The organism is Pseudomonas sp. zbq_18 (assembly GCF_043102245.1).
GTDB lineage: Bacteria > Pseudomonadota > Gammaproteobacteria > Pseudomonadales > Pseudomonadaceae > Aquipseudomonas.
In genome coordinates this window covers 56746-163457 of record NZ_JBICIT010000017.1, presented here as the reverse complement: position 1 = coordinate 163457, position 106712 = coordinate 56746, and the positions used below count along the sequence as shown (strand labels likewise).

Annotated in this window: 114 protein-coding genes and 1 pseudogene (2 of these 115 only partly in view); 55 read left to right on the top strand and 60 right to left on the bottom strand. The window is 62.9% G+C overall.

Annotated elements, in window-relative coordinates; translation table 11 throughout:
- Positions 1-1227: the 3' portion of a DEAD/DEAH box helicase gene (locus tag ACF8C6_RS14260; protein WP_392499894.1), read on the top strand. Its footprint begins 111 nt before the window's first position; only the last 1227 of its 1338 coding nucleotides appear in the window; its start codon lies off the left edge, out of view; its stop codon occupies positions 1225-1227.
- A 126-nt stretch (positions 1228-1353) separates the two neighbouring features.
- Here the strand turns inward: ACF8C6_RS14260 and ACF8C6_RS14255 are convergent, their stop codons facing one another.
- Entirely contained in the window at positions 1354-2331 is a 978-nt protein-coding gene (locus ACF8C6_RS14255) for a zinc-dependent alcohol dehydrogenase family protein (protein WP_392499893.1), read from the bottom strand.
- Between the two features lie 135 nt (positions 2332-2466).
- Here ACF8C6_RS14255 and ACF8C6_RS14250 point away from each other — a divergent pair, with 135 nt between their 5' ends.
- A complete protein-coding gene (locus ACF8C6_RS14250; RefSeq protein ID WP_392499892.1) occupies positions 2467-3195 on the top strand; it encodes a substrate-binding periplasmic protein in 729 nt (242 codons plus the stop codon).
- A 7-nt stretch (positions 3196-3202) separates the two neighbouring features.
- Here the strand turns inward: ACF8C6_RS14250 and ACF8C6_RS14245 are convergent, their stop codons facing one another.
- The gene (locus ACF8C6_RS14245; protein ID WP_392499891.1) at positions 3203-3925 is read right to left on the bottom strand and encodes an rRNA pseudouridine synthase; all 723 of its coding nucleotides are present in this window, start codon (positions 3923-3925) and stop codon (positions 3203-3205) included.
- Between the two features lie 99 nt (positions 3926-4024).
- Here ACF8C6_RS14245 and ACF8C6_RS14240 point away from each other — a divergent pair, with 99 nt between their 5' ends.
- Complete coding sequence (locus ACF8C6_RS14240) at positions 4025-5152, top strand: PQQ-dependent sugar dehydrogenase (RefSeq protein WP_392499890.1); 1128 nt, start codon at positions 4025-4027, stop codon at positions 5150-5152.
- Positions 5153-5243: 91 nt separating this feature from the next.
- Here the strand turns inward: ACF8C6_RS14240 and ACF8C6_RS14235 are convergent, their stop codons facing one another.
- Complete coding sequence (locus ACF8C6_RS14235) at positions 5244-7448, bottom strand: LTA synthase family protein (protein ID WP_392499889.1); 2205 nt, start codon at positions 7446-7448, stop codon at positions 5244-5246.
- Between the two features lie 172 nt (positions 7449-7620).
- Between ACF8C6_RS14235 and ACF8C6_RS14230 the strand changes: the two genes are divergently transcribed.
- On the top strand, positions 7621-8454 hold the full coding sequence (locus ACF8C6_RS14230) for a S1 RNA-binding domain-containing protein (protein ID WP_392499888.1): 834 nt from the start codon (positions 7621-7623) through the stop codon (positions 8452-8454).
- A 209-nt stretch (positions 8455-8663) separates the two neighbouring features.
- On the opposite strand, the gene ACF8C6_RS14225 is transcribed toward ACF8C6_RS14230, so the two are convergent.
- The 3 genes from ACF8C6_RS14225 to ACF8C6_RS14215 form a co-directional block, all read right to left on the bottom strand.
- Positions 8664-9323 (bottom strand): TetR/AcrR family transcriptional regulator, encoded by a 660-nt coding sequence (locus ACF8C6_RS14225; protein ID WP_392499887.1) that lies wholly within the window; start codon positions 9321-9323, stop codon positions 8664-8666.
- Between the two features lie 215 nt (positions 9324-9538).
- Entirely contained in the window at positions 9539-9925 is a 387-nt protein-coding gene (locus ACF8C6_RS14220; RefSeq protein WP_392499886.1) for a hypothetical protein, read from the bottom strand.
- A 12-nt stretch (positions 9926-9937) separates the two neighbouring features.
- Positions 9938-10861 (bottom strand): LysR family transcriptional regulator, encoded by a 924-nt coding sequence (locus ACF8C6_RS14215; RefSeq protein ID WP_392499885.1) that lies wholly within the window; start codon positions 10859-10861, stop codon positions 9938-9940.
- 108 nt (positions 10862-10969) lie between these two features.
- Between ACF8C6_RS14215 and ACF8C6_RS14210 the strand changes: the two genes are divergently transcribed.
- The 3 genes from ACF8C6_RS14210 (at position 10970) to ACF8C6_RS14200 (ending at position 15280) form a co-directional block, all read left to right on the top strand.
- A complete protein-coding gene (locus tag ACF8C6_RS14210; protein WP_392499884.1) occupies positions 10970-12316 on the top strand; it encodes an aspartate aminotransferase family protein in 1347 nt (448 codons plus the stop codon).
- A gap of 206 nt (positions 12317-12522) precedes the next feature.
- Positions 12523-14025 carry a CoA-acylating methylmalonate-semialdehyde dehydrogenase gene (locus ACF8C6_RS14205; RefSeq protein ID WP_392499883.1) on the top strand — a complete coding sequence of 501 codons (1503 nt, stop codon included), beginning with the start codon at positions 12523-12525 and terminating at the stop codon, positions 14023-14025.
- A gap of 472 nt (positions 14026-14497) precedes the next feature.
- Positions 14498-15280 (top strand): gamma-glutamyl-gamma-aminobutyrate hydrolase family protein, encoded by a 783-nt coding sequence (locus tag ACF8C6_RS14200; RefSeq protein WP_392499882.1) that lies wholly within the window; start codon positions 14498-14500, stop codon positions 15278-15280.
- Positions 15281-15365: 85 nt separating this feature from the next.
- Here ACF8C6_RS14200 and ACF8C6_RS14195 read toward each other — a convergent pair whose 3' ends face one another.
- The 3 genes from ACF8C6_RS14195 to ACF8C6_RS14185 all read right to left on the bottom strand — a co-directional run bounded on the left by ACF8C6_RS14195 (position 15366) and on the right by ACF8C6_RS14185 (position 18756).
- Positions 15366-16514 (bottom strand): DUF1508 domain-containing protein, encoded by a 1149-nt coding sequence (locus ACF8C6_RS14195; RefSeq protein WP_392499881.1) that lies wholly within the window; start codon positions 16512-16514, stop codon positions 15366-15368.
- A 285-nt stretch (positions 16515-16799) separates the two neighbouring features.
- A complete protein-coding gene (locus tag ACF8C6_RS14190) occupies positions 16800-17747 on the bottom strand; it encodes a nuclease-related domain-containing protein (RefSeq protein WP_392499880.1) in 948 nt (315 codons plus the stop codon).
- A 637-nt stretch (positions 17748-18384) separates the two neighbouring features.
- Positions 18385-18756 (bottom strand): hypothetical protein, encoded by a 372-nt coding sequence (locus ACF8C6_RS14185; protein WP_277691329.1) that lies wholly within the window; start codon positions 18754-18756, stop codon positions 18385-18387.
- A gap of 162 nt (positions 18757-18918) precedes the next feature.
- Here ACF8C6_RS14185 and ACF8C6_RS14180 point away from each other — a divergent pair, with 162 nt between their 5' ends.
- Entirely contained in the window at positions 18919-19644 is a 726-nt protein-coding gene (locus ACF8C6_RS14180) for a hypothetical protein (protein ID WP_392499879.1), read from the top strand.
- A 4-nt stretch (positions 19645-19648) separates the two neighbouring features.
- On the opposite strand, the gene ACF8C6_RS14175 is transcribed toward ACF8C6_RS14180, so the two are convergent.
- From ACF8C6_RS14175 to ACF8C6_RS14135, 9 genes are all read right to left on the bottom strand, one after another.
- The gene (locus tag ACF8C6_RS14175; RefSeq protein ID WP_392499878.1) at positions 19649-20374 is read right to left on the bottom strand and encodes a substrate-binding periplasmic protein; all 726 of its coding nucleotides are present in this window, start codon (positions 20372-20374) and stop codon (positions 19649-19651) included.
- 69 nt (positions 20375-20443) lie between these two features.
- Positions 20444-20785, bottom strand: a complete 342-nt coding sequence (locus ACF8C6_RS14170; RefSeq protein ID WP_392499877.1) for a zinc ribbon domain-containing protein YjdM — start codon at positions 20783-20785, stop codon at positions 20444-20446.
- Positions 20786-20844: 59 nt separating this feature from the next.
- Entirely contained in the window at positions 20845-21321 is a 477-nt protein-coding gene (locus ACF8C6_RS14165; RefSeq protein WP_392499876.1) for an LEA type 2 family protein, read from the bottom strand.
- 405 nt (positions 21322-21726) lie between these two features.
- A complete protein-coding gene (locus ACF8C6_RS14160; RefSeq protein ID WP_392499875.1) occupies positions 21727-22911 on the bottom strand; it encodes an acetyl-CoA C-acyltransferase in 1185 nt (394 codons plus the stop codon).
- A gap of 27 nt (positions 22912-22938) precedes the next feature.
- Positions 22939-23373, bottom strand: coding sequence for a thioesterase family protein (locus ACF8C6_RS14155; protein WP_277691336.1), 435 nt, complete (start codon positions 23371-23373; stop codon positions 22939-22941).
- A 238-nt stretch (positions 23374-23611) separates the two neighbouring features.
- Positions 23612-24775 (bottom strand): iron-containing alcohol dehydrogenase, encoded by a 1164-nt coding sequence (locus ACF8C6_RS14150; protein WP_392499874.1) that lies wholly within the window; start codon positions 24773-24775, stop codon positions 23612-23614.
- An 18-nt stretch (positions 24776-24793) separates the two neighbouring features.
- Positions 24794-25786, bottom strand: coding sequence for an alpha/beta hydrolase family esterase (locus ACF8C6_RS14145; RefSeq protein ID WP_392499873.1), 993 nt, complete (start codon positions 25784-25786; stop codon positions 24794-24796).
- Between the two features lie 79 nt (positions 25787-25865).
- Entirely contained in the window at positions 25866-27656 is a 1791-nt protein-coding gene (locus tag ACF8C6_RS14140; RefSeq protein WP_392499872.1) for an acyl-CoA dehydrogenase C-terminal domain-containing protein, read from the bottom strand.
- The gene (locus ACF8C6_RS14135) at positions 27653-28885 is read right to left on the bottom strand and encodes a 3-hydroxyacyl-CoA dehydrogenase NAD-binding domain-containing protein (RefSeq protein ID WP_392499871.1); all 1233 of its coding nucleotides are present in this window, start codon (positions 28883-28885) and stop codon (positions 27653-27655) included. Before ACF8C6_RS14135 ends, ACF8C6_RS14140 begins: the two co-directional genes overlap by 4 nt.
- A gap of 95 nt (positions 28886-28980) precedes the next feature.
- Between ACF8C6_RS14135 and ACF8C6_RS14130 the strand changes: the two genes are divergently transcribed.
- The 3 genes from ACF8C6_RS14130 to ACF8C6_RS14120 all read left to right on the top strand — a co-directional run bounded on the left by ACF8C6_RS14130 (position 28981) and on the right by ACF8C6_RS14120 (position 33342).
- Positions 28981-29883: a LysR family transcriptional regulator gene (locus ACF8C6_RS14130; protein ID WP_392499870.1), complete on the top strand. Its 903-nt coding sequence runs from the start codon at positions 28981-28983 to the stop codon at positions 29881-29883.
- Positions 29884-29966: 83 nt separating this feature from the next.
- Entirely contained in the window at positions 29967-31274 is a 1308-nt protein-coding gene (locus tag ACF8C6_RS14125; RefSeq protein WP_392499869.1) for a PQQ-dependent sugar dehydrogenase, read from the top strand.
- Positions 31267-33342 carry a TonB-dependent receptor family protein gene (locus ACF8C6_RS14120; RefSeq protein ID WP_392499868.1) on the top strand — a complete coding sequence of 692 codons (2076 nt, stop codon included), beginning with the start codon at positions 31267-31269 and terminating at the stop codon, positions 33340-33342. Before ACF8C6_RS14125 ends, ACF8C6_RS14120 begins: the two co-directional genes overlap by 8 nt.
- Before the next feature lie 102 nt (positions 33343-33444).
- On the opposite strand, the gene ACF8C6_RS14115 is transcribed toward ACF8C6_RS14120, so the two are convergent.
- Positions 33445-34758 (bottom strand): NTP/NDP exchange transporter, encoded by a 1314-nt coding sequence (locus ACF8C6_RS14115; protein ID WP_392499867.1) that lies wholly within the window; start codon positions 34756-34758, stop codon positions 33445-33447.
- A 2-nt stretch (positions 34759-34760) separates the two neighbouring features.
- A complete protein-coding gene (locus ACF8C6_RS14110; protein WP_392499866.1) occupies positions 34761-35684 on the bottom strand; it encodes an aldo/keto reductase in 924 nt (307 codons plus the stop codon).
- Positions 35685-35824: 140 nt separating this feature from the next.
- On the opposite strand from ACF8C6_RS14110, the gene ppk2 reads away from it, so the two are divergent.
- The gene (gene ppk2, locus ACF8C6_RS14105; protein ID WP_392499865.1) at positions 35825-36616 is read left to right on the top strand and encodes a polyphosphate kinase 2; all 792 of its coding nucleotides are present in this window, start codon (positions 35825-35827) and stop codon (positions 36614-36616) included.
- 50 nt (positions 36617-36666) lie between these two features.
- Here the strand turns inward: ppk2 and ACF8C6_RS14100 are convergent, their stop codons facing one another.
- Positions 36667-37932 carry a uracil-xanthine permease family protein gene (locus tag ACF8C6_RS14100; protein ID WP_392499864.1) on the bottom strand — a complete coding sequence of 422 codons (1266 nt, stop codon included), beginning with the start codon at positions 37930-37932 and terminating at the stop codon, positions 36667-36669.
- Positions 37933-37934: 2 nt separating this feature from the next.
- Positions 37935-38573 carry a uracil phosphoribosyltransferase gene (gene upp / locus ACF8C6_RS14095; protein ID WP_392499863.1) on the bottom strand — a complete coding sequence of 213 codons (639 nt, stop codon included), beginning with the start codon at positions 38571-38573 and terminating at the stop codon, positions 37935-37937.
- 192 nt (positions 38574-38765) lie between these two features.
- Between upp and ACF8C6_RS14090 the strand changes: the two genes are divergently transcribed.
- The 4 genes from ACF8C6_RS14090 (at position 38766) to mqo (ending at position 42099) form a co-directional block, all read left to right on the top strand.
- Entirely contained in the window at positions 38766-39323 is a 558-nt protein-coding gene (locus ACF8C6_RS14090) for a hypoxanthine-guanine phosphoribosyltransferase (RefSeq protein ID WP_392499862.1), read from the top strand.
- Positions 39324-39794 carry a WbuC family cupin fold metalloprotein gene (locus ACF8C6_RS14085; protein ID WP_392499861.1) on the top strand — a complete coding sequence of 157 codons (471 nt, stop codon included), beginning with the start codon at positions 39324-39326 and terminating at the stop codon, positions 39792-39794.
- 149 nt (positions 39795-39943) lie between these two features.
- The gene (locus ACF8C6_RS14080; RefSeq protein WP_277691809.1) at positions 39944-40231 is read left to right on the top strand and encodes a PA4642 family protein; all 288 of its coding nucleotides are present in this window, start codon (positions 39944-39946) and stop codon (positions 40229-40231) included.
- A 380-nt stretch (positions 40232-40611) separates the two neighbouring features.
- Complete coding sequence (gene mqo / locus ACF8C6_RS14075) at positions 40612-42099, top strand: malate dehydrogenase (quinone) (protein WP_392499860.1); 1488 nt, start codon at positions 40612-40614, stop codon at positions 42097-42099.
- Between the two features lie 52 nt (positions 42100-42151).
- On the opposite strand, the gene ACF8C6_RS14070 is transcribed toward mqo, so the two are convergent.
- Positions 42152-42376: a hypothetical protein gene (locus tag ACF8C6_RS14070; RefSeq protein WP_392499859.1), complete on the bottom strand. Its 225-nt coding sequence runs from the start codon at positions 42374-42376 to the stop codon at positions 42152-42154.
- A 165-nt stretch (positions 42377-42541) separates the two neighbouring features.
- Between ACF8C6_RS14070 and ACF8C6_RS14065 the strand changes: the two genes are divergently transcribed.
- Positions 42542-43129, top strand: a complete 588-nt coding sequence (locus tag ACF8C6_RS14065) for a YajG family lipoprotein (protein WP_277691812.1) — start codon at positions 42542-42544, stop codon at positions 43127-43129.
- Between the two features lie 54 nt (positions 43130-43183).
- On the opposite strand, the gene ACF8C6_RS14060 is transcribed toward ACF8C6_RS14065, so the two are convergent.
- On the bottom strand, positions 43184-43390 hold the full coding sequence (locus ACF8C6_RS14060; protein ID WP_277691813.1) for a hypothetical protein: 207 nt from the start codon (positions 43388-43390) through the stop codon (positions 43184-43186).
- A gap of 318 nt (positions 43391-43708) precedes the next feature.
- On the opposite strand from ACF8C6_RS14060, the gene ACF8C6_RS14055 reads away from it, so the two are divergent.
- Entirely contained in the window at positions 43709-43990 is a 282-nt protein-coding gene (locus ACF8C6_RS14055) for a hypothetical protein (RefSeq protein WP_277691814.1), read from the top strand.
- A gap of 61 nt (positions 43991-44051) precedes the next feature.
- On the opposite strand, the gene ACF8C6_RS14050 is transcribed toward ACF8C6_RS14055, so the two are convergent.
- Positions 44052-45218 carry a 1-acyl-sn-glycerol-3-phosphate acyltransferase gene (locus ACF8C6_RS14050; RefSeq protein WP_392499858.1) on the bottom strand — a complete coding sequence of 389 codons (1167 nt, stop codon included), beginning with the start codon at positions 45216-45218 and terminating at the stop codon, positions 44052-44054.
- Positions 45219-45312: 94 nt separating this feature from the next.
- On the opposite strand from ACF8C6_RS14050, the gene ACF8C6_RS14045 reads away from it, so the two are divergent.
- The 3 genes from ACF8C6_RS14045 to ACF8C6_RS14035 are packed head-to-tail and all read left to right on the top strand — an operon-like array spanning position 45313 to position 46400.
- The gene (locus tag ACF8C6_RS14045; protein ID WP_392499857.1) at positions 45313-45495 is read left to right on the top strand and encodes a CPXCG motif-containing cysteine-rich protein; all 183 of its coding nucleotides are present in this window, start codon (positions 45313-45315) and stop codon (positions 45493-45495) included.
- Positions 45496-45756, top strand: coding sequence for a putative signal transducing protein (locus ACF8C6_RS14040; protein ID WP_277691817.1), 261 nt, complete (start codon positions 45496-45498; stop codon positions 45754-45756).
- A 26-nt stretch (positions 45757-45782) separates the two neighbouring features.
- Positions 45783-46400 carry an SOS response-associated peptidase gene (locus tag ACF8C6_RS14035; RefSeq protein ID WP_392499856.1) on the top strand — a complete coding sequence of 206 codons (618 nt, stop codon included), beginning with the start codon at positions 45783-45785 and terminating at the stop codon, positions 46398-46400.
- Positions 46401-46467: 67 nt separating this feature from the next.
- Here ACF8C6_RS14035 and ACF8C6_RS14030 read toward each other — a convergent pair whose 3' ends face one another.
- Positions 46468-47367, bottom strand: coding sequence for a LysR substrate-binding domain-containing protein (locus ACF8C6_RS14030; protein ID WP_392499855.1), 900 nt, complete (start codon positions 47365-47367; stop codon positions 46468-46470).
- Between the two features lie 106 nt (positions 47368-47473).
- Between ACF8C6_RS14030 and ACF8C6_RS14025 the strand changes: the two genes are divergently transcribed.
- Positions 47474-48586: an S-(hydroxymethyl)glutathione dehydrogenase/class III alcohol dehydrogenase gene (locus tag ACF8C6_RS14025; protein WP_392499854.1), complete on the top strand. Its 1113-nt coding sequence runs from the start codon at positions 47474-47476 to the stop codon at positions 48584-48586.
- Between the two features lie 44 nt (positions 48587-48630).
- On the top strand, positions 48631-49476 hold the full coding sequence (fghA, locus tag ACF8C6_RS14020) for an S-formylglutathione hydrolase (RefSeq protein WP_392499853.1): 846 nt from the start codon (positions 48631-48633) through the stop codon (positions 49474-49476).
- A gap of 40 nt (positions 49477-49516) precedes the next feature.
- Here fghA and ACF8C6_RS14015 read toward each other — a convergent pair whose 3' ends face one another.
- On the bottom strand, positions 49517-50062 hold the full coding sequence (locus ACF8C6_RS14015; RefSeq protein ID WP_392499852.1) for a Dps family protein: 546 nt from the start codon (positions 50060-50062) through the stop codon (positions 49517-49519).
- 255 nt (positions 50063-50317) lie between these two features.
- Here ACF8C6_RS14015 and ispF point away from each other — a divergent pair, with 255 nt between their 5' ends.
- From ispF to rpoS, 7 genes are all read left to right on the top strand, one after another.
- Complete coding sequence (ispF, locus tag ACF8C6_RS14010; RefSeq protein WP_392499851.1) at positions 50318-50791, top strand: 2-C-methyl-D-erythritol 2,4-cyclodiphosphate synthase; 474 nt, start codon at positions 50318-50320, stop codon at positions 50789-50791.
- Positions 50788-51846: a tRNA pseudouridine(13) synthase TruD gene (gene truD / locus ACF8C6_RS14005; protein ID WP_392499850.1), complete on the top strand. Its 1059-nt coding sequence runs from the start codon at positions 50788-50790 to the stop codon at positions 51844-51846. The genes ispF and truD overlap by 4 nt, the downstream gene beginning before the upstream one ends.
- Entirely contained in the window at positions 51834-52583 is a 750-nt protein-coding gene (gene surE / locus ACF8C6_RS14000) for a 5'/3'-nucleotidase SurE (RefSeq protein ID WP_392499849.1), read from the top strand. The genes truD and surE overlap by 13 nt, the downstream gene beginning before the upstream one ends.
- 32 nt (positions 52584-52615) lie before the next feature.
- The gene (locus ACF8C6_RS13995) at positions 52616-53251 is read left to right on the top strand and encodes a protein-L-isoaspartate(D-aspartate) O-methyltransferase (RefSeq protein WP_392499951.1); all 636 of its coding nucleotides are present in this window, start codon (positions 52616-52618) and stop codon (positions 53249-53251) included.
- Between the two features lie 24 nt (positions 53252-53275).
- Positions 53276-54214: a DUF368 domain-containing protein gene (locus ACF8C6_RS13990; RefSeq protein ID WP_392499848.1), complete on the top strand. Its 939-nt coding sequence runs from the start codon at positions 53276-53278 to the stop codon at positions 54212-54214.
- Positions 54215-54263: 49 nt separating this feature from the next.
- A complete protein-coding gene (locus ACF8C6_RS13985; protein ID WP_392499847.1) occupies positions 54264-55124 on the top strand; it encodes a peptidoglycan DD-metalloendopeptidase family protein in 861 nt (286 codons plus the stop codon).
- A 196-nt stretch (positions 55125-55320) separates the two neighbouring features.
- Positions 55321-56325 (top strand): RNA polymerase sigma factor RpoS, encoded by a 1005-nt coding sequence (gene rpoS, locus ACF8C6_RS13980; RefSeq protein WP_277691832.1) that lies wholly within the window; start codon positions 55321-55323, stop codon positions 56323-56325.
- A gap of 426 nt (positions 56326-56751) precedes the next feature.
- On the opposite strand, the gene fdxA is transcribed toward rpoS, so the two are convergent.
- Positions 56752-57075 carry a ferredoxin FdxA gene (gene fdxA, locus ACF8C6_RS13975; RefSeq protein WP_021441853.1) on the bottom strand — a complete coding sequence of 108 codons (324 nt, stop codon included), beginning with the start codon at positions 57073-57075 and terminating at the stop codon, positions 56752-56754.
- Positions 57076-57211: 136 nt separating this feature from the next.
- On the bottom strand, positions 57212-59779 hold the full coding sequence (gene mutS, locus ACF8C6_RS13970) for a DNA mismatch repair protein MutS (RefSeq protein WP_392499846.1): 2568 nt from the start codon (positions 59777-59779) through the stop codon (positions 57212-57214).
- A gap of 76 nt (positions 59780-59855) precedes the next feature.
- On the opposite strand from mutS, the gene ACF8C6_RS13965 reads away from it, so the two are divergent.
- From ACF8C6_RS13965 to recX, 3 genes are all read left to right on the top strand, one after another.
- Positions 59856-60356 (top strand): CinA family protein, encoded by a 501-nt coding sequence (locus tag ACF8C6_RS13965; RefSeq protein ID WP_392499845.1) that lies wholly within the window; start codon positions 59856-59858, stop codon positions 60354-60356.
- 87 nt (positions 60357-60443) lie between these two features.
- Entirely contained in the window at positions 60444-61490 is a 1047-nt protein-coding gene (gene recA / locus ACF8C6_RS13960; RefSeq protein WP_392499844.1) for a recombinase RecA, read from the top strand.
- 17 nt (positions 61491-61507) lie between these two features.
- Positions 61508-61972 carry a recombination regulator RecX gene (gene recX / locus ACF8C6_RS13955; protein ID WP_392499843.1) on the top strand — a complete coding sequence of 155 codons (465 nt, stop codon included), beginning with the start codon at positions 61508-61510 and terminating at the stop codon, positions 61970-61972.
- 72 nt (positions 61973-62044) lie between these two features.
- Here recX and ACF8C6_RS13950 read toward each other — a convergent pair whose 3' ends face one another.
- Positions 62045-63139 (bottom strand): LOG family protein, encoded by a 1095-nt coding sequence (locus ACF8C6_RS13950; RefSeq protein ID WP_392499842.1) that lies wholly within the window; start codon positions 63137-63139, stop codon positions 62045-62047.
- 233 nt (positions 63140-63372) lie between these two features.
- Between ACF8C6_RS13950 and ACF8C6_RS13945 the strand changes: the two genes are divergently transcribed.
- Positions 63373-63567, top strand: a complete 195-nt coding sequence (locus ACF8C6_RS13945) for a hypothetical protein (protein ID WP_392499841.1) — start codon at positions 63373-63375, stop codon at positions 63565-63567.
- Between the two features lie 16 nt (positions 63568-63583).
- Here ACF8C6_RS13945 and ACF8C6_RS13940 read toward each other — a convergent pair whose 3' ends face one another.
- Positions 63584-63985, bottom strand: a complete 402-nt coding sequence (locus ACF8C6_RS13940) for a quorum-sensing-regulated virulence factor family protein (RefSeq protein ID WP_392499840.1) — start codon at positions 63983-63985, stop codon at positions 63584-63586.
- A 123-nt stretch (positions 63986-64108) separates the two neighbouring features.
- Between ACF8C6_RS13940 and ACF8C6_RS13935 the strand changes: the two genes are divergently transcribed.
- Positions 64109-64822 (top strand): tRNA-uridine aminocarboxypropyltransferase, encoded by a 714-nt coding sequence (locus tag ACF8C6_RS13935; RefSeq protein ID WP_392499839.1) that lies wholly within the window; start codon positions 64109-64111, stop codon positions 64820-64822.
- On the opposite strand, the gene ACF8C6_RS13930 is transcribed toward ACF8C6_RS13935, so the two are convergent.
- Entirely contained in the window at positions 64823-65704 is an 882-nt protein-coding gene (locus ACF8C6_RS13930; protein ID WP_392499838.1) for a DMT family transporter, read from the bottom strand.
- A 124-nt stretch (positions 65705-65828) separates the two neighbouring features.
- Between ACF8C6_RS13930 and erdR the strand changes: the two genes are divergently transcribed.
- Positions 65829-66479 carry a response regulator transcription factor ErdR gene (gene erdR, locus ACF8C6_RS13925; protein ID WP_392499837.1) on the top strand — a complete coding sequence of 217 codons (651 nt, stop codon included), beginning with the start codon at positions 65829-65831 and terminating at the stop codon, positions 66477-66479.
- 72 nt (positions 66480-66551) lie between these two features.
- Positions 66552-66917, top strand: coding sequence for a diacylglycerol kinase (locus tag ACF8C6_RS13920; RefSeq protein WP_392499836.1), 366 nt, complete (start codon positions 66552-66554; stop codon positions 66915-66917).
- Between the two features lie 49 nt (positions 66918-66966).
- Here the strand turns inward: ACF8C6_RS13920 and ACF8C6_RS13915 are convergent, their stop codons facing one another.
- The 7 genes from ACF8C6_RS13915 to ACF8C6_RS13885 form a co-directional block, all read right to left on the bottom strand.
- Complete coding sequence (locus ACF8C6_RS13915) at positions 66967-68298, bottom strand: DUF58 domain-containing protein (protein ID WP_392499835.1); 1332 nt, start codon at positions 68296-68298, stop codon at positions 66967-66969.
- 10 nt (positions 68299-68308) lie between these two features.
- Complete coding sequence (locus tag ACF8C6_RS13910; RefSeq protein ID WP_392499834.1) at positions 68309-69352, bottom strand: AAA family ATPase; 1044 nt, start codon at positions 69350-69352, stop codon at positions 68309-68311.
- Positions 69349-70575, bottom strand: coding sequence for a DUF4350 domain-containing protein (locus ACF8C6_RS13905; protein ID WP_392499833.1), 1227 nt, complete (start codon positions 70573-70575; stop codon positions 69349-69351). The genes ACF8C6_RS13910 and ACF8C6_RS13905 overlap by 4 nt, the downstream gene beginning before the upstream one ends.
- Positions 70572-72161: a DUF4129 domain-containing protein gene (locus ACF8C6_RS13900; RefSeq protein WP_392499832.1), complete on the bottom strand. Its 1590-nt coding sequence runs from the start codon at positions 72159-72161 to the stop codon at positions 70572-70574. Before ACF8C6_RS13900 ends, ACF8C6_RS13905 begins: the two co-directional genes overlap by 4 nt.
- Entirely contained in the window at positions 72148-73128 is a 981-nt protein-coding gene (locus tag ACF8C6_RS13895; RefSeq protein WP_392499831.1) for a stage II sporulation protein M, read from the bottom strand. Before ACF8C6_RS13895 ends, ACF8C6_RS13900 begins: the two co-directional genes overlap by 14 nt.
- Positions 73125-73838 carry an RDD family protein gene (locus tag ACF8C6_RS13890; RefSeq protein WP_392499830.1) on the bottom strand — a complete coding sequence of 238 codons (714 nt, stop codon included), beginning with the start codon at positions 73836-73838 and terminating at the stop codon, positions 73125-73127. Before ACF8C6_RS13890 ends, ACF8C6_RS13895 begins: the two co-directional genes overlap by 4 nt.
- A gap of 87 nt (positions 73839-73925) precedes the next feature.
- Complete coding sequence (locus tag ACF8C6_RS13885; protein ID WP_392499829.1) at positions 73926-74732, bottom strand: hypothetical protein; 807 nt, start codon at positions 74730-74732, stop codon at positions 73926-73928.
- Positions 74733-74873: 141 nt separating this feature from the next.
- On the opposite strand from ACF8C6_RS13885, the gene sbcB reads away from it, so the two are divergent.
- On the top strand, positions 74874-76307 hold the full coding sequence (gene sbcB, locus ACF8C6_RS13880; RefSeq protein ID WP_392499828.1) for an exodeoxyribonuclease I: 1434 nt from the start codon (positions 74874-74876) through the stop codon (positions 76305-76307).
- 49 nt (positions 76308-76356) lie between these two features.
- Here the strand turns inward: sbcB and mvaT are convergent, their stop codons facing one another.
- The gene (gene mvaT, locus ACF8C6_RS13875; protein WP_277691856.1) at positions 76357-76734 is read right to left on the bottom strand and encodes a histone-like nucleoid-structuring protein MvaT; all 378 of its coding nucleotides are present in this window, start codon (positions 76732-76734) and stop codon (positions 76357-76359) included.
- A gap of 6 nt (positions 76735-76740) precedes the next feature.
- Complete coding sequence (locus tag ACF8C6_RS13870; RefSeq protein WP_392499827.1) at positions 76741-76956, bottom strand: hypothetical protein; 216 nt, start codon at positions 76954-76956, stop codon at positions 76741-76743.
- A 119-nt stretch (positions 76957-77075) separates the two neighbouring features.
- Between ACF8C6_RS13870 and purU the strand changes: the two genes are divergently transcribed.
- From purU to ACF8C6_RS13855, 3 genes are read left to right on the top strand one after another with little or no spacing between them, the layout of a single operon-like run.
- On the top strand, positions 77076-77927 hold the full coding sequence (gene purU / locus ACF8C6_RS13865; RefSeq protein ID WP_277691857.1) for a formyltetrahydrofolate deformylase: 852 nt from the start codon (positions 77076-77078) through the stop codon (positions 77925-77927).
- Positions 77928-77953: 26 nt separating this feature from the next.
- Positions 77954-78385: a CBS domain-containing protein gene (locus ACF8C6_RS13860; RefSeq protein WP_392499826.1), complete on the top strand. Its 432-nt coding sequence runs from the start codon at positions 77954-77956 to the stop codon at positions 78383-78385.
- Positions 78382-78561, top strand: coding sequence for a hypothetical protein (locus tag ACF8C6_RS13855; RefSeq protein WP_392499825.1), 180 nt, complete (start codon positions 78382-78384; stop codon positions 78559-78561). The genes ACF8C6_RS13860 and ACF8C6_RS13855 overlap by 4 nt, the downstream gene beginning before the upstream one ends.
- A 5-nt stretch (positions 78562-78566) precedes the next feature.
- Here the strand turns inward: ACF8C6_RS13855 and ACF8C6_RS13850 are convergent, their stop codons facing one another.
- Positions 78567-79331, bottom strand: coding sequence for a methyl-accepting chemotaxis protein (locus ACF8C6_RS13850; RefSeq protein ID WP_392499950.1), 765 nt, complete (start codon positions 79329-79331; stop codon positions 78567-78569).
- Positions 79332-79424: 93 nt separating this feature from the next.
- A pseudogene (locus tag ACF8C6_RS13845) lies at positions 79425-80444 on the bottom strand (cache domain-containing protein); the annotation flags it as partial.
- 134 nt (positions 80445-80578) lie between these two features.
- Between ACF8C6_RS13845 and ACF8C6_RS13840 the strand changes: the two are divergent.
- Positions 80579-82063: a helicase HerA-like domain-containing protein gene (locus ACF8C6_RS13840; protein WP_392499824.1), complete on the top strand. Its 1485-nt coding sequence runs from the start codon at positions 80579-80581 to the stop codon at positions 82061-82063.
- 9 nt (positions 82064-82072) lie between these two features.
- Here ACF8C6_RS13840 and ACF8C6_RS13835 read toward each other — a convergent pair whose 3' ends face one another.
- Positions 82073-82267 carry a hypothetical protein gene (locus ACF8C6_RS13835; RefSeq protein ID WP_277691863.1) on the bottom strand — a complete coding sequence of 65 codons (195 nt, stop codon included), beginning with the start codon at positions 82265-82267 and terminating at the stop codon, positions 82073-82075.
- Positions 82268-82498: 231 nt separating this feature from the next.
- Between ACF8C6_RS13835 and ACF8C6_RS13830 the strand changes: the two genes are divergently transcribed.
- A complete protein-coding gene (locus ACF8C6_RS13830) occupies positions 82499-82663 on the top strand; it encodes a rubredoxin (protein ID WP_277691865.1) in 165 nt (54 codons plus the stop codon).
- 33 nt (positions 82664-82696) lie between these two features.
- Here the strand turns inward: ACF8C6_RS13830 and ACF8C6_RS13825 are convergent, their stop codons facing one another.
- Entirely contained in the window at positions 82697-83950 is a 1254-nt protein-coding gene (locus ACF8C6_RS13825) for an NAD(P)/FAD-dependent oxidoreductase (RefSeq protein ID WP_392499823.1), read from the bottom strand.
- A 141-nt stretch (positions 83951-84091) separates the two neighbouring features.
- Between ACF8C6_RS13825 and chrA the strand changes: the two genes are divergently transcribed.
- Together chrA and ACF8C6_RS13815 are read left to right on the top strand one after the other, a co-directional pair.
- On the top strand, positions 84092-85438 hold the full coding sequence (gene chrA / locus ACF8C6_RS13820) for a chromate efflux transporter (protein ID WP_392499949.1): 1347 nt from the start codon (positions 84092-84094) through the stop codon (positions 85436-85438).
- Between the two features lie 56 nt (positions 85439-85494).
- Positions 85495-87060, top strand: coding sequence for a diguanylate cyclase (locus ACF8C6_RS13815; RefSeq protein ID WP_392499822.1), 1566 nt, complete (start codon positions 85495-85497; stop codon positions 87058-87060).
- Here the strand turns inward: ACF8C6_RS13815 and ACF8C6_RS13810 are convergent.
- Positions 87039-87755, bottom strand: a complete 717-nt coding sequence (locus ACF8C6_RS13810) for an aspartate/glutamate racemase family protein (protein WP_392499821.1) — start codon at positions 87753-87755, stop codon at positions 87039-87041. The two genes, ACF8C6_RS13815 and ACF8C6_RS13810, sit on opposite strands and share 22 nt — an antisense overlap.
- A gap of 165 nt (positions 87756-87920) precedes the next feature.
- On the opposite strand from ACF8C6_RS13810, the gene ACF8C6_RS13805 reads away from it, so the two are divergent.
- Entirely contained in the window at positions 87921-88805 is an 885-nt protein-coding gene (locus ACF8C6_RS13805) for a pseudouridine synthase (RefSeq protein ID WP_392499820.1), read from the top strand.
- On the opposite strand, the gene ACF8C6_RS13800 is transcribed toward ACF8C6_RS13805, so the two are convergent.
- The gene (locus tag ACF8C6_RS13800) at positions 88806-89720 is read right to left on the bottom strand and encodes an AraC family transcriptional regulator N-terminal domain-containing protein (protein ID WP_392499819.1); all 915 of its coding nucleotides are present in this window, start codon (positions 89718-89720) and stop codon (positions 88806-88808) included. It lies immediately after the preceding gene.
- A gap of 109 nt (positions 89721-89829) precedes the next feature.
- Positions 89830-90570 carry a substrate-binding periplasmic protein gene (locus ACF8C6_RS13795; RefSeq protein WP_392499818.1) on the bottom strand — a complete coding sequence of 247 codons (741 nt, stop codon included), beginning with the start codon at positions 90568-90570 and terminating at the stop codon, positions 89830-89832.
- 264 nt (positions 90571-90834) lie between these two features.
- Between ACF8C6_RS13795 and ACF8C6_RS13790 the strand changes: the two genes are divergently transcribed.
- On the top strand, positions 90835-91146 hold the full coding sequence (locus ACF8C6_RS13790; RefSeq protein ID WP_392499817.1) for a putative quinol monooxygenase: 312 nt from the start codon (positions 90835-90837) through the stop codon (positions 91144-91146).
- A gap of 7 nt (positions 91147-91153) precedes the next feature.
- Here ACF8C6_RS13790 and ACF8C6_RS13785 read toward each other — a convergent pair whose 3' ends face one another.
- Positions 91154-91450, bottom strand: coding sequence for an I78 family peptidase inhibitor (locus ACF8C6_RS13785; protein ID WP_392499816.1), 297 nt, complete (start codon positions 91448-91450; stop codon positions 91154-91156).
- Positions 91451-91516: 66 nt separating this feature from the next.
- Positions 91517-92116 carry a short chain dehydrogenase gene (locus tag ACF8C6_RS13780; protein WP_392499815.1) on the bottom strand — a complete coding sequence of 200 codons (600 nt, stop codon included), beginning with the start codon at positions 92114-92116 and terminating at the stop codon, positions 91517-91519.
- Positions 92117-92229: 113 nt separating this feature from the next.
- Between ACF8C6_RS13780 and ACF8C6_RS13775 the strand changes: the two genes are divergently transcribed.
- Positions 92230-93144 carry a LysR family transcriptional regulator gene (locus tag ACF8C6_RS13775; RefSeq protein WP_392499814.1) on the top strand — a complete coding sequence of 305 codons (915 nt, stop codon included), beginning with the start codon at positions 92230-92232 and terminating at the stop codon, positions 93142-93144.
- On the opposite strand, the gene ACF8C6_RS13770 is transcribed toward ACF8C6_RS13775, so the two are convergent.
- Positions 93134-94057 carry a LysR substrate-binding domain-containing protein gene (locus ACF8C6_RS13770; protein ID WP_392499813.1) on the bottom strand — a complete coding sequence of 308 codons (924 nt, stop codon included), beginning with the start codon at positions 94055-94057 and terminating at the stop codon, positions 93134-93136. The genes ACF8C6_RS13775 and ACF8C6_RS13770 overlap by 11 nt on opposite strands.
- A gap of 109 nt (positions 94058-94166) precedes the next feature.
- Here ACF8C6_RS13770 and ACF8C6_RS13765 point away from each other — a divergent pair, with 109 nt between their 5' ends.
- The 4 genes from ACF8C6_RS13765 (at position 94167) to ACF8C6_RS13750 (ending at position 96924) form a co-directional block, all read left to right on the top strand.
- The gene (locus ACF8C6_RS13765; protein WP_392499812.1) at positions 94167-95009 is read left to right on the top strand and encodes a type 1 glutamine amidotransferase domain-containing protein; all 843 of its coding nucleotides are present in this window, start codon (positions 94167-94169) and stop codon (positions 95007-95009) included.
- A 144-nt stretch (positions 95010-95153) separates the two neighbouring features.
- Entirely contained in the window at positions 95154-95837 is a 684-nt protein-coding gene (locus ACF8C6_RS13760; protein ID WP_392499811.1) for a type 1 glutamine amidotransferase domain-containing protein, read from the top strand.
- 3 nt (positions 95838-95840) lie between these two features.
- Positions 95841-96260: a VOC family protein gene (locus ACF8C6_RS13755; RefSeq protein WP_392499810.1), complete on the top strand. Its 420-nt coding sequence runs from the start codon at positions 95841-95843 to the stop codon at positions 96258-96260.
- A gap of 7 nt (positions 96261-96267) precedes the next feature.
- Entirely contained in the window at positions 96268-96924 is a 657-nt protein-coding gene (locus ACF8C6_RS13750) for a cupin domain-containing protein (RefSeq protein WP_392499809.1), read from the top strand.
- On the opposite strand, the gene ACF8C6_RS13745 is transcribed toward ACF8C6_RS13750, so the two are convergent.
- Positions 96921-98150 (bottom strand): NADH:flavin oxidoreductase/NADH oxidase family protein, encoded by a 1230-nt coding sequence (locus ACF8C6_RS13745; protein ID WP_392499808.1) that lies wholly within the window; start codon positions 98148-98150, stop codon positions 96921-96923. The two genes, ACF8C6_RS13750 and ACF8C6_RS13745, sit on opposite strands and share 4 nt — an antisense overlap.
- Before the next feature lie 300 nt (positions 98151-98450).
- Between ACF8C6_RS13745 and ACF8C6_RS13740 the strand changes: the two genes are divergently transcribed.
- The gene (locus ACF8C6_RS13740; RefSeq protein ID WP_392499807.1) at positions 98451-98882 is read left to right on the top strand and encodes a MerR family transcriptional regulator; all 432 of its coding nucleotides are present in this window, start codon (positions 98451-98453) and stop codon (positions 98880-98882) included.
- A 33-nt stretch (positions 98883-98915) separates the two neighbouring features.
- Positions 98916-101276, top strand: coding sequence for a DNA polymerase II (locus tag ACF8C6_RS13735; protein ID WP_392499806.1), 2361 nt, complete (start codon positions 98916-98918; stop codon positions 101274-101276).
- Positions 101277-101384: 108 nt separating this feature from the next.
- Here ACF8C6_RS13735 and ACF8C6_RS13730 read toward each other — a convergent pair whose 3' ends face one another.
- From ACF8C6_RS13730 to ACF8C6_RS13700, 7 genes are all read right to left on the bottom strand, one after another.
- Positions 101385-101675 carry a type II toxin-antitoxin system RelE/ParE family toxin gene (locus ACF8C6_RS13730; RefSeq protein WP_392499805.1) on the bottom strand — a complete coding sequence of 97 codons (291 nt, stop codon included), beginning with the start codon at positions 101673-101675 and terminating at the stop codon, positions 101385-101387.
- A complete protein-coding gene (locus tag ACF8C6_RS13725) occupies positions 101672-101944 on the bottom strand; it encodes a CopG family ribbon-helix-helix protein (RefSeq protein ID WP_392499804.1) in 273 nt (90 codons plus the stop codon). The genes ACF8C6_RS13730 and ACF8C6_RS13725 overlap by 4 nt, the downstream gene beginning before the upstream one ends.
- Before the next feature lie 154 nt (positions 101945-102098).
- Complete coding sequence (locus ACF8C6_RS13720; protein ID WP_392499803.1) at positions 102099-102902, bottom strand: putative phage abortive infection protein; 804 nt, start codon at positions 102900-102902, stop codon at positions 102099-102101.
- Positions 102903-103001: 99 nt separating this feature from the next.
- Complete coding sequence (locus ACF8C6_RS13715) at positions 103002-103517, bottom strand: hypothetical protein (protein ID WP_392499802.1); 516 nt, start codon at positions 103515-103517, stop codon at positions 103002-103004.
- Positions 103518-103607: 90 nt separating this feature from the next.
- On the bottom strand, positions 103608-104012 hold the full coding sequence (locus ACF8C6_RS13710; RefSeq protein WP_392499801.1) for a lysozyme inhibitor LprI family protein: 405 nt from the start codon (positions 104010-104012) through the stop codon (positions 103608-103610).
- Positions 104013-104123: 111 nt separating this feature from the next.
- Positions 104124-104558, bottom strand: coding sequence for a hypothetical protein (locus tag ACF8C6_RS13705; RefSeq protein WP_392499800.1), 435 nt, complete (start codon positions 104556-104558; stop codon positions 104124-104126).
- Between the two features lie 94 nt (positions 104559-104652).
- Positions 104653-105120: a hypothetical protein gene (locus tag ACF8C6_RS13700; protein ID WP_392499799.1), complete on the bottom strand. Its 468-nt coding sequence runs from the start codon at positions 105118-105120 to the stop codon at positions 104653-104655.
- Between the two features lie 154 nt (positions 105121-105274).
- Between ACF8C6_RS13700 and ACF8C6_RS13695 the strand changes: the two genes are divergently transcribed.
- Positions 105275-106240 (top strand): integron integrase, encoded by a 966-nt coding sequence (locus ACF8C6_RS13695; protein ID WP_392499798.1) that lies wholly within the window; start codon positions 105275-105277, stop codon positions 106238-106240.
- A 283-nt stretch (positions 106241-106523) separates the two neighbouring features.
- On the opposite strand, the gene rimO is transcribed toward ACF8C6_RS13695, so the two are convergent.
- Positions 106524-106712 carry the 3' end of a 30S ribosomal protein S12 methylthiotransferase RimO gene (rimO, locus tag ACF8C6_RS13690; protein WP_392499797.1) on the bottom strand. It continues 1134 nt past the right edge of the window, so 189 of the gene's 1323 nt are visible here — the last part of the coding sequence; the start codon falls outside the window, past its right edge; its stop codon occupies positions 106524-106526.

The window sequence follows — 106712 nt, the reverse complement described above, 5'->3', positions numbered from 1 at the left end:
CGTGACCTGCGGGTGACGGCGCAGACCGGCAGCGGCAAGACCGCGGCGTTCCTGCTGCCGCTGCTCAACCGTCTGCTCGGCGATGCCAACTCGAAGAAGCGCACCGACGTGCGCTCGCTGATCCTGCTGCCGACCCGCGAGCTGGCCCAGCAGACCCTCAAGGAAGTGGAGCGTTTCTCCCAGTTCACCTTCATCAAGGCGGGCCTGGTCACCGGCGGCGAGGACTTCAAGGAGCAGGCCGCACTGCTGCGCAAGCAGCCGGACATCCTGATCGCCACGCCGGGCCGGCTGATGGAGCACCTCAACGCCGGCAGCCTGAGCCTCAAGGAAGTCGAGGTGCTGGTGCTGGACGAGGCCGACCGCATGCTCGACATGGGCTTTGCCGAGGACATCGAGCGCATCACCAGCGAGTGCGCCAATCGCCAGCAGACCCTGCTGTTTTCCGCCACCGGCGGCGGCAAGGTATTGCGCGAGATGATCGCCAAGGTGCTGCGCGAGCCGACCCACCTCAAGCTCAACAGCGTCGACCAGCTCAGCGAAACCACGGTGCAGCAGATCATCACCGCCGACGATCCCGTGCACAAAGAGCGCCTGGTGCAGTGGCTGCTGAGCAACGAGACCTACCGCAAGGCCATCGTGTTCTGTAACACCCGCACCCAGGTCGATCGCCTCTACGGCCACCTGGTGGCGCTGGACTACAAGGCCTTCGTACTGCACGGCGACAAGGACCAGAAAGACCGCAAGCAGGCCATCGACCGTTTCCGCCAGGGCGGCAGCAAGGTACTGGTGGCCACCGACGTGGCCGCCCGCGGCCTGGATATCGAAGACCTCGACCTGGTGATCAACTTCGACATGCCGCGCAGCGGCGACGAGTACGTGCACCGCATCGGCCGTACCGGCCGCGCCGGCGCCGACGGCCTGGCCATCTCGCTGATCTGCCACAACGACTGGAACCTGATGTCGAGCGTCGAGCGCTACCTCAAGCAGCGTTTCGAGCGTCGCGTAATCAAGGAGCTGAAAGGCAGCTACCAGGGGCCGAAGAACGTCAAGGCGTCGGGCAAGGCCGCCGGCGTGAAGAAGAAAAAGACCGACAAGAAGGACGGCGCCAAGAAGAGCGCTGCCAAGCCGAGCGCCAAGCGCCGGCCGAGCGCACCCAAGGCACCTTCGGCGCTGGTCAGCCAGGACGGCATGGCGCCGCTCAAGCGCAAGAAGCCAGCGGCGGAGTAAACGAGAAGGGGCCGAAAGGCCCCTTTCTCTGCCTGCTCTTTTTCGCGGCTGAAGCCGCTCCCACGCGGCCTATGCAGGTTGTTGTGGGAGTGGCTTCAGCCACGATGGGCTACACCGCATGGTTGTTCACGGCACGATCAGGATCTTGCCGTCGCGCTCGCCACTGGCGGCCGCGGCTACTGCTTCCTTGATCTGGCTGAGGTTGTAGGTGGCGGCGATGCGCGCCTTGAGCTTGCCGCTGGCGATCAGTTGGGTCAGCTCACCGAATACCTTCATCTGCTCGGCCGGGCTGGCCTTGCGGAACCACTTGGCCAGCCAGAAACCGCGCAGGGTGATATCGCGGAAGACGAAGGACGTGGCTGATACCTGGCAGGGCTCCCCGCTCATCAGGCCATAGTTCACCAGCGTACCGCTCTCACTCAGGCAGGCGGCGATATGGTCGGTGGCGGCGCCGCCCACGGCGTCGATGCCGAGCATCAGCTTGGCGTCGCCGATGGCTTCGCGCACCTGCTGGTGCAGGTGTGGGCCATCGACCAGCACCACATCACCGCCTTCGGCCTTGACGCCCGCGACCGCCGATTCACGGCGTACCACGTTGATGGTCTTGAAACCGCGCAGCTTGGCCAGCTGGATCAGGTAGCCGCCGACGCCAGAGTTGGCGGCGTTCTGGATTACCCAGTCGCCGGGTTGCAGGTCGACGAACTCGCTCAGCAGCAGTGAGGCGGTTGGCGGGTTGACGGTCATCATCGCCAGTTGCTGCGGGTCGGCATCCGGTAGCGGGATCAGCTTGTCGGCGGGTGCCTGCAGGTGGCTGACCCAGGTGCCGCAACCCACCGGCAGCAGCACGGTCTGACCGACCTTGAGGTGCTTGACCCCTTCGCCGAGCTGCTCGACACGGCCGACGCCTTCGTTGCCACCAATGGCGGGCAGTGGCGGTAGCATGCCGTACTCGCCGGTCAGGGTGAGCACATCGGACGGGTTGATCGGTGCGGCCAGTACCTTGACCAGAGCCTGGCCGGCGGCCAGCGGCGGCAGCTGCAGTTCCACGGCGGCGATGACATCCTGCGGCACCTTGCCGCGTTGCTGGTATTCGGCTTTGAGCATGAGGGTTCTCCCAGTGGTGAGCGGAGAGTCTAGCGCCTGCCAGCTGACGGCGGATGAATGGGGCAACATCGTCTCACATGATGGTTGTGCGGACTTCTGGCGCCTATGCTTGGGCCATTGTCTGAGGGGGGATGCATGTTTCGATGCCTGTGGCCGCTGCTGTTTGCCCTGTGCGTACCTGTTGCCTCGGCGGAAACCCTGCGCATTGGCTTTGGTACCCACAAACCGCCCTATGTGTTCGAAGGCGAACACCGCGGGCTGGAGTTCGACATCGTCGCTGCAGCTTTGCGTGAGGCCGGTTACGACATGGACGTGCGGCACGCCCCCATGGAGCGTCTGCACCTGGCCTTGCGCCGTGGTGAGCTGGACGCCATCGCCACCACCAACCCGCGCAGTGGCATCGAGGCGCATTATTCGGCGACCTATATTCACTACCACAACCAGGCGGTGGCCTTGTCTTCGCGGGGCTATCGCATCGACAGCATCAATGATCTGAGGGGCTATTCGATCAGCAGCTTTCAGCGCTCGCGCTATCTGCTGGGTGAGGAGTTTCAGGCCATGGCCGATGCCAATCCGCGCTACCGCGAGGAGGCCTTGCAGATCAATCGCAATCGCCTCCTCTACAGCGGGCGGGTCGATGTGGTGATCAGCGATCCGCGCATCCTGCGTTTTTTCAACCGCCAGGTGGCGGATCAGGTGGATGTTACCCAGCCGCTGACCATCTACCTGCTGTTTGCGCCCACTCCTTACAGTGTGGGCTTTCGCCAACCCTTGCAGCGCGACCGCTTCGACCAGGGTTTGCAGGCGATTCGCGACAGTGGCGAATACCTGCAGATCGAGCGGCGTTACGCGGATTACCGTTGAGCCTTCCTTAAAACTTTTCGTTCGCGCCCAGATAGCGCCAGTGTCCGACCGGCAGCTTGGCCAGGCCGGTGCGACCGAAGCGCAGGCGGCGAATGCCCTGCACCTGCAGGCCAAGGCTCTCGCACATGTGGCGCAATTGCCCTGGCTGCACGGCCTTGATGGCGAAGCGCAGGCGGTTCTCGCTCTGCCAGCTGACCTTGCACGGCGGCACCGTGACGCCCTTGTAGGTCTGGCCGAATGACAGGCGCTTGAGGCCGCGCTCATCCAGGCTGCCGGCAACATCAACCAGATACTCCTGCTCCAGCGTCGCCCCCTTGTCCTTGAACAGACGGATCACCCCGGGGCTCTGGCTGAATACCAGCAGCCCGCTGGCATCGGTTTCCAGCGGAGTCAGCAGTTCCAGGCGGCGCAGATGGCGCTGCAGGGGGCGCATGCCGCTGGGATCATCGGCCCAGCGATGGGCGTGGCTGAGCAACTGCTGGCAGGAGTTGGCTCCCAGGCCGCAACCCAGGCCGGCGGGCTTGTTCAGCAGCAGGGTGATGGGCGGCTGGGTCTCGGCCTTGGCGCCCGGCAGCAGGGCAACCTGCTGGTGGGTGACGGGGAACTGCGGCTCCTCGACCACCACCCCATCCACCGTGACCCAGCCATTCTCGATATACAGCTCCGCTTCGCGCCGGGAACAGGCGATTTGCTGGATCAGGCGTTTGGACAGGCGTTCGGCTTCGGTCATGGCGGCGAGTGTCACATCGGGAAATGAAAGGCATTGTACCCGGCCTGGGCTGGGCGCCGGTGTTGGGCTACAAGGTTAGCGTCGAGAAGGAGGGCGAATATGAAACATCTACTGATGGCGCTGAGCCTGATGCTGAGTCCACTGGCCATGGCCGAGCGCAGCGAGCTGGGTGAGCTGCAAGTCACCGAGGTGGTCGGCGACCTGCAACACCCCTGGGCGCTGACCTTCCTGCCGCAGGGGCAGGGCAGCCTGATCACCGAGCGGCCGGGGCGCTTGCGCTGGCTGAATGCGCAGGGGCAATTGAGCGAGCCACTGGGGGGTGTGCCTGAGGTCTATGCCAAGGGCCAGGGCGGCTTGCTCGACGTGGTGCTGTCGCCGCAGTTCACTGAGGATCGCCTGGTCTATCTGAGTTATGCAGAGGGTGATGCTCAGGGGGACAAGGCCGGTACGGCCGTGGGACGAGGGCGTCTGCGTGAGGACATGGGCGCGCTGGACGACTTCCAGGTGATCTTCCGCCAGCAGCCGAAGCTGTCGAGCGGCATTCACTTCGGCTCGCGCCTGGCGTTCGATCGCGAGGGATATCTGTTCATCAGCCTGGGCGAGAACAACCAGCGGCCCACCGCCCAGCATCTGGACAAGCTGCAGGGCAAGCTGGTGCGCCTGCAGGCCGATGGTCGCGTGCCGCCCGACAACCCTTTCGTCGACCAGCAGGGCGCGCGGGCGGAAATCTGGTCCTATGGCCACCGCAACCCACAGGGGCTGGCGCTCAACCCCTGGAGTGGGCGTATCTGGCTGCATGAGCATGGTCCGCGTGGCGGCGACGAGATCAATATCCCGCGCAAGGGCCTGAATTATGGCTGGCCGTTGGCGACGCACGGGGTCAACTACAGCTTCCTGGCCATTCCCGAGGCGCAGGGCGAGCGGGTGGCTGGCACCGAGGCGCCGCAGCATGTCTGGGAAAAATCGCCGGCCATTTCCGGCATGGCGTTCTACACCGCCGAGCGGTTTCCGGCCTGGCAGCACAACCTGTTCATCGGCGCGTTGGCCGACCAGTCGTTGATCCGTCTGCAGTTGGACGGCGACAAGGTCGTTCATGAGGAGCGCTTGTTGAAGGACAAGGACTGGCGGATCCGCGATGTGCGCCAAGGGCCGGATGGTTATCTCTACCTGTTGACCGATGCGCCGGACGGCAAGTTGATCAGACTGGGGCTGGAGAAGGGGCAATAGCGCTAGCCCCTTTTCAGGCAACTCGGCCGTAGCCCGGATGCAATCCGGGAAGCAGGCAACACCGCCCCGGATTGCATCCGGGCTACCGCTGTTAGTGCGCTGCGGCTTCCCGCGCCGTGTCGACGCTCTGGTCGGCCACCAGCTCTGGCGGCAGCGGCTCGGTGACCACGCTGAAATCGCTGATGCGAATGGCGCCGTGGCCCTCGCCGAGCAGGTGGAAGGAAAAGGCCTTGCGCGTCTCGGGGTTATCGAAGTCGAAGCTCAGCGCCACGCTCTCGCCGCGCTTGAGTGGTGGCAGCGCCGGGATGGGCAAGGCGTTGTTGCGGTCGTATTCCTTGGTCAGCAAACGCAGGGTCGCACCGTTGCGGTCCAGGCGCACGGCCTCGATCTTCAGGGTCACGCGGGTGCGGGTGCCCTTGGGCAGCTCCAGATACTGGGCGCCGATCAGGTTGTCCGCCCACGCGTCACGAGCCTCGGGGCGCAGTTCGATACGCTCGCGGTTGGCGAACTGGTAGCGCTGGCCGACCTGCCCGCCGGTGATGGACTGGTCGAGCAGCGCCGCGCGCTGGCTGACCAGCCGCGCCTGGCGACCGCTGAACCGGCCCAGGTATTTGGCCGAGTGGGCGATGAAGCCGCTGCTCTCATAGCGCCGGCAGACCTGCTGGAAGTTGCACTCGGTGAACACCTTGCCGTCGTGTTGGCGCAGCAGGCCGTTGGTGTAGGACATGATCTCGCGCGGCGTTGCATAGTCGCGCAGCAGCGAGCGACCGGCGATGTTGTCCGGTATCGGCAGGTCGAAGTAGTCGAGCATCGAGGCGGTCAGGTCGACATGGCCATACACGCCGCGCTTAACCTCCGGCAGTTTGTCCTGCTCCGGGGCCAGTATCAGGTTGAAGCCCCAGGCCGAGGCCAGGCGCACGTTCTCCAGGCCGTGGGATTCGTCGGAGGTGACGACGACCAGGGTGTCCTTGAGCACGCCTTGTTTTTGCAGTCCGCCGAGGAAGTCGGCAATTGCATCGTCCAGGTAGGCGATGGCGGCCTGCTTGGCCGTGGGGTAGCGCGCCAGGTACTCCTTGGGCGCGGAGTAAGGTTGGTGTGTGCCGACCGTGAGCAGGGTGAGCATCCACGGCTGCCGGTCCTGGCGCAGCTGCTGGACGTACTTCAACGCACCCTCGAAGTAGGCCTTGTCGTCCATGCCCCAGGGAAAATCGAGGTAAGGCTTGTTCTTGAACCATTCGCGGCCGTGGGTCTGCTCAAAGCCCATGTGCGGCATGATCTGGTCCTTGGCCATGAAACGCAGCCCGGCGCCCTGCAGGAAGTGCGTGCGAAAGCCCATGCTGCGTAGCTGATGCGGCAGGCACTGCAGATTGCGGGTTTCGCTATTGAGCAGCTCAACGCCTTTGGGCGTGCCGGAATCGAGCTTGCCGTAGTCGCCGCAGAGCATGGCGTACAGGCCGCGGATGGTCTGGTGACTGTGCAGCACATAGTCCGGCGTGGTCATGCTGCGCTCGGCCCACTGGCTCAGGCGCGGCATCAGGTCTTCTGCGTAGGGGGTGCCGATCAGCTGGCGATTCCTGGCGATATAGGCGCCGGGAATACCCTCCATCGCAATAATCAGCAGGTTGCGTGCCTTGCCCCCTTCGGGCAGCAGGGGCGTGCCGGACATATCCAGCTTGCTCAGCCCGGCGATATCCGCTGGCAGGCCCGACTCATCGCCGGCGTACCAGTGGTCTTCCAGAGCCAGGCGCACATGGCTGGCGCCTTCGGCCAGCAGCTTGTGGGGGAGGTTGAACAGGCGCCACTGGTCGTCTTCGCTGGGCGCGACGTATTGCCCGGCGGCGTGACCAAGCAGCAGCGCGACCGGTAGCGCGTAGGTGTAGCGGGGGATCTGCGGACCCTGGCGGCGGCCCAGCAGCAGGCAGGCCAGCACAGTGGCGACCAGCGCGCCGGCCAGCAGTGGATAGCGGATACCGCTCCCCTGGGTCGACTGGCTGACGAACTGCGGATCACTCAGGTACTTGAGGTCACTGGGCTCGGGCATGCGGCCGACCGCGTTGATCAGCTCGGCGTTGCCCAGCAGCAGCAGTGCCCAGGCGATGGCCAGTGGTACGGTGAGCCAGGGGCGGCGGTAGCACAGCAATACAAGCAGGCTGCCGATGCCCAGGTCGGAGGCATAGCCCGGCCAGCTCGACCAGCCCAGCCAGTAGCGGCTGGCCATGGGCAGAAGCAGAAACAACGAGCCGAGGGCCAGAAGCGACGCGGCAGGATAAGGCAGCCAGCGGCTGGAAGGATGCACAGGAGCTCCAGGGAAAGGCAGCGAGAAGTCCGTGTAGTTCAGACAGAGGGGCGAGGCCGAAGTTTGCCTGCCTGCCATGATTTTGAAACATGCGCGTGCTATGTGCCAGCGATGGCTGTATCCGCATGCTGCCGCGGCTTAGAATGTCGGACTTTTGCCTCAGGTGACGACCATGGCTCTGATCGGGCGCTTCAATTCAATGCAGGTGGCCAAGCTGGCCGACTTCGGCCTCTTCCTCGACGGCGGCAGCGACGGCGAGATCCTTCTGCCCAAGCGCTACATCCCCAAGGACGAGCCCTGCGAGGTCGGCGACTGGCTCAATGTGTTCGTCTACCTGGACAGCGAAGACCGGCTGATCGCCACCACCGAGAAACCCAAGGTGCAGGTCGGCGGCTTCGCCAGCCTCAAAGTGGTGGATATCAACCGCATCGGCCTGTTCTTCGACTGGGGCCTGCCCAAGGACCTGCTGATGCCGCACTCCGAGGAGAAGCGCCCGCTGCAGGTCGGCGATTACTGCGTGGTGCACGTCTACCTCGACCGCAGCCGCCGCATCACCGCCACCGCGCGCCTGGACCGCTATCTGGACAAGACGCCGGCCAACTACCAGGTCGGCCAGGAAGTGGACCTGCTGGTCGTTGAGCAGACCGATCTGGGCTTCAAGGCCATCATCAACGGCCAGCACTGGGGCCTGATTCACAAGAACGAGGTGTTCAAGTTCCTGCGCGGCGGCTCCCAGGAGAAGGGCTTCATCAAGGAACTGCGTGCCGACGGCAAGATCAGCCTGAGCCTGCAGCCGGTCGGCCAACAGGCCCGCGATGAATTGTCCGAGCAGATCCTCGGCGCCCTGCGCGATGCCGGTGGCAGCCTGGCACTGTCCGACAAGAGCCCGCCCGAGGCCATCAGCAAGGCCTTCGGTGTCAGCAAGGGCAATTTCAAGAAGGCCATCGGCGGCTTGTTCAAGCAGGGCCTGATCCGCATATTCGACGACCGCATCGAGCTGATTTGAAGCCGCGCTAGCTTGGGCTGAGGCGCCGCGCGCCGGAGCCCAGCGTAGCGAGCCGTGGGCTTCTGGATGATGTCAGCGTATCGCGGCGCTTAGAGGCGGGCATCGGTGGGAGCGGCTTCAGCCGCGATACGGAGCAACAACAAAGCATCGCGGCTAAAGCCGCTCCCACCGTCCTTCCAGTGCAGTAGCGTCGCCGACTAACGTTCGATCTAGCCCTGCTTGGGCGGCGTCAGGCCCAACCCCTTGAGGATGATGCGTTCGAGGTTGTCGGCGGCATCTGCGTAGTCGGCTTTCTTCAGGCTGCTCTTGCCGGTGAACAGGCAGATCTGGCTGGCGAAGTCGGCGTAGTGCTGGGTGCTGCCCCACAGCAGGAAGATCAGGTGAGCGGGGTCGACCGGCTCCATCTTGCCGGCGTCTATCCAGGCCTGGAACACGGCGGCGCGCTGGCGGAACCACTCGCGGTAGTCCTGGTTGTAGTGGGCGGTCAGGTACTGGCCGCCGCTGATCACTTCCATGGCGAAGATGCGTGAGGCCAGCGGCTGGGTGCGCGAATACTCGATCTTGGCGCGGATGTAGCGCGACAGCGCCACGGCCGGGTCGTCTTCGGCGGTCAGGTTGCTGAAGGTGGCGTCCCACTGGTCGAGGATGTTGTTCAGTACGGCAATGTACAGGCCCTGCTTGCTGCTGAAGTAGTAATGCAGGTTGGCCTTGGGCAGCCCCACCGCCTGGGCGATGCTGTTCATGCTGGTGCCTTTGTAGCCGTGGCGGGCGAACTCGACCTCGGCGGCGGCGATGATGGCTTGTTCGTTCTTCTGGCGGATGCGGCCGGCAGGTTTCTCGGCGCTGGGGGCGGGGGAGGATGCGGGCATCGGGGATTCCGTACTGAGTGATCGGTTTCGTGTGCGCACTGATACCCCACGACGGGTCACGAAACAACCCCTGCGTGTCAAAAACGTGTGCTTTTTGTAGGAAGTGCAACTGTACCGGTGAAAGCCGGAGAAAACGCGCCAAAAATTCGACTGTTCAGGTCCGCCCAATGGCGCTGGAAAAACGACAAAAAGCCTTGTGGTACGCGCGTTCCAGCTTAGTCGGCGTGGTCGATCGAACTGTGGATCAGCAGCCCGGCAGGCGTGCGAGTCAGCACATAGGATTCACACCAGCTGAGCAGCGGCTGACCGGCTTCATCCAGCAGCTCCCAAGTCAGGCTGGCGAACAGGTTGTGCGCGCCTAGCGCCTGGGTGTGCAGGTCGTGAAAGCGGCAGGTGCGGCAGCCTTGGCGGAAATACTCATCGAGCACCTGCTGGAAGTAGGCAGCGATCTGCTGCGTTTCGCTGAACAACCGGGCCTGGCCCTGGTCATCCAGCGCCAGATAGGGCAGGCCATAGCGCTGGGCGATCAGCGCGCCGTCGGCGGCGGCGAAGTCTTCGGCGAAGCGGGCGAAGAACTGCTGCGCCTCTTCTCGGGTGTCCATTGGCAACGCCTGTCACAGACCGGTGCCGGCCAGCGCTTCGAGGAAGGTTTCCAGCACCAGTTGCGGGCGCCGGCCCTTGCGTGTCACCGAGGCCAGGGTCAGGTCGTAGTAGCGTTCGTTGGGCTTGAGTACGCGCAGGCGGCCCTGCTGTACCCACTGCTGGGCGTAGTGATCCGGCAGATAGCCGATGTAGCGCCCGGTCAGCAGGAGGAAGGCCATGCCCTCGCGGTCCGAGGCGCTGGCGGTGCAGTTGAGCACCTGATACTGGCTCTGCACCTCGGCCGGCAGGCGGAAGGTCGGGGCAATGGCTTCCTGGGCGTTGAGGCGTTCGTCGGCCAACTGGCTGTCGTCCACGTAGAACAGCGGGTGGCCTACGGCGCAGTACAGCAGCGAGCGCTCGTCGTACAGCGGCTGGTACTCCAGGCCGGACAGCGGATGGCTCTGCGGCACCACACCAACATGCAGGCTGCCGTCGAGCACGCCCTGTTCCACTTCCGAGGGCGGCGTCATGCGGATCTGGATGCGCACGTCCGGGCCTTTCTCCTTGAGCCGCGCCAGCGCGTGGGTGATGCGCATATGCGGCACGGTCACCAGGTTGTCGGTCAGGCCGATATGCAATTCGCCGCGTAGCTCGCGGTGCAGGCCGTTGACCCCGTTGCGAAAGCTCTCCAGCGCGCCGAACAGCTGCAGCGCCGACTGGTACACCTCGCGGCCTTCCTCGGTCAGGGCGAAGCCGGCGCGGCCGCGCTGGCACAGGCGCAGACCCAGGCGTTGTTCCAGGTCGCTCATTTGCTGGCTGATCGCCGAGCGGCCGATGCCCAGCACAGTTTCCGCGGCGGAGAAGCCGCCGCACTCGACCACGCTGCGGAACAGGCGCAGCAGGCGAATCTCGAAATCACTGACCTGGGCCAGCGGGTCTTGGCGGCGTGTACTCATTGTTTACTCATGGCTAAAGTAAATATTCGAAGATTTGGATTTTCGTGACTTTATGCCCGTGGCACCTTTCGTTGCAACAAGACCACAGTGCCGCTCTGGAGAGCCACGATGAACATGCCGCAGACCGAAATCCCGTCCCTGGCCAGCCAGCTCAAGCTGGATGCCCACTGGATGCCGTTTTCCGCCAACCGCAACTTCAAGCGCGACCCGCGCCTGATCGTGGCCGCCGAAGGCAACATCCTGATCGACGACAAGGGCCGTCGCGTGTTCGACAGCCTGTCCGGCCTGTGGACCTGTGGCGCCGGCCACAGCCGTAAGGAAATCCAGGAGGCCGTGGCCAAGCAACTGGGCACCCTCGACTACTCGCCGGGCTTCCAGTACGGCCACGCGCTGTCCTTCAAGCTGGCCGAGAAAATCGCCGACCTGATGCCGGGCGAGCTCAACCACGTGTTCTTCACCGGCTCCGGCTCCGAGTGCGCCGACACCGCGGTGAAGATGGCCAAGGCCTACTGGCGCCTGAAAGGCCAACCGACCAAGACCAAGTTCATTGGCCGCGCCCGTGGCTACCACGGCGTGAACATCGCCGGCACCAGCCTTGGCGGCATCGGCGGCAACCGCAAGATGTACGGCCAGCTGATGGACGCCGACCACCTGCCGCACACCCTGCAGCCGCACCTGGCCTTCACCAAGGGCATGGCCGAGACCGGCGGCGTGGAGCTGGCCAACGAGCTGCTCAAGCTGATCGAACTGCACGACGCCTCCAACATCGCCGCCGTCATCGTCGAGCCGCTGTCCGGCTCCGCCGGCGCCATCATCCCGCCGAAGGGCTACCTGGAGCGTCTGCGCGAGATCTGCACCCAGCACAACATCCTGCTGATCTTCGACGAAGTGATCACCGGCTTCGGCCGCATGGGCAAGTGGAGCGGCGCGGAATACTTCGGCGTCACCCCGGACATCATCAACGCCGCCAAGCAGATCACCAACGGTGCCATCCCGCTGGGCGCGGTGATCGCCTCCAAGGAGATCTACGACACCTTCATGCAGCAGGCCACCCCTGAGCACATGATCGAGTTCACCCACGGCTACACCTACTCGGCCCACCCGGTCGCCTGCGCCGCCGGCCTGGCCACCCTGGAGCTGCTGGAGCGCGACGGTCTGCTGCAGCAATCCGCTGCCCTGGCGCCGCACTTCGAGAACGTCCTGCACGGCCTCAAAGGCAGCCAGCACGTCATCGACATCCGCAATTGCGGCCTGGTCGGTGCCCTGCAGCTGGCCCCGCGTGACGGCGACCCGACCATCCGCCCGTTCGAGGCCGGCATGGCGCTGTGGAAGGCCGGTTTCTACGTGCGCTTCGGTGGCGACACCCTGCAGTTCGGCCCGACCTTCAACACCAAGCCGGAAGAGCTGGACCGCCTGTTCAACGCCGTCGGCGACGTACTGAACAAGCTGGATTGATGCACCGCTTCCACCCCTCTCCCTCTGGGAGAGGGGCCGGGGGTGAGGGACTGCCGGGCTGCTCCGAGTCGCCTGCAACTCCCTCACCCTCCGCGGCCCGCCCTAGCCCTCTCCCAGAGGGAGAGGGAACCCGAACTCAGCAAGAGTGAAAGTCCGCACAGCGACTGCCACCGCCCCAGACAAGTTAAGAGATGAGAGAGCACCCCATGAGCAACATCGGACACCTGATCAACGGCGAGATCGTGCACAGCAACGGTCGTACCCAGGCCGTCTTCAACCCGTCCATCGGCGAGCCGGTGCGTCAGCTGGAACTGGCCGACCAGGCCACCCTGCGCGCCGCCATCGACACCGCCAAGGCCGCCTTCCCGGCCTGGCGCAACACCCCGCCGGCCAAGCGCGCCCAGGTCATGTTCCGCTTCAAGCAACTGCTGGAACAGAACAAGGACGCCATCGTCGCCCTGATCAGCGAAGAACACGGCAAGACCCTCGAAGACGCCGCCGGCGAACTGCAGCGCGGCATCGAGAACGTCGAGTACGCCTGTGGCGTGCCCGAGCTGCTGAAAGGCGAATACAACCGCAACGTCGGCCCGAACATCGACAGCTGGAGCGACTTCCAGCCGCTGGGCGTGGTCGCCGGCATCACCCCGTTCAACTTCCCGGCCATGGTGCCGCTGTGGATGTACCCGCTGGCCATCGCCTGCGGCAACTGCTTCATCCTCAAGCCGTCCGAGCGCGACCCGAGCTCGACCCTGATGATCGCCCAGCTGCTGCACGAAGCCGGCCTGCCCAAGGGCGTGCTGAACGTGGTCAACGGCGACAAGGAAGCGGTGGACGCGCTGATCGAAGCGCCGGAAGTCAAAGCCATCAGCTTCGTCGGTTCGACCCCGATCGCCGAGTACATCTACACCGAGGCCAACCGTCGCGGTAAGCGCGTACAGGCCCTGGGCGGCGCCAAGAACCACGCCGTGGTTCTGCCGGACGCCGATCTGGACAACACCGTCAACGCCCTGATGGGTGCCGCCTACGGCTCCTGCGGCGAGCGCTGCATGGCCATCTCCGTGGTCGTCGCGGTGGGCGATCAGGTCGCCGACAAGCTGGTCGAGAAGCTGGTGCCGAAGATCGAAGGCCTGAAGATCGGCGCCGGCACCTCCTGCGGCCTGGACATGGGCCCGCTGGTCACCGGCGCGGCTCGCGACAAGGTCAAGGGCTACATCGACGCCGGCGTGGCGCAGGGCGCCAAGCTGGTGGTCGACGGTCGCGGCCTGAGCGTACCGGGCAACGAAGCCGGCTTCTTCGTCGGCGGCACCCTGTTCGACAACGTCACCCGCGAGATGAGCATCTACCAGGAAGAGATCTTCGGCCCGGTGCTGTGCATCGTCCGCGTCGGCAGCCTGGAAGAAGCCATGCAGCTGATCAACGACCACGAGTACGGCAACGGCACCTGCCTGTTTACCCGCGACGGTGAAGCGGCGCGCCTGTTCTGCGACGAGATCGAAGTCGGCATGGTCGGCGTCAACGTGCCGCTGCCGGTGCCGGTGGCCTACCACAGCTTCGGCGGCTGGAAGCGCTCGCTGTTCGGCGACCTGCACGCCTACGGCCCGGACGGTGTGCGCTTCTACACCAAGCGCAAGACCATCACCCAGCGTTGGCCGCAGCGCGCCACGCACGAGGCGGCGCAATTCGCTTTCCCGAGCAACAGCAACAGTTAAGCGGTAACCCAGGGCTGGTCTTCGGACCGGCCCTTTTTTTGCTCCATATTTGGAGCATGCAGCTTCTCGTAGGAGGGGCCTTGGCCGCGACTGCTTTCTGAGTGGCCTGTAGTCGCGGCCAAGCGGGATGCCGCCCAGGCCCTCCCACAAAAATCGAGTAACACCAAGCAACACCGAACAACCTGCCGCGCGGGCGCGGCATTGGTGCAGTGAACCGGCACAGATCGGGACGCGGCACCCCTTGGGTGAGCGGACTCACGATTCTCGTGAACCGCTAGCCCGCTCTCCCAAGGGCAGCCCACTTCAACCATTTAGAACCGGTTCAGGAGTGGGTGCGCTAGAGAAAAACAAGGCAAAAGCGGGCGAGGGCGCGGAGTTTACGCCCTGTAAATGAGCAGCCCGAGCCCGCTTTTAACGCAGTTTTCCGACGCGCAATCACTTCTGGGCTGGTTCTCAGAAGAGGACTACCCAAATGAGCAAACCCATGATTGGCCTACCCCTGTGCCGCTGGCAGCTGACCGACCGTGACATCGGCTGGTTTCACCTGGTCGGCGAAAAGTACATCCAGGCTGTTACGGGCTTTGACGCCTTCCCCCTGATGATCCCGGCCTTCGCCGACGATCTCGACCTCGACACCGTGCTCGACAGCGTCTCCGGCATCATGTTCGGCGGCTCGCTGTCCAACGTGCACCCGAGCTTCTACGGCGACGACCATCCCGGACTGGGCCTGGCCGACAAACCACGCGACGCCACCGTGCTGCGCCTGATGCGCGCTTGTATCGAGCGTGGCATTCCCTTCCTCGGTATCTGTCGGGGCGTGCAGGAGCTGAACGTGCTGTACGGCGGCACGCTGCACCGTGAGGTGCATGAGGTGGCAGGCCGTCTCGATCACCGTGAGCGCAAGGGTGTGCCGGATGATGTGGCCTATGGGCCGATGCACACCGTGCGTCTGACCGAGGGTGGGGTGCTGCATCGTTTGATCGGCGAGAGCGAGATGCAGGTCAACTCGCTGCATGGGCAGGGCATCGACCGGCTGGGTGACGGGCTACAGGTCGAGGCGGTGTGTGAGGATGGGCAGATTGAGGCGGTCAGTGTTGTTGGTGCTAAAGCCTTTGCCGTGGGGGTGCAGTGGCATCCGGAATATCGGTATTGGGAGAAGGCCGATTACAACGCGCTGATTGGGGCGTTTCATGAGGCGGCGAGGGAGTATCAAAGGGCTAAGCTGGCTAGAGCTCAGGAGATGGTGTTCGCATAGCTCTGGCGTTATGAGTAGAAAAAGACCCATCAAGTGATGGGTCTTTTAGTTTTTGGATAATTTTTCTGTTCTTGATTTCGAGTAGTTATTTGTCTTGGTAGCTTCTTTTGATATGGCTTGCAACATTTTCTATCTCGGGGAAAATTGTTCCGTTTGAGATTCCGAGCAATTCAAGTTGCTTCAGGATTTTCTGTTTGTCTTTGTTGTTGATAATGACGCGCTCGGTGTTGTGTAAGATGTACTTTGATGGTATCTCTGCAGGACATGGTTTTTTTGTGTCTATTCCGAACAAGAGAAAGGCGCCGTCTTGTTTTATTATTCGCGGATTGTCTAGCATTGGTTTTACGCAGATCACTGAGTTTAAATCTTCGTTTTGTATCTTTGACTCAAAGTTTGGTTTCTCTTTTCGGATCTCGGCAATCAGGTTGTCTAGTGTTTTTTTGTTTGGCGGTGACTTTATTTCGTGCTTAAGTTTGCATAGATTAGACAGTAGGCTGACGGTATCGCTGTCATAGTATTTTATTTCGGACTTCTTTATCTTAAATACTAGAACCTCTCCGTTTTCCTCTGAAGGGGCACATGCAAAGAAAAGAGCGATGAGAGGGTTTGTGGTTATATCTAATAATCTTGTTGGGAGTGAGTAGTGCTGCATCTTTACCAGTGTTTGGAAGGTCGAGTTTATTGATGCAAACTCATTGGGACACCTAAGAATTAGCTCTCTGAATAGCTTTTCTTCATTCTCAATCCAAGCTTTTTCCCTATATATGCTGGGTACAGGTCGGAAGTTGAAGTTTTGATGGCCTCTAAAAAATAACATTTCACTGTCTTCGTGATTAATCTGCTCTAGTTTCTGTAAGAATGTTTTTACACTTCCGGTGAGCGTTGTAAGATCTGTCTTATCTATATTTATATTTTTTGATTCTATTGGTGATTGTTTCTCGAATGATTTTAGCATTCTTTCTATTGCTGAGTATGCTTCCTTGCTTGATGTGTATGCTTGACTTTGGCCGATGATTTGGCCGTTGTTGGCTTTTAGAGTGAATTGATACTTGTTGTTTATTTTGTTTAGTTGATAGTTGTTTTTGTTTCCGGAGTTAGTTATTACTGAATTTATTCCGTTTTTGGCTGATATGGATGACTTGTAAAGCTCGCTGTTTAGGAGGATTTCCCCTTCTTCTGAGATTAGGTTGAAGTGGTATTGTCCGTCACTTGCTCTTTTTAAGTGAAATTTCATTTTATCTTGCGGTCTTGGTGATTAATAAGTGATGGCGATTTAATTCGATGGTTCGGAGGGGCCGCAGCTATGCTTTTCGCCTTCCCGGCGAGTCACTTTCTCTTTGTTTGCGCAAAGAGAAAGTAACCAAAGAGAAAGCGCACCCGGCATACGGGTCTGGCGGCTGCGCCGCCAGACTTCCTTCGTTCCATCGTTGTTCCAGGGGCACGCCGCGAAGGGCCGTCCCTGGCCCATCGCGGCTCTCGCGGCATCCATGCCGCTCAACCCCTGGCTCAACGACTCCACTCAGCCTCCTGACGGGACCCGATCCCGGCCCGAGCTTCTGGTGTTTGGGTGCGGCCATTGGTTGGCTCCAGGCGCGGGGCGCACGGCGAGTTCCCTCAATGCCGCCGCAACGCGTATCTGAATGGTTTGCTCGACCCGTGCAGGGCGCTTCTGGAATAGGTAATGGACTTTGGGGTTGATGACATAGACCTGGCCGTTACCGGGCTTCTGTGTGGTTTTCACGAACCAACCTGGCAGCGCCACCACTGGGACCACGCTCACAGGCTCACCGAGCTTGTCGTGTAGCCATTTGCTCAACTCACCAGCAACTGCTTGTGCCTGCTGAACCGGCAGGTGTTCGTTCGCGCCGCCCGCAAAACGAATGGAGCTGCCGTCGTATTCGGCCTGTGCGCCTTCCTTGCCTTTGAGTGATAGGCGTTTGGAGCGGTACTTGGTTTCGATAGCGTAGACGCCAGTGGGGCCCACTAGAACATGGTCGATATTGCTGCGTTTCATCGGCAGGTCATGAAACAGCTGCCAGCCTTCCGCTAAGAGTGGGGTGAGTAACTGCGCGGTTGCTAGCTCGCCTTCCAGGCCACGTTTTGTCGTAGTGATCGTTCGTAGGATTTTCAGAATTTTCCACAGTGACCAACCGATCCCACCAAAAATCGTGATGGCCGAGACGATCGCAACAGCGCCAAACTTTATTCGAGCCGGATCTACCCAGCTGTTTAGTAGTACAAGTAACCCAATGGCGGGTACGAACATCGAGGCAGCAAAGACGCCACACAGATCGAAAACCGTGTCGCGAAAGCGCTCGTTTAGTGTTTCCCCTGGTAGTCGAAGAAGATCATCAACCAATGGGCTCTTCCGATCCTCCATTTTCTGGCGCTGCAAGTAGATGAGTATCGCTGCGCAAGGCACCAGCATGCAGAGAGCGGGAAACAGAGTGATTAGCCAGCTTGGCATTCAGGTGTCCTAAAAATATGTCTGATTGATGGTTCCCAAGCTCTGCGTGGGAACCCCTCCGGGAACGCTCTGCGTCCCACAGACGCGGAGCGTCTGTGGCTGCATGCCCACGCAGAGCGTGGGCACGATCAGTGGGTGATGATGCGAACCGACAACGCCGACCCGCCTGAAACGCGCAACCCTCATGCGCGCAAACTCCCCGTCAGCAGGCCGAGTGGAGGTGTTGTGCAGGGGGACGAGCCGCATGGATGCGGCGAGAGGCTTAAAGGGCCAAGGATGGCCCTTGTAAGCCGGCCCCCGGAGCGGCACCGGAAGGAGGGAAGTCGAGCGCAGCGAGACCCGGATGCCGGGGTGCCCTTCTCTTTGGTTACTTTCTCTTGGGCAAACAAGAGAAAGTGACGCGCCGTGAATGGCGCAATCTGTAGCCCAGTGCCGAGGAAAGCGCTTCGAGCGGGCACAAGGCTCAGGCCGCCAGGAAAGGCCGAGAGTGTCAGGCGAGGAATTGTGGCAACCACAGCCATGAACAACGCATCCCTGCAAGTCGATACCCGACCTTACCGCCAATGACTGGCCCAACGCCATACCTGACAAACCCGTCAACCGGAAACAACAAGCCCCGCATCTGCGGGGCTTGTTGTCACCAATGCCGGTGATGGTGCTTGTGCCTGTGCTTATGGCCATGCTTGTGCCCATGACCGTAACGGTAACGCGGCGGTTCTGCCACGTAATACACCGGCGCGCGGCGGTAATAGACCGGGCGAGGCTGCACATACACCGGCTGCGCATAAACCGGCTGCGGGTAATAGGCCACCGGGGGCGGCGGGGCGTGGTACACCGGCGCCGGCTCATAAACCCGTACCGGCCGCTGGCTGGCGATAACGCCGCCGATGATGGCGCCAACCGCAACGCCAGCGGCCACGTCGCCACTGTCCGCCGCGTAAGCCTGCTGTTCGCCAAGCAAGGCGAGGCTGGCCAGCAGGCCCGTGATGAGGGGGATGCGTGCACCCATGATCGAAACTCCTCTGCTACCGGACTGTCCGGTTACAGCTTCGACTGGGCCAGTCGGCCTCTGTATCCATCCTGAAATGTAAAACCTGAGTAAAGCCTTGGGGCTTTCCCGCGCTCTGTCGTTTTGCGCTTTACTCCTTGCAACGCGGAGATGGGGGGCACCATGAGGCGTATCGGGGGCTACGGAGGCTGCTGGCCGGCGCTCGGTCTGGCGTTGCTGCTGGCGTTGGGCGGCTGCACGGGGCGGCTGGATCACGCCAGCATCATCAACAAGACGGCGGAGCTCAACCCGCGCGAGCTGCTGCAAAGCGACGTCGACCGCATGGCGACCCTGGCCATGCGCAACAACCTCAACAGCCTCTACCGGCTGATGGGCAAGCTGTACCAGCGCAACCCCAAGGAATGGCGCAAGAGCGGGCTGGCCAGCCGCTCGGCGGCCGAGCAGGCCATTCACCAGGCCATCGAACTCAATCAGCCCATGCCTCAGCTGGGTGGGCGGCGCGATGTGGCGGCGCTCAGCTATGCGCTGGGGCCGGATTTCCAGGGCGACCGGGTCGGTGCCTTCATCTACGCCCTGGGCAGCATGCTGGTCACCGCCCACGGCGGGCGCACCGAGTTCTACCTGACTGATTCGTTCAACGCCGAGTTCATCCACAACGCCGCGCGCAACGTGGAGAAGGCCGCCTGGATGCTCGGCCAGCGCCGCGACGAGCAGGGCCGGCCGCTGCTGTTGTCCAACGAGGCCGGCAACCTCAGCTATGCGGTGGAGTTCGGCAAGATGGTGGCGCGCCTGGACCTGCTCACCCATGTGCTGGAGGAGCGTTACCGGCGCATGGGCGCCAACTACGCGCAGAGCCTGATGTTCATCAACTTCCTGCCGGTGCAGTAGCGCGTTATTGCTCCCAGCGGCGCAGGATCGCGTCCAGTTCCCCCCCTTCGCGCAGGCTTTGCAGGGCCTTGGCGAACTGCTCGGCGCGGGCGCGATCGCCCTTGGCGAAGGCGACGTAGCGCGGCATTTCCACCAGTGACGTGGGCAGCAGGCGTACCTGCTCCTGGGCGCGCTGTTCCTGGACGAAGTAGAGCAACTGCGTGCGGTCGCCGACGATGATGTCGATGCGCCCGGCCAGCAGCATGGACACGAGTTGGCGCGGGTTTTGTGCGCTGGTGTCGCGCGACAGGTCGGCCTTGTCGAAGTCGGCCTGGTAGGCATAGCCACGCACCTGGCCGATGACGAAGGGGTGGAAGTCGTCGAGGCTGCGCCAGTCTTCGATCCTGGTCTTGTGGGTGGTCATGAACACCGTGGAGCCGGTGCGCAGCGGCCCGACCAGATCGTACTGGGCCTGGCGCTCGGGCGTGCCGGCGAACTGGAAGGCCATGTCCGCCTCGCCGCGTTCGAGCATGCGCTTGACCCGCTCCCAGGGGTACAGGCGCAACTGGTAGTCGACCTTGGCCTCCTTGAGCACGGCTTCGACCAGTTCGACGTCCAGGCCGCGCGGCTGGTCGCTGTCGAGGGTGACGAAGCTGTAGGGGGCAAACTGTTCGTCGCCGACCACCTTCCAGGGTTGGGCGTGCAGCCACGGGCTGAGCAGCAACAGCAGGGTAAGCGACAGCAAGCGCATGGTGACCACCCCGACCAGGCAAGGGCACGTTGCGTGCCCACGGGTATCAGCCTAGTCGAGCGTGGCGCATCAGACCTTGCGCACGAACTCCGATTTCAGCTTCATGGCGCCGATGCCGTCGATCTTGCAGTCGATGTCGTGGTCGCCGTCGACCAGGCGGATGTTCTTCACCTTGGTGCCGACCTTGACCACCAGCGAGCTGCCCTTGACCTTGAGGTCCTTGATCACGGTGACGGAATCGCCGTCCTGCAGCAGGTTACCGACCGAGTCCTTGATCACGCGGGCGTCGTCATCGCCCTGGGCGGCGGCATCGGCCGACCACTCGTGGGCACATTCCGGGCAGACCAGTTGGGCGCCATCTTCGTAGGTGTATTCGGACCCGCACTTGGGGCAGGGCGGCAGGGTGCTCATGATGGACCTCGACGGTGTGGCTGCGAAAAGCCGCGCATTGTATAGGGTTTTATCTCCGCTCAGGGCGTATTGACGGCCTGCGGCCAGTTGAGGGTACCGGCGCTGCTGAAGCGCGCGGTGCCGAACAGGCCGCCGCCGAGCTTGCCGCGCAGCTCGTAGGGCAGGTTGCGGCCCTGCTGGTAACCGGCGGCCGCCCAGGCCTGGCGCATCACGGAAAAGGCCGAAATGGTCACCGGCACCTTCAGCAGCGCCTCGCCGAAGCGCGGCACCTGGCCGCTGGCATCGCTTACGCCGCTGGCCAGGGGCTGCTGGTTGACGTCCAGTTCCACGGACAGGCCGTTGTAGTCGATCACCCTGTCGTTGGGGTTCTGCACGCGCAGCACCACGGCGAAGCGCATCTCCATGCCCTGCGCGGGCAGGGGCTCCAGGCCGACCAGGTCGATACGCAGCGGGTCGCTCGGGCTGAGCATGGCGCAGCCATGTAGAGTGAGAAGCAGCAACAGGGCGAGCAAAGTTCGCAGGGAGTACTGGCGCATGGGCTGGCTCCACGAGGGCTGATAGCGACTAGCAAAGCGCGTCGGGCCGCAAGACTCAAGCACCGGAGCGGTTGGGCGGTACTGCTCTGCAATCGCGACGCTTCTGTGCGGCCTAGGTAGCGGCCAAGGCCCCTCCTACAGCGCGGAGATGGAACTTTGTGGGAGCGGCTTTAGCCGCGATGCTCCTGCGTCGATCTCATCGCGGCTGAAGCGGAGTGCCGCCCAGCCGCTCCCACAAAAGTAGTCTGCCCCTACCCTGTTTCAGTAGCTAAACCCTTTATAGGGGCCGCCCAGCCAGTCCCAGAAATAACTGATGTATGTCCCGTTGCCGGTGGAAGAGCAGGGCAGGTAGAAACGAAAAACGGGGGCCTAAGCCCCCGTTTCTGCTGATGCCGGTCGCGAGGCTTACAGCACTTCGAACAGCCCGGCAGCGCCCATGCCGCCGCCGACGCACATGGTGATGACCACGTACTTCACGCCGCGGCGCTTACCTTCCAGCAGGGCGTGGCCGACCATGCGCGCGCCGCTCATGCCGTAGGGGTGGCCGATGGCGATGGCGCCGCCGTTGACGTTCAGCTTGGCCGGGTCGATGCCGAGCTTCTGCGCGCTGTACAGCACCTGGCAGGCGAAGGCTTCGTTGAGCTCCCACAGGCCGATATCGTCGACGGTCAGGCCGTGCTGCTTGAGCAGCTTGGGCACGGCGAATACCGGGCCGATGCCCATCTCTTCCGGAGCCAGGCCGGCCACGGCCATGCCACGGTACAGGCCCAGCGGCTGGATGCCGCGCTGGGCAGCCAGGGCGCCGCTCATCAGCACGCTGGCGCTGGCGCCGTCGGACAGCTGGCTGGCGTTACCGGCGGTGATGCAGCCGCCTTCGATCACCGGTTTGAGGTTCTGCAGGTCGGCCAGCACGGTCTGCGGGCGGTTGCCTTCGTCCAGGCTGAGGGTGACTTCTTCATAGCTGACCGCGCCGCTTTCCTTGTCGACCAGCTTCTTGGTAGCGGTGACCGGGACGATTTCGTTGGCGAACAGGCCGGCTGCCTGGGCGGCGGCGGTGCGCTGCTGCGAGAGGAAACCATACTCGTCCTGGGCTTCACGGCTGATGTTGTAGCGCTTGGCGACGATCTCGGCGGTCTGCAGCATCGGCATGTAGGCATGCTCGGCCATCTTCACCACGTTCGGGTCGAAGTCGGCGCCGGACCATTTCATGTGGGTGTTCTGCACCAGGCTGATCTGCTCCTGGCCGGCACCGACGGTGACCTGCATGCCGTCGACCATGATCTGCTTGGCGGCGATGGAAATGGCCATCAGGCCCGAGGCGCACTGGCGGTCGATGGTCTGGCCGCTGACCGACAGCGGCAGGCCGGCGGCGAGGGTGGACAGGCGCGCCAGGTTGATCGCGGCGGTGCCGCCCTGCATGGCGGTGCCCATCACCACGTCTTCGATCTCACCCGGCTCGATGCCGGCGCGCTCGACGGCGGCGCGCAGGGCGACGGCGGCCATGGACGGCGACTTGAGGTCGTTGAAGGCGCCGCGGAAGGCCTTGGCGATGGGCGTGCGGGCGGTGGATACGATGACGGCGTCTTGCATGGCAGGTTCCTCTGGAGTTGTTGGGGGTCAATCGCGCAGCAGGCGGGCGAGTGCCGTGCGCAGGGGATCGGGGATGCTTACCGGACGGTTGCTCGCACGGTCGACGAAGACGTGGACGAAACGCCCGGCGGCGCAGGCTTCCTCTTCGCCGGCCTTGAAGATGGCCAGTTCGTACTGCACCGAGCTGTTGCCCAGCTTGCCGACCCGCAGGCCGACTTCGATGCGCTCGGGGAAGGCGATGGAGGCGAAGTAGTCGCAGGAAGAGCTGACCACGAAGCCGATGACTTCGCCCTCGTGGATATCCAGGCCGCCAACCTCGATCAGGTAGGTGTTCACCGCGCTGTCGAAATAGCTGTAGTACACGACGTTGTTGACGTGACCGTAGACGTCGTTGTCGTGCCAGCGCGTGGTAATGGGCTGGAAGTGGGCGTAGTCGCCGCGCAGATGCTGCGGTGGGTTCATGCTGGTTCCTCGTGCTTGGCAACACCCTAAGGCCTGGGTGTTGCGTGGGATACTTTGATTCGTCGGCTGTATTGCGGGTTATCGATCAGTCGTTACAGACGTAGGTTGGCGTTGAGCGCAGCGAAGCCCAACACGTGAGCGTTCAGGCAGCTCCGCTGTTGGGCTTCGGCGCTTCACGCCTCAACCCAACCTACAGCGAGTTGCCTGCAACACGGTTTGGACGTTGATATAGCAGGGCTCAATACGCCGCCTGGTAGATCGCCAGCGCGTCGGCTTCGCTGACCTCGCGCGGGTTATTCACCAGCAGGCGCTGTTGCAGCATGGCGTCGCTGGCCAGTTGGCCGAGCATGGCTTCCGGCACATTGGCGTCGCGCAGGCGGCTGGGCAGGCCGCAGCGCTCGTTGAGCGCCGCCAGCTCTTCGATGAACTGCGCGCACAGTTGCTCCGCAGTGCCGGGGCGCAGGCGCTCACCGAGCAGCAGCGGTGCCAGCTCGGCGTACAGCGCGGTGGCGACCGGGGCGTTGAAGCGCAGCACATGCGGCAGCACCAGGGCGTTGGACAGACCGTGAGGAATGTGGAAGTGCCCGCCCAGCGGATAGGCCAGCGCGTGCACCGCCGCCACCGGCGAGTTGGCGAAGGCCTGGCCGGCGAGCAGGGCGCCGAGCAGCATGGCCTGGCGCGCCTCGCGGTTCTGCCCGTTGTGCACCGCCTGGTCGAGGTTGGCGGCCAGCAGGCGCAGGGCCTCGCGGGCCAGCAGGTCGGACAGCGGGTTCTTCTTGATCTTGCTGGTGTAGGCCTCGATGGCGTGGACCATGGCGTCGATGCCGGTGGCAGCGGTCACCGCTGGCGGCAGGCCGAGAGTCAGGTCGGCGTCGAGCAGGGCCAGGTCCGGCAGCAGCAGCGGCGAGACCACGCCCATCTTGGTGGTTTCGCCGGTAGTGATGATGGCGATCTGCGTCACTTCCGATCCGGTGCCGGCGGTGGTCGGCACCTGGATCAGCGGCAGGCGGCGGCCACGGGCATTGCCCACGCCGTAGATGTCCTTGAGGCCCTGGACGCACTCGGGGTGGGCGAGCAGGGCGACCAGCTTGGCCACGTCCATCGAGCTGCCGCCGCCGAAGCCGACGATCAGCTCGGCCTTCAGTTCGCGGGCGCGCTCCACGGCATTGAGCACGATGGCCTCGGGCGGATCGGCGATCACCTGGTCGAACACCGCCACTTCCACGCCGGCGCTGGCGAAGCCCGGCAGCACGCCGTCGAGCAGGCCGAAGCGGGTGATGCCGGGGTCGGTGACGATCAGTACGCGATGGGCCTCGCGCTCGCGGCACAGCTCGGCCAGGCGTGCGGCAGAGCCGGACTCGCAGAGGATCTGGGCGGTGGTGGCGAAACTGAAGGGCTGCATGAGGGTTCCTCCGGTGAGTCAGGGCTGGGCCGGCGCGGGGCGCTGGCGGGCGAAAAAGTCCCAGATGGCCTGGGGGCCGTCGAAGCCGCTCGGGGTCGGGCCGAGCAGGCGTGGGGCGCGGAAACCGGCTTGCGGCAGCAGGTGGCCGCCGCCGATCAGGCTGTACAGGGCCACTTCGGCGCGTTCGGCGCTTTGCCATTGGTCGAGCGTAGCGCGTTGTGCCGGGTCGTCCGGGTTCTGCCAGGCGACGCTGCTGCGCACGGCGTCCTGGGCATAGCCGGCGCGCCTGGCGAAATAGCTGGCCGACTCGTATGCCGAGCGCACTTCACCGCGATTGCCCATGCCGAACAGGGTGACCACGCCGCCGTTGTAGGGGTTGATCGGGTCGCGGGTGCCGTTCATCAGCAGCAGCGGCACGCTGCCGGCTACCGGTTGGCAGTCGAGGTTGTCGTCGCTCGGCAGGTTGGCGGCGAAGGCGGCCACGCCGGCCAGCAGTTGCGGCTGTTCCAGGGCGATACGCAGGCCCAGGTGGCCGCCGTTGGAGTAGCCGGTAAGGAAGGCGCGGCGGGTGTCTGCGTCATGTTCGTTGGCGAAGCGCTGGATCAGCGCGGCGATCAGGCCGATGTCGTCGATGTTCTGCGCGCGCGCCGGGTAGTTCGCCGTGCGCCGGCAGTCGTTCCAGTTGCGCTCGAAGCCTTGCGGGTAGACGACGATGAAGCCGTGCTGATCGGCCAGGCGCTCGAACTCGTAGGCGCTGTAGCGACGAATGTCGTCGATGGTCTGCAGCGAGCCGTGCAACACGAACAGCAGCGGCGCCTTGGCCGGCAGCTTGGCGGGCATGTAGAAGGCGAAGTCGCGCTGGCGCTCGCCGACCTGAATCTGACCCTGTTGCAGTGTGGCGCTCAGTGCGGGCTGCGCGGGCTTGGGGGTATAGAGGAAATAGCCGTACAGCCCGGCGAGGCTCACGGCGATCAGTAACAGCAGGCTCAGCACGATTTTTATTATTTTCATCGGTGCCTCTCGGGGTGCGGGTATTCGGTGTGCGTTCGCGGCCAGCCCGGCAACTGCCAGGGCCGGCCGCGAGCTTCACTTACAGCGCGAAGCTGTCCTCCGGCATGGCCATCAGGCAGCCCGCACCGCCCAGCAGGGCTTCGCGGTGGGCGCTGGCACGCGGCAGCACGCGGCGCAGGTAGAACGCCGCGCTGTGCAGCTTGGCCTGGTAGAACTCGGCCTCGCCGCTACCGCCGTCCAGCGCAGCCTGCGCTTTAGTGGCGGCCTGCAACCAGAAGCCGGCCAGCAGGACATAGGACGAGTACTGCAGGAAGTCCACCGATACGGCGCCGATCTCTTCGGCATCCTGCTGGCTCATGGCGATCACCTGGCTGGCCAGTTCGCGCCATTGGCTCAGGCGGGCGATGACCACATCAGCCATCTCGGCCAGGGCCGGCTGCGCGGCGGCCTGGGTGGCCTGGGCCAGCAGCTCCTCGATCAGCCCCTGCAGCTCGCTGCCGCCATCACCGAGCAGCTTGCGGCGGATCAGGTCCAGCGCCTGGATGCCGTTGGTGCCTTCATACAGCTGGGTGATGCGGCTGTCGCGCATCAGCTGTTCCATGCCCCATTCGCGGATGAAGCCGTGGCCGCCGTAGACCTGCACGGCGTGGCTGGCGACTTCCTGGCTCATGTCGGTGAAGAACGCCTTGACGATCGGGATCAGCAGCGCGGCGCGCTTGGCCGCGGCCTTGCGCTCGGCAGCATCTTCGGCGCCGTGCTCCAGGTCGAGCTGGCGCGCGGTGTAGGCGGCGAGCATCCGGCAACCTTCGACCAGGGTCTTCTGGGTCAGCAGCATGCGCCGTACATCGGGGTGGACGATGATCGGGTCAGCCGCCTTCTCAGGCGCCACCGCGCCTTTCAGGCCGCGCGACTGCAGACGCTCGCGGGCATAGCTCAACGCGCCCTGGAAGGCCGCCTCGCCTATCCCTAAGCCCTGCAGACCGACCTGGAAGCGCGCGTCGTTCATCATGGTGAACATGCAGGCCAGGCCCTGGTTGGCTTCGCCGACCAGCCAGCCGGTGGCGCCATCGAAGTTCATCACGCAGGTGGAGGCGCCCTTGATGCCCATCTTGTGCTCGATGGCGCCGCAGGACAGCGCGTTGGCCGCGCCCGGCGTGCCGTCGGCATTGGCGATGAACTTGGGCACCAGCAGCAGGCTGATGCCCTTCACCCCGGCCGGGGCATCCGGCAGGCGGGCCAGCACCAGGTGGACGATGTTCTCCGACAGGTCCTGCTCGCCGCCGCTGATGAAGATCTTGTTGCCGGTGACCTTGTAGCTGCCATCGGCCTGCGGTTCGGCCTTGGTGCGCAGCAGCGCCAGGTCGGTACCGGCCTGCGGTTCGGTCAGGCACATGGTGCCGGTCCACTGGCCGCTGACCATCTTGCCCAGGTAGTCGCGCTTGAGCGCTTCGCTGCCGTGCTTGTGCAGGGCCAGCACGGCGCCTTCGGTAAGACCGGAGTAGATGCGGAACGACAGTGAGGCGCCCATCAGCATCTCGTGGAAGGCGAACGCCACCAGCTGCGGGAAACCCTGGCCGCCGAACTCGACCGGCCCGGTCATGCTCGCCCAGCCGTTGTCCACATACTGCTGGTAGGCGCTGCGGAAGCCCTTGGGCGTGGTCACCTTGCCGTCTTCCAGGCGGCAGCCTTCCTCGTCGCTGTTGCGGTTGAGCGGGGCGATTTCGTTGCCGGTGAAGGCGGCGGCCTCTTCCAGTACGCCGTCGATCAGCTCGCGGTCCAGGCCGTTGCCCAGGCGCTCGCAGTGGCCGGCGACGTCGAACAGTTCATGGAGGACGAAGCGCATGTCGCGCAGGGGGGCTTGGTAGCTCATGCTTGACCTTCCTGTACATCGCTGAAACGTTTGCCGTCGGCCACCAGTCGGTCGATCAGCTTGGCCGGCTGCCAGCGCTCGCCATGAAGCTCGCGCAGGTGCAGCAGACGCTCGCGGATGTGCGCCACACCCTGGGCGTCGGCCCAGGCCATCGGGCCGTCGGCGGGGAAGCCGTAGCCGTTGAGGTAGACCAGGTCGATGTCGCGGCTGTTGGCGGCGATGTTCTCTTCGAGAATCTTCGCGCCTTCGTTGACCAGGGCCAGCAGGCAGCGCTCGAGAATTTCCTCGGCGCCGACGGTGCGGCGCTGGTAGCCCAGGCGCTCGGACTCGCGCTGCACCAGGTCGTCGACCAGCGGATCGTGCTCGGCCTGGCGGCTGCCCGGCGCGTACAGGTAGTAGCCCTGGCCGGATTTCTGGCCGAAACGGCCCATTTCGCAGAGACGATTGTCGACCTGTACCTGGTCGACGTCCTGGCCCTTGCCGGCCAGCTCGCGGGCGCGCCATTCCAGGTCGATGCCGACCACGTCGTACATGCGGAACGGGCCCATGGCGAAGCCGAAGCCCTGCAGCACGCTGTCGATCTGGTGCGGGAAGGCGCCTTCGAGCAGCATGCTGCGCGCCTCGAAGACGTAGGTGTGGAGCATGCGGTTGCCGATGAAACCGTCGCAGTTGCCGGCCACCACGCTGATCTTGCCGATGCGCTGGCCGAGGGCCACGGCGGCGTCGAGTACGGCCGGGGCGGTCTTGGCGCCGCGCACGATCTCCAGCAGCTTCATGATGTGCGCCGGGCTGAAGAAGTGCAGGCCGAGCACGTCCTGCGGACGCGCGGTGACGGCGGCGATGGCATCGATGTCCAGCGCCGAGGTGTTGCTGGCGAGGATCGCGCCGGGCTTCACGGTGCGGTCCAGGGTGCGGAAGATTTCCTGCTTGAGTTCGAGGTTTTCGTAGACCGCTTCGATCACCAGGTCGACCTCGGCGAGGTCGGCGTAGCCACTGACCGCCTGGATGCGCGAACGGCGCAGGCTGGCTTCGCCGGTGCTGATGCGACCCTTGGCGACGTTCTGCGCCCAGGTGTCTTCGGCCATCTTGAGGCCGGCGGCAACCATGTCCGGGTTGTTGTCCAGCCACAGCACCGGAATACCGGCGTTGGCCAGACTGATGACGATACCGCGGCCCATGGTGCCGGCACCGATCACGGCGGCCTGTTCGATTTTGTAGTTGTTGCTCATAGCCTTACCTCGGTCACGAAAAACGGAACTGACGCACCTTATGCAAGGCAGTACTATTTGAGAAATTTTGACTTGTGATAAGAAGTATTTAGTCAGTGAATATCTCGACCTTCGACCTCAACCTGCTGCGCGTACTCGATGCCCTGTTGCGTGAGCGCAATGTGTCGCGGGCCGCCGAGCGCCTGGCGCTGAGCCAGCCGGCGGTGAGCAATGCGCTGGGTCGCCTGCGCGATCTGCTCGACGACCCGCTGCTGGTGCGCGTCGGCCGGGCCATGCAGCCGACGCCACGGGCACTGGAGCTGGAAGGGCCGATCCGCAAGGCACTGCGGCAGATCGAGGAAAGCCTGAGCGAAGGCACGCGCTTCGACCCGGCGCACAGTCGCCAGCGTTTCACCATCGCCATGACCGACTATGCCGAGATGCTGCTGATGCCGCGCCTGCTGCCGCGCCTGGCCGAACTGGCGCCGGGCGTGCGCCTGGATGTGCGTCACCTGACGCCGCGTCTACCGGCCGAAGCCCTGGAGAAGGGGGAGCTGGATCTGGTGCTGGGGCGTTTCGAGGCACTGCCGCCGCGTTTTACCGGCAGTCGCTGGATGAGCGAGACGCTGCAGGTGGTGGCCTGCAAGGGACATCCGCAGCTGCGTCAGGGCCTCGACCTGCAGCGCTTTCTCGAACTGCGTCACCTGTGGGTGCACGGCGGGCAGACGCGCGGCATGGTCGAACAGTGGCTGGGCGAGCAGGGCCTGGTCCGGGAGATCGTCTACAGCACGCCGAACTACCTGCAGGCCGCACACATTGCCGCCGGCAGTGAGCTGGTGGCGGTACTGCCGACCCGTCTGGCGCACTATTTCGCCGGCCTTCTGCCGCTGGAACTGTTCGACCTGCCCTTCGCGCTGGGGCCTTTTCATCTGGATGTTGTCAGCCTGGAATTGCGCCAGCGTGACGTACCTTTGCAGTGGCTGGTGGGTGAGATCATCGCGCTGGGCGATAGTGCGTGAGTCCCGGCGCTGTCCGTAACGGGTTGCGCACGAACGGTGGTCGTGGTGCCATCACGGCTGCATATAACAAAGGAAAAAACGCCATGCATGCTCCTGTACTCCTCTCCGGTCTGTTGGCCGCCGTCTGTCTGGCGGGCTGCAGCGAGGGTTCGAAGATGGCCATCGAGCAGGGTTATGGCCCACAGCCAAAACTGCCGGCGCCCAGCGAAGGGCTGCTGCCCACCGTCAACATTGCCCCGGCCGTGGGCTGGCCCGAGGGACGCCAGCCGACGGCAGCCCCTGGCACCGAGGTCAACGCCTTCGCCGGTGAGCTGGATCATCCGCGCTGGCTGTACGTGCTGCCCAACGGCGACGTGCTGGTGGCCGAAAGCAATGCGCCGGCCCGCGAAAGCCGAGGTCTGAAGGACTGGATCGCCGGCAGGATCATGGCCAAGGCCGGGGCGGGCGTGCCCAGCGCCGACCGCATCAGCCTGCTGCGCGACGCCGATCAGGATGGCGTGGCGGAAACCCGCACGGTCTTCCTCGACCAGCTGCATTCGCCGTTTGGCATGGCGCTGGTGGGCGACCAGTTGTATGTCGCCAATGCCGATGCGCTGGTGCGCTTCCCCTACCAGGAAGGCCAGACCCGCATCACCGCCAGCGGCGAGACAGTCACCGACCTGCCGGCTGGCCTCAACCACCATTGGACCAAGAACGTCATCGCCAGCCCTGATGGACGCAAGCTGTATGTCACGGTCGGCTCCAACAGCAATGTCGGCGAGAACGGCATGGACATTGAGGAGGGCCGCGCGGCGATCTGGGAAGTCGATGCGGCCAGCGGCGACAAGCGCCTCTTCGCCAGCGGCCTGCGCAATCCCAACGGCCTGGCCTGGGAGCCGGTGAGCGGCAAGTTGTGGACCTCGGTCAATGAGCGTGACGAGCTGGGCGACGACCTGGTGCCCGACTACATCACCTCGGTGCAGGACGGCGGCTTCTATGGCTGGCCCTACAGCTATTTCGGCCAGCACGTCGATGCGCGGGTGCAGCCGCAGCGGCCCGACCTGGTCGCCAAGGCACTGGTGCCGGATTACGCCCTGGGCTCGCACACCGCCTCGCTGGGCATTGCCTTCGCCGAACAGGCGCAGCTGCCGCCATTCAAGGAGGGGATGTTCATCGGCCAGCACGGCTCGTGGAACCGCAAGCCGCACAGTGGCTACAAGGTAATCTTCGTGCCCTTCAAGCACGGCAAGCCCGACGGCATGCCGCAGGATGTGCTGACCGGCTTCCTCGACGAGGACGAACAGGCGCTGGGGCGCCCGGTGGGCGTGGTCGTCGACAGCCAGGGCGCACTGCTGGTGGCGGATGATGTCGGCAACCTGATCTGGCGGGTCAGCGCCAAAGCCGATGAGTAAGCCGGTGTCGCGCTGGTTGCCCGGGCTGTTGCTGCTGCCCGGGCCACTGTGGGGCGCCGAGGTGCTGCTGCTCGAACCCTCGGTGATCACTGGCTCGCGCAGCGCAGAGCGCAGCTTCGACCTGCCGTTCTCGGTCGACAGCCTGGACCGTTTCGCGATCAGCGAAGGGCAGCCGGGGATCAATGCGTCGGAAGTGCTGCAGCGGGTGCCGGGGCTGGTGGTGCAGAACCGGCAGAACTACGCCCAGGACCTGCAGGTCTCGTCGCGCGGCTTCGGCGCCCGCGCCACGTTCGGCGTGCGTGGCATCAAGCTGATTGCCGACGGCATCCCCGCCAGTACGCCGGACGGCCAGGGCCAGCTGGCGACGTTCGACCTGGACAGCGCCGAGCGTATCGAAGTGCTGCGCGGGCCGATGGCGACCCTCTATGGCAGCAATGCCGGTGGGGTGATCCAGCTGTTTTCCCGAGACGGCGAGGGCCCGCCGCAGGTGGCGGCCGGCACGGCCTGGGGCAGCGATGGCCTGGAGCGCCAGCGGCTGAGTGCCGAGGGCGGTAATCAGTGGGGCGGTTTTGTTCTCGATAGCTCGCGGCTGGATACCGATGGCTACCGCGACCACAGTGCGGCGCGGCGTGAGCAGAGCTTCGCCAAGCTGACCCTGCACCCGGATGACGCCACGCGCCTGGCCCTGAGTTTCAGTGACTTCAACCAGCAGAGCGATGACCCCCTCGGGCTGACCTGGGAGGCCTACCAGGCCGACCCGCGCTCGACCCCGGCGGTGGCCGAGCTGTTCGATACGCGCAAGAGCATCGACCAGCAGCAGGTGGGGCTGAACTTCGAACGCCAGTTCGACACGGGCACGCTGCAGAGCACGCTGTACAGCGGTACTCGGCGGGTGGTGCAGTACCAGTCGATTCCGGTGGCGGTGCAGAGCAACCCGACCCAGGCGGGTGGGGTGATCGATTTCGAGCGGACCTTCCACGGCGGCAGCCTGCGTTGGCTACGGCCGGTCGCGGCGCTGCCGGGCGAGTTCGAGTGGGTCGTCGGGCTGGATTACGACCTCAGCGAGGATGATCGCCAGGGCTACGAGAACTTTGTCGGCAGCCAGTTGGGCGTCAAGGGCCGCCTGCGCCGTGACGAAATCGATACGGTGACCAGCCTCGACCCTTACCTGCAGGCCAACTGGCGTCTGGGCGACTGGTCCCTGCAGGCGGGGCTGCGGCACAACCACGTCGAAGTGGAGGTCGACGACCACTACCTCAGCAACGGTGACGACAGCGGGCGGCGCACCTACCAGCAGACCACGCCTGCCTTGGGCGTGCTGTACGCCTTCACACCCGCGCTGCACGGTTACTTCAGTGTCGGCCAGGGCTTTGAGACGCCGACGCTGACTGAGCTGGCCTATTCGCCGAATGCCGGCGGCTTCAACCTGGAGCTCGATGCCGCCACCAGCATTCAGTACGAACTCGGCCTCAAGGCGCGGCTGGGCGAGGACACGCGCCTGAACGCCGCGCTGTTCCAGATTGAAACCGACGATGAGCTGGTGGTGGCCAGCTCGACCGGTGGGCGCAGCACCTACCAGAACGCGGCGCAGACCCTGCGCCGCGGCTTCGAGCTGAGCCTGCAGCAGCAGTGGAGCGAGCAGTGGAGCAGCAGCCTCGCCTACACCTACCTGCAGGCCACCTACGATGGCGACTTCAGCAGTGCCGGACGCTCCGTCGAGGCGGGCAACCGCCTGCCCGGCGTGCCGGCCATCAGCCTGTTCGGCGAGCTGCTCTGGCGCCCGAGCGACACCCTCTCCACCGCGCTGGAGGGGTTGTACCGCAGCAAGGTTTACGTCGAGGACAGCAATCAGCAGCGTGCTGCGCCGGGCTATGCGCTATTCAACTGGCGCCTGCGTAACGAGCAGAGCCTGCAGCAGTGGACCTTCGGCCAGACCCTGCGGGTGGATAACCTGCTGGACCGCGACTACATCGGCTCGGTGATCGTGGCCGAGGGCAACGGTCGTTACTACGAGCCGGCACCGGGGCGTAACTGGTATGTCGGGGCCGACCTGGCCTACCGCTTCTGAGGCCTGGTCGGGATCGGGCGCCTGGTTTTCAGCGCGCTGGCGGGGGCGTTGGTCCCCTGTTCCATCGAGGCCCATGACTTCCGGTATGTAAGGGCCGTTGTATCAGGGCGTGCTTGACCTGGCCGATGCAGGGCCAGCGCGGCTAGTGTCGGCGGCGCGATCCGCCCGGTTGCCCAGGTACCAGCCGAGCATGGCCCATACCGCAGCACAGCCGGCGCCGACCAGCGCTATCAGCACGGCGCCCTGGCCGAGGGTGTCGAGCAGGCTCTTGGCCCAGCCGCTGAGTGCATCACCACCGCGGTAGACCACGGTGTCGATGAAGTTCTTCGCCTTGTACTTGGTTTCGGCATCGAGCGGGGCGAACAGCATCTCGCGGCCGGGGCGGACGAAGGCATATTCGCCGATGCGTCGCACGATCATCAGCCCCGCCAGCACCGCGAAGGTCGGTGCCAGGGCCAGGCCGACGAAGCCCAGGCACATCAGCAGCGGGGCGGCCGTCAGCAGCATGCGGATGCCCAGGTGCTGGGCAACCCGCCCGGTGATGAACAGCTGGCTGGCCAGTGCGCCGGCCTGCACGACGAAATCGATGCTGGCAAAGACCCTGACCTGGGCGTTGCGCTCGGGAAACAGCTCGGCCACCAGACGCGCCTGCTCGAAGTAGAGAAAGGTGCTTACCGTCGCCAGCAATACCACGAATGCCGCCACGCCGAGCAGGTAAGGCGAATGCAGCACCCGGGTCAGTCCGCTGAAGGGATTGCCCGGCACCGGATGGCGCGGACTTTCGCTGGGGGCGGCGCCTGGCCGTCCAGCCCCGCACCGCTCTCGCCAGGCCATCAGCCAGTGTTTGAGCCACAAAGCCAGCCCCAACAACAGGCTGGTCAGCAGGATCAGCCCCGCAGCGTCCAGCTGCGCGATCAGCAGAGCGCTGAGCGCCGGCCCACTCAAACCGCCGAGGCTGGCGCCGGCGGCGATAAAGGCAAACAGGCGCTTGGCCTGCAGCGTGTCGAACACATCGGCCATCAGGCTCCAGGCCAGCGACACGACGAACAGGTTGTACACCGAGATCCACACATAGAAGCCGCGTGCCAGCCACAGGCCTTCGCCGGCCACGCTGAACAGTACGGCGAACACCAGCAGGTTGAGACCGAAGAAGCCGAACACCCAGTCGACGAACTGCCGGCGCGGCACCCGCGAGTTGAGCCAGGCGAACAGCGGTACGGCCAGCAGCATGGCAATGAAGGTCGCGCTGAACAGCCATTGCAAGTGCTCCACGCCGGCCTGAATGCCCATTGCCTCGCGAATGGGCCGCAGCATGAAGTAGCCGCAGAACAGGCAGAAGAACAGGGCGAAGCCGGCCAGTGCGGCGTTCAGCTCATCGTCCGCAGCGTTGATTGCCCTGGCCAGACGGTGACGCATGCTCAGGCGAACAGCTCGATGATGCGCTGGCGTTGGGTCGCGTTGGGCAGCTGGCCCTGGCCGGCCTTGAGGTTGTCGGCCATGTAGCGCGGGTTGGACGTGGCGGGGATCACCGCCGTGACGGCCTGGTTGGCGAGGATGAATTTGAGCATCAGTTGGGCCCAGGAACTGGCGCCGAGCTCAATCATCGCCCAATCGGGCAGGTCCTTGCCGCGCACCTTGTCGAACAGTGCGGCACGCTGGAAGGGGCGGTTGATCAGCACGGCAATGCCCTTGTCGGCACAGAAGGGCAGCAGTTCGCGCTCGGCATTGCGCTCACCCACCGAGTAGTTGAACTGGACGAAGTCCACCGGCTCGCGGCGCAGCACCTGCAGCAGACGCTCGTGGGCGCTGTCCAGGTAGTGGGTAACGCCGATGTAGCGCACCTTGCCCTGTTCCTTCAATTCACGCAGCAGACCCAGCTGGGTCTCGGTGTCCTGCAGATTGTGCACCTGCAGCAGGTCGATGCGCTCTGTGCGCAGAGCGGCGAAGCTCGCGGCGATCTGTCGTTGCCCGGCCTCGCGTCCACTGGACGAAACCTTGCTGGCGAGGAACAGACGCTTGCGCATGTCGTCCTTGGCGGCCAGTGCCCCGCACACGGCTTCGGCACGGCCATAGCTGGGGGCGGTATCGATCAGGCTGGCGCCGCCGTTGACCAGTGTGCGCAGCACCTCGCGTAGCGGCGCCAACTGCTCTTCGTTGAGCGCCACATCATGAGTCCGTGAGGTGCCCAGCCCGATCACCGGCAACAGCTCGCCACTGCTGGGAATAGGGCGTTGCATCAGGTTGCTGACGGCCATGGCTGGCTGGAAAGGCAGCCAGGGCGCCAGCGTCGCCAGGGCGGCGAGGCTGGCGCTGTGCTGAAGAAAACGGCGGCGGCTGGGCATGGCGGGTTCCTCATGAGCGGTCGATGGGTTTATCCCTTGGTTATAGGCCAGACCACGAGGTTGCCCTGTTGTTACAGCGTTTTGTGCGATGTGTTGATTCCCTGCCTACGCTTGCAGGGAAAGAGTACGGAGGTGGCAGGATGGCCAAGCAGGAGTCCGCAGCACAGTTGAAACGCAAGGACTATGAAGGGCAGCTGAAGAAGCTGCATGTGCAGCTGGTCCACTTGCAGCAGTGGGTGGTGGCCAGCGGGGCCAAGGTGGTGATCGTGTTCGAAGGGCGCGATGGGGCCGGCAAGGGCGGCACCATCAAGGCCATTACCGAGCGGGTCAGTCCACGCATTTTCCGCGTGGTGGCGTTGGCGGCGCCTACCGAACGGGAGAAGAGCCAGATGTATGTGCAGCGCTACCTGACCCACATGCCGGGGGCCGGGGAGGTGGTGATCTTCGATCGCAGCTGGTACAACCGCGCCGGCGTCGAGCGGGTGATGGGCTTTTGCACGGACGATCAGGTGGATAAATTCCTCAGCCAGGCGCCGGCCTTCGAACGCAACATGGTCGAGTCCGGGATCATCCTGATCAAGTACTGGCTGGAAGTCAGCCCCGAGGAACAGGCGCGCCGGTTGCACGCGCGCATCGACGATGGGCGCAAGACCTGGAAGCTGTCGCCGATGGACATCAAGTCGTTCACCCGCTGGGACGACTACACCCGGGCCCGCGATGAAATGTTCGCCGCCACCGATACGCCCTGGGCGCCCTGGTATGTGGCGCGTTCGGAAGACAAGAAGCGGGTGCGGCTGAACGTGATCAGCCATCTGCTGCAGCAGATTCCCTACGAGAAGGTGGAGCAGCCCAAGGTCAAGCTGCCCAAGCGCAAGATCGGCAAGTACAAGGCGGCCAACTATCCGTTCAAGTACATTGCCGAGCCGTTCTGAGAGGGCATGTCATCCCTCTCCCGTGATGGGAGAGGGATGTGGTGGAGTCCTCAGAGGTCAGGATCGAGCGGCGGGTGCTTGTGCCAGGCGCTGCCGCCCGGCAACAGCAGGTTCAGGCCCAACGCCACCAGCGCCGCCAGCGAGATGCCGGAGAGGCTGAATTCGTTGCCACCGATGGCCATGCCGCCGATGCCGAACACCAGCGGCACGGAGACGATGATCAGGTTGCGCGCCTCCGACAGATCCACCTGGTGGCGGATCAGCGTATTCAGGCCGACCACGGCGATGGAGCCGAACAGCAGGCAGAGAATGCCGCCCATCACCGGCACTGGAATGGCCTGCAGCGCGGCACCGAACTTGCCGATGAAGGCCAGGCCGATGGCGAACACGGCGGCCCAGGTCATGATCTTCGGGTTGTAGTTCTTGGTCAGCATCACCGCGCCGGTCACTTCGGCGTAGGTGGTGTTGGGTGGGCCACCGAACAGGCCGGCGGCCGAGGTGGCCAGGCCGTCGCCAAGCAGGGTGCGGTGCAGACCGGGTTTCTTGATGAAGTTGTTGCCGGTGACGCTGCCGATCGCCACCACGCCGCCGATATGCTCGATGGCCGGTGCCAGGGCGACCGGCACGATGAACAGGATGGCGCCCCAGTGCAGTTCGGGAGTGACGAAGGCCGGTACGGCCAGCCAGGGCGCGGCAACCACGGCGTCAGTATTGATCACGCCGAAGAAGGCCGACAGCACGCAGCCCACGGCAATGCCGGCGAGGATCGGCACCAGGCGCAGCAGTCCCTTGCCGAGCACGGCGACCACCACGGTAGTGACCAGCGCCGCCATCGAGATGATCAGCGCGGTGTGGTAGGGCACCAGTTCCATGGCGCCATCACCGGTCTTGCCCATGGCCATGTGCACGGCCACCGGTGACAGTGCCAGGCCGATGGAGATGATCACCGGAGCGATCACCACCGGCGGCAGCAGGCGGTCGATGAAGCCGGCGCCACGAACCCGTACCAGGGCGCTGAGCAGCACATAGACCAGGCCGGCGGCAACGATGCCGCCGAGCACGGCCGGCAGGCCGAACTGACCCTTGGCAGCCAGGATCGGCGCAATAAAGGCAAAGGAGGAGGCCAGGAACACCGGTACCTGGCGGTCGGTGACCAGCTGGAACAGCAGCGTGCCGATGCCGGCGGTGAACAGGGCGACGTTGGGGTCCATGCCGGTGATCAGTGGCATCAGCACCAGGGCGCCGAAGGCCACGAAGAGCATCTGCGCGCCGGAAATCACCTGGCGCCAGAGTGGATCATTGAACTGCTGGCTCATGCTCAGGCGTCCTTCTGCTTGGTGCCGAAGATCTTGTCGCCGGCATCACCGAGGCCGGGAATGATGTAGCCGTGCTCGTTGAGTTTCTGATCGATGGAGGCCGTGTAGATCATCACATCGGGGTGAGCGTCTTCCACGACCTTGATGCCCTCCGGTGCGGCGACCAGCACCATGGCGCGAATTTCCTTGCAGCCGGCTTTCTTCAGCAGGTCGATGGTAGCGACGAGGGAGCCGCCGGTGGCCAGCATCGGGTCGATGATCAGTGCCAGGCGCTCATCGATCTCGGGTGCCAGCTTCTCCAGGTAGGTGTGCGCCTGCAGCGTTTCTTCGTTGCGCGCCACGCCCACGGCGCTGACCTTGGCGCCCGGAATCAGGCTGAGTACGCCGTCGAGCATGCCGATGCCGGCGCGCAGGATGGGCACCACGGTGATCTTCTTGCCCGCGATCTTCTCTACCTGTACCGGGCCAGCCCAGCCTGCGATCTCGTAGTGTTCCAGTGGCAGGTCGTTGGTGGCCTCGTAGGTCAGCAGAGCGCCGACTTCCTGAGCCAGTTCACGGAAGTTCTTGGTGCTGATGTCGGCGCGGCGCATCAGGCCGATTTTGTGACGGATCAGCGGGTGGCGGATCTCGCGGATGGGCATGCAAAGTCTCCTGGCGGCAAATTCTGGCTAGAGTAAAGCACTGCTCATGCCAGATTGAAGGCGCGCAGTTTACTGCCTGGCTTGAGCAAATGGTCAGAAAAAGCGCTGTCGGACTTGCTCCGAAACGCATCACTGAGTACATTCGCCGCCCATTTTTTAGCCAGCAGCCCTCTCTGCTAACCGGAGCCCGCCATGTCCGCCGATCTCGCCCAAATCCGTCAAGTCATGGCCGAAGCCGATTGCCTGTTCACCGAGGCCCAGGTCGAGGCGGCCATCGATCAGGTGGGCGTCGCCATCAGCGCCGAGCTGGCCGAGCGCAACCCGGTGGTGTTCTGCGTGATGAACGGCGGTCTGATCTTTGCCGGCAAGCTGTTGACCAAGCTCAACTTCCCGCTGGAGCTGTCCTACCTGCACGCCACCCGCTACCGTAGCGAGACCACCGGCGGCGAGCTGTTCTGGAAGGCCAAGCCGGAAATCTCCTTCATCGACCGCGAAGTGCTGATCATCGACGACATCCTCGATGAAGGGCACACCCTGTCTGCCATCATCGAGTTCTGCAAGCACGCTGGCGCCCGTGCCGTGCACACCGCCGTGCTGATCGACAAGGATCACGACCGCAAGGCACGTCCGGATCTGAAGGCCGATTACGTCGGGCTGTCCTGCGAAGACCGCTTCATCTTCGGCTACGGCATGGACTACAAGGGCTACTGGCGCAACGCCGCAGGTATCTACGCCGTCAAAGGCCTGTAAGTGCGGGCGCCTGCTTTTCTCGACCGGGCCCTGTTCGCCGAACTGGCGGCCAAGGCCGGGGAGAGCCCGCGCCAGCGCGCCCACCACAACCTGCACGAGATGAGCGAGCCCTGCCACCGCCTGACGGTGGGGCTGCAGCCAGAGACCTATATTCCACCGCACCGCCATCTGTCTGCCGACAAGGCCGAGACATTGCTGGTGCTGCAGGGACGCATCGGCCTGCTGCTGTTCGGCGAAGACGGCAGCCTCCGCTCGACCCGCCTGCTCGAAGCAGGTGGTGACTGCGTTGGCGTCGACCTCGCACCGGGCCAGTTCCACGCCCTGGTCGTGCTGGCGGCCGACAGCATCCTGTTCGAATGCAAGGCCGGCCCCTACCGGCCACTGGTCGAGGCCGAGCAGGCAAGCTGGGCACCGCGCGAGGGGGAACCCGAGGCGGCGGCCTACCTGGCCTGGATGAAGGCACAGTTTTAACGGTACTGGCCGATTTCTTCCCGTCTTTCCACTGGCAGGCAGCGCGACTGAGTCGCTGTGCCGCGCCAACAGTGCTTTAGTCGCGTTGAGTGGCGCCCGGGGCAAGGGTAAACTGCCGGCCCCGTGATACCCGCTAGCTGGAGTGCGTGATGCGTAAAGACAAGAAACAGGTGATTGGCGAAGAAATCGGCGACGACGCCATCAAGCTGTTCCTCGCCGTCGAGCCGGCGGATGCCACGCCGCCCTCCCTGCACAAGCTGGTCAAGGCCTATCGCGGCCTGCGCATTGATGACTTCGAGCGTTTTCTCGGCTTCTTCAAGGAAGCCGGCTATGACCTGGATGCCAAGGACGCCCAGGGTAATGACTTCATTGCCCTGATCCAGGATCAGCGCCAGGCCGAGCCCTATGTCGAAGCGATGAAAGCGGCCAAAGCCTGATCATTCGTATGCAAAATGACCATTTGCCGGAGTTTGTGCATTTTTTGCGCCTGCGCTAGCGGCAAAGTGGTATCTTGCGCGCCGGAAAATACCGGCCCGCAGAGGGTTGTCGGGGCGATGCCTGTACTGCATCCCCCGTACGCTCAGGCACAGAGCCTGCATGCGCCGGTGGAAGGTTAAAGAATTGAACGCACGTCTGCCCACAGGCAGTGCGTGCCTGACGAGGTTGCTCGGGATCGAACCAGGCCAAGTCATCGGCTGTCGATACCGGTGCCTCCGAAGCTCCAGACACTCGTCTGGCTGTCAGTGATTAGACGTCGGTGTGCGGCTCAAAAGGCTGATTTCAACGACTTGGTACTGCAGATCTTGGAGAAGCGTTAATGACGCAAGTCAATCACGAAGCTGTTGATGTGCTGCTGGTGGGTGCCGGCATCATGAGCGCCACCCTGGCGGTGCTGCTCAAGGAGCTGGACCCGAGTCTCAAGCTGGAGATCGCCGAGCTCCGTTCTTCCGGTGCCATCGAAAGCTCCAACCCGTGGAACAACGCGGGTACGGGGCACGCCGGCCTGTGTGAGCTGAACTACACCCCGCAGGCGGCTGATGGCTCGATCGACATCAAGAAAGCCGTTCACATCAATACCCAGTTCGAAGTCTCCAAGCAGTTCTGGGCTTACCTGTGTGGCAAGAGCGCTTTCGGCTCGCCCAAGGATTTCATCAACCCGGTTCCGCACCTGAGCTTCGTGCGTGGCGACAAGGACATTGCGTTCCTCAAGAAACGCCACGAGCTGATCAGCCAGCACCATGCCTTCGAGGACATGCAGTACACCGAAGACAAGGCGCTGATGGCCGAGTGGATGCCGCTGATGATGCAGGGCCGCCAGGCCGATGAGCGCATTGCCGCGACCCGTTCCGCCAACGGCACCGACGTTAACTTCGGCGCCCTGACCCACCAGCTGCTGCAGTACCTGCAGAGCCAGGGCGGCGTCACCATGAGCTACCACCAGAAGGTGGTCGGCCTGAGCCGCAATGCCCAGGGCTGGGCCGCCGAGATCAAGAACACCGAAACCGGCGAGCGCCGCGACGTGCAGGCCAAGTTCGTGTTCCTCGGTGCCGGCGGTGGTGCCCTGCCGCTGCTGCAGATGTCCGGCATTCCGGAAGGCAAGGGTTTTGGCGGCTTCCCGGTCAGTGGCCAGTGGCTGCGTTGCGACAACCCGGACGTGGTCAAGCAGCACCAGGCCAAGGTGTACAGCCAGGCCGAAGTGGGCGCACCGCCCATGTCCGTGCCGCACCTCGATACCCGCGTGGTGGACGGCAAGACTTCGCTGCTGTTCGGCCCCTACGCCGGCTTCACCACCAAGTTCCTCAAGTACGGCTCGTTCCTCGACCTGCCGCTGTCGGTGCGTCCGGGCAACATCGGCCCGATGCTCGCCGTGGCGCGCGACAACTTCGACCTGACCCGTTACCTGATCAAGGAAGTGATGCAGTCGCAGGACCAGCGCCTGGAGGCTCTGCGCAAGTTCTACCCGACCCTGAACCCGGCCGACTGGCGCCTGGAAGTGGCCGGTCAGCGCGTGCAGATCATCAAGAAGGACGCCAAGAAGGGCGGCATCCTGCAGTTCGGCACCGAGCTGGTGGCGGCCGAGGATGGCTCCATTGCCGCGTTGCTGGGCGCGTCGCCCGGTGCTTCGGTGACGGTATCGATCATGCTCAACCTGATCGAGCGCTGCTTCGCCGAGCAGGCTGGCAGCGAAGCCTGGACCCGCAAGCTGAAGGAAATCTTCCCGGCCCGCGAGAAGGCTCTAGAAGAAGATGCCGCGCTCTATCGCGAGGTGGTGACGCAGAGCACCAAGGCCCTGCAGCTGGTCTGAGCCAGCCCGCAACAAAAAAGCCGCCCTCGGGCGGCTTTTTCATGTCTGTGATTCAGGCGGCCAGTGCATGAGCAGGGCGAACGGCGACCCTCACGCGGGCCGAGCAGGGCAGCGGCTGGCCGAGCCACTGGTTGCGCAGTTCGCGTACTTCGATCCAGCCTGGTTCGGCAGGCGGCTGGTGCGATTCACGCAGGGCGCGACAGGTGCCTTGAGCATCCAGCAGGGCATAACAGCGCATCCGTGTGCGCGGGCTGAACACGGACCAGAGACTCATCATGCGTGGCTCTCCTCGGATAAGCCTGACTTTTATCTCATGTCTCGGTGACAAGGCCGTGACAGGAACCGCCGTAGCCATGCCGGGTCAGAATCTCAGCTGTCGGCGCCCCTGGCCGCTGGTTATACTGCCGGCCATTTTTCGCCATCACCTTCTCGGAGATCGCCCATGAAGAAGCACCTGTTGTTCGGTCTGCTTGCCGCTTTCGGCCTTACCCTCGTTGGCTGTGCCCACAGCCCGCAGAACCTGCAGCCGCAGCCCAAGCTGATGGCGCCGCTACAGGCAGTTGGCCAGGGGCAGCCGGTGGTGGTGCGGGTGGTCGATGGGCGCCAGTCTCCGGTACTGGGTACCCGTGGCGGCCTGTATCCGGAAACCAGCGCCATTAGCGTACAGGGCAAGGACATCCTGCCGCGTCTGCAGGCCGAAGCCGAAGCTGCCGTGCGCCTGTTGGGCTTCACCCCCAGCCCGAATGCCTACAATGCCCCGCAGCTGACCCTGACGCTGGCCGAGTTGAAGTATCAGTCGCCGAAAGAAGGTATGTACGTGACCGAGGCTGACATCAGCGCTACCTTCCGTGCCGACGTGCAGAACAGCAGCCGTCGCTACAGTGGCCGTTACGGTGCCTCGCTGAACCAGCGTTTCGGCATGGCGCCGAATCAGGAAACCAACACCAAGCTGGTCAGCGATGTGCTCAGCGATGCGCTGACCCGCACCTTCAAGGATCCGACCATCGGCCAGCTGCTCAGCCAGCAGTGATGGGGCGTTCATGAAAAAGCCCGGCCAGTTGGCCGGGCTTTTTGCTGTCTGGGGTCAGGCTGCTTCGGCGTACAGCTCGGGCAGGCTCAGGCCGGTGTGTTCGTCGATGTCGGGCAGGTCGTAGTGCTCATGCCCGCCGAGGGCGCAGTACACCAGCCAGTGGTGGTCGTGCACGTTGAAGGAAAGCTCTTCTACCACGGCTTCCACGTCGTCCAGCGAGTCGATCAGGTAGTCGGTATCAACAGGTTGTGGGTTGAGCATGGCGGTTCCTCCGCTATTAAAGTTGCCACCGGCCATATCGAATGACTGATGGGTCACTGTAGAGGTATCAAACTCTAGGCCAGTGTTATGACGGTTTTCAGACGATTTGGTGATGAAGGCTAACGCTCGTCGGAAACGAAGCTTCTAAACAGTCACTTTCCAGTAGACTGCCCGCCGAGCCCCCTCTGACTGTGAGTCCCGCGCCTTCTCCTGGTGCGCAATATCGGCGCTTTGACCCGGCTAGCAGGCTGTTTGCGCCGCTCTTGCCTGCTTCTGGTGCCGGTTTTTCCTGTTTATGGTGCACTTGAGGTGATTTTCGTGTCCCTGCAGTACCTCTGGACCCTGTTCTCGACCTATCCCGCACAAACCATCAATGCCCTGGCTCTGTTCTTCGCGGTGGCTGGCAGCTGGCTGCTGATGGCCACTCGCTTGCGTGAACAGCGCGCGATGGCGCGTCTGACTGCTGAGATGGATGAACTTGACGAACAGGCTTCGCTGCTGGACGAGCCGGCCCTGCGCATCAATCGCTTCTTCTACCGTTTCTCGGCAGCAGCGCTGGGGGCAGCGCTGCTGCTGTCCTGGTACAGCACCGGCCTCTGACGGAAGCGGGAAAGAAAAACGGCAGCCCATGGGCTGCCGTTTTCGTCTCTGCTGCAGCCGGCTACAGGGGGCGGCCGGCCTTGACCCGGTACTGGTTGCGCACCGGCATGGCGTACTGGCCGATCAGCCAGGGGCGCTGTTCGGCGGGGCAGGCCGCCAGACGGCGCTGCCACTCGGTGCGTGCCTTTTCCAGTTCGGCGGCAGGAAACAGCTGCTCGGCCGTCGGCACGTCGAGTTCGGTGTCGCGGTTATCCCACTGGGCGTAGGCCAGGTAATGCACGGGGAACAGGCGGTAGCCGCTGAGAATATGCTGGTCCATCAGCGTGGCCAGTTGCTTGGCATCCTCGAAGCCTTCGCGTACCGGCGTGCCGAAGTGCACATGCACACGACCTTTGTAGCCGGTGATGCCGAGGGCGATGCTGGCATCGTCCTCGCCCTGTGCCTTCTCGTAGCTGCCACTGGTGGCGCGGATCTGCAGTTCACGGGCCTTGGCCTGGTCACAGGGGTCGTACTCGTAGCTGATCGATACCGGCACCAGATTGAGCGCGGCCAGGGCGTCGGCGAACGGCTCGTCCTTGCGGCTCATGTGGAACATCTTGAGGATCGCCGAGTCGGTGCGGTCGTCACCGTCCTTGGCCCGGCCTTCGGCCTGGGCGATCCAGATCGACTGGCCCTCTTCGCGGATCGAATGGTTGATATAGCCGGACAGCAACTGGAAGGCCGCCAGCTTTTCGCGGCGCCCGCTGATGTTGCGGTGCACGATGAAGCTCTTGTTCAGGCGCATCAGGTCGCTGACGAAGGGGCGCTGCAGCAGGTTGTCACCGATGGCGATGCGCGGCGTCGGCAGGCCGGCGTGGAACACCGCGTAGTTGACGAAGGCCGGATCCATCACGATATCGCGGTGATTGGCCAGGAACAGATAGGGCGTGCCCGCCTTCAGCTGCTCCAGGCCGGAATAGGTCACGCCGTCGGTGGCCTGCTCGATGCTGTGATCGACATAGGGCTCGATGCGCGCCTGCAGGGCATCCACCGAAGCGATATCGGCCAGCTGTGAACGCAGGCGATGGGCTATAAGAGGTTTGAGCAGCCAGCCGAAAGGACCGGCCAGGCGCGGAAAACGGAAGTGGGTGAGGGTGCCGAGAAAGGTGTCATCGCTCAACAGGCGCGCAAGTACGGCGGGGACTTCGTGGTCGGCATAAGGTCGGATGGAATCGAATTCGCCCATCATGTTCTCGTCGGTCGGCTGCTCGGAATGCCCGGCTGCATAAAGCGGGGCTTGCAATAGACCGGCGATTATACCGGCAAGTCACACGGAGGCCGTGATGCTGGAAACACAGATGTATCAGTGTCCTTATTGCGGGGAACCGGTGGAGGCTGTGCTCGACCTGTCTGGCGGTGATCAGTGCTATGTCGAGGACTGTGCGGTGTGCTGCCGGCCGATTATGTTCGATCTGCGCACCGATGGCGTCGACTGGTCCCTGGATGTGCGGCGGGAGGATGACTGAATGCAGCGAATCTATGAGCCGCAGGATCTGCTGGAGGCCGAATTGCTGCTGGGCATGCTGGCCAGTGAGGGGGTGGATGCGCACCTGACCGGGCGGCATCTGCTGGGGGCCGTGGGGGAGTTGCCGGCGCTGGGCTTGCTCGGCCTGTGCGTGGAGGACCAGCAGGCCGAGCGAGCGCGGGTTCTCATCGCCGCGTACAATGCCGCCGCGCCACTGCCCGGCGAGGAGCCTGAGAGCTGCCCGGGCGTGCTGCTCTGTTGACTCACTTCACTGGACCCCTTTGCCGCATGAGTGGACGCTACGCCCTGTTTCGCTGGCCGCAGGCCATTTCCGGCTTGCCGGGTTTTCCCGTCGATCTGGCGCAGCGCTGGAATCTGTCGCCCGGCGCCCAGGTGCTGTTCCTGCATCAGGCCGATGGTGAGTTGCAGGCGGCCGCTGGTCGCTGGGGGTTGACCCCGGCCTGGCTGGACGATTTCGCCAAGGCGCCGGCTCATGCCCGCGCCGAGACCCTGGCCGAGCAGCCGATGTTTCGTGAGGCCTTTCGCCTGCGTCGCTGCGTGCTGCCGGCCAACGGTTTTTACGAGTGGCGCGGCCAGGCCAACCGCAAACGTCCGTACTGGATGAGCAGTGAGGGCCTGCTGTATTGCGCGGGGGTGTGGGAGCTGTATCCAACTGCCGGACAGACCTACCTCAGCGTGGCGATGGTGACGCGCGAGGCCAGTTATCTGCGTCGCCCTTTATTGCTCGATCAGGCTGCGACCCGTATCTGGCTCGATCCGCAGGCCACGTCGGAACAGTTGCAGGTGGTGATGCAGGGGGCGCCGCCGCCGCTGCGTGAGCGGGCGTTGGCCAACCTGGTCAACGATCCGGCTTTCGAGGGGCCGGATTGTCTGACGCCGGCGTAGGTGGCGGGCGGTCTGCGTCGGGCTTCGCTACGTCCAACCCGCGCTGCGATGCGGGAGTCGCCAAGACTCAGTCGCTGAGGTGTTGGTATTCCGGGCGCTGGGCCAGGCCTTCCTTTAATAGATCGACCAATAAGCGCACCTTGGGTGAGAGGTGGCGTTGCTGCGGGTACAGCGCCCACACCGCCGTATGGGGTGGGCGCTGCTGGGGCAGCAGGTCGACCAGCGCGCCACTGCGCAGGTGTGGTTGCACGTAGTAGTCCGGCAGCTGGCACAGGCCGAAACCGCGCAGGGCGGCGTCCAGCACCGCTTCGCCACTGTTGCAGCGCCAGTTGCCCTGTACCCGCTGGCTCAGTTCGCGCCCCTCCTGCTGGAAACTCCAGTGATCGCTGCTGCCGATCAGGCAGTTGTGCCGGTTCAGCTCTGATAGCGAGTGCGGGCGACCATAGCGTTCCAGGTAGTCGGGCGCCGCGCACAGGTGCATGACCCTCGGTGCCAGGCGCGTGGCGATCAGGCGCGAGTCCTGCAGACGGCCGAGGCGGATGGCCAGGTCCATGCCGCTGTGCAACAGGTCGAGGGTCTGGTTGCTCAGTTCGATCTCCACTCGCAGCTGGGGGTGGCGGGCCATGAACGCATTGACCAGCGGCACGATGAAGCGCTCGCCGTAGGCCACTGCGCAGGTCATGCGCAGCAGGCCCTTGGGCTCGTCGTTGAGGTCGCCGACGGCGCGCAGGGCTTCCTCGCGGGCGTCCTGCAGGCGCTGGCAGTGCTGCAGGAAGGTCTGCCCGGCTTCGGTCAGCGTGACCTTGCGCGTGCTGCGGTAGAACAGGCGCGTCTGCAGACGTTCCTCCAGTCGCGCGACCTGGCGGCTGACCTGCGAGGTAGACAGGCCCAGGCGTTTGGCGGCAGCGGCAAACTGGCCCAGTTCGGCCACGGCGACGAATTCATCAAGGCCTTCCCAACGGCTCATGGATTATCCCTGTTTGGCAATAATGTTTTGCAAGTATGTCGATTATCCCTGGAAAGGCACTGTTCTACACTCTCGCCACTTTGCCAAACCGCTGGAGAGCGAACTCATGATCAAGTCCCGCGCCGCCGTGGCCTTCGGCCCGAACGAACCGCTGAAAATCGTCGAAGTGGATGTGGCACCGCCCCAGGCCGGTGAGGTGCTGGTGCGCATCGTCGCCACCGGCGTGTGCCACACCGACGCCTACACCCTGTCCGGCCAGGACAGCGAAGGCGTGTTCCCCTGCATCCTTGGCCATGAAGGCGGCGGCATCGTCGAGGCGGTGGGCGAGGGTGTTACCTCGGTCAAGGTCGGTGACCACGTGATTCCGCTGTACACGGCCGAGTGCCGCCAGTGCAAGTTCTGCACCTCGGGCAAGACCAACCTGTGCAGCTCGGTGCGCGCCACCCAGGGCAAGGGCCTGATGCCGGACGGCACCACGCGCTTCAGCTACAACGGCGAGCCGGTGTACCACTACATGGGCTGCTCGACCTTCTCCGAGTACACCGTGCTGCCGGAAGTCTCGGTCGCGGTGATTCCCAAGGAAGCGCCGCTGGAAAAGGTCTGCCTGCTCGGCTGCGGCGTCACCACCGGTATCGGTGCGGTGCTCAACACCGCCAAGGTCAGCGAAGGCTCCACCGTGGCCATCTTCGGCCTCGGTGGCATCGGCCTGGCGGCGATCATCGGCGCCAAGATGGCCAAGGCCAGCCGCATCATCGCCATCGATATCAACCCGGCCAAGTTCGACGTGGCCCGTGAGTTGGGCGCCACCGACTTCGTCAATCCGAAGGACCACGCCAAGCCGATCCAGGACGTGATCGTCGAGATGACCGACGGCGGCGTCGACTACAGCTTCGAGTGCGTCGGCAATGTGCAGCTGATGCGCGCGGCGCTGGAGTGCTGTCACAAGGGCTGGGGCGAGTCGACCATCATCGGCGTGGCGCCGGCCGGTACAGAGATCAGCACCCGTCCGTTCCAGCTGGTCACCGGCCGTGTCTGGCGTGGCAGCGCCTTCGGTGGCGTGAAAGGCCGTACCGAGCTGCCGAACTATGTGGAGAAGGCGCAGAGCGGCGAGATCCCGCTGGATACCTTCATCACCCACACCATGGGCCTGGAGCAGATCAACGAGGCTTTCGACCTGATGCACGAAGGCAAGAGCATCCGCACCGTCATCCATTTCTGAGTTGCAGGTCGGGAGCTTGGCTCCCAGCCTCGTCGAGGTTTGTCATGACCCTTGAAATCGTTTCCAGCAACAAGAGCTTCGGTGGCTGGCACAAGCGCTATCGGCACCGCTCCACCGCGCTCAACTGCGACATGGTGTTCGCCGTCTACCTGCCGCCGCAGGCCGAGCAGGGCGCCAGGCTGCCGGTGCTGTACTGGCTGAGCGGGCTGACCTGCACCGACGAAAACTTCATGCAGAAGGCCGGCGCGCAGAAGCTGGCCGCCGAGTTGGGCCTGATCATCGTTGCGCCGGACACCAGCCCGCGTGGAGAGGGTGTGCCGGACGATGCCGACAAGGCCTGGGACTTCGGTCTCGGCGCGGGCTTCTACATCAATGCCACCCAGGAGCCCTGGGCGCGGCATTACCGCATGTACGACTACGTGGTGCAGGAGTTGCCGGCGCTGATCGAGGCCAACTTCCCGGCCAGCGACAAGCGCGGCATTGCCGGCCACTCCATGGGAGGGCACGGAGCGTTGATTTGCGCGTTGAAGAATCCGGGGCGCTATCAGTCGCTGTCGGCCTTTGCGCCGATCAGCAACCCTCTGGATTGCCCTTGGGGCGAGAAGGCGTTCTCCCATTACTTGGGGAGCGATCGTGCCCTGTGGCGAGAGTGGGATGCCTGTGCGCTATTGGCTGAGGCGAAGGAGAAGCTGCCGATCCTGGTCGACCAGGGCGATCGTGACGATTTTCTGGAGAACCAGCTAAAGCCCCAGGCTCTGCAGGCGGCCGCCGATGCGGCCGGTCACCCGCTGACGCTGCGTTTGCAGCCAGGCTATGACCATAGTTACTACTTCATCGCCAGCTTTATCGATGACCACCTGCGCCATCACGCGCAGGCTTTGAGTCGCTGAGGCAAAAGGGCACCGCCGGGTGCCCTTTTCTTTTCTCGGCTTATTCGCCCAGGCTGGAGCGCAGCATCCAGGCATTTTCCTCATGCACGCCGATGCGTGCGACCAGCATGTCGTGGGTGAACAGGTCGCCGGCTTCTTCCGCCAGTTCGGCGAACTCGCTCATGCGCCGGGCCACCGCCTCGTTGTCCTTGACCAGTTGCTGGATCATCTGCGCCGTGGCTTTGTGCGGCGCCTCGTTGTCGATCACCGTCAGCGCGCGGAAGGTCTCGGCCCCGGTGGGGACGAACTTGCCCAGGGCACGAATGCGCTCGGCAATTGCATCGGCCGCCTGATGCAGTTCGTTGTACTGCTCGTCAGTCAGTTTGTGCAGGCCATAGAAGTTCTGGCCTTGCACGTTCCAGTGCACGCCCAGCGTCTTCACATACAGGGTGTAGCTGTCGGCCACGGCTTTGCTCAGCGCCTCGGCGACCTTTTCGCGGGCGCTGCTACCGACGCTGGTGTTGATCGCCAGGCCATCACCCTTGGGCTTCTTGGCAACGGTCTTTGCCTTGGTTTTTGCGACTACCGGTTTTTTGGCTAGGGCCATGATGGTCTCCACTCTTTGCTAGAAAGACGGTTCTATCGACTCGCCACCGGGCTGAAACATTCAACTTTTTTAAGCAGGCTCCGCCGAGCAAGTGCCTGACGCTGCTGTTCGTGGCTACCATGTGGTCCCGAGGCAAGGCGCTGAGCGGCTTGGTGCCGGCGGCCTGCAGCGCATTTCGTCTTCGCCAGTTGCGAATCGGTCGCACCCTCTGTCCTTTCGGGTAGAATCCCGGCCCTGTTCAAAAGGGTAACGATCATGCGTATTGGCCATGGCTATGACGTGCACCGGTTCGGCGAGGGTGACTTCATTACCCTCGGCGGCGTGCGTATTCCCCACAAGTTCGGTCTGATTGCCCATTCCGACGGCGACGTGCTGTTGCATGCGCTGAGTGATGCGTTGCTCGGTGCCTGTGCGTTGGGGGATATCGGCAAACACTTTCCCGACACCGACCCCACCTTCAAGGGGGCCGACAGCCGTGCCCTGCTGCGTCATGTGCTGGGGCTGATCCAGGCCAAGGGTTATGTGGTCGGCAATATCGACGCCACCATCATCGCCCAGGCGCCGAAGATGGCGCCGCATATCCAGACCATGCGCGAGCGAATCGCCGAAGATCTTCAGGTCGAGCTGGATGCGGTCAACGTCAAGGCCACTACGACCGAGAAGCTGGGTTTTACCGGGCGTGAGGAGGGCATCGCGGTTCACGCCGTGGCGCTGCTGTTCAAGGCATGACCGAGCTGCAACTGCTGGGCCCGCGCGCCCATGGCGAGCCCTGTGGCACTGCAGTGCTCAAGGCGGTGGCCGAGGACTTCCAGGTCGATGAGGTGCTGGAAATTCCGCTGTCCGGGCAAGGTGAACATCTCTGGTTGTGGGTGGAAAAGCGTGGCTTGAACACCGAGGAAGCGGCCCGCCGCCTGGCTCGTGCCGCGGGTGTGTCACAGCGCAATATCAGCTATGCCGGCCTCAAGGATCGCCAGGCACTGACCCGGCAGTGGTTCAGCCTGCACCTGCCAGGCAAGAGCGATCCGGATCTGAGCGCGGCCGCAAGTGACAGCCTGAGTATTCTCAAAACCGTGCGTCATTCGCGCAAACTGCAGCGCGGAGCCCACTCGGCCAACGGTTTCACCCTGCGCCTGACCAATCTGCATGGCGACCGCGAAGCCCTGGAGCAGCGTCTGCAGACCATTCGTGAGCAGGGCGTGCCCAACTACTACGGGTTGCAGCGCTTTGGTTGGCAGGGCGGCAATGTGCTCGATGCGCGAGCCTTCGCCGAGCGCAAGGAGCTGCCGGAGCAGCGCAACACCCGCTCGCGTCTGTTGTCGGCGGCGCGCAGCTATCTGTTCAATCGCCTGTTGGCCCGCCGGGTGGCGGCCGGTACGTGGAATGCCGCTCTGGTCGGCGATCTGCTGGCCTTCACCACCAGCCGCAGCTTCTTCATGGCCGGTGAGGCGGAAACCTGCGACCCGCGCCTGGCGATCCTCGACCTACACCCCACCGGGCCGTTGTGGGGGGCAGGGGCTTCGCCGGCGGGCTCCTCCACGCATGACCTAGAGCAGGCGGTGGCTGGGGATGAACCTGCCCTGGCTGACTGGCTGGTCGCTGCGGGCATGGCGCACGAACGGCGTATCCTGCGCCTCCCCATCACCGGTTTGACGTGGCATTATCCGGAACCCGAGATACTGCAACTGCAATTCGTCCTGCCGGCCGGATGCTTCGCCACCGCGGTGGTGCGTGAACTGGTTGATCTACTGCCGGCAGGGCAGACGGAAACTCCATGCGAATTCTGATCTCCAACGACGACGGGGTGCTGGCACCCGGTATCGCCGTGCTGCACGGCGCGCTGCAGGACTACGCCGAGTGCGTGATTATTGCCCCGAGCGAGGACAAGAGCGGCGCCAGCAGTGCGCTGACGCTCGACCGCCCGCTGCATCCTTCGACGCTGCCCAATGGCTATATCAGCCTCAACGGCACGCCGACCGACTGTGTCCACCTTGGCCTGAATGCATTGCTCGACCCGGTGCCGGATATGGTGGTGTCGGGTATCAACCTGGGTGCCAACCTGGGTGATGACGTACTCTATTCCGGCACCGTGGCGGCCGCCCTGGAGGGGCGCTTTCTGAGCAGGCCGGCGTTCGCCTTCTCGCTGCTGTCGCGCCAGCCCGACAACCTGCCGACGGCGGCCTATTTCGCGCGCAAGCTGGTCGAGGCCCATGATCGGCTCGACCTGCCGCCGCGTACCGTGCTCAACGTCAACGTGCCCAACCTGCCGCTGGAGCATATCCGCGGTGTGCAACTGACCCGTCTGGGGCACCGTGCGCGCGCGGCAGCGCCGGTCAAACAGCTCAATCCACGCGGCAAGGAAGGCTACTGGATATCCGTCTCCGGTGATGCCGAAGACGGCGGCCCGGGCACCGACTTCCATGCGGTGATGCAGGGCTATGTGTCGATTACCCCGCTGCAGCTGGATCGCACCTTCAACGAGGCCTTCGGCAGCATCGAAGGTTGGCTGGAGGGCCTGCTGTGATGCCGGACATGCAACAGCGCCATGGTATTGGCATGACCTCGCAGCGTACCCGCGAGCGTCTGATCGAGCGCCTGTATGAAGAGGGCCTTTCCAATCCACATGTGCTGGAAGTCATCCGCCGCACGCCGCGTCATCTGTTCGTGGACGAGGCCTTGGCTCATCGTGCCTATGAGGACACCGCGCTGCCTATCGGTCATAACCAGACCATTTCCCAGCCCTATATCGTCGGACGCATGACCGAGCTGTTGTTGGCCGGCGGCCCGCTGGACAAGGTGTTGGAGATCGGTACTGGCTCCGGCTACCAGACCGCCGTACTGACCCAATTGGTAGAACGGGTATTTTCGGTGGAGCGCATCCAGTCCCTGCAGGAGCGCGCCAAAGAACGCCTGGCCTCGCTGAATATCCGCAATGTGGTGTTTCGCTGGGGCGATGGCTGGGATGGCTGGAATGCGCTGGGCCCGTACAACGGCATCATCGTCACGGCCGCTGCGGCGGAGGTGCCGCAGTCGCTGCTGGACCAGCTCGCCATCGGTGGACGCCTGGTGATTCCGGTGGGCTCCGGGGAAACCCAGGAATTGTTGCTGATCGTGCGTGAAGAGGACGGCTATAGCCGGCATGTGCTTGATCTGGTGCGTTTCGTTCCCTTGCTCAATGGGCCTTTGGCCTGATCCGCTCCTGCTACGGAAAGCGCGATGAAAAATTATTTCCTGTTGTTCGGCAAAGGCATGGCAATGGGGGCAGCTGACGTGGTGCCAGGCGTTTCTGGTGGCACTGTTGCCTTCATCACGGGCATCTACGATGAATTGCTGCGTTCCATCGCCAGCGTGCCCGAAGCGCTGGTGCAGTTACTGCGTGGTCGGGTGGCCAAGGCCTGGCAGATCGCCAATGTCAATTTCCTGCTGGTGCTGTTCGCCGGGATTCTCACCAGTGTGTTCAGCCTGGCGCGTCTGATTACCTGGCTGCTGGATACGCATCCGATTCCACTATGGTCGTTCTTCTTCGGCCTGATTCTGGTTTCCAGTCATCTGGTGGCTCGGGAGATCGGGCGCTGGAACTGGACGCGCGTGTTCAGTTTTGTGGTGGGTATCGCCTTCGCCTGGTGGATTACCGTAGCCTCGCCCATGCAGTGGGGCAGTGATCCGCTAAGCCTGTTCCTGGCGGGCGCCATCGCCATCTGCGCCATGATCCTGCCGGGTATTTCCGGCAGTTTCCTGCTGCTGTTGATGGGGCTTTATGCCGTCGTGCTGGGCGCGGTCAAAAGTCTTGATCTGGCTGTGCTGGCCGTATTCGCGGCGGGTTGTCTGATCGGTATCCTCAGTTTTTCACGCCTGCTCAGCTGGTTGCTGTCGCACTATCGTGATCTGACCCTGGCCTTCCTCACCGGCCTGATGCTCGGCTCACTAAACAAGGTCTGGCCCTGGAAGCAGACGCTGACCTGGCGTTCCGACAGCCATGGTCAGCAAGTCCCGTTGCAGCAGGAAAACCTCTGGCCGACGCAGTTCACCAGCCTGGTCGGGCAGGATTCGCAGTGGATGCTGGCTATTATGCTGGCGGTGGCCGGCGTAGTGCTTGTGCTCGGTCTCGAGTGGCTGGCAGGGCGGCAACAGCAAAGCGCTGGTTCTGCCGAATAATTCCGGCACAATACGCGCACTTATAAGCAGAGCGCCAAGGGAGCACGGATTGAGCCTCACACAGCAGCGAAAGCACCACGCCTTGGGTGCAGTGTTTTTCGCAGCCTTGCTGGCAGGCTGCGCAAGCAAGCCGTCGGGACCGGTCCAGGTGGTTGACCGCACGCAGAGCGGTACCCAGGCTCAGCGTCAGTACCAACAACAAGTCACCAGTGGTCAGTACCGGGTTCAGCGTGGCGATACGCTCTATTCGATTGCCTTTCGTTTTGGCTGGGACTGGAAAGCCCTGGCTGCGCGAAACAACATCTCGGCGCCCTATGTGATTCGCCCTGGCCAGGCTATCCATTTTGGTGTGCCGCCATCTTCTGCTTCTGCAGCGGTGCAGCCGAGTAGACCGGCCACGCCAGTCACCACGCCAGTGGTCAGCAGTCGTCCGCCCGTCCAGAGCGTGCCTGCAACCAAGCCCGCAACGGTCAGTAAAGCCCCTGCTGTGAGCAGTACTGCGCCTGCCCCAGGCAAGGTAGAAACCGTTACTCGCTCGGCAAAGGGCTGGGCCTGGCCTTCTTCTGGAGTACTGATCGGCAAATTCTCGTCAAACGGAAGTTTGAATAAAGGAATTGATATCGCCGGGAATTTGGGCCAGCCTGTTTTAGCTGCGTCTGATGGGACCGTTGTGTACGCCGGAAGTGGATTACGGGGCTACGGCGAACTGGTCATCATCAAGCATAGCGATACCTACGTAAGCGCCTACGGTCATAACCGCAGGTTGCTGGTTCGGGAGGGACAGCAGGTCAAAGTCGGACAGCATATTGCCGAGATGGGTTCCACAGGAACCGACCGGGTGAAGCTCCATTTCGAGATTCGCCGTCAGGGTAAACCTGTCGATCCTTTGCAGTATCTGCCCCGCCGTTGATCCTGCCGCCAACTTGTTCCACGCGTAGGACGAGCGGGCTTTAGTGTTGCCAAGGAGTCATCCAGCAATTCATCAGGCGTGCAATCTGTCGGCAGCAGGCTAGTCATTGACTATCTTGGGGGGCCGGTTCTCCTGATGGGTAACTGGAGTGGGCGTCGCTAGGGCTTGTTGTCGAACTCAGCAAGGGACAACAACAATGGCACTCAGCAAAGAAGCGCCGGAGTTTGACGTCGACGATGAAGTGCTCTTGATGGAGCCGGACATCGTTCTGGAAGAGCGGGCAGAAGAAAACGAGCTGCCGGCTTCCAGCGCCAAATCCAAAAATTCGACCAGCACTCTCAAGCAACATAAATACATCGACTACACCCGGGCGCTAGACGCCACTCAGCTGTACCTCAACGAAATCGGCTTTTCTCCACTACTGACTCCACAGGAAGAAGTGCATTTTGCGCGTCTGGCGCAGAAGGGCGACCCTGCTGGGCGCAAGCGCATGATTGAAAGCAACTTGCGTCTGGTGGTGAAAATTGCACGACGCTACGTCAATCGCGGACTGTCGCTATTGGATCTAATCGAAGAGGGCAACCTGGGGTTGATCCGGGCGGTAGAGAAGTTCGACCCGGAACGTGGTTTCCGTTTTTCTACTTACGCGACCTGGTGGATTCGCCAGACCATCGAACGGGCCATCATGAACCAGACCCGTACGATTCGACTGCCGATCCATGTGGTAAAGGAACTCAATGTCTATCTGCGAGCAGCCCGTGAGCTGACCCAGAAGCTCGACCATGAGCCGTCTGCCGAGGAGATCGCCAATCTGTTGGAGAAGCCGGTTGGCGAGGTCAAGCGCATGCTCGGTCTCAATGAGCGGGTCACCTCTGTGGATGTATCCCTCGGGCCGGACTCGGACAAGACGCTGCTCGACACCCTTACCGATGATCGTCCTACCGATCCTTGCGAATTGCTGCAGGATGATGATCTGTCAGAGAGCATCGATCAGTGGCTGTCGGAACTGACCGACAAGCAACGCGAAGTGGTGGTGCGCCGTTTTGGCTTGCGTGGTCATGAGAGCTGCACGCTCGAGGAGGTCGGCCAGGAGATCGGTCTGACCCGTGAGCGAGTGCGGCAAATTCAGGTCGAAGCACTCAAGCGTCTGCGGGAGATCCTTGAGAAGAATGGTCTGTCGAGCGACGCCTTGTTCCAGTAAGGCTGCTTAGCTGCTCAAAACCCGGCTCAAGCCGGGTTTTTTATGCGCTGCTTGTAAGCGATTGCTTACGCAGGTTGTAAGCGATCTCGGTTTATAGGTGTTGGCCGGTAACTATTCCGGCTCCTTATTTTTTGTAAGTATTTGATGTATAAGGTTTTTATGGCCCTATTTGGGGGATGTATGGCGTTGGCCGGGGTCTGTGGCGGGCTTGTTCTACCCAAGTGAGGCGCTAATATGAAGCCGTGCCAAGGGAAACGGCACGGTTGTCAGGATGGCGACTCAGGATCAACCGCTGGATGCGGTTCATCAGGATGATGAAAGGATTCTCAGGGAGCAGGGAAGAAAGAGCGGGCGGGTAACACCGCCCCTTTTTTTGCCTGCAGAAAAGTAAAAGGCCCGCATAAGCGGGCCTTTTCGCATGCGCTATCAGCGCTCCAGATGCTGCAGCTTGTCTTTCACGCCGTCCCATTCCTCGGCGTCAGCAAGCGCATCTTTCTTCTCGGTGATGTTTGGCCAGACTTCGGCCAGGTCGGCGTTCAGTTCGATGAACTCCTGCATATCTTCGGGTACCTCATCTTCAGAGAAGATGGCTTGGGCGGGGCACTCGGGCTCGCACAGTGCACAGTCGATACACTCGTCCGGATGGATGACCAGGAAGTTAGGACCTTCATAGAAGCAGTCTACCGGGCAGACTTCCACGCAGTCGGTGTATTTGCACTTGATGCAGTTGTCGGTAACGACGAAGGTCATCTCAGATTCTCTCCTCGGGCGGCGGCCTGAACCCGTCTATGCGGGTTTGCAGGCGCTCAGTATTGGCCGCGGCTCAGGCTGTAAACCGGGCAGTCGTAAAATTGCGCGCGATTCTATCAGCTTGGGCCGCTTGGCGTTAGATCTGCGTCTTCCATGTATATAACAGCTCAAGAGCTTGGCGTGGTGTCAGATCATCCGGATTGATCTTGCCCAATGCCTCCAGCAGCGGATGCGGCAGAGCGGCAAACATGTCGCTCTGCAACGGTGCGCCTACCTGCGCTGACGCGCTGCGTGTTGCTTCATGAGGAAGACTGGTGGTCTCCAGCCGTGCCAAGTGCTCGCGGGCGCGCTTGATGACCGGGCTGGGGACGCCTGCGAGTTGAGCAACGGCCAGGCCATAGCTCTGGCTGGCCGGGCCAGGCAGTACATGGTGGAGGAAGACGATGCGCTCGTTATGCTCGGTGGCGTTGAGGTGCACATTGGCGACCACCGGTTCACTCTCCGGTAGCACGGTCAGCTCGAAGTAGTGGGTAGCGAACAGGGTCCAGGCGCGCAGTTTGGCCAGGTGCTCAGCGGCCGACCAGGCCAGCGAGAGGCCGTCGAACGTACTGGTGCCGCGACCCACCTCGTCCATCAGTACCAGGCTGCGATCGGTGGCGTTGTGCAGAATGTTGGCGGTTTCACTCATCTCCACCATGAAGGTGGAGCGGCCGCCTGCCAGGTCGTCGGATGAGCCGATGCGGGTGAAGATGCGGTCGACCAACGACAGCTCGCAAGCCGCCGCGGGAACGAAGCTACCGATATGGGCCAGCAACACGATCAAAGCAGTCTGGCGCATGTAGGTCGATTTACCGCCCATGTTCGGGCCGGTGATGATCAGCATGCGGGTGTCGTCGTCCAGTCCTAGATCGTTGGCGACAAATGGGGTGTCGAGTACCTGCTCGACGACCGGATGGCGACCCTGATCAATGCGCAGGCAGGGTTCCTCGACGAAACGTGGGCGATTGAGATCGAGATTCAGCGCACGCTCGGCCAGGTTGGCCAGTACATCCAGCTCTGCAAGGGCGGCGGCGGTATCCTGCAGCGGGGCAAGCTGGGTAATAAGCAGCTCCAGCAGTTCCTCGTACAGCTGCTTCTCGCGGGCCAGGGCGCGGCTCTTGGCCGATAGCGCCTTGTCCTCGAAGGACTTCAGTTCCGGAGTGATGAAGCGTTCGGCGCCCTTCAGTGTCTGGCGACGGATGTAGTCAGCCGGCGCTGATTCGGCCTGCTTGCTGGGCAGTTCGATGAAGTAGCCGTGTACGCGGTTGTAACCGACCTTGAGGTTGGCCAGTCCGGTGCGTTCCTTCTCTCGCACCTCCAGATCCATCAGGTACTGGCCGGCGTTCTCGCTGATCGACTGCAACTCATCCAGCTCGGCGTCGTAGCCGGTCTTCAGTACGCCGCCGTCGCGAATCACCGCCGGCGGATTGTCGATGATGGCGCGGGCCAGCAGGTCGGCCAGCTCCGGGTAGGTACGGATGTTGACTGCCAGTTCGGTCAGATGGGGGGCATCCAGCTCGGTCATCGCGCTCTGCAGTTGCGGCAGCGCGGCGAGGGCGTCGCGCAGGCGTGCCAGATCGCGCGGGCGGGTATTGCGCAGACCGATACGGGCCAGGATGCGCTCGACGTCGCCGATGTCCTTGAGCTGCGGTTGCAGGAGTTCGAAGCGGTAGCGGTCGAGCAGGCAGGCGATGGCCTCCTGGCGTGCCTCCAGTACGGAGCGGTCGCGTAGCGGGCGATTCAGCCAGCGGGTGAGCAGGCGCGAGCCCATGGCGGTCTGGCAACGGTCCACCACCGATTGCAGGGTATTGTCGCGGCCACCGGACAGATTGGTGTCCAGCTCCAGGTTGCGGCGGCTGGCGCCGTCAAGGATGACCGTATCGTCCAGACGCTCGTGGCGTAGGCTGCGCAGGTGCGGCAGGGCGGTGCGTTGGGTTTCCTTGGCATAGGCCAACAGGCAGCCGGCGGCGCCGATGGCCAGGGTAAGGCCTTCGCAGCCGAAGCCTTTGAGATCCTGTACGGAGAACTGCTGGCACAGGCTCTTGCGCGCGCTGTCCAGCTCGAAGTCCCAGGGCGCTCGGCGCCGCGAGCCGCGACGCTTTTCGGCCGGCAGGCCCTGTGGCCAGTCATCGGGGATCAGCAGTTCGGCTGGGTTCAGGCGCTCAAGCTCGGCCAGCAGGTTTTCCCAGCCCTTGATCTCTTGCACGCTGAAACGGCCACTGGTGATGTCGAGCGTGGCCAGGCCGAACAGTTTCTCGTCGCCCAGTACGGCGCCAACCAGGTTGTCGCGGCGCTCGTCGAGCAGTGCCTCGTCACTGATGGTGCCTGGCGTGATGATGCGGACGACTTGGCGCTCCACCGGCCCCTTGCTGGTGGCCGGATCGCCGATCTGCTCGCAGATCGCCACTGACTCGCCGAACTTCACCAGGCGCGCCAGATAGCCCTCGGCTGAGTGGAAGGGGATACCTGCCATGGGGATGGCCTGGCCGGCGGACTGACCGCGCGCGGTGAGGGTGATTTCCAGCAGGGCTGCGGCCTTCTTGGCGTCCTCGTAGAACAGTTCGTAGAAGTCGCCCATGCGGTAGAACATCATCAGGTCCGGATGCTGGTTTTTCAGCTTCCAGTACTGCTGCATCATCGGGGTGTGGGCTGACAAATCGCTCATGTTCTACGGTCCGGCTGAAATCGCAAAAGCGCGTAGTGTAGGGTATCCCCCTGTTCCGTTTCACCCCGGAGAGCATATGGATTCGATCACGCAGTTGGCCGAGCAGCTGGGCTCGCGGCTCAAGGCGCTGGGCGCCCAGATCAGTACCGCCGAGTCTTGCACCGGTGGCGGTATCGCCGAGGCCATCACTCGTATTGCCGGTAGTTCGGCCTGGTTCGAGGCAGGTTACATCACCTATTCCAATGCTCAGAAGACGGCTCAGCTTGACGTGCCTGCAGCGCTGTTCTCGCAGGTTGGGGCGGTCAGTCGCGAGGTGGTCGAAGCCATGGTGACCGGTGCGCAGAAAGCCAGTGGCGCACGCTTTGCCGTGGCGGTCAGCGGTATTGCGGGCCCTGATGGCGGCTCGGTGGAAAAGCCGGTCGGTACTGTCTGGCTGGCCTGGGCCTCGGGCGAGCAGTTGTACAGTGAGTGTTGCCTGTTTGCAGGAAATCGTGGCGACGTGCGCCGGCAAACGGTCGAGCGGGCATTGCAGGGCGTACTCCGACTGGCGGCAGGAGAAAATCCCCAGCAGGGGTAGGCGGGCGACTTGCCTTATGGAATACTACTGTCTACTTATACAGTTGTTGGCGAGCGACCGGCTCCCTTTGATCACGTGAGGATGGAAATGGACGAGAACAAGAAGCGCGCGTTGGCGGCAGCCCTGGGCCAGATCGAGAAGCAGTTCGGCAAGGGTGCCGTGATGCGTATGGGCGACCACGACCGCCAGGCCATTCCGGCCATTTCCACCGGTTCCCTCGGCCTCGATATTGCCCTTGGCATCGGCGGTCTGCCGAAAGGTCGTATCGTCGAAATCTACGGTCCGGAATCTTCCGGTAAGACCACGTTGACCCTGTCGGTCATTGCCGAAGCCCAGAAGATGGGGGCCACCTGTGCCTTCGTCGACGCCGAACACGCGCTGGATCCGGACTACGCCGGCAAGCTCGGCGTCAATGTCGATGACCTGCTGGTCTCGCAGCCGGATACCGGTGAGCAGGCCCTGGAAATCACCGACATGCTGGTGCGCTCCAATGCCGTGGACGTGATCATCGTCGACTCCGTGGCTGCTCTGGTGCCCAAGGCCGAGATCGAAGGTGAAATGGGCGATGCCCACGTTGGCTTGCAGGCACGCCTGATGAGCCAGGCGCTGCGCAAGATCACCGGCAACATCAAGAACGCCAACTGTCTGGTCATCTTCATCAACCAGATCCGCATGAAGATCGGCGTGATGTTTGGCAACCCGGAAACCACCACCGGCGGTAACGCTCTGAAGTTCTATGCCTCCGTACGTCTGGACATCCGCCGTACTGGTGCGGTGAAGGAAGGCGACGAGGTGGTCGGCAGCGAGACCCGCGTCAAAGTAGTGAAGAACAAGGTGGCCCCGCCGTTCCGTCAGGCCGAGTTCCAGATCATGTATGGCAAGGGCATCTACCGCACGGGCGAGATCATCGACCTGGGTGTGCAGCTCGGTCTGGTGGAGAAGTCCGGCGCCTGGTACAGCTACCAGGGCAGCAAGATCGGCCAGGGCAAGGCCAACGCTGCCAAGTTCCTGGAAGACAACCCGGAAACCGGCAGCGCCATTGAAAAGATCATTCGCGAGAAGCTGCTGGTTGCCAGCAACAACCGTGGCGCGGCGGAAGTCGATGCCGATGAAACGGCAGATCTGGAAGCCTGAGTCATCTGAACGCCGCTATGAGCGTCCTCTTGGATACGCCGGTTGCAGTGCGCCGCGCCGCGATGGATTTGCTGGCACGGCGCGAGCATGGTCGGGTCGAACTGACCCGCAAGCTGCGCCAGCGCGGCGCTCCGGATGAGTTGATCGACACTGCCCTTGAGCGTTTGGCGCAAGAGGGCTTGTTGTCGGAAGCACGCTATCTGGAGAGTTTCGTGGCCAGTCGTGCGCGCGGAGGGTATGGACCGCTGCGGATTCGCGAGGAACTGGCTCAGCGTGGGCTGCCACGGGATGCCATTGAGCAGGCGCTGAGTGAGTCTGCTGTTGACTGGGCAGAGCAGCTACGTGACCTGTGGCAGCGCAAGTTCGGTGGTGATCTGCCCAAGGACATGCGTGAGAAGGCCAAGCAGATGCGCTTCCTTGCCTATCGCGGCTATGCCCAGGAGCAGATAGGCCGACTGTTACGTGGCGCCAGCCTGGACTGAATTCCCTTTGAGTCCGAAGCCTCCCCTCTTCGGATTCTGTTTTGGACCCGCTCATCGCGGGTCTTTTGTTTTCTAGGTAAGGGAGTGACCGTCTTTCTGCTGCCAGTTCTGTGGCAGGTTGATGAAGTCCACCAGTTCGCGCAATCGCCCGTGTTTGCGGGCGTTGAAGTGAAAGGCCAGGCGTGGCAGGGCACAGAGTTCCGGTTCGTCGCTTTCTGCTTCGCAGAATGATTGCTGCAGGTAGCTGCCGCTCAAACAGAGATCGCTGAATTCCCTGTTAAGTGTTTCCAGTGCAGAAGCATTGAGTGGTTGGTTCATACGAATCACGAAGTGGCTATTGAGCCAGCGGGATGAATGGAAGTTGCAGTAGAAACGCGCAATCTCCTGACCTGCTTCTTCGGCGCTGTGTACTAGACGCACCAGTTGCAGGTCGCTGGGTAGGATGTAGTGGCGATCCTGCAGTTGCTCGCGCAGAAATTGCAGTGCCGACTCCCAATAGTTGCTGCCAGGCTCGTCGAGCAGAACGATAGGAACCAGAGGGCTCTTGCCGGTTTGTACCAAGGTCATGACTTCAAGCGCCTCGTCCAGGGTGCCGAACCCTCCTGGGCAGAGCACCAGTGCGTCGGCTTCCTTGACGAAGAACAGCTTGCGCAGAAAGAAGAAGTGGAATGACAGCAGGTGTGGGCTGCCACTGATGGTGCGGTTGGCACTTTGCTCAAAGGGGAGAGTGATATTGAATCCCAGGCTGTTTTCCAACCCGGCGCCTTCATGGGCGGCGGCCATTACACCGCCGCCGGCGCCAGTGATGACCATCAGGTCGAGACGAGCCAGGGTCTGGCCAAGTTCGCGGGCCAACTGATAGACGGGATGGTCGACGGGTGTGCGCGCCGAGCCGAACACCGTTACCTTGCGGCGGCGCTTGAAGTCTTCGAGCCTGCTGAATGCAGTTTCCATTTCTCGCAGGGTCTGCAGCATGATCTTGGCGTCCCATCGATTCCGGTCCGCCTGGGCCATGCGAATCACCGTCGTGAGCATTTCCCGGTAGAGCGGCAGGTTGACGCTGCCCGGCGGAACGATGAGGGAGGTGAGTTCATCGACCTTGCTGTTCAAGTCGATGCCGCTGGTCTGGAAGTGGCGGGACAGATAGTCGTCCGGTTCATAAGGCATGTTCGTTTCCTTCTGGGGTGGCCCGCTGCAACCACTTCTATGGTGCTGGGCTCTTCCTGAGAGTATGGCCGGATCCGCGTGCTAGAGCCTTGTGAGCATTCGAACATTTAGGCTTCACCGCTCGTCTCCTGAGCTAGAGAGTGGCAATTCCTCTGATTTACTTCAGTTGAAGCTGCTCGAATGGGGCTTTATCGGTAGCAGAGCAGGCGCTTAACAGGATGGGAGGGGCAGGTATGCCCAAGTTGACACTGGAGCTGAATCTGGATCTGTACCGTTTGTTGGTGCATGCCGCCCGCAGCAATGGTTTGAGCCTGGAAGAAGAGTGCTTGCGCCGGCTGGAGGGAGGTGTGCGGCGCTCGCGCTACATGGAGGCCTTGCTGGCAGAAATCAGGGCTGACGATGAGCAGGACAAAGCCTCGAAGGGATAGTGCTGCCAGCCGGTGATCAAGGCGCTGGGCAATCGGCTGCACTGAAGCGCTCGGTGGCGACGGGCAGGTTGCTCTTGAATTCACTGAACTCATAGCGAAGTGCCGCGCCTTTGAGCAGCAATTGTTGATAACCGGGGTTGCTGCACACGCTGTTGGTCAACTGGGCGCGGACGCTATCCGGGTTGGCACGCATCTGCTCAGCATGGGCTGGGCGAACGCTGAGATGGTTGATCAGCTCTGTACCCTCCACCGTGTAGCCCTGATCGAGAATGTCGGCATTGATCGCGCGTGGCGTGCCGATGCTGCTTTGCTGGGCGACTTGTCCCAGTAGTTGGCGCAGCTCCTGCTCCTTGAGTGAGGCTGCGTGAGCGCCGGGTAGCAGAGACAGCAGGGCAATGAGTGAGGCAAGACGTAGCATGGAACTCTCCGGTGGCGACTATGCGGCCTTCGACCGGTAATCGTCGGTCGGGTTCGATTGTCGCCATCTTAACCCCAGGCCGGGCTGGCTGTAGACTGCGCGCCCCTCTCGCCGGAGTTTTCCATGAGTCATGCCGTCGCCCGCTTGCGTGCCGAGCGCCTGGCGCGTAGCCGTAAGCCTTTTGTTGCTCGTGGCTCGCGTGCCGAGCGCTGCCCGGATTGTCGGGTTATCCCCAGTTATTGCCTGTGCGCCTGGCGACCCAAGGTCGAGGTGCAGGCCGGCATGTGCCTGTTGATGTATGACGTAGAGGCGCTGAAACCGAGCAACACCGGCTGGCTGATTGCCGATCTGGTGCCGGACACCCACGCCTTCGGCTGGTTGCGTACCGAGGTCGACCCGCGCCTGCTGGCCCTGCTGGAGGATCCGCAGTACGCGCCCTGCGTGGTGTTCCCGGGCGAATATGTTGAGCCAGAACGAGTGATCGAGGCGTTGCCGCCACTCGACACGGGTAAGCGGCCGCTGTTCATCCTGCTCGACGCCACCTGGACCGAGGCGCGCAAGATGTTTCGCAAGAGTCCGTACCTGAACCGTTTTCCCGTGCTCAGCCTGCGTCCTGAACAGCTCTCACGCTACCGTCTGCGCCGCTCCAAGCATGACGAGCATCTGTGTACGGCCGAGGTAGCGGCGTTGTGTCTGGAGCTGGCCGGTGAAGACCAGGCCGCCCATGCGCTGGACGCCTGGCTGGATCTGTTCACCGAGCATTATCTGGATGCCAAGCACCGGCGTGTGCTGAACGAACAGAGTCCGGCACACCAGGCGCTCAAGCCTTTCCTCTGATCAGGCCTTTTTCGGCCACAGTTGTGCGAGCAGCATGCCGGCGAACATCAGCGCACAGCCGAAGTAACCTTTCAGCGCCAGTGTTTCGCCCAGAAGCAGAGCACCGGCAATGGCGGCGAATACCGCTTCCAGAGAGAGGATGATGGCGGCGTGGGAGGCGATGGCATGCTTCTGTGCCACCACCTGCAGAGTAAAGCCGACTGCTACGCCGAACAGACCACCATAAAGAATGGCCGGGCCGGCAGCCAGGATGGCGTCCAGTTGGATTTCTTCGAAAATCACCGCCAGAACCAGGCTCAGGACTGCGCAGGTCATGAACTGCAGCAGTGCCAGGCGCAGTGGGTCATGGCGGCTGGCGAAGAAACTTACCAGCAGCACGTGAATGCCCCAGACGAACGCGCCGGCCAGCTGCAGCCAGTCCCCGGAGGCAACCTGGAAGCCTTCACCGACGCTAAGCAGGAACATGCCGACCACGGCCAGCAATGCGCCCAGCCAGGTGCCCATGCCGGTACGCTGGCCAATGACCAGGCCGAGCAACGGTACTACGATGACATACAGGCCGGTAATGAAGCCGGAGTTTGTCACGCTGGTGAACAGCAGGCCGACCTGCTGCAGGTTGATGCCCAGGGACAGTGCCAGGCCCATGGTCAGACCGCCCAGCAGCAGGCCGCGGCTTATGGGCGCGGGTTTGTGTTCACCTTCGCGGCGGCCCAGCCAGTACACCAGTGGCAGTAGAACCAGGCAGGCCAGGCTGAAACGCAGACCGGTATAGAGGAAGGGGCCAATGGCATCCATGCCCAGACGCTGGGCGACAAAGGCCGACCCCCAGATCATGGCGGTCAGCAGCATTAACAGGTCGGCACGCAGGGCTTGGCTTCGCATGGTATTTCTCGGCAGGCAAAAGCCCGCGACTTTGCCGTAAAGCGAGGAACTTGACCACCCCGTCACGGCTGGGCATGCTTGGCGCCGCCTGTAGACCGGCCCACAACAACAACAGGGAACGCCCATGGCCGCATACGAAATACTCATCGCCGACGATCACCCCCTGTTTCGCAGTGCTCTGCAGCAAGCACTGACGCTGGGTTTGGGATCGGATGTGCGTCTGGTCGAAGCCTCCAGCATTGCCGAATTGGAAGCCTGCCTGGCAGAGAAGGCCGATTGGGATTTGGTGCTGCTCGACCTGAATATGCCCGGCGCCTACGGTTTTTCCGGCCTGGTGTTGTTGCGCGGGCAGTACCCGCAAGTACCGGTGGTCATGATTTCTGCGCAAGAAGAGGCCGCTGTTGTAGCGCGGGCCCGTGAGTTCGGCGCCAGTGGTTTCATTCCCAAGTCCAGTCCTCTGGAAACCATCCAGCAGGCCGTGCGCCTGGTGCTCGATGGTGAGGTCTGGTGGCCGCCACAGGCCTTCGAGGCGATCAGTGTTTCCGATGAGGCTAAGGCCGCCAGCGCAGGCCTTGCCAGTCTGACACCGCAGCAGTTTCGCGTGCTGACCATGGTCTGCGATGGCCTGCTGAACAAGCAGATCGCCTTCGAGCTGAACGTTTCCGAGGCCACGATCAAGGCCCATGTCACCGCCATTTTCCGCAAGCTAGGGGTCCGGACACGTACCCAGGCGGCCCTGCTGCTGCAGCAGATGGAGTCGGTGCCGGGGCAGTAACCGCGCTTCACGCATTTTTGACGGCGCGCTCGCTAGAGTCGCGCCGTTTCTATTACAGGACAGTGATTTTCCATGTCGCCATTCAAGGGCCAGACCGGCCTGCAGCGTATCCTCAATGCCGCCGGCTACTCGTTCGACGGCCTGCGCGCCGCCTTCACCGGGGAGGCCGCTTTTCGTCAGCTGGTGCTGCTCAATGCGGTTCTGCTGCCGTTGGCTTTCTGGCTCGATGTCAGCCCCGTGGAGCGGGCGCTGATGGTGGCGGTGAGCCTACTGTCGCTGATCGTCGAACTGCTCAATTCGGCGGTAGAGGCGGCCATCGACCGGATTTCCCTGGAGCGCCACCCGCTGTCGAAGAACGCCAAGGACATGGGTAGTGCGGCTCAGCTGACTTCGCTGGCGGTGATTACGCTGGTTTGGTCGATCATTCTGCTCGGCTGATGGCGCTGAGCTGGGGCGCCTCTCCCCAGCCTACCCGGCGATTTTTTGTTTACAGCACGCCGGCCTTTTTCCAGGCCAGGTAGCGGCTGACCAGCTCGGGGCCGAGTTCTGCCGGGCGGGCGTCCAGTACGGGGACTCCATGGGCCTGTAAGCGCTCGTGCAGGCCGGCGCGATCATTCAGGTAATCCACGGTGCCGCAGTAGGCCAGAGCCTGCTCATAGTCCTGTACCGGGGTGTGGCGCAGACGATCCAGCACTTCTTCGTGCAGACTGGCGATCAACACGCGGTGCTGGCGCCCCAGGCGCTTGATCGCACCCAGCAACTCTTCATCGTCTTCGTCGCGCAGGTTGGTGACCAGTACCACCAGGGCGCGGCGACGCTGTCGGGCAAGCAACTGGTTGATGGCGGCGGCGTAGTCGGCCGGGCGACGGGTGCTGTCCAGCGCGTACACGGCGTTGAGCAGGCTGTTGATATGGGCAGGGCCCTTGAGCGGTGCCAGGTACTGGTCCTGATCGCTGGCGAAGGTCGCCAGACCCACTGCGTCGCCCTGGCGCAGAGCCACGTAACTGAGCAGCAGGCAGGCGTTGAGGGCGTGGTCGAAGTGGCTGAGGTCATCGTCCTGGCTGCGCATGCGCCGGCCGCAGTCGACCAGGAAAACGATCTGCTGGTCGCGCTCGTCCTGGTACTCGCGGGCGATCGGCGTGCGCTTGCGTGCGGTAGCCTTCCAGTCGATCTGACGCAGGGTGTCGCCATCGCGGAATTCGCGCAGCTGGTGGAACTCCAGGCCCAGGCCGCGGCGCGGGCGCTGGCGTACGCCGAGCTGGCTGAGCCAGTCATCCACGGCCATCAGCTGGGCACCGTAGAGGCGGGCGAAGTCGGGGTAGACGCGGGTCTCGCTGGCCTGATCAATGAAGCGTCGGGCCTGCCACAGGCGCAGCGGGCTGGGCAGTAGCAGTTCGCAGCGGGGGAAGCGGAAGTGCCCGCGCTTGAGCGGGCGCACGCGGTAGCCGAACTCCGTCTGTTCGCCTGGACGCAGCGCCACGGCTTGCGGCAGGAACTCGAAATCCATCTGTGCAGGCAGATGGTCAAATACTTGCACATTCAATGGCTGGCGAAATTCATGGTGCAGGCTCAGGCGCACCTCGCTCCAGCGGCCGAGCGGCAGGTTGCCGGGCAGCTGGCGCTGTACCCGAGGCGTCGGCAGGCGGCGCAGCCACAGCGCGTCGACGCCGGCGATCACAAGCAGGGCCAGCAGCAGTCCCCACCACAGTGGCTGCAGCGTCGCCGCCTGCTTGATGCCGAGCAGGGGCAGGCTGCCGAGGACGATGGCCACGACCAGCAGGCCGCCGAGCAGGCCGAGGAGCAGTCTGGAAGGCTTCATGCGTGGGCTATCACAGGCGCGGTGCCGGAACCTGGTCGAGCAGCTGCTGCAGCACCTGGTCTACGGACAGTCCTTCGATATCCAGCTCTGGCGCCAGGCGTACGCGGTGACGCAGCACGGCCAGGGCGCAGGCCTTGATGTCGTCCGGCAACACGAAATCACCGCCACGCAGCAGGGCACGAGCACGACCGCCGCGTACCAGGGCGATCGAGGCGCGCGGCCCGGCACCGATGGCCAGGCCTGGCCAGCTGCGGGTCGCGCGCGCCAGGCGTACGGCATAGTCGAGTACCTGCTCATCGATGACCAGTTCGCTGGCGATCTTCTGCAGGGCCAGTACGTCCTTGGCCTGCAGCAGGGTGCGCAGCGGCGCCACTTCCAGCATGTCGGCCTTGGCCGAGCGAGTCACCTGGCGCACCAGGCTCAGTTCCTCGTCGGCCTGCGGGTAGTCCATGCGCAGCTTGAGCATGAAACGGTCCAGCTCGGCCTCTGGCAGCGGATAGGTGCCTTCCTGCTCGATGGGGTTTTGCGTGGCCAGCACCAGGAATGGCTGAGGCACCGGCAGGGCGCGCCCTTCCAGGGTGATCTGGCGTTCCTGCATGACTTCCAGCAGCGCTGCCTGGGTCTTGGCCGGGGCGCGGTTGATCTCGTCGGCCAGTAGCAGATTGGTGAAGGCCGGGCCCTTGCGCAGCTTGAACTGCTCGCTGGCCAGGTCATACACGGCGTGGCCGGTGACATCGCTGGGCATCAGGTCCGGGGTGAACTGGATACGCGCGAACTCGCCGCCGAAGCACTTGGCCAGGGCGCGTACCAGCAGGGTCTTGCCCAGACCCGGCACGCCTTCGACCAGGACGTGGCCGCCGGCAACCAGGGCGGTGAGCACATCGTCGATCACCTCGCGCTGGCCGACCACGGCCTTCTGCAACTCCAGGCGCAGGGCCTGGAGCATCTGGCTGGCGCGTTGGCGCTGCTGAGCTGCCGGGTTGGCGGCCGGTGCCGCAGAGGTAGGGGCGGCTGGGCTGGTGCCGGGCTGTTCCGGGGTGTGTTCGCTCGTCATAGGGCATTCCTGAGGGTTTGCAGGTTGGCGACCTGGCGGGTGAAGTCGGCGGCTGACAGTTTCTGTGCCGGTGTCGGGCGCATGGCCTGACTGATGGCGCTGCTCGGTAGGCGGGTGAGGCGGCCCAATACCTGCCACTGCTCGGCCACCGACAGGCGCTCGAAACCGGGGTGGCGGTGACGGGCGCGGCGCTGGATATCGCGTTGCAGGTTGACCAGCAGGTGTTGCTGGCCTGAGCGGCGCAGCAAAAAGTCGGCGCCGGCGCGCAAATGTTCCTCCAATTGCCGTCGAGCGGCAGTGGGCGGCTCCTGCAGCGGACCGTGGCGCATACCTACGTGCCATAACAGCAACGCGATGAGCAGGGCCAGTGCCGCCAGGGCTGCCGGATAGTGTTTGAACAGTTGGCTGAACAGATCGTCGCGCTGGGAGTCGTAGATCAGCGTGACGGCGCTGTCCTGCACCAGGTACCAGAGCAGCCAGGCATTGTCGTAGTCAGCGATGCTTTGGTTCTGCCACAGCCAGGCATCGGTCAGCACGGTAATCAACCCGTCACCATGCTCCAGTTGCAGCATGTGGGTCGACTCGCCGCTGTTGGCCCAGGCATAGGCGCGGTCCTTGGCGTCGAACAGGTGGTAGCTGGTATCGAAGTCGGCGTAGGCCGGAGCCTCTTCGTTTTCCAGGTAGATCTTGGTCAGTTCGGGGTAGTGATCGTCTTCCTCGTCGGCGGCCTGATCGCTTGGCGCAGCTTCGCTGTCGGATTCGCTCTGCGCCTCGGCAGGTTCGACAGCGTCCGCCTCTTCGTCCTCGTCGGTGGTGTACTGCTGGATGCCCAGGCTGTCGAGCAACAGATCGCCACTGCGGCCTTCCTCTTCGTCCCAGACTTCTTCGGCGACGAATATCAGATGTCCGCCCTTGGCTGCCCAGTCCAGTACCTGTTGGCTTTGCCGTGGCGTCATGTTGTGCCGAGGGGCGAGCAGCAGCAAGGTCTGCCCAGCAGTAGGCAGGGTCTGTAGCGCTTCCAGGCCGCTGGCGCGGGTAACCTGCAGCTTCTGCTGGCGCAGGAACAGCTCGGCAGCCAGGTAGTCGTTGCTGCGGGCCTCGGGGGAGGGGCCGTGGTTGACCTCTTCCTCGTAAGGCTGCAGATGCTGCAGCACGTACAGACCAACCCCCACCAGCAGGATCAGCAACAGGCCGAACAGGGCGATCTTCAACGGCCGGGTCATGCAGTTGCCCTCTGGGCGAACAGCTGGCGCCAGGCATCGCAGAGGCCGCGCTTGAGGCGTTCCGGCGGCAGACGGTGGCCATAGGCGAGGTTCTGCCAATGCAAGGTCAGGGCGCGGCTGAAGCGGCTCAGCTCATCACGCTGCAGCTGTTCCACCAGGCGCAGGACCTCGCCTTCAGTGTGCGAGCTTTTCAGCGGCAGGCGGCAGTCGTGCAGCAGGTTGCTTAAGAGGCCACGGTAGAGCAGGCCGAGGGCCTCGCGCGGGCTGCTGTCCCACAGGCGCTCGGCCTCGCCGGCGATATCGTCGGGCAGGCTCTCCGGGGCGATTTCCAGGCCGAACAGTTGGTTCGGCATCTCGCGTACCTTGCGTTGCGGTAGGCCGAGGCGGCCGGCGAAGGTGCTCAACCAGTCGCGGTAGCGCCAGATCAGCAGAGCTATCAGCAAGGCCACAGCGGCCCACAGCAGCACCTCCAGGATTACGGCGAGGATGTCCAGCTTGCTCCACAGGCCGAACAGTTTGGCGACGCTCTCCAGTATGTCGAAGAAGCCCTTGATCTCTTCCTCGCTGGGCTCTTCCGCTTTCTTATCTTCACCGAAGCGCCAGCTTGTAACGGTCTCGCGGTTGGCGAAAGGCGGGGCATCCAGCAACTGGCCGATTGCGTCCTGGGCCTGCTGGCTGGTCAGGGGCTGGTTGAGCAGGCGAGCCGACTCCGGACCCATGGGGTCATCGAAGGGCAGTGGGCAGCTGCTGCTGGGCAGCTCGTCGGCCATGGCGTCCTGGCCTGGCAGCAGCAGGGTCAGGCTGGCGATGGCCAGGAACAGCGCATAGGCGCTGCCCAGCAGGCGCTGGCGCAGGCGGCGGAAGGTCAGCTCGACATCCCAGGCCTCGAGTTCGGTGCGCCGGTTGAGGTAGAGGGTAAAACCGCAGGCGACGTAGATAGGCTCCCAGAACACCAGGATCAGGGCGTAGACCAGGTTGGACAGGTGTTCCAGCCACAGTTGTTGGCCGCTTTCTGCGTCGATCAGGGCCTGCCAGCTCCATTCGACTTGTAGCTGTTGCGGTACCAGCAGGTAGCCGAGGGCAATCAGGCCCGCCCAGAGCAGCATTTCCAGATGGACGCCAAACACGGTGAGCCAGGCCGAAGCGCCGGCATGTCGCTGGCCCAGTACCACCAGGCGCTTGCTGCGTGTCTGGCCGCTCAGGCCTTCGAGTTGCAGAACCGGCAGATCGAAGCTGCGGGTGGGGCTGAGGCGCCGCCAGGTGAGGCTGGCAAACAGCTGGGGCTTGAGCAGGCGCGGCAGGGCTTTGAGTGACTCCCTGAGCGTCGGCGCATCACCGAACAGGGCCTGGGACAGGATATGCAGTGGCAGTCTTTCCCAGGCCGGTTTGAGCCACCAGAACAGCAGCACGGCGATGCTCGGATATTGCCAGAGCAGGGCGCTGAGCAGGGCGAAGATCGGTAGGGTCAGCAACGCCCAGCTGGCCATCAGCAGACCGAGGTGACGGCGCGCCAACAGCACGCCAAGGTCGATGGCTTCCCAGGCCGTACGTGGGCGAATGGCGACGCTGGCGTCAGTCAGGCGCATGACGATTTCGTCCGGCGAACAGGAAATAGGCGAGCACCAGCAGCCACAGACCGCCGCCGACCCAGTATTTGATGCTGGCATCGGCGTAGGTCATCGATGACCAGTAAGCCTCGATGAAGGCGGCGATGAGCAGGAACAGGATGACCCCGGCCACCAGCTGAATGCTTTTGCCGGCGGCCTGGCGCAGAGCCTCGCCGCGGCGCAGTCGCCCCGGGGCGAGCAGTGCCCAGCCCAGCTTGAGCCCGGCGGCCCCGGCGAAGGCGATGGCGGTGAGTTCGAAGGCGCCGTGGCCGATGACGAAGGACCAGAAGGTTTCACTGTAGCCGATACGGGTCAGATGGCCGGCGACTGCGCCGATCACCAGCCCGTTGTAGAGCAGGAAGAACAGGCTGCCGAGGCCGAACAGCAGGCCGCTGGCGAAGGTCTGGAAGGCGATGCCGATGTTGTTCATCACATAGAAGCCGAACATCATCCAGTCATCGCCTGAATCGCGCTCGGCGAAGCGGCCAATCCGCCGCGCGGCCGGGTCGTACATTTCTTCCATGTCGCGCACCTGATCCGGTGCCATCAGCGAGTAAATCAGCTCGGGAAACTGCCAGGTAAGCAGCCCCATCAGCAGCAGGCTGCCGAAGAACAGCAGGGCGCCGGCCAGTACTGCTCGCCATTCCTGGCGTACCAGTTGGGGAAAACCGGCAATCACGAAACGGATGATCTGTGCACCCAGGTGGCTGCGGTGACGATAGAACTGCTGGTGACCGCGCATGGCCAAGAGTTGCAGTTGGTCGATCAGGTGGCTGCTGTAACCGCGCTCGCCGGCCAGCGCCAGATGCTGGCAGATACGCCGGTAATCGCTGGCGAAGCGCTCGCTGTCGGCGCGCTCGACCTTGCGTTGTTCCAGCTGATCCAGACGCTTAGCGAAATCTTGCCAGTCGGCGGCGTGGCGCTGTTCGAACAGGTGTTGTTTCATGCCGACCCCAATAGCCCGCGAGCGATGCCGTGCAGGCGCGCCTCGGCGTGTTCCGGCAGGCTTTGCAGGGGCTCGGCGAGGATGCCGGCCAGTTCGGCACGACGTGCGCCAGAGAGGTTTTCACCGCGCTCGGCGAAGTCGAGTACGGCGCGTTGCTCGGCCAGGCTGAGCGGGAAGGGCGCGCGTTCGGCGTCGGCTTCCGGCAGTTGCGGACGTTTGGTGGGTTCATCGCGATACACCACCAGGGTGCCGGCAGCCAGATCACCGAGGCGCTTGAAGGTCGGATGGCTCAGGCAGCTGATGGCACCCAGGCAGTAGGCGAACGGCAGCATGTCGACGAAGCGCAGCAGGTTGCGGGTCAGCGAGGATGCCCATCCCACCGGCGTACCGTCGTCGTGCACCACGCGCAGCCCCATGACCTTTTTGCCAGGCGTACGGCCCTGGTAGAGCACCTCGAACAGCACCGGGTACCACCAGTTGACCAGAAAATAGATAAGGGTACCGAGGCCAGCGCCAAATTGGCCGAGCAAGGCCAGCAGGACGAAGGTGAGTAGCAGAATGGCGCCGCGGATCAGCAGGTCGATGGCGAAGGCCAGACTGCGCGGCAGCAGGCCTGCCGGGCGCAGAATCAGGTCGATACCTTCCGGCGTTTCCACCTGGTGGCGTGTATCCAGCAAGGTTGCTGTGACGGGTGGCAGGGTGGCGGACATCGGTCTACTGCATCGAAGAAAGCCTGATGCTAGCCAGCAGCAGGGGGCAAAGCAAACGGGCCGACCAATACGGCCCGAATAATGGCGTCAGTTGGCGGGTGGCGGCAGTACGCCGAAGATGCGGTTGTACAGCACACCGATCATCACGATCACCATCGGCAGGGTCCAGATCAGGCCGAGACCCAGTGGCAGCATGCTGAGCCACAGGATGATGTTCATCACCACGAACAGGAAGAACACCTTGAACCAGTGCTGGCTGATGGCTTTGCAGGACACCAGCATGGCCTGCCAGGGTGACAGTTTGCGCTCGACCACCAGCGGGATGGTCAGCAATGTGGCGATCGACAGGTAGATGCCGGGCAGCACGAACAGCATGAAGCCGATGACGATGGCGAGGGTGGTCAGCAGGCCTGCGCCGAGCAGCGGCAGCGTGCGGTTGAAGTGGCTGAAAATTTCGGCGAAGCGCAGCGGCTGGCCGGCGGCCTGGCGAATGCCGATCATGTTGAAACCGGCCATGAAGGGGTAGGTGAGCGCCAGCATGACCAGCGAACTGATGATGGTGATAAGCAGCAGTCCGGCGACGCCAGCTACCGCCGCGCTCTCACCGCCACCGAGGGCGGCCAGGCCAAAGGCGCCGACGCCTAATATCAGGGTGACCAGGTAGAGCGCCATCTGCGCGCCAATCATGACGCCGAGATAGGCGAAGAAGCCGCCCCAGATAAGGCCCTTGGTGCCCTTGGTTTTGCGCCAGGCTTCACCTAGCAAATCGAAGATGGCGAAGTTGTAGCCGCGGGTCAGGGCTTCTTCGATGGACAGTGCCTGGCCGGGGGCGGCCTTTTCCATCAGTTCGCTGCCGGGTACGGAATAGGGGTTTTGAATTGCTACTTCAGTCATGAGCGACATTCCCTGGTCGTGGAGTGGTTCCGAGGCGGCATCCTAGCGACAGTGGCCACGCGCCAGCAAGTGCGGTCAGCAGGGCGCGTGAGCCATATCATGCTTTGTTAGACTGCCGACCCGACTGTTCGAGGATTGCCCATGAGCTCCAGCATCTTCTGGTACGACTACGAAACCACCGGCATCAACCCGCGCTGTGATCGCCCGCTGCAGGTGGCCGGCATTCGTACCGATGAGCAGCTCAACGAGATCGGCGAGCCGATCAATCTCTACTGCCGTCCTGGCGACGATATCCTGCCCCATCCGGCAGCTTGCCGAATTACCGGCATCACCCCGCAGGTGCTGGAGGAAAAAGGGCTGGCTGAAGCCGAGTTCATGGCCAGGGTGCATGCCGAGCTGGCCATGCCAGGCACTTGCACGGCCGGTTACAACACCCTGCGTTTCGACGACGAGGTGACGCGTTACAGCCTCTACCGCAACTTCTACGATCCCTATGCCCGCGAATGGCAGGGTGGCAATAGCCGCTGGGATCTGATCGACCTGGTGCGGGCCGCCTATGCCCTGCGTCCCGAAGGTATTGAATGGCCGCAGGACGAGGAGGGGCGGGTTTCGCTCAAGCTCGAACGGCTTACGGTGGCCAATGGCATCGATCATGGTCAGGCGCACGATGCGCTGTCGGATGTGCGGGCGACCATTGGCTTGGCTCGTTTGCTCAAGCACCGCCAGCCCCGTCTCTATGACTACCTGTACCAATTGCGCAGTAAAGCCAGGGTGGCCGAACAGGTTCGCTTGCTGCAGCCACTGGTGCATGTGTCCGGGCGTTTCGCCGGCAGTCGTCACTATTTGGCCGTGGTCCTGCCGCTGGCCTGGCATCCACGCAATCGCAATGCATTGATCGTGTGTGACCTGCAGAGTGACCTGCAACCACTGCTGGAGCTGGATGCTGAGACGCTACGCAAGCGCCTCTACACGCGGCGCGATGAGTTGGCCGAGGGTGAGTTGCCGGTGCCGCTCAAGCTCCTACATATCAACCGTTGCCCGGTAATTGCCCCGCTCAAGGTATTGCGCGCGGAAGATGTGGGACGCCTGCAGTTGGATATGGGCGAGTATGAGCGGCGCGCCGAGTTGCTCCGTGGGCAGCTGCCGTTGTGGCAGGAAAAACTGATGGATATATATGGCAGTGAAGATTTCGAACCGCTGACTGATCCCGAACAGCAACTGTATTCGGGCTTTATTGGCGATCGTGATCGCAGGTTGTGTGAGCAGGTACGCCAGGCTTCGCCGCAGGAGTTGGCCTCCCAGCAGTGGATGTTCGCTGATGAGCGTTTGCCGGAACTGTTATTCCGCTATCGGGCGCGTAACTTTCCGCACTCTCTGAGTGCAGAGGAAAAGCAGGCATGGAAGTCTTTTTGCTGGGCGCGCCTGAATGATGTCGCTCTAGGGGCGCCGAATACCCTGGATAACTTTGCCGCTGCATTTGCCGAGCAGTGGCCGCAGGCTTCGCTGGAGCAACAGGCTGTATTGTTGGCGTGGCAGGCTCACCTGGGGTCTGTTAAGCAGCGTTATGGCGGTTGATGGAAAACAAAAAAGCCGGCGTCTGCCGGCTTTTTTCTAGGTATGACGCTTAGCCCAGCAGTGTGACCCAGCTTTCCACGGTGTCGGCACCCCACTTGGCTTTCCACTCTTTCAGCGTTTTGTGGTTGCCGCCTTTGGTTTCGATCACTTCGCCAGTGTTCGGGTTTTTGTATTGCTTGACCTTGCGCGCACGCTTGCCGCTGGCAGGCTTGGCTGCGCGGGTTGCTTTACCGGACTTGGCCGCTTCGGGGTCGAGCAGGGCGATGATGTCGCGCAGGGATTTCTGGTATTCGCCCATCAGGGTGCGCAGTTTGCCTTCGAACTCCAGCTCTTTCTTCAGTTTGTCATCTTGAGAAAGGTTCTTCAGGCGCTCCTGAAGTTCCTTGATGGCTTCTTCGGTGGCGCGATATTCATTGATCAGAGACATGTTGTTCTACCTTGAGTGGTCAGCTGCAGATGTAAAGTGTTCTGATAATAGACAGGCGTATTGATCAAGTAAATAACGCAGATAATTTTTGTCGGGATTATTATCGGCCGCGACACCTTGAATATAGGGCGCAGGATTTTCCAAATGTTGTGCAGTTGCACGCAGCTTGTCCTGATGGCGAACTCCTTGGCGAAGGCTGAAGTTTCTAGTGGGGGCAGTCATCTTTAAATCGGTGCTTGTCCGGCGCCTGGCCTGATGCTGTATAAGAAGTGTCTTCGCTCGACGCCTCTACCCGTAGAACCTAGAATGGCGCCCCGCGAAGTTTCTGGAGTCTCTTTCTCATGCGCACTTTTCGGCTGGTTATCGCCTGCCCGGACCGCGTTGGCATCGTCGCCAAGGTCAGTAATTTCCTGGCTACCTATAACGGTTGGATTACCGAGGCCAGTCATCATTCCGATACCCAGACTGGTTGGTTTTTCATGCGTCACGAGATTCGGGCGGATTCCCTGCCGTTCGATCTGGAGGGCTTCCGTCAAGCCTTCGGACCTATTGCCCGTGAGTTCTCCATGGAGTGGCGTGTCACCGATTCTTCCCAGCAGAAGCGCGTGGTGCTGATGGCCAGTCGCGAGTCGCATTGCCTGGCGGACCTGCTGCACCGCTGGCACAGCGATGAACTCGACTGCGAAATTCCTTGTGTGATCTCCAATCACAATGACCTGCGCAGCATGGTCGAATGGCATGGCATTCCCTTCCACCATGTGCCGGTCGACCCGCAGGACAAGGCACCGGCTTTCGCCGAAGTGGCTCGTCTAGTGGGCGAGTGCCAGGCCGATGCGGTGGTACTGGCGCGCTACATGCAGATTCTGCCGCCGCAGCTGTGCCAGGAGTTTGCCGGGAGGGTGATCAACATCCATCACAGCTTCCTGCCGTCCTTCGTGGGGGCCAAGCCTTACCACCAGGCCTCCATGCGGGGCGTCAAGCTGATTGGCGCCACCTGCCATTACGTGACCGAAGAGCTGGATGCCGGCCCCATCATCGAGCAGGACGTGGTGCGGGTCACCCATCGTGACAGCATTGAAGACATGGTGCGCTTGGGGCGTGATGTCGAAAAAATGGCCCTGGCCCGTGGGCTACGCTATCACTTGGAAGACCGCGTGCTGGTACACGACAACAAGACGGTAGTGTTCGACTGACCGTCGCCACGCGGCAGGAGGACGATATGCTCAAATCGATCAAGGTGCGTGACTACATGACCACGCACCTGGTGACCTTCAAAGCCGATACCGACCTTTACAGTGCTATCAATCTGCTGCTTGAGCACCGTATTTCCGGCGCGCCTGTGGTGGACGAGCAAGGCAGTCTTATTGGTCTGTTGGCTGAAACCGACTGCCTGCGCGGAATCCTCTCCGGTGCCTACTTTGAAGAAACCGGTGGCCTGGTTGGTTCCTGTATGAACACCCGGGTGGAGAGCGTCTCTCCGGAAACCAGCGTGATCGAGGTGGCGGAGCGCCTGTTGCGTGGTGGGCACCGCCGTTTGCCGGTGGTCGAGGAAGGGCGCCTGCTGGGACAGATCAGCTGTCACGACGTGCTGCTGGCGGTCAAGGAGTTTGCCCAGCATGAGCGTCGTCACGCTCAGGGCGAGTCGCCATGAAACAGCCTGGTACCGCCACGCCGCCGCCGACGCTTGGCGAGGGGTGCGTGCGTCGTTACGACCTGGATGCATTGAGCGAGAACGACGGTACTGAGTTCGCCGAGGCGGCCGAGCTGTGGCGTAAATTGCAGGAAGAAGAGCTGAAACGGACGCAGGATCAGCCTGCGTCCGAGTGATGGCGTCAGATACGGAAGCTGTCCACCAGTTGCTTGAGGCGGGTGGCTTGCTGTTCCAGATCGCCGCAGGCGCGTAGGGTGGCCTGCAGGTTTTCTACGCCCTCCTGGTTGAGGGTATTGATCTCGGTAATGTCCATGTTCAGCGAGTCGACCACGGCGGTCTGCTCTTCGGTCGCGGTAGCTACCGACTGGTTCATGCCGTCGATCTCGCCGATGCGCTGGGTCACGCTGCCGAGACGTTCACCCGCCTGGTTGGCGATTTCCACGCTCTGCTGGCTGTAACGCTGGCTCTCGGTCATGGTGCCGACCGATTCACGCGCATCCACCTGCAGCTCTTCGATCATCTTCTGGATTTCCTGGGCCGACTCCTGGGTGCGGTGGGCCAGGTTGCGAACTTCGTCGGCGACCACGGCGAAGCCACGCCCCGCCTCGCCGGCACGGGCCGCTTCAATGGCGGCATTGAGCGCGAGTAGGTTGGTCTGCTCGGAGATGCTCTTGATCACTTCGAGGATCTGGCCGATGTTCACCGTCTTGCTGTTCAAGGCTTCGATATTGGTGCTGGAGGCACTGATCTTCTCGGACAGCTCGTTCATCGCCGCAATGGTCTTCTGCAACACCTGGCTACCTTCTTCGGCCAGATGACGGGCGTCGGAGGCCTGATGCGAGGCATCGGCGGCATTGCGGGCGATTTCCTGGGCGGCTGCGCCCAGTTCGTTGATCGCCGCAGCCACGCTATTGGTGCGGCTGGCCTGTTCGTCGGAATTGGCCATCGAGGAGTTGGAGGCGCTGACCACCAGCTTGGCCACTTCATTGAGTTGCTGGGTGGCTGATGACACCTCGCGGATGGAGCCGTGGATACGCTCGACGAATTGGTTGAAAGATCCGGCCATCTGGCCGAACTCGTCGCGGCTCTGCACGTTCAGTCGCTTGGTCAGGTCACCTTCGCCCTGGGCGATATCGCTCATGGCCTTGCCCATGGCCAGCAGCGGCTGCATCAGCACACGGATCAGCATGCCGAGCAGGAACATGATGATGACCACGGCGATGATGGTGGCGACGATGGCCGACGCGCGGAACTCATGCAGCGTGGCGTAGGCCTTGTCCTTGTCGATGGACAGTCCGATGTACCACTTGACCGAGGGCAATCCCTGAACTGGCGTGAAGGTCAGGATACGAGTCGTGCCATCCAGTTCGGCTTCGGTAAGGCCGCTGGTGACTTGCGGTGTGTTTTCGGGGTAGATCTCTTTGAAGGTTTTCATCACCAGATCCTTGTTCGGGTGAACCAGGATCTTGCCGTCGGCACTGGTCAGGAAGGCATAGCCCATGCCGTCGAAGTCCAGTGAGTTGATGATCTGTACCAGGGTGTCCAGGCTCAGGTCGCCGCCCACTACTCCGGCACTGCCGGCCGGGGTGGCAATGGTGATGATCAGCTTGCTGGTCGCGGCGTCCACATAGGGTTCGGTCAGGGTCGAGCCACCGGCGGTCATGGCGTCCTTGTACCAGGGGCGGGTGCGCGGATCGTAGCCATCCGGCATGTCGCTGTCGGGGCGCATGGTGAAACTGCCGTCGGCCGAGCCCAGGTAGGTGAAGTCGAACGTCGAGGTCAGGACGCGACGCTCCAGGCTTTTCGCCAGGGCATCGGGGGTGGTTTCACTGTCGATCGACTGGGCGATGCCTTCGACCAGCAGAATGCGCCCCGACAACCAGTTCTGGATGTTGCTGGCGGTAACCTGGCCGAGGCTGTCCAGCTCGTTTTCCAGATCGGCGCGAATGGCGTTGCGTTGCAAATAGTCGTTGTACAGGGTGAACAGCGAGAAGGCAGCTATGACAACCAGGGAGGCTGCTAGCAGGATCTTGTGGCTGAACTTCAGATTCTGGGTCATGTGCGCTTGCGTCCGGTAAGTTCTGGCAGCAGTCTTCTTGGCATTCGCCGTTTGATGTTTTAGCGATGGACTGCCTGCTGACAACATCTATAACGACATAACTGCAGTAAAGCTTTAGCCAGAGGGATGGCAAGATGCCGCTAACCAATAGTTTTGTTCTGGGGGCTGACCCGCAAGGGCAGCCTGTTGCCCAGGCGCTGCGCCTGACCAACCGTCATGGACTGGTGGCAGGTGCTACCGGTACGGGCAAGACGGTGACGCTGCAGCGTCTCGCCGAGCTGTTCAGCGATGCTGGTGTGGCGGTGTTTGCCGCCGATATCAAGGGTGACCTCTGCGGGCTGGGTGCCGCCGGCAACCCCCAGGGTAAGGTGGCCGAGCGCATCGCCAGCATGCCCTGGCTACAGCACAGTCCGCAGGCCTATCCGGTGACTTTGTGGGACGTGGCCGGCAAGAGCGGTCACCCCCTGCGCACCACGCTGACCGAGATGGGGCCGTTGCTGCTGAGCAACCTGCTGGAGTTGAGCGATAGCCAGCAGGCTGCGCTCTACGCCGCCTTCCAGGTTGCCGACCGAGAGGGTTTGCTTCTGCTCGATCTGAAGGATCTCAAAGCGCTGCTCAACCATCTCAAGGATCACCCCGAACTGCTCGGCGAGGATCGCGCGCTCTTTGCCGGGGCCTCAGCCCAGGCGCTGTTGCGACGCTTGTCGAGCCTGGAACAGCAGGGCGCCGACGCGCTGTTCGGCGAGCCGGCTTTGCAACTGGAGGACATTCTTCATCCGGATCGTGACGGGCGGGGCCGCATTCATCTGCTCGACGCCAGTCGTCTGGTGCACGAGGCGCCCAAGGTCTACGCCACTTTCCTGCTCTGGCTGTTGGCCGAGCTGTTCGAGCAGCTGCCCGAGCGCGGCGATGCCGAAAAACCGGTGCTGGCGCTGTTCTTCGACGAGGCTCACTTGCTGTTCACCGATACGCCCAAGGCGCTGCAGGAGCGGCTTGAGCAGGTGGTGCGGCTGATCCGCTCCAAGGGCGTCGGCGTGTATTTCGTCACCCAGTCGCCGAGCGACCTGCCGGACGATGTTCTGGCCCAGCTCGGTCTGCGTATCCAGCATGGCCTGCGCGCCTTTACCGCCAAGGAGCAGAAATCGCTGCGCGCCGTGGCCGATGGCTTTCGCCCCAACCCCGAACTCGACACGCTCAGTGTGCTGACCGAGCTGGGCATCGGCGAGGCGCTGGTCGGCACCCTGGAAGAGAAGGGCACGCCGGCCATGGTGCAGCGAGTCGCCATTGCGCCGCCGCAATCGCGAATCGGGCCGCTGAACGAGGCCGAGCGTGCGGCGCTTTTGCGCGGTTCGCCTCAGGCGGGGCGTTACGACAAGGCGGTGGATCGCGAGTCGGCCTACGAGATGCTCATGGCGCGCAAGGCGCAAACACCCGTCGAGGCTCCACCAGAGAAACCGGCCAAGGCCAAGAAGGCTGAAAGCGAGGGACTGGGTGATATGGCCAGCGAGTTGTTCGGCCAGGCTGTAAAAACCGCGGTACGTCAGGCTGCCAACCAGATCGGCCGGCAACTGGTGCGTGGTTTGATGGGCTCGTTGCTGGGCAGTAGCAAGCGCCGCTGACGCGGCGCCTCACTCCGCGTTGCGGGCCTCTTCGATCTTTTTGATTTCCTGCTGGAAGGCCTGATCCTGCACCGTGGGCTTTTTGCGCCAGGGTTTGCGGTCAGGGTCGGGCTGGGCCGCGTAGGTGATGACTTCACCACCATAAACATCCTTGTAACGTTGCGCCTGACGCTCCAGTTCGGCGCGCAGTTCGTCTTTCGTCACATGTTCACCAGAGATGGGTAGAAATATTGAGGTTGGGTATTTGGCTATCAAACTTAGATAGCTAATAACGGGTTTGATTATAGCTATTGGATTTATCATTTCCACCCCGGCGAGCCAGCCACCATGGGCTTTGTGAGAAAGCTGACATGGCTGACAAGTTTATCTATTGCCCTTTATCGCCACGCACTTGCGACAACTTTCTATGCTATGTGCGGGGGCTGGAGAGTGCATATGAAGAAGTGGCAATGCGTGATTTGCGGCTTCATCTACGACGAGGCCCTGGGATGGCCGGATGAAGGTATCGCGCCGGGAACGCGTTGGGAGGATGTGCCGGCGGACTGGTTGTGCCCCGATTGCGGGGCATCCAAGGCCGATTTCGAGATGATCGAGCTGTAACGGGGCGCGGCAGATGCCGGCCCCGTGGCCGTCTCAGGCCTGGGCTGGCGGCAACAGTTCCTTGAGCGGTTGGCTGTCATCGGCCAGCTGCTCGGAACTCACGCTGATGCCTTCGGCCACCAGACGCTTGGCGGCAATGAAGTCCTGCGGGCGATTGACCGTGTCGGCGGCCAGCAGCTTGTCGCCCTTGAGGTAGAACGCGCTGAAGCTGTCGGTCTGCGGGTCGCCACGCAGCACCAGACGCTCGAATCCTTCAGCCAGGCCGACCATCTTCAGTTTCAGCTCGTACTGATCGGACCAGAACCAGGGCACCGAGGCGTAGCGTTTGTCTTTGCCGGCCATGTTGGCGGCGGCGACGCGTGACTGCTCCAGGGCATTGGGCACCGACTCCAGGCGCAGGCGGCGGCCGAGCAGGGAGTTGGGATGGTTGGTGCAGTCGCCGGCGGCGAAGATCAGCGGGTCGCTGGTGCAGGCGTGCTCGTCGACCAGGATGCCGTTATCGACTTCCAGCCCGGCTTCGGCGGCCAGTTCGGTATTGGCGAGCAGGCCGATACCGACCACCACCAGGTCGGTGTCCAGGCGGCTGCCATCGGCGCAGATCACGGCCGTCACCGCATCATCGGCGACGTCCAGATCAGCCACCTGCACGTTGGTGCGGATGTCCACTCCGGCTTCACGATGCTTGCGCTCGTAGTAGGCCGACAACTCGGCGGCGGTGACGCGCTGCAGTACGCGCGGCAGGGCCTCCAGCACGGTCACCTGCAAGCCCAGGGTGATGGCCGAGGCGGCAACTTCCAGGCCGATATAACCGCCGCCGACGATGGTCAGGCGCTTGCCGGCGCTCATCTGCTCGCGGATGTGCTCGACATCGTCGAGGGTGCGCAGGTAGTGGAAGTTGCTGCAGCGTTCGGCGGCTGCGGCGTTCGGCACGCTCAGCGGGCGCGGTCGGCCGCCGGTGGCGATGGCCAGTTTGTCATAGCTCAGCTGTTGGCCATCGGCCAGCTCCAGGCGCTGGTTGGCGCGGTCGATACGGGTGACGCGCACGCCACCGAGAAACTCGACAGAGGCCCTGTCATAGGCTGCCTGCGGGCGAATCGACAGGCTGCTCTTCTCCACGCTGCCCGCCAGGTAGGCCTTGGACAGTGGCGGACGGTGATAGGGCAGGTGGGCTTCCTCGCCGAGCAGCAGAATGCGCCCGGCCCAGCCTTCGTTGCGCAAGGCGATGGCCAGTTCGCCGCCGGCGTGGCCGGCACCGATGATGATGGCGGTGGAGGATGCTTCAGTCATGTCGAGCCTCGGTCGGGAAAACAGGCCGTTAGTGTATGCAGGTGTGCAGGCCAAGTCCCGGCCGAAGATGCCATTCGTCATGCCCGCTTCACCCGGATATGGCAGCATGCGCGAAATTTACGGGGGGCGATCATGCAAGCAATGGATGAGGCGACGAAGCCGCTGCCGCTGAGCTGGGGCGCGGCGGTGCTGTTCTGGCTCAAGCTGGGTTTTATCAGTTTTGGCGGCCCTGCAGGACAGATCGCCATCATGCATCAGGAGCTGGTGGAGCGGCGGCGCTGGCTGTCCGAGCGGCGCTTCCTGCATGCACTGAACTACTGCATGTTGCTGCCGGGGCCGGAGGCCCAGCAACTGGCCACCTACATAGGTTGGCTGATGCACCGCAGCTGGGGGGGAGTGATTGCCGGCGCGCTGTTCGTGTTGCCGTCGCTGCTGATTCTGATTGTGCTGTCCTGGGTCTATATCGCCTTTGGCGACTTGCCGCTGGTGGCGGGCATCTTCTACGGCATCAAGCCGGCGGTGACGGCCATTGTGGTGCAGGCCGCATTGCGCATCGGTTCCCGTGCACTGCGCAATAGCTGGCTGTGGGGCATCGCGGGGGCATCCTTCGTGGCTATTTTTGCCATGCAGCTGCCTTTCCCGCTGATCGTGCTGGGCGCGGCCGTGCTGGGTTATCTCGGTGGCAAGCTGGCGCCGCAACGCTTCGCCCTGGGGGGCGGCCATGCTGCCGGCAGCCCGTCCTACGGTGTGGCATTGATCGACGACCATACGCCACCGCCGCCGCATACCCGCTTTCGCTGGGGACGCCTGGCGCTGCTGCTGGTGCTGGGGGCTTTGCTCTGGCTGTTGCCGATGGGGCTGCTGACGCTGTTGTTCGGCTGGCAGGGAACGCTAACGCAGATGGGCTGGTTCTTCACCAAGGCCGCGCTGCTGACCTTTGGTGGCGCCTATGCGGTGTTGCCGTATGTGTACCAAGGTGCGGTGATGCATTACGGCTGGCTGACGCCGGGCCAGATGATCGATGGCCTGGCCCTGGGCGAAACCACACCGGGGCCGCTGATCATGGTGGTGGCCTTCGTGGCTTTCGTCGGCGCTTATGCACAGCCGCTGTTTGGTGGCGACTCGGCTTTTGTCAGCGGAGCCCTGGCGGCCTGCCTGGTTACCTGGTTTACCTTTTTGCCGTCCTTCCTGTTTATCCTCATCGGCGGGCCGCTGGTAGAGTCGACCCACGGCGAGCTGAAGTTCACCGCGCCGCTCACTGCCATCACGGCGGCAGTGGTAGGGGTGATTCTCAACCTGGCACTGTTCTTTGCCTACCATGTGCTCTGGCCACAAGGTTTTGCCGGCGCTTTCGACGGGTTCTCGGCGCTGCTGTCGATCGGTGCGGCTCTGGCCCTGCTGAAGTTCAAGCGTGGGGTTATCGAGGTGCTGCTGGTCTGCGCGTTGCTTGGCTTGGCGTTCCATCTGAGTGGTTTTTCCTATAGTTGAGTCATCCGGGTACGAGACACGGGCACAAATGGATGGGCAGTAGTGCAGACACGGGCGTGAAGCAGTGGCGCTGGTGGCAGCGGCCTCGGGTGTTGCCGTTGGCGCGTACCTTCGTGGTGCTGGTCTGCCTGTCACTGGTGCTGACCGATGGCTGGCTGATCTGGCAGGCACGCCAGGTACAGCTGCGTTCCGCCGCGGCGGATACTTCCAACCTGGCCCAGGCGCTGGCCCGGCAGACCGCCGACATGATGAAGAAAGCCGATATCGTGCTGGGCGACCTGATCGAGCGCCTGCAGGTGGATGGCACCGGCCCTGAGCAGATGCAGCGGCTGCAGCGGTTGATGCAGCGCCAGGTGCTGGAACAGCCCGAGTTGCATGGCCTGTTTGTCTACGGCACCGATGGCCGCTGGTTGGTCAGCTCGTTCGGCCAGCCGCCGCGTGACATCAGCAGCGCTGACCGCGCGTACTTCAGCCACCATGTCGAGCAGCCCTATGGCAATGACTTGTTCATCGGCGCGCCGATCCGCAGTCGCACCACGGGTGATTGGATCATTCCACTGTCCCGGCGTGTGGCGGATGCCCAGGGGCGTTTTCTCGGCGTGGCGCTGGCAACCTTGTCGGTGGATTTTCTGAGCGGCTTCTATGCCACGTTCGATGTCGGCAGCAATGGCCTGATCGACCTGGTGCATAACGACGGCACCGTCCTGCTACGCTCGCCCTACAGCGAGGATGCACTGGGCAGCAATGTGTCCAAGGGCGGGATATTCAGCCGTCTCTTGGAGCAACAGCCTGTGGGTACCGCCATGCTGGAGTCGATCGGTGATGGCGTGCCGCGTTTGTTCAGCTATCGCACGGTCAACGGTCATCCGCTGGTGGTGATTACCGGATCGGCCAAGGACGACATCCTCGCAGGATGGCGCGCCGACTCCCTGCGCCAGATCACAGTGGTGGGGCTGATGGCCACCATGCTGGGTTTGTTTGGCTTTTACCTGTTGCACCTCATCAAGCAGGGGCAGCAAACCCAGGCCGAGCTGCTGGCGACCCGCGATGCCCTGCATGCCCTCAACCAGCGCCTGGAAACCCAGGCGCTGGAGGACGAGCTGACCGGCCTGGCCAATCGCCGGCGTCTCATGCGAGCCCTGGACGATGAACTTGCCCGTGCCGTTCGTGACCAGCTGCCGCTGGCGCTGATTCTGTTCGATGTGGATTTCTTCAAACAGTACAACGATATCTATGGCCACTCGGCGGGCGACGAGTGCCTGCGCCAGGTGGCCGAGGTGATTCGCTCCGGGCAGCAGCGCCCGGCCGATCTGGCCGCCCGTTACGGCGGTGAAGAGTTCTGTTTACTGCTGCCGGAAACCGATGCGGCCGGTGCCGTGCAGGTGGCGGAGCAGATTCGCAGCGCACTGCAGGCCCGTGCTCTGCCGCACGCAGGCGCGCCCTGGTTGCACCTGAGCCTGAGCGCCGGGGTCAATGTCTGCCTGCCGCAACCGGGGGTGGTGGACGACCACACTTCTGCGGCCCTGATTCATGGGGCAGACCAGGCGCTGTATGCGGCCAAGGCCGCCGGACGGGATCGCGTGCGGCTGTTCGCCGAGGCCTACGAGCAAACGCCTGGCTGATCGGTGTCGAGCGCCTTTTCGGCCGCCGCCAGCGCATGCAGGCGCGTGGTATCGAACAGGGGCACGCTGGCATCCGCTGCATCGACCAGCAGGCCGATTTCGGTACAGCCGAGAATGACCGCCTGTGCGCCGCGTTCGACCAGGTCCGCGATGACCTGACGATAGGCCAGGCGTGACGCCTGGCGTATCTGCCCCAGACACAGCTCTTCGTAGATCACCCGATGCACCTGCTCGCGCTGCTTGGCCTCCGGTATCAGCACCTCGATGCCATGAAGCTGCTGCAGGCGCTCGCGGTAGAAGTCCTGCTCCATGGTGAAGCGGGTGCCGAGCAGGCCGACCCGTTGCAGGCCGGCGGCGCGAATGGCGGCGGCGGTCGGGTCGGCAATATGCAACAAGGGGATGTCCACGGCGGCTTCGATGGCATCCGCCACCTTGTGCATGGTGTTGGTTGCCAGCACCAGAAACGCCGCCCCGGCACGCTGCAGCGCCTGCGCCGCCTCGGCCAGGCGGGCGCCGGCGGCGGCCCAGTCGCCGTGGTGCTGCAGGCGCTCGATCTCATGGAAGTCGACGCTGTACAGCACCAGGCGGGCCGAGTGCAGACCGCCCAGGCGCTCGCGTATGGTTTCGTTGATCTGCCGGTAATAGGGCAGGGTGGACTCCCAGCTCATGCCGCCGATCAGGCCGATGGTCTGCATCGCTTCGCTCCTCCAGGGTTGCTGCCAGATCCTGCACTAACCGGCTGGCGTGGGGCAGGTACAGTCGCGGGACAAATACCCGAACCACTGTGCGCTTGTTGTGGCGGGCAGCGTTTTGCCGTCGCCTGAGGAATAATGCACGGCTTTCGCCCGCCAGGATTAGCGATGTCATCCCGTCCCTTGCACGTTCGCCCCAGCTACCTGCACCTGCCCGCCGGCGACTGGGCCACGGTGCTCGATTGCCTGTGCGATCGTTTCCCGCAGATTTCCCGGCAGACCTGGCTGCAGCGCATGGCCCGTGGTCTGGTGCTGGATGCCGAGGATCGCCCGTTGGGCCCTGACGAACCTTATCGCGAGGCGCTGCGGGTGCAGTATTTTCGCGAGATCGCCAACGAGCGAGAGATTCCTTTTGCCGCTCGCATCCTGCACCAGGACGAACACATCCTGATCGCCGACAAACCGCATTTTCTGCCGGTGATGCCGGCCGGCGACTACGCCGAACAGACGCTGCTCACCCGCCTGGTGCGCGAGACCGGCAATGCGCACCTGGCGCCGCTGCACCGTATCGACCGGCATACCGCCGGGCTGGTGCTGTTCTCCAGCAACCCGCAGACCCGCGGCGCCTACCAGGCATTGTTTCGCGAGCGGCGCATCGACAAGGTCTACCAGGCCATCGCCCCGGCCTTGCCGCAGTATGAATTCCCGCTGCGCCGCCGGTCGCGGCTGGAAAAGGGCGAGCCGTTCTTCCGCATGCGCGAAGTGCCCGGTGAGGCCAACAGCGAAACCCTGCTGGAGGTGCTGGAGCGTCACGGCGAGCTGTGGCGCTACCGCCTGTGGCCGATCACCGGCAAACAGCACCAGCTGCGCGTGCACATGGCGGCGCTGGGTGCGGCGATCTGCAACGACAGCTTCTACCCGCTGCTGACCGACGAAAAGGGCGTGGATGATTTCAGCCGCCCGCTCAAGCTGCTGGCCCAGGCGCTGAGCTTCGACGACCCGCTGACCGGCGAGCGGCGGCAGTTCCGCAGCGAGCTGGAGCTGGCCTGGTAGTCAGCCCGTTTCCCGCAGCCGGGCCAGGTCGCGAATCGGCGGCGCGCCGAACAGGCGGCTGTATTCGCGGCTGAACTGCGAGGGGCTCTCATAGCCGACTCTATAGCCGGCACTGGAGACGTCCAAGTGCTCGCACAACATCAGGCGTCGCGCTTCCTGCAGGCGCAGTTGCTTCTGGTACTGCAGCGGGCTCATGGCGGTCACCGCCTTGAAGCGGTGGTGCAGGGTCGAGGTGCTGAGGTTGGCCTCGCGGGCCAGGTCGTCGATGCGCAGCGGCTTGTGGTAGTTGAGGTTGAGCCATTCGATGGCGCGGTTGACCCGGTGCGCCTGGCTGTCGGCCGTGGCGATGTCGCGTAGAAGCTGGCCCTGCGGGCTGCACAACAGGCGATAGAGAATTTCGCGACGAATCAGCGGGGCCAGCATGGGGATGTCGCGGGGCGTGTCCAGCAGGCGCAGCAGGCGGATCAGCGCATCCAGCAGCGGTTGATCCATGCGGTCGACATGCAGGCCGCGACCACTGCTGCGCTTGGTCACGGCAATCGGGCCGGCGCTGCTGATCAGCTCGCCCAGCTCCAGCGGGTCGAGGTCCAGGCGCAGGCTCAGGTAGGGCGCAGCGTTCGATGCCTGGGTCACCTCGCCGGTGACCGGCAGGGTGACCGAAGCCACCAGGTAATGCAGCGGGTCGTAGACAAAGCATTCCTCTTCCAGCCGCACCACTTTCTGCCCCTGGGCCATGACGCACAGGGCCGGGCGATACAGGCAGTGGGTGATGGGCGAAGGCTCGCTGGCGCGAAACAGCACCAGATCGGCAATGGCGCTCTCGTGGATGCCGTCTTCCCGGGCAATTTGGGCAATGAGCTTGGCCAGTTCCCGGCGTTGCGCTTCCAGGCTGGTTTCGATCGCGGCTGCAGACATGGGCGTTCCTCCAGAATGGGCGCAGCTTAGCCAGCGGCTGCGGGCCTGTCCCGCGTGGATGGGAAGATCGGCAGGATTGGGCAAGCGCTGCGCAGAATCGTGCAGACCCTTAGTGTGCGTACAGGGCTTGCAGGCGCTGGTAGCGGCCGTCGCGGATCAATTGGGCAAGCGCCTGGCGCCAGCGTGTCACTTCGCCTGCGGGGGTATCGATGGACAGCGCGATATAGCCTTCGTCGCGGCCCAGCGAGACAGCCGTCGCCGTGACATCTGCTGCAGCGACCTTGGCTTCGGCCAATTTGCGTTGCAGGTCGCTGTCGGCCGAGGCCACCAGTTGTACGCGACCTGCGGCCAGCATGCGGAAACAGCCGGCATAGGAGTTGGCCCTGTGCACCTGGGTGAAGGCGCGGTCGCTGAGCAGGCTGTCGTGCGAGCTGCCGTTGAGCACGCAGACGGGGAGTGTGACGGCGTCTTCCATCACGCGGATGTTGGTTGGCTCGGCCTTCAGCTCGTAGAAGTAGTCGGTTTCCTGCAGCGTGGGGCCGACCCAGTGCACTAGGCTTTCACGCTCGCGGGTGCGGCTGAGGTTGAACAGCACCACATTAGCGCGTGACTGCACCATCTTCAGCCCGCGTGCCAGGGGGACTTCGAGGATGGGGGCGGGTTGCTGCAACTCGTCCAGCAAGGCACGCACCAGTTCCACGTAGAAGGCGCGCTTGCCACCATGTGGATGTCCGCGCAGCTCGCCGTCGATCACGCTGGCCTGGCTGCCCAGGCTGTGGGTATAGATCTGCCAGTCCGCACTCTGGGCGGGTAGCGCCGCAAACAGCAGGAGTAGCAGCAGTCTGTTCAAGGGCGATCTCGTCTGCAGGAACCGGACGCAGGTTGCAATGTCCGGGCCGTTATTGCAAACCGCTGCAGATTTTCCGCGCCAGGCAGGATCGTGCAAGTCATAGGCAGCATCTGGTTAACGCCCCGGGCCAAGGCGCAGGCACTCTGCAGGACAGGCGCTGTTCATCATCAGCGGGTGTTCATCTTGCACATTGCACGAGTACAGCCGCTGCAACAGTCATGTTCATGGGCTCTCAACTGAGCGCTCCTTGCGGAGGATGAGTGGATGAAGCGAGCAATCATTGGCCTGGCCAGTTTTCAGGCGCGCGAGGGGGGCGGCGCACAGCTTGGTCTGCACCTGGGGGAGTTGCGGCTGCAGGTGCAGGGCGATGTGGAGTGCCTGGGGTGTGAACTGCACCAGGGCCTGCAGGGCCGTGACCACTGGTTGCTGCGTAGCCTCTGGCACTCCGAGGAGGCGTTGCAGGCACACCTGGGCCTGCCGCACATGCAAGTGCTCGGGCAGTTGATGGGCAGCGGCCTGATTCGGCACATGGCGCTGCGCATCGAGCAGTCCGCGGTGCAAAGCCCGGCGGCCTAGCGCAGGATCAGCCGCAACTCAGACGCACGATGGTGTCGGCGTCGTCGATGTCGATGTTCAGGCGCTGCGGGTTGTAGTCCATAGTCACCGGTTGGTTGGGCTGGGTGACGCGCAGGTACTTGGCACCGGATTCCACGCGGGCTTCATCGGCCATCTCGGTGGTGATGCGCTTGTCGACGAAGTGCTGCACCGCTTCGGCGTTGCAGCGACCGTCGCCGCTGTGCGCAGCGGACTTGGTCTCGGGGTTGGAGGAGCAGGCGGCCAGCAGGCCGCAGAGGGTCAGTAGGCTGATTGCGCGGTACATGGGGGCGTCCCTGTGTGAAACACGCCCCCACGGTGCCACCGCCAGGCCACTCAGGCAACCATGGCTTTACAGCACCCGATAGACCTGGCCGGTCTGCAGGCCTTCCGCGCTCTTGGCGTAGGCCAGCGCCACGGTGGCTGCCGGTACCGCCTTGAAGCCGCGGAAGTAGGGCCCGTAGGCCGGTAGCGACTCCTCCAGAATGGTCGGGCTCACCGCATTGATGCGCAGGCCGCGGGGTAGTTCGATGGCCGCGGCGCGGGCGAAGGCGTCGACGGCGGCGTTGACCGTGCTCACGGCGGCGCCGTAGCGGATCGGGTCTTCGCTGAGGATGCCGGAGGTGAGGGTGAAGGAGGCGCCGTCGTTGGCGAACTCGCGGCCGATCAGCACCAGGTTCACCTGGCCCATCAGCTTGTCGTTGAGGCCGACGGCAAACTCCTTTTCACCCAGCTCTTCCAGGGCGCCGAAGTGGGCGTTGCCGGCGGCGCTGATCAGCGCATCGAACGGGCCGACCTGTTCGAACAGGCGACGGATGGAGGCGGTGTCGCTGATGTCGACCTGGTACTCGCCGCTGCTGCGGCCGACGCGGATGATCTGGTGGCGTTCGCCCAGTTCGCGTTCGATGGCCTGGCCGATGGTACCGCTGGCGCCGACAAGGATGATTTTCATGATTGGACTCCCGATTGCATGGTTGATGGGGGCCAGTCTAGGGAGTCTTCTGTTGCCAATAATCCAGGCAATGTGAAACCTTTAGTTTTCATATGGAAACAATGAGCGTTGCCATGAGTGATCTGGAAGACCTGGCGGCCTTTGCCCAGCTGATCGAGCTGGGCAGCTTCACCGCAGCTGCCGAGCGCCTGGGCTGCAGCAAGGGGCAGCTGTCCAAGCGCATCAGCGCTCTGGAAAGGCGCCTGGGCAGCCAGTTGCTGCACCGCACCACACGGCGCCTGCACCTGACCGCCGCCGGCGCGGCCCTGCTGCCCGAGGCGCAGGCGCTGCAGGCCCAGGCGCAGAAAGCCTTACAGGTGGTGCAGGGGCTGCAGGAGGAGGTGGCCGGCAGTGTGCGCCTGACCGTGCCGGTGTCCCTGGGCGAGACTTTCTTCGATGCGCTGCTGCTGGATTTCGCCCGTCAGTACCCGCGGGTGCGCATCGAGCTGGACCTGGCCAACACCTACCGCGACCTGATCGCCGAGGGCTTCGATCTGGGCATCCGCTCCGGCCAGCAGCTGGACGAACGGCTGGTGGCCAGGCCGCTGTTCGCCCTGCAGGAGATCACCTGCGCCACGCCCGACTACCTGGCCTGCCACGGCACGCCGCAGGTGCCGGCACAGCTGGCCGGGCACGAGTGCCTGCTCAATACCCACTACAGCGGCTTCGCCGAGTGGCTGTATCACCGTCAGCACCAGCTGGAGCGGGTGCCGGTAGCCGGTCAACTGGCCAGCAACCATTACAGCCTGCTGAAGAAGGCGGCGCTGAATGGCGCCGGCATCGCCCGTCTGCCGTCCTACATGGTGCAGGAGGAGCTGCGCGACGGCCGCCTGCGCTGGCTGCTCAGCGATTACCAGACCCGCAGCACGCCGGTGTTTCTCGTGCATCCCTGGCAGGGCAGCCTGCCACGGCGCACCCAGGCGCTGGCGGATTACCTGCTTGGCTGGTTCGAGCGCAGCCGCCAGGTGCTCGACGGCCTCAAGGCCTGAGGGTGCCGGCCACCTGCTGAATCTGCTGGCGCAGCCAGCGGCGCAGCGGGTCGGCATCGGTGCGTTCGTGCCAGATCTGCATGACGTCCACGCGGGGCAGCTCGAGCGCCGCCGGCAGCGGCAGCAGGCGCAGCTGCGTGTCGCGCGCCGCCGCCTCTTCGGCCACCGAGCGCAGGCAGGTCAGCAGCATCTGCGTGTCGCGGATCAGGCGGGTCGGGGCGATGAAGCTGGACAGCCCGGCAGCCACCCGGCGCCGGTGGCCCAGGCGCTCCAGGGCACGGTCGACCAGGCCGTTGAGGTCGCCGGTCAGGGTCGTCAGCAGGTGTTCGCAGGCGAGAAAGGCGTCCAGGTCGAACGCCTGCGCCAGGTATGGATTGCCGGCATCCGCCAGCACCACGAAGTCTTCGGACAGCAGGCGCTGCTGGTGAAAGGTGTCCGGCAGGTTGTCGTAGAAGCCGGCGATGGCCAGGTCGCAGGTGCCTTTCTCCAGCTCTTCGCGGGGCAGCAGGCCGCGGGTGTTGTGGGTGATCAGAATCAGGTTCGGCGCCTGCGCGCGCAGGCGCGGTAGCAGGTGCGGCAGCAGGGTCTGCTCCATATAGTCGGTGGTGTAGAGGTGGATACGCTCGGCGCGCTGGAGAAAGTCGCGGCCGTCGCACTGGTCGTAGAAGGCTTCCAGCTCCGCCACCAGACGCTGCACCTGCGGCGCCAGCTGGTGCGCCCGTGGCGTCGGCGTGAGGCCTCGCGGCGCACGCACGAACAGCGGATCGCCGAAGGCATGGCGCAGCTTGTTCAGTTTGTGGCTCAGCGCCGGCTGGCTGAGCGCCATGCGCTGCGCAGCCTGGGTGGCATTGCGCTCCTGGTAGAGCACATGGAAGACCAGCAGCAGGTTGAGATCCTTGTTAGCGATATTCAATTTTTGGATACCAGGAATAAGAGCTTTCGAATTATCGAATCATAACCGTCCGCCTAAGATTCGCCTCATTCGAACGGATCACCGTTCTGCGCATTCTCTGGAGGCACCCATGAAGACCTTTCAACCGCTTGCCCTGGCCGTGCTGGCCAGCCTCATTGCCACGCCCACTTTCGCCGCCGAGCCCAAGGGCCAGGTGCTGGTGCTGCTGTCCAGCGAGAACCAGCTGGCGCTCAAGGATGGCCAGCGTTACGCCACCGGCTACTACCTCAACGAGTTCGGCGTGCCGGCCGACCGCCTGCTCAAGGCCGGTTACGAGCTGGTGCTGGTGACGCCCAAGGGCAACGCACCGAGCGTGGACGAACGATCGGTCGACCCGCAGTACTTCGGCGGCGATGCGACCGAGATGCAGCGCATCCAGCAGCTGGTGGCCGGGTTGCCGGGCATTGGCGACACACTGTCGCTGGGCGAGGTGCTGGCGGGCGACCTGAGCCAGTACGAGGGGCTGTTCATCCCCGGGGGCCACGCGCCGCTGATCGACCTGGCCAACAACCCGCAGGTCGGGGCGTTGCTGCGCCACTTCCACCAGGCCGGCAAGCCCACCGCCGCCATCTGCCATGGTCCCATCGCGTTGCTGGCGGCGCAGGCCGACCCGCAGGGCTACGAGGCGGCGCTGGTGCGCGGCGAAAAGCCGGCGGCTGCCGACTGGACCTACCAGGGCTACCGCATGACCATTTTCTCCGACCCGGAGGAAGCCGTGTTCGAGGGCTCGCTGGAGGGCGCGCGCATCCGCTACTACCCGGCACCTGCCATGGCTGCCGCCGGTGGCGACATGCAATACGCCCAGGCCTGGCAGCCGCACGTGGTGGTCGACCGCGAGCTGATCACCGGGCAGAACCCGTTCTCCGACAAGGCCCTGGCCGAAGCCCTGATCGAGCAGCTGGAGGCGCGTTGAGCCAGCCGTTAAGCCGGGCCGTTTCTACGTGCCATCCACTTTCCGAATGCCAGAAATAAAAGTTTTCGAATGTTCGAGCCGAGGCTGAGGTCCTAGCCTCTGAACCATCGCAATCGCAGCGGGCGCTGTCCCGAGGAGTTGTTCATGAAGATTCTGCTGGTCCTTACGTCCCACGACCAACTCGGCAACACCGGCCACAAGACCGGCTTCTGGCTGGAAGAGTTCGCCTCGCCCTATTACGTGTTCAAGGACGCCGGGGCGCAGCTCACCCTGGCTTCGCCCAAGGGCGGCCAGCCGCCGATCGACCCGAAGAGCGATGCCCCGGACGCGCAGACCGCTGCCACCCGGCGCTTTGCCGGCGATGCCGAGGCGCAGCAGGCACTGGCCGGCACGCTGCCGCTGGCCCAGGTGCGCGCCGAAGACTTCGATGCGCTGTTCTACCCCGGTGGCCACGGCCCGCTGTGGGACCTGGCCGAAGACGTCACCTCCATCGCCCTGATCGAGCGCTTCATCGCCCTCGGCAAGCCGGTCGGCGCCGTGTGCCATGCGCCGGGCGTGCTGCGCCACGTCAGGGCCGCCGACGGCACGCCGCTGGTGCGCGGCAAGCGTGTCACCGGTTTCAGCAACAGCGAGGAAGACGCGGTGCAGCTCAGCGATGTGGTGCCCTTCCTGGTCGAAGACATGCTCAAGGGCCACGGCGGGGTGTATGGCCGTGGTGAGGACTGGAGCAGCCACGTCGAGGTCGACGGGCTGCTGGTCACCGGGCAGAATCCTGCCTCTTCGGATGCCAGCGCCGAAGCTCTGCTGGCCCTACTCGAGCGGAACTGATCGATGAAATACCTGCATACCATGGTCCGCGTCCGTGATCTGGACGCCTCCCTGCGCTTCTACCGCGATGCTCTTGGCCTGGAAGTGGTCAAGCAGCGCGAGTATCCCCAGGGTCGTTTCACCCTGGTCTACCTGGCCGCCCCGGGCGATCACGACGCCCAGGTCGAGCTGACCTACAACTGGGACACCGAGGACTACGGCGGTGCGCGCAACTTCGGCCACCTGGCCTATCTGGTGGACGACATCTACGCCGCCTGCCAGCGTCTGCAGGAGCACGGCGTGACCATCAACCGCCCGCCGCGCGATGGCCACATGGCGTTCGTGCGTTCGCCGGATCAGATCTCCATCGAGCTGCTGCAGAAGGGCGAGCCGCTGGCACCGGCCGAGCCGTGGGCCTCCATGCCCAACGTCGGTAGCTGGTAAGCCCGGCATGCGCCTCAATGCCGACTTCAGCCTGCCGGTGGTGATCCGCCCGGGCGATGCGCCCTGGGTGGCCTCGCCGCTGCCCGGGGTGGAGCGGCAGATGCTCGACCGCATCGGTGAAGAGCTGGCGCGGGCCACGTCCATCGTGCGCTACGCGCCGGGCTCGCAGTTCAGCGCCCATGCCCACCCGGGCGGCGAGGAGTTTCTGGTGCTGGACGGGGTGTTCTCCGACGAGCGCGGCGACTACCCGGCCGGCACCTATGTGCGCAATCCCATCGGCAGCCGGCACACGCCGTTTAGCCGCGAGGGCTGCACCATTTTCGTCAAGCTGATGCAGTTCGCCGTGGAGGACACGGCCGAGGTGGTGGTCAATCACCATCACGCCGCCTGGCAGCCTGGCGCAGCGCCTGGCCTGGACGAGCTGGTGCTGCACCGCTTCGCTACCGAGCAGGTGCTTTTACAACGCTGCCCGGCCGGCACGACGGGGGCGCCGCGACATTACCCCGGCGGCGCGGAATATCTGGTCTTGCAAGGCGGCCTGCAGGACGAGCGGGGCACCTATCCGGCGGGCAGCTGGCTGCGCTGCCCGCCGGGTTTCACGCACACCCCGTTCAGTTCTGAGGGGTGCCTGCTCTGGTGCAAGACCGGGCACCTGGCGGCTTAAGCGCTGGCCATCAGGCGTTTGTACAGGCGCGTGCGCCGCGCTGTCTTGACCTGCTCGGTGAGGAAGGCGCGCAGCGGCGAAACGTTCGGTTTGCTGGCCTTGCCGTGGCTCAGGCGGCGCATCTGGAACTTCACCGTGGCCATGTAGGCCAGCGCGGCCAGGGTCTTGTTCTTCCAGCGAATCGGCGGCAGCTCGGCGCTCAGTTGCTGCTCGCCGGCCTGCCAGCGCTTGGGCAGGCCCGGCTCGATGGCCAGGGCGGTGGCGATGCCGGCCACGGCCACGCCGCTGTCCAGCACCTGTTCGACCACCGGCAGGCGGCGAATACCGCCGGTGACCATCAGTGGCATCCTGGCCACGGCGGCGATTTCCCCGGCGAACTCCAGGAAGTAGGCCTCGCGGGCCAGGGTGCGGCCGTCGCGCGCATCGCCTTGCATGGCCGGTGCCTCGTAGCTGCCACCGGAGAGTTCGACCAGATCCACCGGCAGCGCATTGAGCAGTTCGACCACACGCTTGGCATCGGCAGCGTCGAAGCCGCCGCGCTGGAAGTCTGCCGAGTTCAGCTTGACCGCCACGCAAAAGCCCGATGAGACGCGAGCGCGCACGGCCTTGACCACTTCCAGCAGGAAGCGCGCGCGGTTTTCCAGCGGGCCACCCCAGCTGTCTGTGCGCTTGTTGGTCAGCGGCGAGAGGAACTGGCTGAGCAGGTAGCCGTGCGCCGCGTGAATCTGCACACCGGTGAAGCCGGCCTGCTCGGCCAGCTCGGCGGTGCGGGCGAAACGCTGGATCAGCGCACCGATCTCTTCGTCGGTCAGCGCCTTGGGCACGGGGAACAGCTTGGACAGCCCGCCCATGTCCAGCGCCACCGCCGAGGGCGCGACGGTGGGTTGGCCAAGGTTGGCCTGCATCTGCCGGCCGGGATGGTTGATCTGCAGCCAGAACTGCGCGCCCTGGGCACGACCGATACGCGCCCACTCGCGGAATTTGTCCAGCTGCCGGTCATCTTCCAGCACCACGCCGCCGGGGCCGGTCATCGCGCGGCGGTCGATCATCACGTTGCCGCTCAGCAGCAGCCCGGCGCCGCCGTCGGCCCACGCCTGGTACAGACGCAGCAGTTCGGTCGAGGGACCTTGCGTGGCATCGGCCAGGTTTTCCTCCATCGAGGCTTTGCCGATGCGGTTGGGAAGGGTGGCGCCGTTGGGCAGTTGCAGGGGCTGGAAGGGTGACATGAGGCGGTTCTCCCGGTAGAAGGTGGGCAAAGCCTAATGTTGAAGTAAACTTTAAGGTCAATAGGGTTTCATTCGATATTTTTGCCTTGTGGGAGCGGCTCTAGCCGCGATGAGGCCCTGCAAAATGCCCCCTGATCGCGGCTAAAGCCGCTCCCACAGAGCACGTAGGTTGGGTTGAGCGCAGCGAAGCCCAACACATGAACGCTCAGACAGCTCCGATGTTGGGCTTCGGCACTTCGCGCCTTAACCTACCCAACCCTAGACCTACCAAAGACAGGCGCCCCCGCAGAGGAACCCATCATGAAAATCGGTGAACTGGCCAAGCGTTCCGGCCTGGCGGCCTCGCGCATCCGCTTCTACGAGGCCAGCGGCCTGATTTCCGCCCAGCGCCAGGCCAATGGCTATCGCGCGTACACGGAGCAGACCCTGCAAACCCTGGGCATCATCATCTGCTCGCAGCAGGCCGGCTTCAGCCTGGAGGAGATCCGCAACCTGCTGCCGGACCCTGAGGCGCAGAGCTGGCGCCACGATGAGCTGCTGGCTAGCCTGCGGCGCAAGGTCGCGGAGATCGAGGCCATGCAGCAACGCCTGGCACAGAGCAAGGCACACCTGCTGGCCATCATCGACGGCGTCGAGAGCAAGCCGGAGGGCATGGCCTGCAGCGCCAACGCCGAGCGGGTGCTGGCAGCGCTGCAGGATGAACCGGCTGCCGCGCTGCGCCGCACTCGCTAGAATCGCCGGCTGTTTTCGCGATTGGATGCTGTGGTGACTCTACAACGGGGCTTCGTTCTGACCCGCCATTGGCGCGATACCGCCGCCGGTACCGAGGTGGAGTTCTGGCTGGCCAGCGACAGCGGCCCGCAACGCGTACGCCTGCCGCTGCAAACCTCCGTCGCCTTCATCCCCGCCTCGCAGCGCGAACGGGCCGAGACCTTGCTGCAGGGCGAGCGCGGTGTGGAATTACGCCCGCTGGGGCTGCAGGATTTTCGCCGGCGCCCGGTGCTGGGGCTGTACTGCCGCTCGCACCGCCAGCTGATCAAACTGGACAAGCACCTGCGTCGTCATGGCGTGGACGTCTACGAGGCCGATATCCGCCCGCCCGAGCGTTACCTGATGGAGCGATTCATCACCGCGCCCGTGCAGTTCGCCGGCAGCCCCGACGGGGAGGGTGTGCTGCTCGATGCACGGCTCAAGCCCGACCCGGACTATCGCCCCACGCTGCGCCTGGCCTCCCTGGATATCGAAACCAGCGAGCGTGGCGACTTGTACTCCATCGCCATCGAAGGCTGCGGGCAGCGCCAGGTGTATATGCTCGGCTCAGCCCCCGGCGTGCCGGCCGAGGTGGATTTCGACCTCGAATACTGCGCCAGCCGCGCCGAGCTGCTGCAGCGCTTGAATACCTGGCTGGCCGAGCACGACCCGGATGCCATCATCGGCTGGAACCTGGTGCAGTTCGACCTGCGCGTGCTGCACGAGCATGCCCGCCAGCTGCAGGTGCCGCTGCGCCTGGGCCGGGGCGGCGACGAGATGGAATGGCGCGAGCACGTCAACCAGAAGCACTACTTCGCCTCGGCGGCCGGCCGGCTGATCATCGACGGCATCGAGGCGCTGCGCTCGGCCACCTGGAACTTCCCCTCGTTCAGCCTGGAGAGCGTGGCGCAGACGCTGCTCGGCGAGGGCAAGGCGATCGACACGCCCTATGAGCGCATGGACGAAATCAACCGCATGTTCGCCGAGGACAAGCCCGCACTGGCGCGCTACAACCTCAGGGACTGTGAACTGGTCACGCGCATCTTCGCGCACACCAAGCTGATCGACTTCCTGCTGGAGCGCTCGGCCACTACCGGCCTGGCCGCCGACCGCAGCGGCGGCTCAGTGGCGGCCTTCACCCACCTGTACCTGCCACCGATGCACCGCATGGGCTACGTCGCGCCCAACCTGGGCGAAAAGATGCCCCAGGCCAGCCCAGGCGGCTTCGTCATGAACTCGCGGCCGGGCCTGTACGAGTCGGTGCTGGTGCTGGACTACAAGAGCCTGTACCCCTCGATCATCCGCAGCTTCCTGATCGACCCGGTAGGGCTGATCGAAGGCCTGGCCCACCCGGATGACCAACACTCGGTAGAGGGCTTTCGCGGCGCCCGCTTCTCACGCAGCCAGCACTGCCTGCCGGCCATCGTCGAGCGTGTGTGGCAGGGCCGCGAGGCAGCCAAGCGCGAGGGCAACGCCGCGCTGTCGCAGGCGCTGAAAATCATCATGAACGCCTTCTACGGTGTGCTCGGCTCCAGTGGCTGCCGCTTCTTCGACACCCGCCTGGCTTCGTCCATCACCCTGCGCGGCCACGCCATCATGCGCCGCACCCGCGAGCTGATCGAAGCCCAGGGCTACCAGGTGATCTACGGCGACACCGACTCCACCTTCGTCTGGCTCAACCAGGCACATGGCGAAGAGGATGCGACACGCATCGGCAAGGCGCTGGTGCAGCAGGTCAACCACTGGTGGCGCGAACATCTGCACAGCGAATACGGCCTGACCAGCGCCCTGGAACTGCAGTACGAAACCCACTACAGCCGCTTCCTCATGCCCACCATCCGCGGCGCGGAGGAGGGTAGCAAGAAGCGCTACGCCGGCCTGGTACGGCGTGCCGACGGCAGCCACGACATGGTCTTCAAGGGCCTGGAAACCGTGCGCACCGACTGGTCGCCGCTGGCCCAGCAGTTCCAGCAGGAGCTGTATCGACGCATCTTCGAGCGGCGCCCCTATCAGGACTACGTGCGTGACTATGTGCGCCGCACCCTGGCCGGCGAACTGGATGAGCTGCTCGTCTACCGCAAGCGCCTGCGCCGCCGCCTCGACGAATACGAGCGCAACGTACCGCCCCATGTGCGCGCCGCGCGCCTGGCCGACGAACACAACCAGCGCCTGGGTCGCCCGCAGCAGTATTCACGGGGCAGCTGGATCAGCTACCTGATCACCACCGCCGGCCCGGAACCCCTGGAAAGCCGCACCGCCCGCATCGACTACGAGCACTACCTGACGCGCCAGTTGCAACCTATCGCCGACGCGATATTGCCGTTCGTGGGAGATGATTTCAGGGACTTGGTGGATAAACAGATGGGGTTGTTTTGAGACGCCGTGGAGTCTTACGAACTCCATGATTTATTGTCTCTGAGGGTTAAGCGAAGGGGCCGGCTTTAGCCGGGGCCGAGTGAGCGAAGCGAGCGACTTGACCAGTAGTTAGATGCTTTGCATGCGGTCTTCATAGTGGTGCCATATGCGAAGAATCACGATAGTTTCGGTATGGGTGGCATACCGAATTACGTATTTACCGAAAACTGCGTCACGAATAGCTTTGGGGTCTGGTGCTAATTCAACTGCGCGGCCCATTGTTGGGAATAGGCGAAGATTTTCGATGCGTGCAATGAGTTCTGTTGCTACACGTGCAGCAGCAAGGGGATCTTTTTCAGCAATGAATGCTCGGAGACGAACCAAATCTGCCACGGATTCTTCTGAGTAGACCAACTTCATTGGCCCGCCTTCGGTGGTGGCAGTTCATTGGAGCTGCCCCAGCTTTGAAGCCAGGCACTTACAGCTTCGCCGGAAACGACTCGGCCTTGCGCCACAGACTCCATAGCTTGCAGTGTTTCTTGCCAGCGGGTCTGTTCTAGCTCCTGACGCTCAAAGAATTCTCTAAGTGCTTGATTAATAAGCCAACTTTTGCTTCTGTGAAGCTTCTCTGCCATAGCTCCAAGATTTTCTTCGAGTTCTGGCTGAAGCCGGACGGTTGTGACGCTCATAGGAATGCCCTCCATACTGTTGAATGCAATGTATTACATGGTATTCATGAGGGCAAGCGGGCGCGACGTGCGGTGGGGCAATGCATCTAACGTTTGGTTAAGGGGCCGGCTTCAGCCGGTCCCAACGAGCGAAGCGAGTGATTTGAACCAGTTGTTAGCCGCTCTTGTAAGCAGAGTCTGAGTATAAAAATTTATGCTCGGGATTTAATAAATGCTCAAGTGGGACGGTTTTTAAGAGGGAGTATTTTTCTACTAGCGGTTTAAATTTCTCCTGCCCCATTTCGGTTAGGCAGTTATAGAAAAGAAGCAAGAGTTCATGGCTCGATAGCTGTGCTCTAATTAGGTTTGTGTAAAATCTTTTATCTTTAACATCGCTGCGATCGACAAGCTTCACGAGATTGTAAAGGGTTCGAAAGTAGTGGCCAATATCACTTTGGTGTCGTTGATAAAATGCTATATACGCATTCTGTAGTGCGTCAGATTCGCTGGTGATAGTGCTGATTCGCTGGTCTGCGTATTGGCCTGAGAGTGCTCTGTAGAAAAAGCTAAAGCAGTCTCTGCCCAAGAGAGGGTCTTTATTGGGGCGATGTATGTCAATGTTTTTTGTTATGTCTGCCAGTATTTCAAGTACTCGAAAAAATGAACTCTCAAAATTCTCTGATTTCATTAGTTCGTTTTGCGCGGCAAGCTGAAGTTTTTGGCCGTTCAGTTCTTTTCTTGTTTCTATTAGCTCCTCCCTTTGGAGCTTTAGCTCGTGGCGTTGCAAGTGAATGGTATAAATAAGTGTGGCAAATGCTAAGCCGGAGAAAAGCGCATTTACAGCGCCAAACATGTCACCAAAAGTCCCTCTTTCAGGTAATGGATATAGCAGTGCCCCTGAAAGTATCCACAGTCCCAATACCACCAATAGGAGCGCTACAAATGGTTTCCAGGTCACTTCTTTATCTTTTGTTTCCATTAATGTTTCTCAAGGTGGCTAACGATTAAGCTAACGGGCGGCCAAAAGCATAGCTTTTGGACGTCCAGCGAACGAAGTGAGCGATAGTTGAGCGCATTGTTAGAGCTCGCCATACTTGACTATATTGTCGAGGTGCGCCTGAGCTATGGCGGATTCTATAAACTCTTCCGTTACCCCATGCTTTTCCCAAAGCGAAAGGTATATGGGGGTTATTAGTTTATCTGTTTCTTTGAATAGCTCGATCATTGAATGCAGCTCGTCAATGATTAGGCATCTGCCTTGAGGGTGAAGTATTTTCTCTGCGTTTTCTCGAAAAAAGTTGTGTGCAAGATGGTTTCTTTTTTCTAGGGCTGACGTTAGTAGGGGATCCACGAACTCTGGTATTGATGCTTTGGAGCGCGCAGATTTTAATAGTTGCCCAAGGGTTTTTGACTCCATTCGGATGAAGGTGTCATCAAATTCCTCTCGGGTTTTTACCTCCGCCTCATCAATATGTATCGCTGCAGTAAGATTTATCAGGCTGGCCTCGAAAAGATTTGCACAGTACATAGCGAGGCCAAAAAATGCATATACCTCTTTAGGGTCTTCGTAATCTGGATCTGGGGTAGGCAGCATGCTGATGTGAGCTCTAACGTTTGGTTAAGGGGCGGGCTTTAGCCCGTCCCAGTGAGCGAAGCGAACGGTTTGAACCTTTTGTTAGGTGCGTTAGCCTGAGTGAACACTCTTAAAGTACTCTGTTCGCTCAATAGTCATTCTTAATTTACACTCTTCTACTTGGACGCCTTGCCAAGGAGATGGGGTGGACGATATTCCTATGAACTCACACTCGGCATCTCTGAATTTAAGCCACGCTCTTTGAGAAGAACGAAATAAGCTAACCAGTTCGGTGTGTGGCCAGTTCTGGCGTAATGCAGTTTCTTCTTCTTCAGTTCTTTTGATGGCTTTTTTGTATTCTGCATTCAATTGCTCGTCGGCGAGTTTGTTTTTTTGTGCTACGCACATGTATCCTGCGGTAACGCCTCCGCCTTGAGCATTGCATGGATCATCATTTTCTTCAGTGGCAAAGGCTGCTGCTGAAATTAAGAAAAATACAAAGTGTATTGCTTTCAAATTTACACCTAGCACCTAACGATTAAGCTAACGGGCGGCCAAAAGCGCAGCTTTTGGACGTCCAGCGAACGAAGTGGGCGACAGTTGAGCGCATTGTTAGGCAATACGACTTCATACGCTAGCTGCACTGGCTCCGAACAAATAGCCGACAATTATAGTCATTAGCGTGCTTAAGTCCTCTGGAAGCACATAGTCAGGGTTGCCGGCATGTGAAAAGCGCAAATATATGTATAGGCCGGCTAGGCCCAGAGCTAAGATGCCGGGAACTATGTATACAAGAAAGTTTTTTGTCGCGCTTCCACTTTGCTTGTTGTGTGCTACTTCGTTGAGGTTTTTGGTATCTATTTTGTTGATTGTGGCTATGATTTTTTCAAATTCTTCCTCTGATAATGCTTCCTTGAGCTGCTCTTCATTTTTCTCAAGCTCGGATAATAGTACTTTGTACTCGTTGGCCTCAGATTCTGACTTGGTCTTTTTGAAGCCGATGATCAGGCTGGTTATTCCAGAAAGCGCTGCAAGAATTGAAATCAATATTTCGTAGTCCATGCCTTTCTCCTGGTTTATTGATTTGCCTAACGTTTGGCTAAGGGGCGGGCTTTAGCCCGTCCCAGTGAGCGGAGCGAGCGATTTGAGCCAGTTGTTAGGCTGACTGCTTAAGTGAATCTCGTTTTGCTTCTAGTGCAGCAAGGTGGGATTTCATTATTTCTGGATCGCTGCTTTTAATATCTCTGACGGCGTGTGCTGCTAAAAATAAATAATAAATGGCAACTAGATATCCTATGGTGCTGAATACTCCGAGAATTTCGGATAGTAGTAAGCCAAGAGTTATTGCTGAAAGTGCCCAGGAAATGTACTTAACCGCCTCATATATTAGCCCGACAGTTGATAAGGTCGCAGCCTCCATGCCGGGTGCCAATAGTCCTTTATAACGAAGAATTTCAGACCCCAAAAGCTCTATTCTTTGTTTTTTTGAAAATGCAAGTGTGTGTTTACTTGAAAACTTTATTAGCTTATCTCCAAGTAATAGGATTAACCAAAAAACTCCAGATCCAAGGGCGCCTTGTATTATTACTGGCCACTCTAGAATTTGATCAACTAGCGATGTCATGGATGCTCCTATGCCTAACTATAAGTAGACGACACATGTGGCGTAATGCTTTGCGCCGGTTGTGTCGGATAACGCTCCTTGTCGTCCGGCAAGTCCTTGTCTAGCCTGAAAATCGCATCAGGAGATGCGACTTCTATCAGGGAGCAACAGCGACATGGATGACAAGCCCAAGCTGCTCGAGCAGGTGCGCGAGCAAATTCGCCTTCGACACTATTCGATTCGTACCGAAACTGTCTATCTGGAGTGGGTGAAGCGCTTCATTCGCTTTCATAAGTACCGTCATCCGCAGGAGATGGGGGCTGTGGAAGTTGAGGCTTTTTTGAGTCATCTGGCGGTGCGGCGGGATGTGGCGGCATCCACACAGAATCAGGCGCTGTCGGCGATTCTCTTCCTTTATAAGCAGGTGCTGCAGATCGAGTTGCCCTGGATGGACGGGGTGATTAGGGCGCGGCGGCCGCAGCGTTTGCCGGTGGTGCTGACGCGGGAGGAGGTGGCGAGTGTGCTGGCGCAACTGGATGGCACGCTTTGGCTGGTGGGCAGTCTGTTGTATGGCTCGGGCATGCGCTGGATGGAGGTGCTGCGTTTGCGGGTCAAGGATGTGGAGTTTGCCCGGGGCGAGATTCTGGTTCGTGACGGTAAAGGGCAGAAAGACCGGGTCACCATGTTGCCGCGCAAGTTGGCGGCGCCTTTGCAGTTACATCTGGAGCGGGTGCGGGCGCTGCATCAGCAGGATTTGCAGGAGGGCTTTGGTCGGGCGAATCTGCCTCATGCATTGGCACGCAAGTATCCGAATGCTGCGGCGGAGTGGGCTTGGCAGTTTGTGTTTCCGTCGATCAACCGTTCGGCGGATCCACGTTCGGGTGGCATCTTTCGCCATCATCTGCATGAGAAGACCATCCAGCGTGCCATCCGCAACGCGGTAAGGCGGGTCGGTCTGCACAAGCCGGCGACGCCGCATACGTTGCGTCATTCCTTCGCCACGCATCTGTTGGAGAGTGGGCAGGATATTCGCACCGTGCAGGAGCTCCTGGGGCATGCGGACGTGAAGACGACGCAGATCTACACCCATGTGCTCAATCGTGGCGGCATGGGGGTGTTGAGTCCGTTGGATCGGGTGTGAGCTGGGGGGGTGCAGGGCATTGTGGCTGAAGCGGAGTGCCGTCCAGCCGTTCCCACAGCAGCAGGCGGTGCATGCTCGCTGGGGTAGGAGGGGCCTTGGCCGCGACTGGTAGCGGGGATTTTTTGAGGTTGGTTGTGCCCCGGACATTGCTGTCGCGGCCAAGGCCCCTCCTACGGATGGAGCAGAGGCATCGCGGCTGAAGCCGCTCCCACTAGAGCTGCGGCAGGGATAGCCCTTGAACAAGAAGCCCCGCGATTGCGGGGCTTCTTTATAGAGGTGTCGCTTAGACCAGCTCGGCCCAGAGGTCGTATTCGTCGGCGTCGACGATGCGTACACGCACCTTGTCGCCGGGCTGTACGGCGGTGGAGTCGATGAACACGCTGCCGTCGATTTCCGGGGCATCGGCCCAGGAGCGGGCGACGGCGCCTTCGTGGTCGACTTCATCGACCAGCACTTCGATCTCGGTGCCGAC

Coding starts and splice junctions, on each gene's coding strand:
- ACF8C6_RS14255 (WP_392499893.1), bottom strand. CDS start 2,331: ATGCTCAAAGCCGAATACCAGCAACGCGGCAAGGTGCCGCAGGATGTC.
- ACF8C6_RS14250 (WP_392499892.1), top strand. CDS start 2,467: ATGTTTCGATGCCTGTGGCCGCTGCTGTTTGCCCTGTGCGTACCTGTT.
- ACF8C6_RS14245 (WP_392499891.1), bottom strand. CDS start 3,925: ATGACCGAAGCCGAACGCCTGTCCAAACGCCTGATCCAGCAAATCGCC.
- ACF8C6_RS14240 (WP_392499890.1), top strand. CDS start 4,025: ATGAAACATCTACTGATGGCGCTGAGCCTGATGCTGAGTCCACTGGCC.
- ACF8C6_RS14230 (WP_392499888.1), top strand. CDS start 7,621: ATGGCTCTGATCGGGCGCTTCAATTCAATGCAGGTGGCCAAGCTGGCC.
- ACF8C6_RS14225 (WP_392499887.1), bottom strand. CDS start 9,323: ATGCCCGCATCCTCCCCCGCCCCCAGCGCCGAGAAACCTGCCGGCCGC.
- ACF8C6_RS14220 (WP_392499886.1), bottom strand. CDS start 9,925: ATGGACACCCGAGAAGAGGCGCAGCAGTTCTTCGCCCGCTTCGCCGAA.
- ACF8C6_RS14215 (WP_392499885.1), bottom strand. CDS start 10,861: ATGAGTACACGCCGCCAAGACCCGCTGGCCCAGGTCAGTGATTTCGAG.
- ACF8C6_RS14210 (WP_392499884.1), top strand. CDS start 10,970: ATGAACATGCCGCAGACCGAAATCCCGTCCCTGGCCAGCCAGCTCAAG.
- ACF8C6_RS14205 (WP_392499883.1), top strand. CDS start 12,523: ATGAGCAACATCGGACACCTGATCAACGGCGAGATCGTGCACAGCAAC.
- ACF8C6_RS14200 (WP_392499882.1), top strand. CDS start 14,498: ATGAGCAAACCCATGATTGGCCTACCCCTGTGCCGCTGGCAGCTGACC.
- ACF8C6_RS14195 (WP_392499881.1), bottom strand. CDS start 16,514: ATGAAATTTCACTTAAAAAGAGCAAGTGACGGACAATACCACTTCAAC.
- ACF8C6_RS14190 (WP_392499880.1), bottom strand. CDS start 17,747: ATGCCAAGCTGGCTAATCACTCTGTTTCCCGCTCTCTGCATGCTGGTG.
- ACF8C6_RS14185 (WP_277691329.1), bottom strand. CDS start 18,756: ATGGGTGCACGCATCCCCCTCATCACGGGCCTGCTGGCCAGCCTCGCC.
- ACF8C6_RS14180 (WP_392499879.1), top strand. CDS start 18,919: ATGAGGCGTATCGGGGGCTACGGAGGCTGCTGGCCGGCGCTCGGTCTG.
- ACF8C6_RS14175 (WP_392499878.1), bottom strand. CDS start 20,374: ATGCGCTTGCTGTCGCTTACCCTGCTGTTGCTGCTCAGCCCGTGGCTG.
- ACF8C6_RS14170 (WP_392499877.1), bottom strand. CDS start 20,785: ATGAGCACCCTGCCGCCCTGCCCCAAGTGCGGGTCCGAATACACCTAC.
- ACF8C6_RS14165 (WP_392499876.1), bottom strand. CDS start 21,321: ATGCGCCAGTACTCCCTGCGAACTTTGCTCGCCCTGTTGCTGCTTCTC.
- ACF8C6_RS14160 (WP_392499875.1), bottom strand. CDS start 22,911: ATGCAAGACGCCGTCATCGTATCCACCGCCCGCACGCCCATCGCCAAG.
- ACF8C6_RS14155 (WP_277691336.1), bottom strand. CDS start 23,373: ATGAACCCACCGCAGCATCTGCGCGGCGACTACGCCCACTTCCAGCCC.
- ACF8C6_RS14150 (WP_392499874.1), bottom strand. CDS start 24,775: ATGCAGCCCTTCAGTTTCGCCACCACCGCCCAGATCCTCTGCGAGTCC.
- ACF8C6_RS14145 (WP_392499873.1), bottom strand. CDS start 25,786: ATGAAAATAATAAAAATCGTGCTGAGCCTGCTGTTACTGATCGCCGTG.
- ACF8C6_RS14140 (WP_392499872.1), bottom strand. CDS start 27,656: ATGAGCTACCAAGCCCCCCTGCGCGACATGCGCTTCGTCCTCCATGAA.
- ACF8C6_RS14135 (WP_392499871.1), bottom strand. CDS start 28,885: ATGAGCAACAACTACAAAATCGAACAGGCCGCCGTGATCGGTGCCGGC.
- ACF8C6_RS14125 (WP_392499869.1), top strand. CDS start 29,967: ATGCATGCTCCTGTACTCCTCTCCGGTCTGTTGGCCGCCGTCTGTCTG.
- ACF8C6_RS14120 (WP_392499868.1), top strand. CDS start 31,267: ATGAGTAAGCCGGTGTCGCGCTGGTTGCCCGGGCTGTTGCTGCTGCCC.
- ACF8C6_RS14115 (WP_392499867.1), bottom strand. CDS start 34,758: ATGCGTCACCGTCTGGCCAGGGCAATCAACGCTGCGGACGATGAGCTG.
- ACF8C6_RS14110 (WP_392499866.1), bottom strand. CDS start 35,684: ATGCCCAGCCGCCGCCGTTTTCTTCAGCACAGCGCCAGCCTCGCCGCC.
- ppk2 (WP_392499865.1), top strand. CDS start 35,825: ATGGCCAAGCAGGAGTCCGCAGCACAGTTGAAACGCAAGGACTATGAA.
- ACF8C6_RS14100 (WP_392499864.1), bottom strand. CDS start 37,932: ATGAGCCAGCAGTTCAATGATCCACTCTGGCGCCAGGTGATTTCCGGC.
- upp (WP_392499863.1), bottom strand. CDS start 38,573: ATGCCCATCCGCGAGATCCGCCACCCGCTGATCCGTCACAAAATCGGC.
- ACF8C6_RS14090 (WP_392499862.1), top strand. CDS start 38,766: ATGTCCGCCGATCTCGCCCAAATCCGTCAAGTCATGGCCGAAGCCGAT.
- ACF8C6_RS14080 (WP_277691809.1), top strand. CDS start 39,944: ATGCGTAAAGACAAGAAACAGGTGATTGGCGAAGAAATCGGCGACGAC.
- mqo (WP_392499860.1), top strand. CDS start 40,612: ATGACGCAAGTCAATCACGAAGCTGTTGATGTGCTGCTGGTGGGTGCC.
- ACF8C6_RS14070 (WP_392499859.1), bottom strand. CDS start 42,376: ATGATGAGTCTCTGGTCCGTGTTCAGCCCGCGCACACGGATGCGCTGT.
- ACF8C6_RS14065 (WP_277691812.1), top strand. CDS start 42,542: ATGAAGAAGCACCTGTTGTTCGGTCTGCTTGCCGCTTTCGGCCTTACC.
- ACF8C6_RS14060 (WP_277691813.1), bottom strand. CDS start 43,390: ATGCTCAACCCACAACCTGTTGATACCGACTACCTGATCGACTCGCTG.
- ACF8C6_RS14050 (WP_392499858.1), bottom strand. CDS start 45,218: ATGATGGGCGAATTCGATTCCATCCGACCTTATGCCGACCACGAAGTC.
- ACF8C6_RS14045 (WP_392499857.1), top strand. CDS start 45,313: ATGCTGGAAACACAGATGTATCAGTGTCCTTATTGCGGGGAACCGGTG.
- ACF8C6_RS14040 (WP_277691817.1), top strand. CDS start 45,496: ATGCAGCGAATCTATGAGCCGCAGGATCTGCTGGAGGCCGAATTGCTG.
- ACF8C6_RS14035 (WP_392499856.1), top strand. CDS start 45,783: ATGAGTGGACGCTACGCCCTGTTTCGCTGGCCGCAGGCCATTTCCGGC.
- ACF8C6_RS14030 (WP_392499855.1), bottom strand. CDS start 47,367: ATGAGCCGTTGGGAAGGCCTTGATGAATTCGTCGCCGTGGCCGAACTG.
- ACF8C6_RS14025 (WP_392499854.1), top strand. CDS start 47,474: ATGATCAAGTCCCGCGCCGCCGTGGCCTTCGGCCCGAACGAACCGCTG.
- fghA (WP_392499853.1), top strand. CDS start 48,631: ATGACCCTTGAAATCGTTTCCAGCAACAAGAGCTTCGGTGGCTGGCAC.
- ACF8C6_RS14015 (WP_392499852.1), bottom strand. CDS start 50,062: ATGGCCCTAGCCAAAAAACCGGTAGTCGCAAAAACCAAGGCAAAGACC.
- ispF (WP_392499851.1), top strand. CDS start 50,318: ATGCGTATTGGCCATGGCTATGACGTGCACCGGTTCGGCGAGGGTGAC.
- truD (WP_392499850.1), top strand. CDS start 50,788: ATGACCGAGCTGCAACTGCTGGGCCCGCGCGCCCATGGCGAGCCCTGT.
- surE (WP_392499849.1), top strand. CDS start 51,834: ATGCGAATTCTGATCTCCAACGACGACGGGGTGCTGGCACCCGGTATC.
- ACF8C6_RS13995 (WP_392499951.1), top strand. CDS start 52,616: ATGACCTCGCAGCGTACCCGCGAGCGTCTGATCGAGCGCCTGTATGAA.
- ACF8C6_RS13990 (WP_392499848.1), top strand. CDS start 53,276: ATGAAAAATTATTTCCTGTTGTTCGGCAAAGGCATGGCAATGGGGGCA.
- rpoS (WP_277691832.1), top strand. CDS start 55,321: ATGGCACTCAGCAAAGAAGCGCCGGAGTTTGACGTCGACGATGAAGTG.
- fdxA (WP_021441853.1), bottom strand. CDS start 57,075: ATGACCTTCGTCGTTACCGACAACTGCATCAAGTGCAAATACACCGAC.
- mutS (WP_392499846.1), bottom strand. CDS start 59,779: ATGAGCGATTTGTCAGCCCACACCCCGATGATGCAGCAGTACTGGAAG.
- ACF8C6_RS13965 (WP_392499845.1), top strand. CDS start 59,856: ATGGATTCGATCACGCAGTTGGCCGAGCAGCTGGGCTCGCGGCTCAAG.
- recA (WP_392499844.1), top strand. CDS start 60,444: ATGGACGAGAACAAGAAGCGCGCGTTGGCGGCAGCCCTGGGCCAGATC.
- recX (WP_392499843.1), top strand. CDS start 61,508: ATGAGCGTCCTCTTGGATACGCCGGTTGCAGTGCGCCGCGCCGCGATG.
- ACF8C6_RS13950 (WP_392499842.1), bottom strand. CDS start 63,139: ATGCCTTATGAACCGGACGACTATCTGTCCCGCCACTTCCAGACCAGC.
- ACF8C6_RS13945 (WP_392499841.1), top strand. CDS start 63,373: ATGCCCAAGTTGACACTGGAGCTGAATCTGGATCTGTACCGTTTGTTG.
- ACF8C6_RS13940 (WP_392499840.1), bottom strand. CDS start 63,985: ATGCTACGTCTTGCCTCACTCATTGCCCTGCTGTCTCTGCTACCCGGC.
- ACF8C6_RS13935 (WP_392499839.1), top strand. CDS start 64,109: ATGAGTCATGCCGTCGCCCGCTTGCGTGCCGAGCGCCTGGCGCGTAGC.
- ACF8C6_RS13930 (WP_392499838.1), bottom strand. CDS start 65,704: ATGCGAAGCCAAGCCCTGCGTGCCGACCTGTTAATGCTGCTGACCGCC.
- erdR (WP_392499837.1), top strand. CDS start 65,829: ATGGCCGCATACGAAATACTCATCGCCGACGATCACCCCCTGTTTCGC.
- ACF8C6_RS13920 (WP_392499836.1), top strand. CDS start 66,552: ATGTCGCCATTCAAGGGCCAGACCGGCCTGCAGCGTATCCTCAATGCC.
- ACF8C6_RS13915 (WP_392499835.1), bottom strand. CDS start 68,298: ATGAAGCCTTCCAGACTGCTCCTCGGCCTGCTCGGCGGCCTGCTGGTC.
- ACF8C6_RS13910 (WP_392499834.1), bottom strand. CDS start 69,352: ATGACGAGCGAACACACCCCGGAACAGCCCGGCACCAGCCCAGCCGCC.
- ACF8C6_RS13905 (WP_392499833.1), bottom strand. CDS start 70,575: ATGACCCGGCCGTTGAAGATCGCCCTGTTCGGCCTGTTGCTGATCCTG.
- ACF8C6_RS13900 (WP_392499832.1), bottom strand. CDS start 72,161: ATGCGCCTGACTGACGCCAGCGTCGCCATTCGCCCACGTACGGCCTGG.
- ACF8C6_RS13895 (WP_392499831.1), bottom strand. CDS start 73,128: ATGAAACAACACCTGTTCGAACAGCGCCACGCCGCCGACTGGCAAGAT.
- ACF8C6_RS13890 (WP_392499830.1), bottom strand. CDS start 73,838: ATGTCCGCCACCCTGCCACCCGTCACAGCAACCTTGCTGGATACACGC.
- ACF8C6_RS13885 (WP_392499829.1), bottom strand. CDS start 74,732: ATGACTGAAGTAGCAATTCAAAACCCCTATTCCGTACCCGGCAGCGAA.
- sbcB (WP_392499828.1), top strand. CDS start 74,874: ATGAGCTCCAGCATCTTCTGGTACGACTACGAAACCACCGGCATCAAC.
- mvaT (WP_277691856.1), bottom strand. CDS start 76,734: ATGTCTCTGATCAATGAATATCGCGCCACCGAAGAAGCCATCAAGGAA.
- ACF8C6_RS13870 (WP_392499827.1), bottom strand. CDS start 76,956: ATGACTGCCCCCACTAGAAACTTCAGCCTTCGCCAAGGAGTTCGCCAT.
- purU (WP_277691857.1), top strand. CDS start 77,076: ATGCGCACTTTTCGGCTGGTTATCGCCTGCCCGGACCGCGTTGGCATC.
- ACF8C6_RS13860 (WP_392499826.1), top strand. CDS start 77,954: ATGCTCAAATCGATCAAGGTGCGTGACTACATGACCACGCACCTGGTG.
- ACF8C6_RS13855 (WP_392499825.1), top strand. CDS start 78,382: ATGAAACAGCCTGGTACCGCCACGCCGCCGCCGACGCTTGGCGAGGGG.
- ACF8C6_RS13850 (WP_392499950.1), bottom strand. CDS start 79,331: ATGGCCAATTCCGACGAACAGGCCAGCCGCACCAATAGCGTGGCTGCG.
- ACF8C6_RS13840 (WP_392499824.1), top strand. CDS start 80,579: ATGCCGCTAACCAATAGTTTTGTTCTGGGGGCTGACCCGCAAGGGCAG.
- ACF8C6_RS13830 (WP_277691865.1), top strand. CDS start 82,499: ATGAAGAAGTGGCAATGCGTGATTTGCGGCTTCATCTACGACGAGGCC.
- ACF8C6_RS13825 (WP_392499823.1), bottom strand. CDS start 83,950: ATGACTGAAGCATCCTCCACCGCCATCATCATCGGTGCCGGCCACGCC.
- chrA (WP_392499949.1), top strand. CDS start 84,092: ATGGATGAGGCGACGAAGCCGCTGCCGCTGAGCTGGGGCGCGGCGGTG.
- ACF8C6_RS13810 (WP_392499821.1), bottom strand. CDS start 87,755: ATGCAGACCATCGGCCTGATCGGCGGCATGAGCTGGGAGTCCACCCTG.
- ACF8C6_RS13805 (WP_392499820.1), top strand. CDS start 87,921: ATGTCATCCCGTCCCTTGCACGTTCGCCCCAGCTACCTGCACCTGCCC.
- ACF8C6_RS13800 (WP_392499819.1), bottom strand. CDS start 89,720: ATGTCTGCAGCCGCGATCGAAACCAGCCTGGAAGCGCAACGCCGGGAA.
- ACF8C6_RS13790 (WP_392499817.1), top strand. CDS start 90,835: ATGAAGCGAGCAATCATTGGCCTGGCCAGTTTTCAGGCGCGCGAGGGG.
- ACF8C6_RS13785 (WP_392499816.1), bottom strand. CDS start 91,450: ATGTACCGCGCAATCAGCCTACTGACCCTCTGCGGCCTGCTGGCCGCC.
- ACF8C6_RS13780 (WP_392499815.1), bottom strand. CDS start 92,116: ATGAAAATCATCCTTGTCGGCGCCAGCGGTACCATCGGCCAGGCCATC.
- ACF8C6_RS13775 (WP_392499814.1), top strand. CDS start 92,230: ATGAGTGATCTGGAAGACCTGGCGGCCTTTGCCCAGCTGATCGAGCTG.
- ACF8C6_RS13765 (WP_392499812.1), top strand. CDS start 94,167: ATGAAGACCTTTCAACCGCTTGCCCTGGCCGTGCTGGCCAGCCTCATT.
- ACF8C6_RS13760 (WP_392499811.1), top strand. CDS start 95,154: ATGAAGATTCTGCTGGTCCTTACGTCCCACGACCAACTCGGCAACACC.
- ACF8C6_RS13755 (WP_392499810.1), top strand. CDS start 95,841: ATGAAATACCTGCATACCATGGTCCGCGTCCGTGATCTGGACGCCTCC.
- ACF8C6_RS13750 (WP_392499809.1), top strand. CDS start 96,268: ATGCGCCTCAATGCCGACTTCAGCCTGCCGGTGGTGATCCGCCCGGGC.
- ACF8C6_RS13745 (WP_392499808.1), bottom strand. CDS start 98,150: ATGTCACCCTTCCAGCCCCTGCAACTGCCCAACGGCGCCACCCTTCCC.
- ACF8C6_RS13740 (WP_392499807.1), top strand. CDS start 98,451: ATGAAAATCGGTGAACTGGCCAAGCGTTCCGGCCTGGCGGCCTCGCGC.
- ACF8C6_RS13730 (WP_392499805.1), bottom strand. CDS start 101,675: ATGAAGTTGGTCTACTCAGAAGAATCCGTGGCAGATTTGGTTCGTCTC.
- ACF8C6_RS13725 (WP_392499804.1), bottom strand. CDS start 101,944: ATGAGCGTCACAACCGTCCGGCTTCAGCCAGAACTCGAAGAAAATCTT.
- ACF8C6_RS13720 (WP_392499803.1), bottom strand. CDS start 102,902: ATGGAAACAAAAGATAAAGAAGTGACCTGGAAACCATTTGTAGCGCTC.
- ACF8C6_RS13715 (WP_392499802.1), bottom strand. CDS start 103,517: ATGCTGCCTACCCCAGATCCAGATTACGAAGACCCTAAAGAGGTATAT.
- ACF8C6_RS13705 (WP_392499800.1), bottom strand. CDS start 104,558: ATGGACTACGAAATATTGATTTCAATTCTTGCAGCGCTTTCTGGAATA.
- ACF8C6_RS13700 (WP_392499799.1), bottom strand. CDS start 105,120: ATGACATCGCTAGTTGATCAAATTCTAGAGTGGCCAGTAATAATACAA.
- ACF8C6_RS13695 (WP_392499798.1), top strand. CDS start 105,275: ATGGATGACAAGCCCAAGCTGCTCGAGCAGGTGCGCGAGCAAATTCGC.